Annotated in this window: 105 protein-coding genes, 2 pseudogenes and 1 riboswitch (1 of these 108 only partly in view); of the genes and pseudogenes, 42 read left to right on the forward strand and 65 right to left on the reverse strand. The window is 72.5% G+C overall.

Annotated features, from left to right (window positions below; translation table 11 throughout):
* Positions 1-155: 155 nt before the first annotated feature.
* Positions 156-920 carry a cobalt-precorrin-6A reductase gene (locus AC27IY_RS31615; RefSeq protein WP_487180125.1) on the forward strand — a complete coding sequence of 255 codons (765 nt, stop codon included), beginning with the start codon at positions 156-158 and terminating at the stop codon, positions 918-920.
* On the opposite strand, the gene AC27IY_RS31620 is transcribed toward AC27IY_RS31615, so the two are convergent.
* Genes AC27IY_RS31620 through cobG form a run of 3 tightly spaced genes read right to left on the reverse strand, consistent with a single transcriptional unit; the run spans position 911 to position 4,205 of the window.
* Positions 911-2,386 (reverse strand): precorrin-2 C(20)-methyltransferase, encoded by a 1,476-nt coding sequence (locus AC27IY_RS31620; protein WP_487180778.1) that lies wholly within the window; start codon positions 2,384-2,386, stop codon positions 911-913. The genes AC27IY_RS31615 and AC27IY_RS31620 overlap by 10 nt on opposite strands.
* 5 nt (positions 2,387-2,391) lie before the next feature.
* Positions 2,392-3,012 carry a precorrin-8X methylmutase gene (locus AC27IY_RS31625; RefSeq protein ID WP_364446368.1) on the reverse strand — a complete coding sequence of 207 codons (621 nt, stop codon included), beginning with the start codon at positions 3,010-3,012 and terminating at the stop codon, positions 2,392-2,394.
* Positions 3,009-4,205: a precorrin-3B synthase gene (cobG, locus tag AC27IY_RS31630; protein WP_487180126.1), complete on the reverse strand. Its 1,197-nt coding sequence runs from the start codon at positions 4,203-4,205 to the stop codon at positions 3,009-3,011. Before cobG ends, AC27IY_RS31625 begins: the two co-directional genes overlap by 4 nt.
* A gap of 31 nt (positions 4,206-4,236) precedes the next feature.
* Positions 4,237-4,418, forward strand: a riboswitch (cobalamin riboswitch).
* A gap of 38 nt (positions 4,419-4,456) precedes the next feature.
* Here cobG and cobN point away from each other — a divergent pair.
* Positions 4,457-8,272 (forward strand): cobaltochelatase subunit CobN, encoded by a 3,816-nt coding sequence (gene cobN / locus AC27IY_RS31635; protein WP_487180127.1) that lies wholly within the window; start codon positions 4,457-4,459, stop codon positions 8,270-8,272.
* On the opposite strand, the gene AC27IY_RS31640 is transcribed toward cobN, so the two are convergent.
* The 11 genes from AC27IY_RS31640 to AC27IY_RS31690 form a co-directional block, all read right to left on the reverse strand.
* Positions 8,227-9,564 (reverse strand): cobyrinic acid a,c-diamide synthase CobB, encoded by a 1,338-nt coding sequence (locus AC27IY_RS31640; RefSeq protein ID WP_487180128.1) that lies wholly within the window; start codon positions 9,562-9,564, stop codon positions 8,227-8,229. The genes cobN and AC27IY_RS31640 overlap by 46 nt on opposite strands.
* Positions 9,558-10,160, reverse strand: coding sequence for a cob(I)yrinic acid a,c-diamide adenosyltransferase (gene cobO, locus AC27IY_RS31645; protein ID WP_371247813.1), 603 nt, complete (start codon positions 10,158-10,160; stop codon positions 9,558-9,560). Before cobO ends, AC27IY_RS31640 begins: the two co-directional genes overlap by 7 nt.
* A 2-nt stretch (positions 10,161-10,162) precedes the next feature.
* Entirely contained in the window at positions 10,163-12,334 is a 2,172-nt protein-coding gene (locus tag AC27IY_RS31650) for a VWA domain-containing protein (RefSeq protein WP_487180129.1), read from the reverse strand.
* Positions 12,331-12,885 carry a histidine phosphatase family protein gene (locus AC27IY_RS31655; protein WP_423475913.1) on the reverse strand — a complete coding sequence of 185 codons (555 nt, stop codon included), beginning with the start codon at positions 12,883-12,885 and terminating at the stop codon, positions 12,331-12,333. Before AC27IY_RS31655 ends, AC27IY_RS31650 begins: the two co-directional genes overlap by 4 nt.
* Positions 12,886-12,889: 4 nt before the next feature.
* On the reverse strand, positions 12,890-13,654 hold the full coding sequence (locus AC27IY_RS31660; RefSeq protein WP_487180130.1) for a CbtA family protein: 765 nt from the start codon (positions 13,652-13,654) through the stop codon (positions 12,890-12,892).
* 8 nt (positions 13,655-13,662) lie between these two features.
* Positions 13,663-13,863, reverse strand: a complete 201-nt coding sequence (locus AC27IY_RS31665) for a CbtB domain-containing protein (RefSeq protein ID WP_344207819.1) — start codon at positions 13,861-13,863, stop codon at positions 13,663-13,665.
* Between the two features lie 171 nt (positions 13,864-14,034).
* Positions 14,035-14,919 carry a sterol desaturase family protein gene (locus tag AC27IY_RS31670; protein ID WP_487180131.1) on the reverse strand — a complete coding sequence of 295 codons (885 nt, stop codon included), beginning with the start codon at positions 14,917-14,919 and terminating at the stop codon, positions 14,035-14,037.
* A 55-nt stretch (positions 14,920-14,974) separates the two neighbouring features.
* Positions 14,975-15,709, reverse strand: a complete 735-nt coding sequence (locus AC27IY_RS31675) for a helix-turn-helix transcriptional regulator (protein WP_487180132.1) — start codon at positions 15,707-15,709, stop codon at positions 14,975-14,977.
* Positions 15,710-15,775: 66 nt separating this feature from the next.
* Positions 15,776-17,344 (reverse strand): rhodanese-like domain-containing protein, encoded by a 1,569-nt coding sequence (locus AC27IY_RS31680; RefSeq protein ID WP_487180133.1) that lies wholly within the window; start codon positions 17,342-17,344, stop codon positions 15,776-15,778.
* An 8-nt stretch (positions 17,345-17,352) separates the two neighbouring features.
* Positions 17,353-17,868 (reverse strand): cupin domain-containing protein, encoded by a 516-nt coding sequence (locus AC27IY_RS31685; protein ID WP_487180134.1) that lies wholly within the window; start codon positions 17,866-17,868, stop codon positions 17,353-17,355.
* Positions 17,868-18,782: a LysR family transcriptional regulator gene (locus tag AC27IY_RS31690; protein WP_487180135.1), complete on the reverse strand. Its 915-nt coding sequence runs from the start codon at positions 18,780-18,782 to the stop codon at positions 17,868-17,870. Before AC27IY_RS31690 ends, AC27IY_RS31685 begins: the two co-directional genes overlap by 1 nt.
* Positions 18,783-18,964: 182 nt before the next feature.
* On the opposite strand from AC27IY_RS31690, the gene AC27IY_RS31695 reads away from it, so the two are divergent.
* The 7 genes from AC27IY_RS31695 to AC27IY_RS31725 are packed head-to-tail and all read left to right on the forward strand — an operon-like array spanning position 18,965 to position 25,935.
* Positions 18,965-20,071 (forward strand): LLM class flavin-dependent oxidoreductase, encoded by a 1,107-nt coding sequence (locus AC27IY_RS31695; protein WP_487180136.1) that lies wholly within the window; start codon positions 18,965-18,967, stop codon positions 20,069-20,071.
* On the forward strand, positions 20,068-21,582 hold the full coding sequence (locus AC27IY_RS31700) for an ABC transporter substrate-binding protein (RefSeq protein WP_487180137.1): 1,515 nt from the start codon (positions 20,068-20,070) through the stop codon (positions 21,580-21,582). The genes AC27IY_RS31695 and AC27IY_RS31700 overlap by 4 nt, the downstream gene beginning before the upstream one ends.
* The gene (locus AC27IY_RS31705) at positions 21,579-22,628 is read left to right on the forward strand and encodes an ABC transporter permease (RefSeq protein ID WP_487180138.1); all 1,050 of its coding nucleotides are present in this window, start codon (positions 21,579-21,581) and stop codon (positions 22,626-22,628) included. The genes AC27IY_RS31700 and AC27IY_RS31705 overlap by 4 nt, the downstream gene beginning before the upstream one ends.
* Positions 22,625-23,491: an ABC transporter permease gene (locus AC27IY_RS31710; protein WP_487180139.1), complete on the forward strand. Its 867-nt coding sequence runs from the start codon at positions 22,625-22,627 to the stop codon at positions 23,489-23,491. Before AC27IY_RS31705 ends, AC27IY_RS31710 begins: the two co-directional genes overlap by 4 nt.
* On the forward strand, positions 23,475-24,302 hold the full coding sequence (locus tag AC27IY_RS31715; protein ID WP_487180140.1) for an ABC transporter ATP-binding protein: 828 nt from the start codon (positions 23,475-23,477) through the stop codon (positions 24,300-24,302). The genes AC27IY_RS31710 and AC27IY_RS31715 overlap by 17 nt, the downstream gene beginning before the upstream one ends.
* Positions 24,299-25,165, forward strand: coding sequence for an ABC transporter ATP-binding protein (locus AC27IY_RS31720; RefSeq protein ID WP_487180141.1), 867 nt, complete (start codon positions 24,299-24,301; stop codon positions 25,163-25,165). The genes AC27IY_RS31715 and AC27IY_RS31720 overlap by 4 nt, the downstream gene beginning before the upstream one ends.
* Positions 25,162-25,935, forward strand: a complete 774-nt coding sequence (locus tag AC27IY_RS31725) for a serine aminopeptidase domain-containing protein (protein WP_487180142.1) — start codon at positions 25,162-25,164, stop codon at positions 25,933-25,935. The genes AC27IY_RS31720 and AC27IY_RS31725 overlap by 4 nt, the downstream gene beginning before the upstream one ends.
* 82 nt (positions 25,936-26,017) lie before the next feature.
* On the opposite strand, the gene AC27IY_RS31730 is transcribed toward AC27IY_RS31725, so the two are convergent.
* The 10 genes from AC27IY_RS31730 to AC27IY_RS31775 all read right to left on the reverse strand — a co-directional run bounded on the left by AC27IY_RS31730 (position 26,018) and on the right by AC27IY_RS31775 (position 34,754).
* Positions 26,018-26,395 (reverse strand): hypothetical protein, encoded by a 378-nt coding sequence (locus AC27IY_RS31730; RefSeq protein WP_487180143.1) that lies wholly within the window; start codon positions 26,393-26,395, stop codon positions 26,018-26,020.
* A 174-nt stretch (positions 26,396-26,569) separates the two neighbouring features.
* Positions 26,570-27,451, reverse strand: a complete 882-nt coding sequence (locus tag AC27IY_RS31735) for an ABC transporter substrate-binding protein (RefSeq protein ID WP_487180144.1) — start codon at positions 27,449-27,451, stop codon at positions 26,570-26,572.
* The gene (locus AC27IY_RS31740; RefSeq protein ID WP_487180145.1) at positions 27,448-28,548 is read right to left on the reverse strand and encodes an LLM class flavin-dependent oxidoreductase; all 1,101 of its coding nucleotides are present in this window, start codon (positions 28,546-28,548) and stop codon (positions 27,448-27,450) included. Before AC27IY_RS31740 ends, AC27IY_RS31735 begins: the two co-directional genes overlap by 4 nt.
* On the reverse strand, positions 28,538-29,314 hold the full coding sequence (locus tag AC27IY_RS31745) for an LLM class flavin-dependent oxidoreductase (RefSeq protein ID WP_487180146.1): 777 nt from the start codon (positions 29,312-29,314) through the stop codon (positions 28,538-28,540). The genes AC27IY_RS31740 and AC27IY_RS31745 overlap by 11 nt, the downstream gene beginning before the upstream one ends.
* Positions 29,311-29,808 (reverse strand): NADPH-dependent FMN reductase, encoded by a 498-nt coding sequence (ssuE, locus tag AC27IY_RS31750; RefSeq protein WP_487180147.1) that lies wholly within the window; start codon positions 29,806-29,808, stop codon positions 29,311-29,313. Before ssuE ends, AC27IY_RS31745 begins: the two co-directional genes overlap by 4 nt.
* 1 nt (position 29,809) lies before the next feature.
* Complete coding sequence (locus AC27IY_RS31755) at positions 29,810-31,252, reverse strand: amidohydrolase (protein ID WP_487180148.1); 1,443 nt, start codon at positions 31,250-31,252, stop codon at positions 29,810-29,812.
* Entirely contained in the window at positions 31,249-31,953 is a 705-nt protein-coding gene (locus AC27IY_RS31760) for an ABC transporter ATP-binding protein (RefSeq protein WP_371247795.1), read from the reverse strand. The genes AC27IY_RS31755 and AC27IY_RS31760 overlap by 4 nt, the downstream gene beginning before the upstream one ends.
* A complete protein-coding gene (locus AC27IY_RS31765) occupies positions 31,950-32,792 on the reverse strand; it encodes an ABC transporter permease (protein WP_487180149.1) in 843 nt (280 codons plus the stop codon). The genes AC27IY_RS31760 and AC27IY_RS31765 overlap by 4 nt, the downstream gene beginning before the upstream one ends.
* Positions 32,789-33,787 (reverse strand): ABC transporter substrate-binding protein, encoded by a 999-nt coding sequence (locus tag AC27IY_RS31770; RefSeq protein ID WP_423449996.1) that lies wholly within the window; start codon positions 33,785-33,787, stop codon positions 32,789-32,791. Before AC27IY_RS31770 ends, AC27IY_RS31765 begins: the two co-directional genes overlap by 4 nt.
* Positions 33,780-34,754, reverse strand: coding sequence for an ABC transporter substrate-binding protein (locus AC27IY_RS31775; RefSeq protein WP_423449998.1), 975 nt, complete (start codon positions 34,752-34,754; stop codon positions 33,780-33,782). The genes AC27IY_RS31770 and AC27IY_RS31775 overlap by 8 nt, the downstream gene beginning before the upstream one ends.
* A 126-nt stretch (positions 34,755-34,880) precedes the next feature.
* Between AC27IY_RS31775 and AC27IY_RS31780 the strand changes: the two genes are divergently transcribed.
* Complete coding sequence (locus AC27IY_RS31780; RefSeq protein ID WP_449956761.1) at positions 34,881-35,654, forward strand: IclR family transcriptional regulator; 774 nt, start codon at positions 34,881-34,883, stop codon at positions 35,652-35,654.
* Here AC27IY_RS31780 and AC27IY_RS31785 read toward each other — a convergent pair.
* Entirely contained in the window at positions 35,651-36,721 is a 1,071-nt protein-coding gene (locus tag AC27IY_RS31785; protein WP_487180150.1) for an LLM class flavin-dependent oxidoreductase, read from the reverse strand. The genes AC27IY_RS31780 and AC27IY_RS31785 overlap by 4 nt on opposite strands.
* Before the next feature lie 51 nt (positions 36,722-36,772).
* Complete coding sequence (locus tag AC27IY_RS31790; RefSeq protein ID WP_487180151.1) at positions 36,773-37,594, reverse strand: helix-turn-helix domain-containing protein; 822 nt, start codon at positions 37,592-37,594, stop codon at positions 36,773-36,775.
* 134 nt (positions 37,595-37,728) lie between these two features.
* Here AC27IY_RS31790 and AC27IY_RS31795 point away from each other — a divergent pair, with 134 nt between their 5' ends.
* The 3 genes from AC27IY_RS31795 to AC27IY_RS31805 all read left to right on the forward strand — a co-directional run bounded on the left by AC27IY_RS31795 (position 37,729) and on the right by AC27IY_RS31805 (position 40,355).
* Complete coding sequence (locus tag AC27IY_RS31795) at positions 37,729-38,454, forward strand: alpha/beta fold hydrolase (RefSeq protein ID WP_487180152.1); 726 nt, start codon at positions 37,729-37,731, stop codon at positions 38,452-38,454.
* Positions 38,455-38,698: 244 nt separating this feature from the next.
* Complete coding sequence (locus AC27IY_RS31800) at positions 38,699-39,487, forward strand: class I SAM-dependent methyltransferase (protein ID WP_487180153.1); 789 nt, start codon at positions 38,699-38,701, stop codon at positions 39,485-39,487.
* A 34-nt stretch (positions 39,488-39,521) separates the two neighbouring features.
* Positions 39,522-40,355, forward strand: coding sequence for a hypothetical protein (locus tag AC27IY_RS31805; RefSeq protein WP_487180154.1), 834 nt, complete (start codon positions 39,522-39,524; stop codon positions 40,353-40,355).
* A gap of 43 nt (positions 40,356-40,398) precedes the next feature.
* On the opposite strand, the gene AC27IY_RS31810 is transcribed toward AC27IY_RS31805, so the two are convergent.
* The gene (locus tag AC27IY_RS31810; RefSeq protein ID WP_487180155.1) at positions 40,399-41,451 is read right to left on the reverse strand and encodes a protein kinase family protein; all 1,053 of its coding nucleotides are present in this window, start codon (positions 41,449-41,451) and stop codon (positions 40,399-40,401) included.
* A 336-nt stretch (positions 41,452-41,787) separates the two neighbouring features.
* Between AC27IY_RS31810 and AC27IY_RS31815 the strand changes: the two genes are divergently transcribed.
* Entirely contained in the window at positions 41,788-43,050 is a 1,263-nt protein-coding gene (locus AC27IY_RS31815; protein ID WP_487180156.1) for a hypothetical protein, read from the forward strand.
* A 49-nt stretch (positions 43,051-43,099) separates the two neighbouring features.
* Here AC27IY_RS31815 and AC27IY_RS31820 read toward each other — a convergent pair whose 3' ends face one another.
* On the reverse strand, positions 43,100-43,756 hold the full coding sequence (locus AC27IY_RS31820) for a hypothetical protein (protein WP_487180157.1): 657 nt from the start codon (positions 43,754-43,756) through the stop codon (positions 43,100-43,102).
* Between the two features lie 312 nt (positions 43,757-44,068).
* Between AC27IY_RS31820 and AC27IY_RS31825 the strand changes: the two genes are divergently transcribed.
* Together AC27IY_RS31825 and AC27IY_RS31830 are read left to right on the forward strand one after the other, a co-directional pair.
* The gene (locus AC27IY_RS31825; RefSeq protein WP_487180158.1) at positions 44,069-45,295 is read left to right on the forward strand and encodes a PxKF domain-containing protein; all 1,227 of its coding nucleotides are present in this window, start codon (positions 44,069-44,071) and stop codon (positions 45,293-45,295) included.
* A gap of 329 nt (positions 45,296-45,624) precedes the next feature.
* Entirely contained in the window at positions 45,625-48,306 is a 2,682-nt protein-coding gene (locus AC27IY_RS31830; RefSeq protein WP_487180159.1) for a tetratricopeptide repeat protein, read from the forward strand.
* A gap of 4 nt (positions 48,307-48,310) precedes the next feature.
* On the opposite strand, the gene AC27IY_RS31835 is transcribed toward AC27IY_RS31830, so the two are convergent.
* The 4 genes from AC27IY_RS31835 to AC27IY_RS31850 are packed head-to-tail and all read right to left on the reverse strand — an operon-like array spanning position 48,311 to position 51,844.
* A complete protein-coding gene (locus AC27IY_RS31835; RefSeq protein WP_487180160.1) occupies positions 48,311-49,072 on the reverse strand; it encodes an ABC transporter ATP-binding protein in 762 nt (253 codons plus the stop codon).
* On the reverse strand, positions 49,069-50,079 hold the full coding sequence (locus AC27IY_RS31840; protein ID WP_435408298.1) for a FecCD family ABC transporter permease: 1,011 nt from the start codon (positions 50,077-50,079) through the stop codon (positions 49,069-49,071). The genes AC27IY_RS31835 and AC27IY_RS31840 overlap by 4 nt, the downstream gene beginning before the upstream one ends.
* Positions 50,076-50,837, reverse strand: a complete 762-nt coding sequence (locus AC27IY_RS31845; RefSeq protein WP_487180161.1) for a class I SAM-dependent methyltransferase — start codon at positions 50,835-50,837, stop codon at positions 50,076-50,078. Before AC27IY_RS31845 ends, AC27IY_RS31840 begins: the two co-directional genes overlap by 4 nt.
* Entirely contained in the window at positions 50,837-51,844 is a 1,008-nt protein-coding gene (locus tag AC27IY_RS31850; RefSeq protein WP_487180162.1) for an ABC transporter substrate-binding protein, read from the reverse strand. Before AC27IY_RS31850 ends, AC27IY_RS31845 begins: the two co-directional genes overlap by 1 nt.
* Positions 51,845-51,967: 123 nt before the next feature.
* Here AC27IY_RS31850 and AC27IY_RS31855 point away from each other — a divergent pair, with 123 nt between their 5' ends.
* From AC27IY_RS31855 to AC27IY_RS31875, 5 genes are all read left to right on the forward strand, one after another.
* On the forward strand, positions 51,968-52,453 hold the full coding sequence (locus AC27IY_RS31855) for a GNAT family N-acetyltransferase (RefSeq protein ID WP_487180163.1): 486 nt from the start codon (positions 51,968-51,970) through the stop codon (positions 52,451-52,453).
* A 59-nt stretch (positions 52,454-52,512) separates the two neighbouring features.
* Complete coding sequence (locus AC27IY_RS31860) at positions 52,513-53,352, forward strand: hypothetical protein (protein ID WP_487180164.1); 840 nt, start codon at positions 52,513-52,515, stop codon at positions 53,350-53,352.
* A 101-nt stretch (positions 53,353-53,453) separates the two neighbouring features.
* On the forward strand, positions 53,454-56,231 hold the full coding sequence (locus AC27IY_RS31865) for a TIM barrel protein (RefSeq protein ID WP_487180165.1): 2,778 nt from the start codon (positions 53,454-53,456) through the stop codon (positions 56,229-56,231).
* Positions 56,232-56,300: 69 nt separating this feature from the next.
* Positions 56,301-57,146: a shikimate dehydrogenase gene (locus AC27IY_RS31870; RefSeq protein ID WP_487180166.1), complete on the forward strand. Its 846-nt coding sequence runs from the start codon at positions 56,301-56,303 to the stop codon at positions 57,144-57,146.
* A gap of 27 nt (positions 57,147-57,173) precedes the next feature.
* A complete protein-coding gene (locus AC27IY_RS31875) occupies positions 57,174-57,824 on the forward strand; it encodes a TetR family transcriptional regulator (RefSeq protein WP_344207865.1) in 651 nt (216 codons plus the stop codon).
* 4 nt (positions 57,825-57,828) lie between these two features.
* Here AC27IY_RS31875 and AC27IY_RS31880 read toward each other — a convergent pair whose 3' ends face one another.
* The 7 genes from AC27IY_RS31880 to AC27IY_RS31910 all read right to left on the reverse strand — a co-directional run bounded on the left by AC27IY_RS31880 (position 57,829) and on the right by AC27IY_RS31910 (position 67,732).
* Complete coding sequence (locus AC27IY_RS31880; RefSeq protein WP_487180167.1) at positions 57,829-59,895, reverse strand: outer membrane protein assembly factor BamB family protein; 2,067 nt, start codon at positions 59,893-59,895, stop codon at positions 57,829-57,831.
* 17 nt (positions 59,896-59,912) lie between these two features.
* Positions 59,913-60,626 (reverse strand): ABC transporter ATP-binding protein, encoded by a 714-nt coding sequence (locus tag AC27IY_RS31885; RefSeq protein ID WP_423450031.1) that lies wholly within the window; start codon positions 60,624-60,626, stop codon positions 59,913-59,915.
* On the reverse strand, positions 60,623-62,428 hold the full coding sequence (locus AC27IY_RS31890; RefSeq protein WP_487180168.1) for a branched-chain amino acid ABC transporter ATP-binding protein/permease: 1,806 nt from the start codon (positions 62,426-62,428) through the stop codon (positions 60,623-60,625). The genes AC27IY_RS31885 and AC27IY_RS31890 overlap by 4 nt, the downstream gene beginning before the upstream one ends.
* On the reverse strand, positions 62,425-63,294 hold the full coding sequence (locus tag AC27IY_RS31895) for a branched-chain amino acid ABC transporter permease (protein ID WP_344207870.1): 870 nt from the start codon (positions 63,292-63,294) through the stop codon (positions 62,425-62,427). The genes AC27IY_RS31890 and AC27IY_RS31895 overlap by 4 nt, the downstream gene beginning before the upstream one ends.
* A gap of 1 nt (position 63,295) precedes the next feature.
* A complete protein-coding gene (locus tag AC27IY_RS31900; protein WP_487180169.1) occupies positions 63,296-64,438 on the reverse strand; it encodes an ABC transporter substrate-binding protein in 1,143 nt (380 codons plus the stop codon).
* A 133-nt stretch (positions 64,439-64,571) separates the two neighbouring features.
* Complete coding sequence (locus AC27IY_RS31905) at positions 64,572-66,287, reverse strand: thiamine pyrophosphate-binding protein (protein ID WP_487180170.1); 1,716 nt, start codon at positions 66,285-66,287, stop codon at positions 64,572-64,574.
* Positions 66,284-67,732, reverse strand: a complete 1,449-nt coding sequence (locus tag AC27IY_RS31910; RefSeq protein ID WP_487180171.1) for an aldehyde dehydrogenase family protein — start codon at positions 67,730-67,732, stop codon at positions 66,284-66,286. Before AC27IY_RS31910 ends, AC27IY_RS31905 begins: the two co-directional genes overlap by 4 nt.
* Positions 67,733-67,939: 207 nt before the next feature.
* Between AC27IY_RS31910 and AC27IY_RS31915 the strand changes: the two genes are divergently transcribed.
* The 3 genes from AC27IY_RS31915 to AC27IY_RS31925 are packed head-to-tail and all read left to right on the forward strand — an operon-like array spanning position 67,940 to position 70,645.
* Entirely contained in the window at positions 67,940-68,719 is a 780-nt protein-coding gene (locus AC27IY_RS31915) for an IclR family transcriptional regulator (protein WP_487180172.1), read from the forward strand.
* 16 nt (positions 68,720-68,735) lie between these two features.
* Positions 68,736-69,899: a CaiB/BaiF CoA transferase family protein gene (locus tag AC27IY_RS31920; RefSeq protein ID WP_487180173.1), complete on the forward strand. Its 1,164-nt coding sequence runs from the start codon at positions 68,736-68,738 to the stop codon at positions 69,897-69,899.
* Positions 69,896-70,645 carry a citryl-CoA lyase gene (locus AC27IY_RS31925; protein ID WP_344207876.1) on the forward strand — a complete coding sequence of 250 codons (750 nt, stop codon included), beginning with the start codon at positions 69,896-69,898 and terminating at the stop codon, positions 70,643-70,645. The genes AC27IY_RS31920 and AC27IY_RS31925 overlap by 4 nt, the downstream gene beginning before the upstream one ends.
* A 23-nt stretch (positions 70,646-70,668) precedes the next feature.
* Here AC27IY_RS31925 and AC27IY_RS31930 read toward each other — a convergent pair whose 3' ends face one another.
* Both AC27IY_RS31930 and AC27IY_RS31935 read right to left on the reverse strand, forming a co-directional pair.
* Positions 70,669-71,589 carry an aminoglycoside phosphotransferase/kinase family protein gene (locus AC27IY_RS31930; protein WP_487180174.1) on the reverse strand — a complete coding sequence of 307 codons (921 nt, stop codon included), beginning with the start codon at positions 71,587-71,589 and terminating at the stop codon, positions 70,669-70,671.
* A 35-nt stretch (positions 71,590-71,624) separates the two neighbouring features.
* On the reverse strand, positions 71,625-73,754 hold the full coding sequence (locus tag AC27IY_RS31935; RefSeq protein WP_487180175.1) for an outer membrane protein assembly factor BamB family protein: 2,130 nt from the start codon (positions 73,752-73,754) through the stop codon (positions 71,625-71,627).
* A 174-nt stretch (positions 73,755-73,928) separates the two neighbouring features.
* On the opposite strand from AC27IY_RS31935, the gene AC27IY_RS31940 reads away from it, so the two are divergent.
* The gene (locus tag AC27IY_RS31940; protein WP_487180176.1) at positions 73,929-74,870 is read left to right on the forward strand and encodes a ThuA domain-containing protein; all 942 of its coding nucleotides are present in this window, start codon (positions 73,929-73,931) and stop codon (positions 74,868-74,870) included.
* Between the two features lie 19 nt (positions 74,871-74,889).
* On the opposite strand, the gene AC27IY_RS31945 is transcribed toward AC27IY_RS31940, so the two are convergent.
* The 3 genes from AC27IY_RS31945 to AC27IY_RS31955 all read right to left on the reverse strand — a co-directional run bounded on the left by AC27IY_RS31945 (position 74,890) and on the right by AC27IY_RS31955 (position 78,763).
* On the reverse strand, positions 74,890-76,167 hold the full coding sequence (locus AC27IY_RS31945) for a hemolysin family protein (RefSeq protein ID WP_423450047.1): 1,278 nt from the start codon (positions 76,165-76,167) through the stop codon (positions 74,890-74,892).
* Between the two features lie 236 nt (positions 76,168-76,403).
* The gene (locus AC27IY_RS31950; RefSeq protein WP_487180177.1) at positions 76,404-77,420 is read right to left on the reverse strand and encodes a hemolysin family protein; all 1,017 of its coding nucleotides are present in this window, start codon (positions 77,418-77,420) and stop codon (positions 76,404-76,406) included.
* The gene (locus tag AC27IY_RS31955) at positions 77,417-78,763 is read right to left on the reverse strand and encodes a hemolysin family protein (protein WP_487180178.1); all 1,347 of its coding nucleotides are present in this window, start codon (positions 78,761-78,763) and stop codon (positions 77,417-77,419) included. The genes AC27IY_RS31950 and AC27IY_RS31955 overlap by 4 nt, the downstream gene beginning before the upstream one ends.
* Before the next feature lie 250 nt (positions 78,764-79,013).
* Between AC27IY_RS31955 and AC27IY_RS31960 the strand changes: the two genes are divergently transcribed.
* Together AC27IY_RS31960 and AC27IY_RS31965 are read left to right on the forward strand one after the other, a co-directional pair.
* Positions 79,014-79,802, forward strand: a complete 789-nt coding sequence (locus AC27IY_RS31960; protein WP_344207885.1) for an ion transporter — start codon at positions 79,014-79,016, stop codon at positions 79,800-79,802.
* 10 nt (positions 79,803-79,812) lie between these two features.
* Positions 79,813-81,027: an ROK family transcriptional regulator gene (locus tag AC27IY_RS31965; protein ID WP_487180179.1), complete on the forward strand. Its 1,215-nt coding sequence runs from the start codon at positions 79,813-79,815 to the stop codon at positions 81,025-81,027.
* A 3-nt stretch (positions 81,028-81,030) separates the two neighbouring features.
* Here AC27IY_RS31965 and AC27IY_RS31970 read toward each other — a convergent pair whose 3' ends face one another.
* Positions 81,031-81,876, reverse strand: a complete 846-nt coding sequence (locus tag AC27IY_RS31970) for a helix-turn-helix transcriptional regulator (protein ID WP_487180779.1) — start codon at positions 81,874-81,876, stop codon at positions 81,031-81,033.
* A gap of 150 nt (positions 81,877-82,026) precedes the next feature.
* Here AC27IY_RS31970 and AC27IY_RS31975 point away from each other — a divergent pair, with 150 nt between their 5' ends.
* Positions 82,027-82,968 carry an SDR family oxidoreductase gene (locus AC27IY_RS31975; protein ID WP_487180180.1) on the forward strand — a complete coding sequence of 314 codons (942 nt, stop codon included), beginning with the start codon at positions 82,027-82,029 and terminating at the stop codon, positions 82,966-82,968.
* 10 nt (positions 82,969-82,978) lie between these two features.
* Here AC27IY_RS31975 and AC27IY_RS31980 read toward each other — a convergent pair whose 3' ends face one another.
* A complete protein-coding gene (locus AC27IY_RS31980; protein ID WP_487180181.1) occupies positions 82,979-83,236 on the reverse strand; it encodes a hypothetical protein in 258 nt (85 codons plus the stop codon).
* Positions 83,237-83,245: 9 nt separating this feature from the next.
* On the opposite strand from AC27IY_RS31980, the gene AC27IY_RS31985 reads away from it, so the two are divergent.
* Complete coding sequence (locus AC27IY_RS31985; protein ID WP_487180182.1) at positions 83,246-83,647, forward strand: MarR family winged helix-turn-helix transcriptional regulator; 402 nt, start codon at positions 83,246-83,248, stop codon at positions 83,645-83,647.
* Between the two features lie 42 nt (positions 83,648-83,689).
* Here the strand turns inward: AC27IY_RS31985 and AC27IY_RS31990 are convergent, their stop codons facing one another.
* Entirely contained in the window at positions 83,690-84,100 is a 411-nt protein-coding gene (locus AC27IY_RS31990; RefSeq protein WP_487180183.1) for a RidA family protein, read from the reverse strand.
* Positions 84,101-84,179: 79 nt separating this feature from the next.
* Here AC27IY_RS31990 and AC27IY_RS31995 point away from each other — a divergent pair, with 79 nt between their 5' ends.
* Entirely contained in the window at positions 84,180-84,551 is a 372-nt protein-coding gene (locus AC27IY_RS31995) for a winged helix-turn-helix transcriptional regulator (protein WP_364446581.1), read from the forward strand.
* A gap of 36 nt (positions 84,552-84,587) precedes the next feature.
* On the opposite strand, the gene AC27IY_RS32000 is transcribed toward AC27IY_RS31995, so the two are convergent.
* On the reverse strand, positions 84,588-85,181 hold the full coding sequence (locus tag AC27IY_RS32000; RefSeq protein ID WP_344207892.1) for a CGNR zinc finger domain-containing protein: 594 nt from the start codon (positions 85,179-85,181) through the stop codon (positions 84,588-84,590).
* 85 nt (positions 85,182-85,266) lie between these two features.
* Here AC27IY_RS32000 and AC27IY_RS32005 point away from each other — a divergent pair, with 85 nt between their 5' ends.
* Positions 85,267-85,602 (forward strand): VOC family protein, encoded by a 336-nt coding sequence (locus tag AC27IY_RS32005; protein WP_423450057.1) that lies wholly within the window; start codon positions 85,267-85,269, stop codon positions 85,600-85,602.
* A 193-nt stretch (positions 85,603-85,795) separates the two neighbouring features.
* On the opposite strand, the pseudogene AC27IY_RS32010 reads toward AC27IY_RS32005, so the two are convergent.
* Positions 85,796-86,042 (reverse strand): annotated as a pseudogene (locus tag AC27IY_RS32010) (DNA-binding transcriptional regulator); the annotation flags it as partial.
* A 78-nt stretch (positions 86,043-86,120) separates the two neighbouring features.
* Positions 86,121-86,720 (reverse strand): TetR/AcrR family transcriptional regulator, encoded by a 600-nt coding sequence (locus AC27IY_RS32015; RefSeq protein WP_487180184.1) that lies wholly within the window; start codon positions 86,718-86,720, stop codon positions 86,121-86,123.
* An 84-nt stretch (positions 86,721-86,804) separates the two neighbouring features.
* On the opposite strand from AC27IY_RS32015, the gene AC27IY_RS32020 reads away from it, so the two are divergent.
* The 6 genes from AC27IY_RS32020 (at position 86,805) to AC27IY_RS32045 (ending at position 92,301) form a co-directional block, all read left to right on the forward strand.
* The gene (locus tag AC27IY_RS32020) at positions 86,805-87,743 is read left to right on the forward strand and encodes an aldo/keto reductase (RefSeq protein ID WP_423450061.1); all 939 of its coding nucleotides are present in this window, start codon (positions 86,805-86,807) and stop codon (positions 87,741-87,743) included.
* A 15-nt stretch (positions 87,744-87,758) separates the two neighbouring features.
* Positions 87,759-88,190 (forward strand): MarR family winged helix-turn-helix transcriptional regulator, encoded by a 432-nt coding sequence (locus tag AC27IY_RS32025; RefSeq protein WP_423475854.1) that lies wholly within the window; start codon positions 87,759-87,761, stop codon positions 88,188-88,190.
* The gene (locus AC27IY_RS32030) at positions 88,187-88,549 is read left to right on the forward strand and encodes an ester cyclase (RefSeq protein WP_423475853.1); all 363 of its coding nucleotides are present in this window, start codon (positions 88,187-88,189) and stop codon (positions 88,547-88,549) included. The genes AC27IY_RS32025 and AC27IY_RS32030 overlap by 4 nt, the downstream gene beginning before the upstream one ends.
* Before the next feature lie 103 nt (positions 88,550-88,652).
* The gene (locus tag AC27IY_RS32035) at positions 88,653-89,561 is read left to right on the forward strand and encodes a hypothetical protein (protein WP_487180185.1); all 909 of its coding nucleotides are present in this window, start codon (positions 88,653-88,655) and stop codon (positions 89,559-89,561) included.
* Between the two features lie 174 nt (positions 89,562-89,735).
* Positions 89,736-90,596: a sulfotransferase family protein gene (locus AC27IY_RS32040; protein ID WP_487180186.1), complete on the forward strand. Its 861-nt coding sequence runs from the start codon at positions 89,736-89,738 to the stop codon at positions 90,594-90,596.
* Positions 90,597-90,684: 88 nt separating this feature from the next.
* Positions 90,685-92,301, forward strand: coding sequence for a sulfatase-like hydrolase/transferase (locus tag AC27IY_RS32045; RefSeq protein ID WP_487180187.1), 1,617 nt, complete (start codon positions 90,685-90,687; stop codon positions 92,299-92,301).
* A gap of 40 nt (positions 92,302-92,341) precedes the next feature.
* Here AC27IY_RS32045 and AC27IY_RS32050 read toward each other — a convergent pair.
* The 9 genes and pseudogenes from AC27IY_RS32050 to AC27IY_RS32090 form a co-directional block, all read right to left on the reverse strand.
* Positions 92,342-93,407, reverse strand: a pseudogene (locus tag AC27IY_RS32050) (aldehyde dehydrogenase family protein); the annotation flags it as partial.
* Between the two features lie 135 nt (positions 93,408-93,542).
* Positions 93,543-94,706, reverse strand: a complete 1,164-nt coding sequence (locus AC27IY_RS32055; RefSeq protein WP_487180188.1) for an NAD(P)/FAD-dependent oxidoreductase — start codon at positions 94,704-94,706, stop codon at positions 93,543-93,545.
* Complete coding sequence (locus tag AC27IY_RS32060; protein ID WP_371247739.1) at positions 94,703-95,842, reverse strand: LacI family DNA-binding transcriptional regulator; 1,140 nt, start codon at positions 95,840-95,842, stop codon at positions 94,703-94,705. The genes AC27IY_RS32055 and AC27IY_RS32060 overlap by 4 nt, the downstream gene beginning before the upstream one ends.
* A gap of 90 nt (positions 95,843-95,932) precedes the next feature.
* Complete coding sequence (locus tag AC27IY_RS32065) at positions 95,933-96,898, reverse strand: ornithine cyclodeaminase family protein (protein ID WP_487180189.1); 966 nt, start codon at positions 96,896-96,898, stop codon at positions 95,933-95,935.
* Positions 96,898-97,662: an amino acid ABC transporter ATP-binding protein gene (locus AC27IY_RS32070; protein ID WP_487180190.1), complete on the reverse strand. Its 765-nt coding sequence runs from the start codon at positions 97,660-97,662 to the stop codon at positions 96,898-96,900. Before AC27IY_RS32070 ends, AC27IY_RS32065 begins: the two co-directional genes overlap by 1 nt.
* On the reverse strand, positions 97,662-98,576 hold the full coding sequence (locus tag AC27IY_RS32075) for an amino acid ABC transporter permease (RefSeq protein ID WP_344207913.1): 915 nt from the start codon (positions 98,574-98,576) through the stop codon (positions 97,662-97,664). Before AC27IY_RS32075 ends, AC27IY_RS32070 begins: the two co-directional genes overlap by 1 nt.
* Before the next feature lie 62 nt (positions 98,577-98,638).
* Positions 98,639-99,550 (reverse strand): transporter substrate-binding domain-containing protein, encoded by a 912-nt coding sequence (locus tag AC27IY_RS32080; RefSeq protein ID WP_344207914.1) that lies wholly within the window; start codon positions 99,548-99,550, stop codon positions 98,639-98,641.
* A complete protein-coding gene (locus tag AC27IY_RS32085) occupies positions 99,547-100,392 on the reverse strand; it encodes a PfkB family carbohydrate kinase (protein ID WP_344207915.1) in 846 nt (281 codons plus the stop codon). The genes AC27IY_RS32080 and AC27IY_RS32085 overlap by 4 nt, the downstream gene beginning before the upstream one ends.
* A complete protein-coding gene (locus AC27IY_RS32090) occupies positions 100,392-101,423 on the reverse strand; it encodes an SIS domain-containing protein (protein ID WP_344207916.1) in 1,032 nt (343 codons plus the stop codon). Before AC27IY_RS32090 ends, AC27IY_RS32085 begins: the two co-directional genes overlap by 1 nt.
* A 422-nt stretch (positions 101,424-101,845) precedes the next feature.
* Between AC27IY_RS32090 and kstD the strand changes: the two genes are divergently transcribed.
* Positions 101,846-103,609, forward strand: a complete 1,764-nt coding sequence (gene kstD, locus AC27IY_RS32095) for a 3-oxosteroid 1-dehydrogenase (protein ID WP_487180191.1) — start codon at positions 101,846-101,848, stop codon at positions 103,607-103,609.
* Positions 103,610-103,680: 71 nt separating this feature from the next.
* Here kstD and AC27IY_RS32100 read toward each other — a convergent pair whose 3' ends face one another.
* Positions 103,681-104,211 (reverse strand): hypothetical protein, encoded by a 531-nt coding sequence (locus tag AC27IY_RS32100; protein ID WP_371247729.1) that lies wholly within the window; start codon positions 104,209-104,211, stop codon positions 103,681-103,683.
* Positions 104,212-104,275: 64 nt separating this feature from the next.
* Between AC27IY_RS32100 and AC27IY_RS32105 the strand changes: the two genes are divergently transcribed.
* Positions 104,276-104,716 (forward strand): MarR family winged helix-turn-helix transcriptional regulator, encoded by a 441-nt coding sequence (locus tag AC27IY_RS32105; protein ID WP_487180192.1) that lies wholly within the window; start codon positions 104,276-104,278, stop codon positions 104,714-104,716.
* Between the two features lie 331 nt (positions 104,717-105,047).
* On the opposite strand, the gene AC27IY_RS32110 is transcribed toward AC27IY_RS32105, so the two are convergent.
* Complete coding sequence (locus tag AC27IY_RS32110; protein ID WP_487180193.1) at positions 105,048-105,716, reverse strand: TetR/AcrR family transcriptional regulator; 669 nt, start codon at positions 105,714-105,716, stop codon at positions 105,048-105,050.
* A gap of 144 nt (positions 105,717-105,860) precedes the next feature.
* Here AC27IY_RS32110 and AC27IY_RS32115 point away from each other — a divergent pair, with 144 nt between their 5' ends.
* The gene (locus AC27IY_RS32115) at positions 105,861-106,382 is read left to right on the forward strand and encodes a cupin domain-containing protein (protein ID WP_487180194.1); all 522 of its coding nucleotides are present in this window, start codon (positions 105,861-105,863) and stop codon (positions 106,380-106,382) included.
* A 248-nt stretch (positions 106,383-106,630) separates the two neighbouring features.
* On the forward strand, positions 106,631-107,380 hold the full coding sequence (locus tag AC27IY_RS32120) for a glucose 1-dehydrogenase (RefSeq protein WP_487180195.1): 750 nt from the start codon (positions 106,631-106,633) through the stop codon (positions 107,378-107,380).
* Between the two features lie 131 nt (positions 107,381-107,511).
* On the opposite strand, the gene AC27IY_RS32125 is transcribed toward AC27IY_RS32120, so the two are convergent.
* The 3 genes from AC27IY_RS32125 to AC27IY_RS32135 all read right to left on the reverse strand — a co-directional run bounded on the left by AC27IY_RS32125 (position 107,512) and on the right by AC27IY_RS32135 (position 110,959).
* Positions 107,512-108,471, reverse strand: coding sequence for an alpha/beta hydrolase (locus tag AC27IY_RS32125; RefSeq protein WP_487180196.1), 960 nt, complete (start codon positions 108,469-108,471; stop codon positions 107,512-107,514).
* A 130-nt stretch (positions 108,472-108,601) separates the two neighbouring features.
* Positions 108,602-109,615 carry a TauD/TfdA family dioxygenase gene (locus AC27IY_RS32130; protein WP_487180197.1) on the reverse strand — a complete coding sequence of 338 codons (1,014 nt, stop codon included), beginning with the start codon at positions 109,613-109,615 and terminating at the stop codon, positions 108,602-108,604.
* A 33-nt stretch (positions 109,616-109,648) separates the two neighbouring features.
* Positions 109,649-110,959, reverse strand: coding sequence for a serine hydrolase domain-containing protein (locus tag AC27IY_RS32135; RefSeq protein ID WP_487180198.1), 1,311 nt, complete (start codon positions 110,957-110,959; stop codon positions 109,649-109,651).
* Positions 110,960-111,182: 223 nt separating this feature from the next.
* On the opposite strand from AC27IY_RS32135, the gene AC27IY_RS32140 reads away from it, so the two are divergent.
* Positions 111,183-112,202 carry a DUF4331 family protein gene (locus AC27IY_RS32140; protein WP_487180199.1) on the forward strand — a complete coding sequence of 340 codons (1,020 nt, stop codon included), beginning with the start codon at positions 111,183-111,185 and terminating at the stop codon, positions 112,200-112,202.
* Between the two features lie 105 nt (positions 112,203-112,307).
* On the opposite strand, the gene AC27IY_RS32145 is transcribed toward AC27IY_RS32140, so the two are convergent.
* A protein-coding gene (locus tag AC27IY_RS32145) for a hypothetical protein (RefSeq protein WP_487180200.1) crosses the window boundary here: on the reverse strand, positions 112,308-112,554 show its 3' portion. 242 nt of this gene lie beyond the right edge of the window; 247 of the gene's 489 nt are visible here — the last part of the coding sequence; its start codon lies off the right edge, out of view; it ends in the stop codon at positions 112,308-112,310.

A 112,554-nucleotide genomic window follows, 5' to 3' on the forward strand; every position in this document is an offset into this window, starting at 1 on the left:
GGCGGGGACGGCGGCGCGGCCGGGGACGGCGGCGCGGCCGGGGACGGCGGCGCGGCCGAGGACGGCGGCGCGGGCAGGGATGGCGTGGCCAGGGACGGCGGCGCGGCCGAGGACGGCGGCGTGGGCAGGGACGGCGGCGCGGGCGGGGACCGGGCGTGCGGCGGGTCCTGATTCTGGGCGGCACCGCCGAGGCCCGCGCGCTGGCCGCCGAGCTGGCCGCCGATCCCGCGCTGCACGTCGTGTCGTCGCTGGCCGGGCGGGTCAGCAACCCGCGGCTGCCGGTGGGCGAGGTGCGCGAAGGCGGGTTCGGCGGCGCGGAGGGGCTGGCCGCCTGGCTGACGCGGGAGCGGATCGACGTGCTGGTGGACGCCACGCATCCGTTCGCCGAGCGGATGACGGCCTCGGCGGCGGCCGCCTCGGCGGCGACCGGCGTGCCGCTGCTGGCGCTGCGCCGTCCGGGCTGGCGCGAAGGACCGGGCGACGACTGGCTGCGGGTCGGCTCGTTGCCTGCGGCGGCCGACCTGCTGGTCAGCGGCGACTGGAGGGCCGGTGCCGCCGCGCCGGGCGAGGTGCGGGTCTTCCTCACCACCGGCCGCCGCAGCCTGCCGGTCTTCGCGCCGCTGCCGGGTGTGTGGCTGCTGGCCAGATCGGTGGACCCGCCCGAGCCGCCGGTCCCCGCGAACGCGTACGTCCTGCTCGACCGGGGACCGTACACCGTGGAGGGCGAGCGCGCCCTCATCCGCGAGCACCGCCTGGACGTGCTGGTGACCAAGGACAGCGGCGGCCGGATGACCACGGCCAAGCTCGTCGCGGCCCGCGAGGCCGGACTGCCGGTGATCATGGTGGACCGGCCGCCGCCGCCCCCGGGCGTCCGTACGGTGGACAGCGTGGCGGCGGCGGTGGCCTGGGTTCAGGGGTAGCGGCGCGGGGTGTAGACGACGCCGCCGTTGACGCGGGTCGTGGAGGAGCCGACGATCAGCAGGCAGCGCATGTCCACCTGGCCGGGGTCCAGCTCGCCGAGCGTGGTGACGGTGACGCTCTCCTCCGGGCCGCCGACGTCCCTGCCGATCACCACGGGGGTGTCCGGCGTCCGGTGCTCCAGCAGCAGGCCACGGGCGGCGCCGAGCTGCCACGTACGGCTGCGCGAGGCCGGGTTGTAGATCGCCAGCACCAGGTCGGCCCGCGCGGCGGCGCTCAGCCGGTCAGCCACGACCTCCCACGGCTTGAGCAGGTCGGACAGCGACAGCACGCAGTAGTCGTGGCCGAGCGGCGCGCCCGCCCTGGCGGCCACCGCCTGCGCCGCCGTCAGCCCGGGGACGACCCGCACCGGCACGCCGGGGAAGTCCGCGGCGGCTTCGAGCACGGCGCTGGCCATGGCGAACACGCCCGGGTCGCCGGACGACACGACCGCCACGCGGGCCCCGTCGCGGGCCAGCTCCAGCGCGTGCCTGGCCCGCTCCGCCTCGACCCGGTTGTCCGTGCGATGGCGGCGCTGGCGCGGGTTGGGGGCCACGCGGTCCACGTACGGGCCGTAGCCGACGAGGTCGGTCGCGGCGGCCAGCGCCTCCTGCGCCTCCGGCGTCAGCCACGGCCGCCCGGCCGGGCCCAGCCCTACCACGACCACCTCGCCCCGCCCCTCCGCCGCCGGACGTTCCGAGACGAACGTGCGCTCGGCCGGGCTCGCGAGCAGGGCCAGCGAGAAGTACGGGACGCCGGCCGGGTCCACGTCCTTGAGCGGCGCGACCCGCTCGGCGCCCATGGTGGCGCGCTCGACGTACCAGGCGTCGTCGAGCCGTCCCGCCTCGGCCAGCGCGTCGCGGACCTTGCCGAAGGTACGGCCCAGCTTGAGCACGGCGGCGGAGTCGGTGTCGCGCAGCCGCTCGGCCAGCACGGGGGCGGGCAACGTGCCCGGCAGCACGGTCAGCACCTCGTCCCGCTCCACCAGCGGACGCCCGAGCACGGCGGAGGCGGCGCTGACCGAGGTGACGCCGGGCACCACCTCGGTGGGGTAGCGGTGGGCGAGGCGTTTGTGCAGGTGCATGTAGGAGCCGTAGAACAGCGGGTCGCCCTCGGCCAGCACCACCACCGTCCGGCCCGCGTCCAGGTGCGCGGCCAGCCGCTCGGCGCAGTCGGCGTAGAAGTCGTCGAGCGCGCCCTGGTAGCCGCCCGGGTGGTCGGTGGTCTCCGTGGTCAGCGGGTAGAGCAGCAGCTCCTCGACCTGGCCGTCGCGCATGTACGGCAGCGCGATCGAACGGGCGATGCTGCGGCCGTGCCGGGCGGCGTGGTAGGCGATCACGTCGGCCTCGCCGATCAGCCGGGCCGTCTTGACCGTGACCAGCTCGGGGTCACCGGGACCGAGGCCGACCCCGTACAGGCGTCCTGTCAACGTCGTCACTCCGTCTCGTCAGCGATGGCGTTGACCGCCGCCGCCGTCATGGCACTGCCGCCGCGGCGGCCGTGCACCACCAGGTACTCCAGGTCGCTGCCGGCCAGCGCCTGCTTGGACTCGGCCGCGCCGATGAAGCCGACCGGGATGCCGAGCACGGCCGCCGGGCGTCCCGCGCCCTCGGCGACCAGCTCCAGGAGGCGGAACAGCGCGGTCGGCGCGTTGCCGATCGCCACCACCGCGCCCTCCAGGCGGTCGCGCCACAGCTCAAGGGCGGCGGCGCTGCGGGTGGTGCCGAGCCGTTCGGCCAGCTCGGGCACGCGCGGGTCGCCCAGCGTGCAGAGCACCTCGTTGCCGGCGGGCAGCCTGCGCCTGGTCACGCCCGAGGCGACCATCATGGCGTCGCACAGCACGGGCGCGCCGCCGCGCAGCGCCTCGCGGGCCCGGACGACCGCCCCGGGCGACCAGGCCAGGTCGTTGACGAGGTCGGTCATGCCGCAGGCGTGGATCATGCGCACCGCCACCTGGGCCACCTCGGGCGGCAGGCCCGTGAGGTCGGTCTCGGCGCGGATGGTCGCGAACGAGCGCCGGTAGATCTCGGCGCCGTCGCGGATGTAGTCGCTCAAGGGTGGCGTTCCTCGTATCCGTTCGTGGTCGCGATCAGCTGGACGACCGGGCCGCGCGGCAGGCCGCAGCGGCGCTCGCAGCCCGCCCAGTGGACGGGGGTGGCGGGGGCGCGGTCCAGGCCCTCCACCCAGCGCCGGGCGTCCGCCCGTACGTCGGCGAGGGCCTTGGCGCAGCCGGGACGGCCGGTGCAGGCGGTGACGCCGGCCCAGGGGGAGTCCGGGTCGGTGACGAGCCCCATGGCGTCGAGCGCCTTCCCGGCCCGGTTCGCCTCGGCGGGGGAGAGGTCCGGCAGCACGACGGTCCGCCAGGGCGTCAACCGCACAGCGTGACCGGTGTCCGCGAGCGCCAGGGCCTGGCCGGACGTCAACCGCCCGAGCGGCACGACGGCCTCGACGGCCACCCGCCCGTCCCGCTGCACATTCCGGCCCGCCGCTGGCCTGCCTGCACGGGGCGGCGGGAGGTGAGCCGAGTCCGGGACGGGCTGGTTCGCGCCGCCGCGCAGGCGGGCGGCGATTCGGGCCGGGCCGTCGTCCAGTTCGCGGACGCGCCAGGCGCGGTCATCGCCGGAGGGCAGCTCGTCGAGGAACGCCTCGGCGGCGTCGATCATGAGCGCGATCGCCGCGTCCGGCCCGGCGATCAGTCCGGTGTCAGTTCCGGCGAGGAGCAGTCTCCCGGCCGTCGCGTGCGAGACGTCCGCGCCGAGCCTCGTCGCCGCGTACGTGACGTCGGCGCCGAGCCCGGCGACGTCGCCCGTGCCGTCGTCCAGGGCGAACAGGAAGCGTCCCGGTAAGCCGGCCAGCCGGGGCCGCGCGCACAGGGCCCGGTCGAGAGCATGGGCCATGGCCAGCACGTTCAGCAGCCCGTCCGGGCCGCGTCCGCTCAGCGGGGAGGCCACGATGTTGCGGACCCGCTCGTGGGCGGGCGACGGCAGCAGCCCGGCCGCCGCGATCCGCCGGGCGAAGACGTCCGGCGAGCGCAGGCCCCGCACCTGGACGTTCGCCCGCGACGTGAGCTCGATCACGTCCGCCCCCAGCTCGGCCGCGCAGGCGGCGAGCACGCGGAGCTGCGCGGCCGACACCGCGCCGCCGGGCAGGCGCACGCGGGCGAGCGGGCCGTCGGCGGCCTCGTGCACCTGCAGCGCCCCCGGACAGGCATCGGGACGCGTACGTCCGGGAAATTCACCTACGGGCACGAAGGGATCGTAACGCCACTTCTGGGGCGGGTCGCTCCTGCCGTAAGCTTCGGCGTAGGCGATGGCAAAGGGAGGAAGCCGGTGCGAATCCGGCGCGGTCCCGCCACTGTGACCGGGGAGCGAACCCCACCACAAGGCCACTGTCCGGCGACGGGCGGGAAGGCCGGGGTGAGCGTCGATCCGGGAGCCAGGAGACTCCTGCCGTCGCAACACCCGCGACCGGGGCGAGGACCCCGAGGGAGGAACGCGCCGTGCCTGGCGACAGCCGTACCGTCCTGCTGCTCTCCACCTCCGACACCGACCTGCTGAGCGCCCGCGCCTGCGGCGCGGACTACCGTCTGGGCAATCCAGCCCGGCTGACCGCCGAGGACCTGCCCGGCCTGACGGAGGGGACCGACCTCGTCGTGGTCCGCCTGCTGGGCGGGCGCCGGGCCTGGGAGGAGGGGCTGGACGCGCTGCTGGCCGGGCCGCGCCCGGTGGTGGTGCTGGGCGGCGAGCAGGCGCCCGACGCCGAGCTGATGGAGCTGTCCACGGTCAGCGGCGGGGTGTGCGCCGAGGCGCACGCCTACCTGGCCCACGGCGGGCCGGCCAACCTGGCGCAGCTGCACGCGTTCCTGTCCGACACCGTCCTGCTGACCGGGCACGGGTTCGAGCCGCCCGCCGCCGCGCCCACCTGGGGACGGCTGGAACGCCCTGCCCGCTCCACCAGCGGCCCGGTGGTGGGGGTGCTCTACTACCGGGCGCACCACATGGCGGGCAACACCGCGTTCGTCGAGACACTGTGCGCCGCCGTCGAGGACGCGGGCGGGCAGGCGCTGCCGATCTTCTGCTCGTCCCTGCGCGCGGCCGAGCCGGAGCTGCTCGACACGCTGCGCGCGGCGGACGCGCTGGTCGTCACGGTGCTGGCGGCGGGCGGCTCCCGCCCGGCCACCGCCGGCGCGGGCGGCGACGACGAGGCATGGGACGTCGGCGCGCTGGCCGGGCTCGACGTGCCGATCCTGCAAGGGCTCTGCCTCACCACCACGCGCCAGGCGTGGGAGGAGAACGACGACGGCCTGTCGCCGCTGGACGCCGCCTCCCAGGTGGCGATCCCGGAGTTCGACGGGCGAATCATCACGGTGCCGTTCTCGTTCAAGGAGATCGACCCCGACGGGCTGACCGTCTACGTCGCCGACCCCGAACGGGCCGCCCGGGTGGCGGGCATCGCGGTGCGCCACGGCCTGCTGCGGCACACGCCGCCCGCCGCGCGGCGGCTGGTGGTCATGCTGTCGGCGTACCCGACCAAGCACTCCCGCGTCGGCAACGCCGTCGGGCTGGACACCCCCGCGAGCACCGTACGGCTGCTGGCCCGGCTCGCCGAGGCCGGCTACGACCTGGGCGACGGCTTCCCCGGCGTAGCCGAGCAGGACGGCGACGCGCTCATCCACGCGCTGATCGCCGCCGGCGGCCAGGACCAGGACTGGCTGACCGAGGAGCACCTGGCGGGCAACCCGGTCCGCATCTCCGCCGCCTCCTACGAGCAGTGGTACCGCACCCTGGCCGCGGAGCTGCGGGAGGCGATCGAGCGGCACTGGGGGCCGCCGCCGGGCGAGCTGTTCGTGCACGAGGGCGAGAACGGCACCGACATCGTGCTGGCGGCGCTGCGGGCCGGCAACCTGGTGGTGATGGTGCAGCCGCCGCGTGGCTTCGGCGAGAACCCCATCGCCATCTACCACGATCCCGACCTGCCGCCCAGCCACCACTACCTGGCCGCCTACCGCTGGCTGTCGGCCGAGTTCGGGGCGCACGCCATGGTGCACGTCGGCAAGCACGGCAACCTGGAGTGGCTGCCGGGCAAGTCGGCGGGCCTGTCGGCGGCCTGCGCCACCGACGCCGCCATCGGCGACCTGCCGCTGATCTACCCGTTCCTCGTCAACGACCCGGGGGAGGGCACGCAGGCCAAGCGGCGCGCGCACGCCGTGCTCGTGGACCACCTTGTGCCGCCGATGGCCCGCGCCGACACCTACGGCGACATCGCCCGGCTGGAGCAGCTGCTGGACGAGCACGCCACGATCGCCGCGATGGACCCGGCCAAGCTGCCCGCGATCCGGGCGCAGATCTGGACGCTGATCCAGGCCGCGCGGCTGGACCACGACCTGGGGCTGGCCGACCGGCCGCACGACAGCGAGTTCGACGACCTCATCCTGCATGTGGACGGCTGGCTGTGCGAGGTGAAGGACGTCCAGATCCGTGACGGCCTGCACGTGCTCGGCCAGGCGCCGACCGGGCAGGTACGCGTCGACCTGGTGCTGGCGATGCTGCGCGCCCGCCAGATGTGGGCGGGCCGGGAGACCCTGCCCGGCCTGCGCGAGGCCCTCGGCCTGGCGGAGGACGGCACGGGGGGGCTGGGCGAGGTGGACCGGGCGGAGTCGGTCGCCCGCGCCCTGGTCGAGGCCATGGAGGAACGCGACTGGGCGCCCGAGTCGGCACCCGCCGTCGCCCGCGCGGTGCTGGGCGGCGCGCCGGAGGTGAAGTCCGCGGTCGCTCGCGCGGCGCTGGGCGGCACCCCGGAGGTGAAGTCCGCGGTCGCTCGCGCGGCGCTGGGCGGCACCCCGGAGGTGAAGTCCGCGGTCGCCCGCGCGGCACTGGGCGGCACCCCGGAGGCGGGGTCCGTCGTCGCCCCGGAGGTGGGGTCCACCGTCGCCCGCGCGGCGCTGGGCGGTGTGCCGGCGGAGCGGGTGGAGCTCGTTGCGCGGGTGCTCGCCTTCGCCGCCACCGAGATGGTGCCGCGCCTGGCCCGCACCACCGACGAGCTCGACCACGTCCTGCACGCCCTGGACGGCGGCTACGTGCCCGCAGGGCCCAGCGGCTCGCCGCTGCGCGGCCTGGTCAACGTGCTGCCGACCGGCCGCAACTTCTACTCCGTCGATCCCCGCGCGGTGCCGAGCCGCCTGGCCTGGGAGACCGGCCAGGCCATGGCCGAGTCCCTGCTGGCGCGCTATCGCGCCGACACCGGCGAGTGGCCGCGCTCGGTCGGGCTGTCGGTGTGGGGCACCAGCGCCATGCGCACGGCGGGCGACGACGTCGCCGAGGTCCTGGCCCTGCTCGGCGTCCGTCCCGAATGGGACGACGCCTCGCGCCGCGTCGCCCGGCTGGAGCCGATCCCGCTCGCCGAGCTGGGCCGCCCGCGCATCGACGTGACGGTCCGCATCAGCGGGTTCTTCCGCGACGCGTTCCCGCACGTGGTGAGCATGCTCGACGACGCCGTACGGCTGGCCGCGTCGCTCCCGGAGCCGGCCGAGGACAACTACGTGCGCGCCCACGTGGCCGCGTCCGGCGGCGACGAACGCCTGGCGACGATGCGGATCTTCGGCTCGGCGCCCGGCGCGTACGGGGCGGGTCTGCTGCCGCTCATCGACAGCCGCAACTGGCGCGACGACGCCGACCTCGCCGAGGTGTACGCCGTGTGGGGCGGCTACGCCTACGGCCGCGACCTCGACGGCGTCGCCGCCCGCCCGCAGATGGAAGACGCCTACCGCCGCATCGCGGTCGCCGCCAAGAACGTCGACACCCGCGAGCACGACATCGCCGACTCCGACGACTACTTCCAGTACCACGGCGGCATGATCGCCACCGTACGGGCGCTCACCGGCAAGGCCCCGGCCGCCTACGTCGGCGACAGCACCCGCCCGGACGCCGTACGCACCCGCACCCTGTCGGAGGAGACCTCGCGGATCTTCCGCGCGCGGGTGGTCAACCCGCGCTGGCTGGCCGCCATGCGCCGGCACGGCTACAAGGGCGCGTTCGAGCTGGCCGCCACCGTCGACTACCTGTTCGGCTACGACGCCACGACCGGCGTGGTCGCCGACTGGATGTACGACAAGCTGACCGAGACCTACGTCCTCGACCCCGAGAACCAGGAGTTCATGGCCCGCTCCAACCCGTGGGCGCTGCACGGCATCGCCGAACGCCTCCTGGAGGCCGCCCAGCGCGGCATGTGGGAGCACCCCGACCCGGAGGTCCTGCGCGGCCTGCGCGAGGTCTATCTCAAGACCGAGGGCGACCTGGAGGACGACACCAGCCGCTGAGCCAGGTGCGGCGCGCCCGCCCAGTGCAGGTGCAGGTAGGACGCGGTCACGCCGGGGTCGCCGTACCCGTCGTGGCCGCCGTCCCAGCGGAACAGCGGCTCGCCGGTGTACCGGACGGCGGTGCGGTGGAACTCGTGTCCCCGCAGCCGCTCGCCCGCCCTGGTGAGCGGCGAGCGCCGCAACGCGAGCGCGTCCCGGTAGCCGAGCGTCAGCCGGGACGTCATCCGCGCCCGCCCGGGGACCCGGCCGCACATGCGCCGGCCGTCCAGCTCGTCGCACAGGTACAGCAGTCCCGCGCACTCGGCCGCGATCGGTCCGGGGAAGGCGGCGACCTGCTCGCGCAGCGGCTCGTTGGCGGCCAGTTCGGCGGCGTACATCTCGGGGAAGCCCCCGCCGATCAGGAGCGCGCCGGCGCCGTCCGGCAGCCGTTCGTCGCGCAGCGGATCGAAGACGGCGACCTCGGCCCCGGCCGCCCGCAGCAGCTCGGCGTGCTCGGCGTAGCCGAAGGTGAACGCCGCCCCGCCGGCCATCGCGACCACCGTCCGGCCGCCCGCCGCGCCAGGAGCGCCCGGCGGCGGCTCCCAGGCGGACCCGCCCAGCGGGGGAGCCGAGCGGGCCAGCCGCAGCAGCGCGTCCAGGTCGCACGAGCGGGCCACCAGCGCGGCCAGCCGGTCCACCGCCGCCAGTGCCTCGGCCTTCCGTTCGGCGGCGGGCACCAGCCCCAGATGCCGGGACGGCGTGGCCACGGCGTCGTCGCGGCGGATCGCCCCCAGCACCGGCACCCCGGCGGCGGCCAGCGCGGAGCGGCACAGCTCCTCGTGCCGGTCGGAGCCCACCCGGTTGAGCACCACCCCGCCCACCCGCACCCGCGGATCGAACGTGGCGAACCCGTGCGCCACCGCCGCCACCGACCTGCTCTGCCTGGCCGCGTCGAGCACCAGCACCACGGGCGCGTCCAGCAGCGTCGCGACGTGCGCGGTCGAGGCGAAACCGGTGTCCCCCTTGCCGTCGAACAGGCCCATCACGCCCTCGACCACCGCCACGTCGCACCCGGCCGCGCCGTGCAGGAACAGCGGCGCGACCAGCCGCTCGCCGACGAGCCACGGGTCCAGGTTGCGGCCGGGACGGCCGGTGGCGAGGGCGTGGTAGCCCGGATCGATGTAGTCGGGCCCCACCTTGTGGGGCGACACCCTGAGCCCGCGCGCCCGCAGCGCCGCCATCAGCCCCGTGGCCACCGTCGTCTTGCCGCTGCCCGACGACGGGGCCGCGATGACGAGCCGGGGAACTACCACTCGATGCCTTTCTGCCCCTTCTGCCCCGCGTCCATGGGGTGGCGCACCTTGCCCATCTCCGTCACCAGGTCAGCGGCCTCGACCAGCCGCTCGGGCGCGTCCCGCCCCGTGATCACGACGTGCTGGTTGCCCGGCCGCGCCGTCAGCGCCGCCAGCACGTCGTCCAGGTCCAGCCAGCCCCACTTCAGCGGGTACGTGAACTCGTCCAGCACGTAGAACCGGTACGTCTCGGCCGCCAGGTCGCGCTTGATCTGCTCCCAGCCCTCGCGGGCGTCGGCCGCGTGGTCCTCCTCGGTGCCGGGCCGCTGGATCCACGACCAGCCCTCGCCCATCTTGTGCCAGGTCACCGGCCCGCCCTCGCCGCTCTCGCCGAGCACCTTGAGCGCCCGCTCCTCGCCGATGCGCCACTTGGCCGACTTCACGAACTGGAACACCCCGATCGGCCACCCCTGGTTCCAGGCGCGCAGCGCCATCCCGAACGCGGCCGTGGACTTGCCCTTGCCGGGCCCGGTGTGGACCATCAGCAGCGGCCGGGTCCGCCGCTGGCGCGTGGTGAGGCCGTCGTCGGGCACGACGGCCGGTTTTCCCTGCGGCATGATCAGACCGCCTTCCTGTAGTCACGGACGACCGCCCCGAGGTCGGCCAGGGAGTCGAGGGGCACCAGGCGGGCGCGCAGCCGGGACGCCAGCCGGACGGCCAGGCCGAGCCTGACCGGCCCGCTCTCGCAGTCCACGACCACCGACGCGGTGCCCGCCAGCAGCGCGGCGGCCCGGTCCACGTCGCCGCCCGCCGTGGCCCGGCCGTCGGTCACCAGCACCAGCAGGGGCCGCCTCGCCGGATCGCGCAGCCGCTCCACGCGCAGCACCTCCGCCGCGCGGATCAGCCCCGCCGCCAGGGGCGTGCGCCCGCCGGTGGGCAGGGACCGCAGCCGGGCCGCGCCCGCCTCCACCGACGACGTGGGCGGCAGCGCCACCCGCGCGCCGGTCCCCTGGAAGGTGATCAGGCCGATCTTGTCGCGGCGCTGGTAGGCGTCCAGCAGCAGGCTGAGCACGGCGGTCTTGACGGCGGTCATCCGCTTGCGGGCGGCCATCGAGCCGCTGGCGTCCACGACGAACAGCACGAGATTGCCCTCCCGGCCCTCGCGCACGACCTCACGCAGGTCGTCGCCGCGCAGCACCAGGCCGGTGCCGTGGCGGCCGCGTCCGCGCTGGTGCGGGGCCGCCGCGAGCAGCGTCGCCGGCACGTGCAGGTCGCCTATCGGGCCGTCCGGGCGGCGAGAGCCGGTGCTGCGGCCGCGCCGGGTCCGCGACCGCGACCGCCTGCCCGCCGCGCCCTCGCCGAGCCCCGGCACCTCCAGCAACGGCACCCGGTACGGCGCCGCCACCCCCGCCACCCGGTGCGCGTCGCCGGGCAGCGCGCCGTCCGAGGGCTCCACGGAGTCCGGCGGCCCGGCGTGATCCCGCCCGCCCGATCCTGGTCCCGCGCTCGCCGAAGCCGGAGCCGGCGCCGAAGCCGGGTCCGCGCCCATGCCCGCGCCCATGCCCGCGCCGTCCGGCCCCGCCGCGTCCGCGGGCGGTGGCGACGTTCCCGCCGAACCACGGCCGTCGCCGCCGGGGCCGCGACGGTCGTTGCCAGGACCGCCGTCGCCGCCCGGACCACTGCCGTCATCGCCCGGACCGCCGGCGCCGTTCCCCGGACCGCTGCCGTCGTCGCCCCGGCCGCCGCCGTCATCGTCGCCGGGCCCGGGTTCGTCGTCCCCCGCCGTACGCTCCAGCAGCTCCTCAAGCAGCCGCTCGTCCAGCCCCGGCGCGTCGAACGGGTCGCGCCGCCTGCGATGCGGCAGCGACAGCCGGGCCGCCGCCCGCACGTCCTCGGTGGTCACGGCGTCGCGCCCCTGCCAGGCGGCGTGCGCGATCGCCGCGTTCGCCGTCACCAGGTCCGCGCGCAGGCCGTCCACCTCGAACGCCGCGCACACCGTCGCGATCTGCCGCAGCCGCGCGTCCGGCAGCCGCACGCCGGGCACGCGGGCGCGGGCGGCGGCGATCCTGGCCGCCAGCGCCGACTCCTCCGCCGCCCAGCGGGCCGCGAACGCCGCCGCGTCCGCCTCGAAGGCCAGCCGCCGCCGCACCACCTCGGCCCGCTCCTCCGGGTCCCGTGACGCCCGGACCTCGACCGTCAGGCCGAACCGGTCCAGGAGCTGCGGGCGCAGCTCGCCCTCCTCCGGGTTCATGGTCCCCACCAGCAGGAAGCGGGCGGCGTGGCGTACCGACACCGACTCGCGCTCGACGTAGCACGTCCCCAGGGCGGCGGCGTCGAGCAGCAGGTCCACGAGGTGGTCGTGCAGCAGGTTCACCTCGTCCACGTACAGCACGCCGCGATGAGCGGCGGCCAGCAGGCCGGGCTCGAACGCCTTCACGCCCTCCGTCAGCGCCCGCTCCACGTCGAGCGAGCCGGCCAGCCGGTCCTCCGACGCGCCCACGGGCAGCTCCACCAGGGCCGCCGGACGTTCCACGCCCTCGGCCCCCGGCTCGTGCGGCCCGTCCGGGCAGCCGGGGTCGGGCGCGGCCGGATCGCAGGCGAACCGGCACCCCGGCACCACGGCCACCGAGGGGAGCTGGGCGGCCAGCGCCCGCACGATCGTGGACTTCGCCGTTCCCTTCTCCCCGCGTACGAGCACCCCGCCCACCCGGGGCGAGACCGCGTTCAGCACCAGCGCCAGCTTCAGGTCGTCGAGGCCGACGACGGCGCTGAACGGATAGGTGACGATCAAGACTTCCAGACCTTCCGGTTGACATGGGCCACCCGCCAGCCGTCGCGCGTGACGACCAGCTCGGTGGTGGACAGGGGCGCCACATCGAAACGTGCGGTGGCCTGCGGGCCCAGCCCGAGGGCGTGGCCGAGCGCCGCCCGGATGGCGCCGGCGTCGCAGACGGCGACCGCCTCGGGCTCGTCCCGTGCCGCTTCGAGCCAGCCGGCGACCCGGACGGCGAGCGCGGCCAGGGACTCGCCGCCGTGCGGGGCGGCGTCCGGGTCGGTCAGCCAGCTCGCCAGCGCCTCCGGCTCCTCCCGCGCGACCCGCTCGTACGGCAGGCCGCGCCACCGCCCGCAGTCCGCCTCCCGCAGGGCCGGAGCCTCACGTGGCTCCAGCCCCAGAGCGGCGGCGGTCCGCCGGGCGGCCCTGGCCGGGGCCACCCACGCGGGGAGCGCGGCGAACCCCAGCGCGGCGGCCCTGGCCAAGCTCGCCTCGTCGGCGTCGTCCTCCTCGCGGGGGAAGCACGCGGCCCGCATGCCCGGCGTCGTGGCGTGCCGGACGAACAGCACCCGCTCAGCCCGGCACGGCGAGGGGCGCAGGAGCCGCCGCGCGCCGCGCCACCCGGTCGCTCGCCCAGCCGAACAGCACGCCGAACGCCGTCCAGAAGACGAGCTGGGTGCCGAGCGAGGCGAGCCTGAACTGCCACAGCAGCGTCGCGGGGAAGCCGTCAGGCACCTCGTCGACCGCCGGCAGCAGCCACCACGCGGCGGCCACGGGCACGAGGAAGGCGGCCACCGCCGCCACCCACCGTGCCCAGTGGTCTCCGGTCGTGACCCGGCGGGCCGTGGCCACCGCGATCGCCGTCGCGGCCAGCCCCACGAGAATCATCACCACGTAGAGCAGGGTGCGGCTGTCGATGGTCTCGGGGTCGCCCACCGCCGGCGGGTTGGCCGGATATTTCACGAAGGGAACCAGGATGACCGCGCCGAACGCCGTCCCGGCGGCGGCCAGCGCCAGCCGCCCGTCCGAACGCGGCCCGACCCGCCCGCGCAGGCCCGCGAACACCAGGGCGAACACGCCGCCGACGGCCAGCCCGTAGAGGCCGGTGGCGAGGAAGAGCGCCGCCTTCTGCGCCGGCCTGCTGACCGCGGCCCCTTCGCCGTGGTCATGCGCCGCCTCCTCGGCGGCGTGGTCGTGCGCGGCCGTCCCGGCGGCCGCCTCCTCCAGGGCGATCGCGTCATCCACGCGAGGCTCGCCGAAGACGAAGGCGAAGCCGCCCGCGACGAGTCCGGCCAGCAGCCCCATGAGCAGGCCCCTGACCAGGAGAGTGCGTACCACCCCGCCCCCTAGTGGCAGGGCACGCCGAGCAGATGCCGCCCGTCGTGCATGAGTTCGTGCAGGAATGCTCCCGTCTGGGAGATGGCGCCGTTGTCCATCAGGACGAGGTACGCCACGAGCAACAGCACGGGCACGGCCAGCAGCCAGGGCCGCAGGCGCGGGAAGGGAATGGACGACGGAACGGACGACGGGCTGGACAACCCGCTCATGTGAGCCTCCTCAGGGTGACGCGTCCCATGTTGCGAGGTCACGGTCGCCAAGCGACCTGGCTCCCGGGATCAACGTCCCGGATACAGTGGCGCGTCCGCACCGGCATCTCACCGGATTTCCCTTGGACAACCGTGAAATCTCCCGGAACGTATCCTTTTCTCCCGTTCGCGTCAATGCGTCCCCGAGGCGGGCAGGTCGGCGTGGCAGGCGCCGGAGGCACGGAAGGGCTCGGCGAGCTGGGCGAGATAGGCGGTGGGGTAGTCGGGTTTGGCCGCCATGCCGAGCTGGTCGGAGGTGAAGCGGCGGGCGGGGTCGTAGGAGAAGGTGCCGAGCAGGTGATCCCAAGTCAGAGTGAACAGGCCGAAGTTGACGTCGCCGATCCCGGCCCACTTGAGGTGGTGGAAGCGGTGGCCTTCGTTGAGCGCGAGCACGTACGTGAGCGGGCCGACGCGGTAGTCGGCGTTGGAGTGCTGGAGCAGCAGTTGCACGGCGACGGCGACGGCCAGGGCGGAGGCGACGTCGACCGGCAGGCCGACGAGGATGAGCGGGGCGACGCCGGCGCTCATCTCCACGGTCTGGTGCAGGGGGTGCTTCATCAGCCCGTTGAAGCCGTAGAAGCGCTTGATGGAGTGGTGGACGGCGTGGAAGCGCCACAACACGCCGATCTTGTGGCTGGCGTAGTGCGTCAGGGTGATGCCGAGGTCGGCGATCAGGACGGCGGCCAGCACCTGCAGCGCGAAGGGCCATGAACGCGGCCACAGGTCGGCGACCGTGACGGTGGCCGCCAGCAGCGGGATGACGCCGACGCTGACGAGCAGCAGCAGCTCGTTGACCGCGGCGTGGGCGACGTCGCGGGCGCCGTCCCCGGCCGGGCTGTTCCATTCGGCTTCGTACGGCAGGGCGCGTTCGGCCGCGAAGGAGCAGCCGATCGCGGCCAGCAGCAGGCCGACCAGCCAGAGCTTGGAGGCGCCGGAGGCGGCCAGCGCGATGGCGGCGCCGTTGACGCCGAGCAGCATGAACGGGACATATCCATAACGGATGACTGTGCGGTGCATGCCGATCAGCCTCGCGGCGGCCGGCCGTCCGGGGCTTGGACGGATCCGCTGTCCTTCACGCCCGCACGAGGTGGATGAGCTGGGAGGGGGCCAGGCCGAACATCTCGTGGCAGACCCGGGTCAGGTGGGAGCCGTCGGCGAAGCCCGCGCCGTGCGCGGCCTCGGTGAGCGTGGCGCTGTCCCGGGCCAGCTCGATGGCGCGGCGCAGGCGGGCCCAGCGCACGTAGACCGGGTAGGGCAGGGCGAGCTCGGCGGTGAACAGGTGGCCGAGGCGGCTGGCCGACAGGTGGACGGCGCCGGCCAGGTCGGTGAGCCGGACGGGGCCGGCCAGCAGCTCCGGCAGCAGCTCCAGCGCTCTCCGCAGCGCCGGGTGGCGCGGGCCAGGGACCGGGGCCGTCCAGGCGCGTACGAGCGCGGCCGGATCGCGGGACTCGTCGCCGGCCGGCACCAGGGCGTGCGCCGCGTCCACCCAGTCGCCGACCCGGTCACGGCCCGGCCAGGCCGCAGCGGTGAGCAGGTGGCGGCCCGCCCCGCCGGCCGGATCGAGATAGAGCATGGCGGCGCGGGCCCCGGGGCCGCCGCGCACGGCGTGCCTGGCGCGGGGCGGGATGATCGCCGCCCGCACCCGGCGGCGGGCGTGGTGGGCGTCCGCCAGCTCCACCGTCCCGGCGGTCACGATGAGGACCTGGAGGGCGGCGTGCGCGTGCGGCTCGGTGGCGCCTACCTCGCCGGTGAAGGCGAGCCAGCCCGGCTGCAGCATGGTCGTCCCCTGCCACCCGGCCGTGGTCATGGCTGTCGTCCTCCACGATCTGGCCGCGGCGATCGGCGCGGCGGGGGATCCGCGTCCAGTGTGCCATCAGACCACCCGGAAGTGGTGGGTGCCGTCCCGCTCAAGCTGCTCCACCAGGCCGTACTCCCACGTCAGGTACGCCTCCATCGCCGTCCGCGCGTTGTCGGTCCCCTCGTACGGCCGCCGGTACCGATCGGCCGGCTCGACCGCGTAGCGCCCCGGATCCGACTCGACCGGTTCGCGCCAGGCGGCCGTGCCGCCGTCCAGGCTGAACACCGGCGCAGGGGTGAGCCGGCGCAGGTCCGCCGCGGCGAAACGCGCCAGCACGCCGTCCGGGCAGGTGACGACGAACCGGTCCGCCGGGCCGGTCGCGGCGAGCGCGGCGGCCAGCCGTGACCGGATGGCGTACCAGGCGCCGGGGATGTGCCCGGCGGCGTAGTCCCGGCTGGGCGCGACGTCGATGACGACGGTGGAGGCCCCGTCGGCGGCCAGCCAGGCGCGCAGGGTCGCCGCGCCGACGGTGGTGCCCCGCGGCGGCTCCGGGAGGGGATCGAGGTCGCCCCGCCGGGTCAGGTCCCCGGGGGCGGCGGGGCTGATCGCCCAGGTCTCCCAGCCCATCTGGGCGAGCCACGACCCGGTCATCGCGGCCCGGACCCCGTCGTCGTCCACGACGACGACGCGGGCGCCGCGCACCGGCGCGTAGTGGTCGGTCTCCTGCACGAGCTGCCCGCCGGGCGCGTGCCGGGAGCCGTCGAGGTGCCCGGCCGCGAACTCGGCCGCCGAGCGGACGTCGAAGACGTAGGTCGTGCGGCCGGGGCTGAGCAGGCCGGGCAGGTCGGCGGCGCCGATGAACCGCACGCCGGCGCGCCGGGCGACGGCCCGGGCCCCGGCCACGGCGAGGGCGTGGTGCGACTCCGTCACGGCGCGCGGCGCCGCCCTGGTCGCCGCATGGTCGAGCCGCTGACCGGCGAGGGTCCAGCCGATGGTGCCGTTGCGCAGCGCCGCCACCGGGTTGGGCAGGCCGGCGTTGATCAGGGACTGGGCCCCGATGATGCCGCGGGTGCGCCCGGCGCAGTTCACGACGACGGGGGTGGCGGGGTCGGGGGCGAGCTCGCGGACGCGCAGCACCAGCTCCGCGCCCGGCACGCTGGTCGCGGTGGGGATGCTCATGGTCCGGAACTCCTCGAAGCGGCGCGCGTCCACGATGACGGGCGGCGTGCCGGCGTCGATGAGCGCCTGGACGTGCTCCGCGGTGAGCGACGGCGTGCCGCGGACCGACTCGACCAGCTCGCCGAACGCCTTGCTGGGCACGTTCACGTCCTGGAAGAGCTCGCCGCCGGCGGCGGTCCAGCCGTCGAGCCCGCCTTCCAGCGCGTCCACGCGGGAGTAGCCGAGGCGGCGCAGGACGTCGATCGCCCGGTGCGCGGGCGCGTCCGCGTCGCCGTAGACGACGATGGGGGTGTCGCGGCGGGGGATGCGCCGCCAGGCGTCCAGCTCCAGCCGGGAGAGGGGGAAGCTGGCGGCCCACAGCGGGTGTCCCCGCGCGTGGTCGGCCTCCTCGCGTACGTCGGCGATGACGATCTCGGCGCGGCGCAGCAGCAGCGCGCGGACCTGCGCGGCCGAACGGGCGGACATCGGCGGGCTCAGCGGATCTCGACTTCGGACCAGTCGAGCCCGTCGAGGTTGACGACGATCGCCTCCTGGGTGGTGCGGGCGATGACGACGACGGCCTCGGCGTCGGGGTCGGGGTTCTCCTCGCGGTGCGGGACGAACGGCGGCACGAAGATGTAGTCGCCGGGACCGGTGCTGATGCGGTGTTCGACGGGCTCGTCGCCCTCCACGTCCAGGAACACGAAGACCGGGTGCCCGGACACGACGTAGATCGCGGTCTCGGACGCCCCGTGGTGGTGGTTGCCCGACGCGGTCGCCGCGGCGACGTGGGTCTGTCCCATCCAGAGGCTCTCGGCGCGGACCGTCTTGCCGCTGACGGCCTCCAGCCGCGTCATCCCCGAGGTCTGCGAGGTCCGGCCGATGAGGCCGGCGGGGGCGACGTGGTGCAGGGTGCGGTGGAACGGGTCGATGCCGGCGGGCACGAGGACGCCGCTGGGCGTACGGACGAGGTCACGGCCTGTCGGGCGGGACGGCTGGCGGTCGGGCATCAGGCTCCTTTGGCGAGGACGAGGTCGTGCGGTGGCACCTTGGTCAGGACCGGGGTCGTCAGGAGGCGGCGCAGTGTGTCCGTCACGCGCTCGGCGACCGCCGGCGCGACGCCCTGGCAGGTCCACAGCGCCAGCGGCAGGGGCTTCGGTCTCGGCAGGTCGTCGCGGGGCACGAGCCCTTCCGGGGTCTGGCCGAGGGTCGCCAGCAGTGCCACGCCCGCGCCGGCGCTGACGGCGGCCTGCACGCCGGCCAGCTGGTTGGCCTCGGCGGCGATGGCGACGGGGATCGCGTGGTGCGACAGGGTCACCAGGGCGCGGTCGCGGAGGGCGCAGGGGTGGTCGAAGGCGACGAGGGGGAGCGGCCGGCCCTGTCTCGGCGGCGTCCAGCCGGGGGCGGCGTACCAGGTGAGCGCGAGGTCGCCGACCGGGGTGGCGCGCGGGTCGTCGGCGGGGCCGATGAGCAGGGCCAGGTCGATGCGTCCGGTCGCGAAGCTCTCGCGGAGCCTCGCGCCGCGGTCGATCCTGAACCTGACGCCGTAACGGGGCCCGGTCCCGTCGAGTGCGGCCCCGTCGAGCGCGGTCGCCAGATGCGGCAGCAGCTGCGCCGCCGCGTGCTCGGTCGAGCCGATGACGATCGTGCCGCGCGCCTCGTCGTCGAAGCTGCGCAGCCCTTCGTCGTGCAGCGCCAGGATGCCGCGCGCCAGGCCCAGCAGTTTCTCGCCGTCGGCGGTGAACCGGGAGCCGCGGCCGCTGCGCTCCACGAGCGGGCGGCCGATCGCGGACTCCAGCCGGCGGACGTGCTGGCTCACCGCTCCCTGGCTGAGGTGCAGGGCGTCGGCGGCGCGCTGGAAGCCGCCGGCGTCGGCGACAGCGACGAAGCTGCGCAACGGTGCGATGTCCAGCGTACGGTTCATACCCGGAATTATACCTATTATTCCTACCTGATGTAAGGGTATTTATCACATGACGTGATGGCCCGCGATCACGAAGCGTCGTTGGACACCCCGGCAGGCGACCCCGCAGGCTGACAGGTGTGCACCAGCCGGCGGTGCTCCCCATCTCTGCAGCAGTCCACCCGTCTGAAAGGCTCGCTACTTTGTCGATCCAGATCCTGGGGATGGTCTCGACCGCCTACGGCTCGGAAAGCGCCGGCTGGCAAGGACCGGTCGTCGATCCCGGCTACCTCGCCGACTTCGCCCGTGCCCACGAGGAGGCCGGTTTCGACCGCGCGCTCGTCGCGCACAGCGCCACCTCCCCCGAGGGCTTCGCCGCCGCCGCGCACGTGCTCTACAACACCGAACGCCTGGGCGTCCTCATCGCCCAGCGGCCCGGGTTCATCCAGCCCACCCTGACCGCGCGGAAGCTCGCGACGCTGGACAACCTCACCGGCGCCGGCCGCGTCGCGATCCACCACATCACCGGCGGCAGCGACACCGACCAGCGGCGCGACGGCGACTTCGCGGACAAGCAGGCCCGCTACCGGCGCACCGCCGAGTTCATCGAGGTGCTGAGGCGCACCCTCACCTCCGACGAGCCCTTCGACCACGCGGGCGAGTTCTACCGCTTCGAGGGCGCGTTCAGCTCGGTCAAGCCCCACGGCCCGGTGCCGATCTTCTTCGGCGGGCAGTCCGACGACGCGATCAGGGTGGGCGGGCGCTGGGCCGACGTCTACGCCCTGTGGGGAGAGCCCCTGGCCCAGACGCGCGAACGCATCGACCTGATCCGCGCCGAGACCGCGCGGCACGGCCGCGAGATCGGCTTCTCCCTGTCCGTACGCCCGATCGTCGCCGAGACCGAGGACGCGGCCTGGGAGCGGGCCGACGGCATCCGCCGCGCCTTCGAGGACAACCTCGCGCGCAGCGGCGGCGGACCGTGGCGGATCGGCCGCGGCGACAACACCGCGGTCGGCGCCAAGCGGCTCAAGGACGAGGCGGACGAGAAGCTCGTGCACGACGAACGCCTCTGGTTCGGCGTCACCCAGCTCACCGACGGCGGCGGCAACTCCACCGCCCTGGTCGGCACGCCCCAGCAGGTCGCCGACGCCCTGCTGAAGTACTACGACCTCGGCGTCCGCACCTTCCTCATCCGCGGCTTCGACCCGGTGCGGGACGTACGCGACTGGGGCCGGGAGCTGGTCCCGCTGCTGCGCGCCGGCGCGGCCGCCCGCGAGGAAGCCCTCGTCACCACGGGGCCGGGCCGATGAGGACGAGATGGGCCGCCGGCCTCGTGGCGCTCCTGCTCACCGGCTGCGCCTCCCCGGCACCCGTCGGCGAGGCCGCCGCCGGATCGGCCGCCGGCGGGCGCGGCGACACCCTGACGTGGGGCTGGTCGCTGCCCTCGACCTGGGACCCGGTGACCTCGGCGGTCGGCAACGACGTCCACGCGCTGACCCTCGTCTACGAGGGGATCACCGAGGTGGACGAGAAGGGCGAGGCCCAGCCCGGCCTCGCGCGGTCGTGGACGTACGCCAAGGACGGCCGCTCCGTCACCTTCCACCTGCGGCCGGGCCTGACCTTCTCCGACGGCACCAAGCTCGACGCGGCCGCCGTCAAGGCGAGCCTGGAACGCGGCAAGACCGCCAAGGACTCGACGATCGCGCCGCAGCTGGTCACCGTCGAGCGGATCACCGCCGACAGCGCCACGGACGTGACCCTGCACCTCACCCAGGTGGACTACCAGATCCCGCTGCTGCTGTCGGGCAAGACCGGGCAGATCGTCAGCCCGACGGCGGCCAAGGACCCGGCGAAGCTGGCCACCCAGCCGGTCGGCGCCGGGCCCTTCATCCTGAAGAGCTACGTGCCCGGGTCGCAGGCGACGCTGGTGAAGAACCCAGCGTTCTGGAACGCGGGCGAGATCCTCGTTACGAACTTCGTGCTCAAGCCGACGCCCGACCCGTCCGTGGCGGTCGCGGGCCTGCGCTCCGGCCAGTACGACCTCGCCGACCTCACCGCCTCACAGGTCGGCGGGGTCGAGGCCGCCGGGTTCCCGGTCGTGAAGACCGACGTGCTGCCGGTCCGCGTCCTCGACGTGAACAACACCGTCAAGCCGTTCGACAACCCCAAGGTCGTCCAGGCGATCAGCACCGCGATCGACCGGCAGGCGCTGGTCGACACGGCCAACTTCGGGTACGGCCGGCCGGTCTGGCAGCCGTTCCCCCAGGGCTACGTCGCCCACGACCCCGGGCTCGACAACCTCTACCCGCACGACGTGGCCAAGGCCAGGCAGTTGCTGGCCGAGGCGGGATACCCGGACGGCGTCGACGTCCAGCTCGCGCTCGGCAGGGCCGACGACCCCGTCGGCGAGCTGATCCAGCAACAGCTCAACGCGGCCGGCATCCGCACGACGCTCACCGTTCTGACGCCCGGCGTCAACAACTACATCACCCGCAAGTACCCGTTCGTGCTCGACCAGTTCAACGCCCGCCAGTCGCCGGTGCAGGCGCTGCAGGTGCTGTTCGGCGCGCAGGGCCTGATGAACCTCGGCAAGACCACCCCCGCCGAGCTGCCCGCCGCGGTGGCCAAGGCGAGCGGGCACGCGCTGACCGATCCCGCCTACCCGGCGGCGATCCAGGCCGCCACCAGGATCGCGGTGACGAACATGCCGAACGTGTTCCTGTACTCGGTGACGCGCTTCGCCGCGCACACCCCGAAGGTGCACGGCCTGCGCAACTGGGTGGACATCCAGCGCTTCGAAGGCGTCTGGGTGGACAAGTGACCACGCTGAACGTACGCGACACGACCGGCCGGACGGGACCCGCCGCCACCCCGGCGGGCACCGCCCGGCCAGGACTCGGGGGGCGGGCCGTCGCGCGGACCGCCGCCGCGCTCGGCCGGGCCCTGCTGATCGCGGTCCCCGTGCTGCTCGTGTCCACCTTCATCACCTTCATGCTCGGCGGGCTGACGGACCAGGACCCCGCCTCGGTCGTGCTCGGCGACTCCGCCACCCCCGCCGACGTGGCGCGGATGCGCGAGGTGTTCGGGCTCGACCGGCCGCTGCCGGAGCGCTACGCGCTGTGGCTGTGGGACGCCCTGCACGGCGACCTCGGCTCCTCCTGGTTCACCAAGATCCCCGTGGCGCAGAGCATCGCCGAGCGGCTGCCGGTGAGCCTGTCCGTGGCCGCCGGGGCGCTGCTCATCGCCGTCGTGCTCGGCGGCGTCTTCGGCGTCCTCGCCGCCGTACGGCAGGGCGGCCGGCTGGACCGCGCCGTCACGGTCGTCACCTCCGTGCTGGCGACCGTGCCCGGGTTCGTCGCCGCGATCGCTCTCATCACGGTGTTCTCGCTGCTCGTGCCGGTGCTGCCATCGGGCGGCTGGGCGTCTCCGTCCGACGGGCTGCTGACCTGGGCGAGCTTCCTCGTGCTGCCCAGCGTGTCGCTGAGCCTGGACGCCGCGGCGGACGTCGCCCGCCAGCTGCGGACCGGGATGGCCGACACCCTGCACGAGAACTACGTCGTGGGCGCGCAGGTGCGCGGCCTGCCGGCGTGGCGCATCGTCCTCGTCCACGCCCTGCGCAACGGCGCGGGACCCGCGGTCGCCGTGCTCGGCATGCACGTGCCCCGGCTGATCGGCGGTGCCGTCATCGTCGAGACCGTGTTCGCGCTGCCGGGCATCGGCGAGCTCACCAAGACGGCGGCGCTCGGCGGCGACGTGCCCGTCGTGCAGGGGGCCCTGCTCGTCACGATCGGCGTCGTGCTGATCTCCTCCGCGCTCGTCAACGTCCTGCTGGTCAAGCTGCGCCCCGCCGCCAGGAGGGAAGTATGAGGACCGTCACGGGCGTCCTGCGCACCCGCGCCGGCGTCGTCGCCGCGGCCGTGCTGGCGGCGGTGCTCCTCCTCGCGGTGCTCGGGCCTCTCCTCGCGCCGTACGACCCGCTGAAGAACAGCGCCGAGATCCTCCGGCCGCCGAGCGCGGCGCACTGGTTCGGCACCGACTACCTCGGCCGCGACGTGCTGAGCCGGGTCCTGGCCGGCGCGCCCCGGTCGGTGTTCACCGCCTTCGAGGCCGTCGGCATCGGTCTCGTGATCGGCGTCGTGCCCGGCATCACCTCCGTCCACCTCGGGCGCGGCTACGAGTGGATCACCCTGCGGGTCATGGACGGGCTGATCGCGCTGCCGTTCCTGATCTTCGCCATCGCGGTGGCCGCGCTGCTCGGCAACGCCGTCCACCAGGCGATGATCGCCGTCGGAATCCTGCTCGCGCCGTCGTTCTACCGCATCACCCGCGCCGCCGCCCTCAGCCACGCGAACGCGCAGTACGTCACCGCCGCGCAGCTGTTCGGAGCCTCGGCGTGGCGGGTGCTGCGCACCCACGTGTGGTCGAAGATCCTGCCGACGCTCGTCGTCGCCACCGCCAACGCCACCGCCGGCGGTCTCCTGATCGTCTCGTCGCTGACCTTCCTCGGCATCGGCGTCGTGCCGCCCGAGCCCACCTGGGGCGGCATCGTCGCCAGCGACCTCGGCTACCTGGCGCAGAGGCCGTACGGGCCGGTGTTCCCGTCCCTGTTCATCATGGCGGCCGTCGGCGCGCTCAACCTGCTCGCCGACGCGATCAGGGACACCGGCGGCGACCACGGACGGGCACGCGCCCTGACGAGCAGAGGAGCACGCCGTGCCCGCCTCACCTGACCCGGCGCTGCTGTCCGTACGCGGGCTGCGCGTGAGCGTCGCCGACGGCACCGAGGTCGTCCGCGGGGTGGATCTCGACGTCCCCCGCGGCTCGGCCGCCGGGCTGGTCGGCGAGTCCGGCAGCGGCAAGACCCTGACCTGCCGCGCCGTCCTGGGGCTGCTGCCCGCCGGCGTCGCGGTCACCGGGGGCGGGATCAGCCTGAGGGACGTCGAGCTGACGGCGCTGCCGGCCGCCGAGCGGGCGCGGCTGCGCGGCACCGGGCTCGCGGCCGTGTTCCAGGATCCCGCCTCGTACCTGAACCCGTCGATCACCGTCGGCGCGCAGCTCGCCGAGGTGCTGCGGGTCAAGGCCGGGCTGGCCCGCCGGGCGGCGCGGGAGCGGGCCGTCGAGCTGTTGCACGCCATGGGGCTGCGCCGCCCCGAGCACGTCTACACGCAGTACCCCTTCGAGCTGTCGGGCGGGATGCTGCAGCGCGTGCTGATCGCGATGTCGATCACCGCCGACCCGGACCTGCTGATCGCCGACGAGGCGACCACGGCCCTTGACGTGACCGTGCAGGCCGAGGTGCTGGAGCTGCTGTCCGACCTGCGCCGCGACCGGGGACTCACCCTTCTCGTCGTCTCCCACGACCTGGCCGTGATCGCGCAGGTGTGCGACACCGTCCACGTGTTCCGTGACGGCATCGTCGTCGAGGCGGGGCCCACCCGGCAGGTCCTGCGCGCGCCGCGTCATCCGTACACGCGCGAGCTGATCGCCAACCACGAGCGCTTCGGCATCGACCGGGTGCGCGAGCAGAGGAGCCGGCGATGACCGAGCTGCTGAACGTCTCCGGCCTGCACGTCGCGCTCGGCCGCGGCCGCAGGCGCACCGAGATCCTGCACGGCGTCGATCTCACGGTCGCGCCCGGCGAGATCGTCGGGCTGATCGGCGAGACCGGCTCGGGCAAGACCACCCTCGCCCGCGCCGTGCTCGGCCTGGCACAGGCCAGGAGCGGCACGGTCACGATCGGCGGGCACGAAATCGGCGGGCTGCGCGGCCGCGCCCTGCGCGCCTTCCGGCGCGGCGGCGCCGTGCAGTACGTCTTCCAGGACCCGCTGCGCAGCCTCGACCCCGACCGCACCGTCTTCGACACCCTGGTCGAAGGGCTCGTCGTGCGCGGCGGGCACAGCCGCGCCGAGCTGCGCGACGCCGCACGGGAGGTCGCCCGGCTCGTCTCCCTGCCGCTCGACCTGCTGCCCAGGCACCCCGGCGAGCTCTCCGGCGGCCAGCGGCAGCGCGTCGCGATCGCGCGCGCGATCGCGGTCGGCCCGCGGCTGCTCATCTGCGACGAGCCGGTCAGCGCCCTCGACGCCTCGACCCGCATCACGATCCTCGAACTCCTGCTGCGCCTGCGCGAGAGCCACGGCATCGGCGTCCTGCTGATCACGCACGACCTCGGCTCGCTCGGCGGCGTGGCGGACCGCGTCGTCGTGCTCTACCAGGGTCAGGTGGTGGAGACGGGCACCACCCAGGAGATCCTGCTGGCCCCGCGGCACCCCTACACCCGCCTGCTCGTCACGTCCGTGCCGTCGATCAGGGACGAGGAGCCGCCGGACCCCGAGCTGCGGCGGGCCCTGCGCGACGAAGTGCACGCCCTAGCCACCCACCCTTCCGCCCGCTGGAGCCTGACATGACGTACAGCACCGACCACCACGCCCCCGAAGGGCTGCGGACCAGGGGCACGGTCATCGTCGTGCCGGGCCGCGGCGAGACCCGCGCGAGCTACGCGCGCTTCGGCTCCCGGCTCGCCCACGACGCCTACCGGGTGCGGGTCGTGGACCCGCCGGCCGCCGACCCGGCCGACGTGGCGCCCTTCCTGGACGCCCTCGCCCGGCGGCTGTCGGAGGCCGTCGAAGGCATCGCGGCCGAGACGCCCGACGGGCTGCCGCGCCCGCTGGTGCTGGTTGGCTCCGACCTGGGCGCCGCCGGGCTCGCCGCCCTGCTCGCCTCGGAAGCCTCGGAGGCGGTGTGGTGGCCGCAGGCGGCCGTGCTCGCCGGCCTGCCCGGCGACGGCGCGCAGGCCGGTGGCCGGTGGGAGGACGAGCTCGACGTCCGGACCCACTGTCCCACGCACCGCGGCGTCCTGACCGGCGACGCGGCCGTGCGGCGCGGCGCCCTGGCCGGCGCCGTGCCCCGGGAGCTGCTGGACGCCGCCTACGCGAGCCGTGCGGAAATCCCGCACCTGCTGCTGGTCGGGGACGCCGATCCGCTGGCGGACCGGGCGGCGATCGCGCGGGCGGCCAGGACGCTGCCGAAGGCGCGGCTCACCGTCGTGCGCGGCGCCCACCACGACGTGCTCAACGACGTGCAGCACCGCTCGGTCGCCGCCGAGATCGTCACGTTCCTGGAGGCGCTGCGGGAGGAGCTGATCCCGGCCGTCACCGTGGAGACCAGCGCCTGGTGACCCCCGCTGGGGGGTTTACGGCGAATTGCGGGAATGCCGACCCTTTGCCAGGTCATCGATTGCGGCAGATGGTCCACATCTGTCACATGGGTATCTGCTGTATGCCGAAATCGCGGCATTCACAGAAAAGAAAGCGCACGATGATCTCACCAAAGCACATATTCGCCTGGGCCACCGCGGCGATCACCGGGGCCCTCATGGCCGCCTCGTTCCAGACGCCGGCGATGGCCGGCGAGGGCCCGGAGCGCGCCGACGACAGCTTCAGGTACGACGCGCCGATCACCCGGCCGATCGCCGCGCCCGTCGCCGGGTACCAAGCCGCCGAAGAGGACCTTGTCACTCTGCCGAACAACTCAAACGCTACGAGCATCGCGACATGCAATGACGGCAGGAGGGTTCTCGGCGGCGGCTGGACCTCGACAAACGCGGACGACCTCGTGGTGCTGTCCAACAGTGCCACGGGGAATGGTGCCAGCTGGCGGGTCGATTTCCGTAACCCCCCAGGCGGCAACTCGCCTGTGACCGCCACCGCCACCGCCCAGTGCGCCTTCGTGCGGCCGACTGCCACTGCCCGGACTGAAACACCCTGAGGCCGTCCCGGTCGATGACACGGGACGGCCTCAGCCGTTCCGCATCACCGGGTGCGCGCTACCAGCTCCCCGATCTCGGGAAGCACCGCGTCCGCGACCGTGATCTTCCGCTCGATGAGTCCGTTGGCGTGGAAGAGGTCGGCGGCGTGCTGCTGTTCGGCGACGAACTCCTCGCTGACCGGGTGCAGGCCCCAGGGGCGGGTGCGCAGCGCGTGCTCCCAGGCGTCGAGGTCGCCGTCGAACAGGGCGGCGGCCTCGCGTGGGTGCTCCTCCGTCCAGCGGTCGGCCCGCTGCAGGGCGGTGACGATCGCGGCCAGTTCCTCGGGCCGCTCCCGCGCGAAGTCGCGGCGGGTGAACCAGAGCGAGCGGTGGCTGAACAGGCCGCCGGTCTCCACGAGCGTACGGGTGCGCGACTCGACCGGCGTCAGGTACGGGTAGGAGCCCACCCAGGCGTCCACGTCGCCGTTCACCAGCAGCTCGGCGGCGTTGCCGTAGGCGTCCACGGGGACGATGTCGCCCCAGCCGAGCCCTTCGCGCTCCAGCGCCAGCAGCAGCAGCGTGGTCTGCCATGAGCCGTGCCCGAGCGCCACCCGCCTGCCCTTCAGCTCCGCCACGGACCCGATCGGCGAGTCGTCCCGCACCACCAGGCGGCCGTTCTCGACGCGCGGCTCCGAGATCGCCACGTACACGATGTCGTGGCCCTTGGCCTGCGCGGTCACCGGGGGAGTGGAGCCGGTGCCGATGAAGTCGTAGCCGCCGTCGAACAGGTGGTCGCCGTGCGCGGAGGGCAGGGCGCGCGTGGGATCGACGCGCTCGCCCCGGCCGAGGACGTTCAGGTCCACCCACTCGACGCCGGGCAGCAGGTCGCGGTGGCGGGCCACCCAGAGCGTGTTGTTCTGCGGGAAGAAGCCGACCCTGGTGGTCATGACGTACGTCCTTTCAGTAGCGGGAGAACATGGCGGCCCACGCGGCGGGCCTCTTCGAGATGGGGGATCCCGGCCAGGATGAACGCGTCCACGCCGAGGTCCAGGAGCTGGTCGAGGCGTTCGGCGACCTGGTGGTAGTCGCCGACCAGGCCGAAGGCCGGCCCGTCGCGCAACTGGCTGAACCCGCCCCACACGTTGGGCGCGACCTCCAGCGCGCGGTGGTCGTCACCGGCGTCGGCGAGGAAGGCGCGGCTGCGCCGCACGCCGACGGAGTCGCCCTCGGCGCCGCCGCTCTCGCGCGGCCTGGCCCGCCAGCCCTCCTCGATCTCGGCCCACGCCTCCTGCTCGCTCTCGCGGGCGAGCAGGTCCACCCGGACGGCGAAACGGGGCGGGGTCCGGCTGTGCGCGCGTACGGCGTCGAACTTCTCCGCCAGTGCCTCGAACGGCTCCAGCCACGACAGGTAGTAGTCGGCGTGCCGGCCGGCCGCGTCGATGGCGGCCGGCGAGGAGCCGGAGAAGAAGATCTCCGGGAACGGCTGCCCGCGCAGCTCCTCCGGCAGCCCGGCGTCCTCGACCTGGTAGAACCGGCCGTGGTGGGTGTGCCCGCCCTGCCAGACGCCCTTGAGCACGTCCAGGAACTCCGAGGTCCGCGCGTAGCGGTCGTCGTGGTCGACCTTGTCGCCCCACCACAGCTGCGCGGGGCCGCCGCCGCCGGAGATGACGTTGTAGACGATCCGCCCGTCGGTCGCGCGTTGCAGGGTGGCCGTCATCCGCGCGGCCTGGACGGGGTGCAGGAAGCCGGGCTGGAAGGCCACCATGAAGCGGTACGACGTGGTCTCGCGGGCCAGCGTCGCGGCGGCGGCCCACGGGTCGTCGGTGTGCGGGAAGTTCGGCAGCAGCCCGCCGACGAAGCCGCTGTCCTCGGCGGCCCTCGCGACCTCGGCCATGTAGTCGGCGTGGCTGTAGCCGTCGTCCCGGCCGTCCCTGGTGCCCGGGGCGGTGCCGCCGGGGGCGAAACCGCCGCGGCTGCGGACCCGGCGGCGCAGCGAGGACTGGTCGCCCTCCATGTGGATGCGCCAGTAGATGTCAACGGTCAAGAGCCCGCTCCTTCACGTGCTCGCCGAGGCGGTAGACGTCCTCGGTCTGGAGGAAGAACTCGGTGACCCCGAGGGCGGCGTACTCCTCGGCGGCGTCGAGCGAGGGCAGGTGCACGCCGTAGCGCAGGCCGGGCAGTTCGGGGACGAGGGCCGCCAGGTCGTCGCCGGCCGCGAAGACGTGCACGTCGGCGTGGCGGCGCGACAGCTCCAGCGCCTCGGGCGAGGTGCCCGACAGGTGCACCTCGGGGAAGGGCGACGACGACAGCGGCGGGGCGAACCCGCCCTTGACCACCTCGTAGAAGTCGCCGCCGAAGTCGAACGGGCCGCCTCGCCAGACGCCCTTGGCCACGGTCAGGAACTCGTCGGCGCGCCTCACCCAGGCGGCGCCGGTCAGGAAGTCGCCCTGCGCCCTGGCCACGGCCGGGTCCACGTCCACGGCGAGCCGCCAGCCGAGCCGTCCGGCGGAGAACCGCTGCAGGGACGCCGACAGCTTGGCCGCGTAGACCGGGGTGGCCACGGCCGGGTGGAACTCGGCGACGACCCGCAGGTGGCGGGTGCGGCGCAGGGCGCCGGCGGCGACGGTGAGCGACTCCTGCCCGCCGGGGTCGAAGGGCACGAGCGCGCCCGCCCACCCGGACAGGTCCGCGGCCACGGCGGCCCGCCCTGCGGGGTCGGCGAGCGCCGGCCGTACGTCGGTGACGAAGGCGGGCAGCTCGGCGGCGGCGGGGCTCCTGGTGGGCAGGACCACGTGGAAGCGCGCGCTCATGCCGCCGCCCCCAGCGGAACCTCTCCCAGCAGGGCGTCGATCCGGGGCAGCAGCTCCTGCGCCAGCGGTTGGATCTGGGTGTCGAGCACGAACAGGCCGCGCGTGACGTGCCGCGCGCCGAGCACGCTCAGCACCGGCCGCAGGGCGTAGTCCACGGCCAGCAGGTGGGCGGCGGTGCCGCCGGTGGCGACCGGCACCACCGTCTTGCCGGCGAACGCGCCCTGCGGCAGCACGTCCAGGAACGCCTTCAGCAGCCCGGTGTAGGACGCCTTGTAGATCGGGGTGGCGACGACGATCGTGCCGGCCGCGGCCACCTGCCCGATCGCGCGGGCCAGGTCGGGATGGGCGGTGTCGCCGCGCAGCAGGGCCTCGGCGGGCAGGTCGCGCAGGCGCAGGACCGTGGCGGGCCGGTCCAGCCGATCGGCGAGGTGGTCGAGCAGACGTACGGTGCGGGAGGCGGCCGATGGGCTGCCGGAGATGAGCAGGACGGACATGTCAGATCTTTCCTAGGGGTTCGGCGGAGACGGGCGGCGTCCGGGAGGGCCGCGGCGACTGGCCCGTCGCGTCGAGGAACTCGGGTGGCGGCAGGTGGTACGGCGGCTCGGCGTCGGCCGGCAGCGGCGCGGGCGGCCGTTCGGCGGCCTCGAACTCCTCCCGGACGGCCGCCAGCGTCCCGGGCTGCTCGACCAGCGTGACGGCCGCCGAGGCCAGGTAGCGGGCGGCGGCCAGCAGCCCGGCGTGCGCGATCGAGGTGCCCGTCGCGGCCGTGGCCGCCCACGAGTGCAGCGGCACACCGAGCGGCACCACGGCCGCGACCAGGCTGAGGTGCGGCGCCGCCCAGCTCACCTCGGAGGTGTCGCTGGACGGCCCGCCGAGGTCCGGCTCGGCGGGCGGGCGCAGCGGCAGCACCTCGGTCGCCAGGCCGGCGGCGGGCCGGCCGATCGCGGTCTGCAGCCGCTGCGCGAACGCGTGGTCGGCGTCGGTGAACGCGGGCGGGCCCAGCTCGCGCATCGTGTGGTGCAGCAGCCGCGCGCCGGCCTGATTGCCGAGCCCCTGCCTGATGGCGGTGACCAGGCGGTGCTCCAGCCGGGTGCCGCTCGCGGCGGCGGCGGCGTGGGCGCACGTCACGACCTTGTCGTAGAGCGTCGCGGCGGCGGCGTGCGAGGACTCGCGGACGTACACCCACACGGTCCGCAGGTCGGGGGTGACGTTGGGGGCGCCGCCGCCGCTGATCGTGTAGCTGACGCGGCCGGACGGGGCGACGTTGCCGGCGCGCAGGCGCTCGATCATGTCGGCCAGCAGCAGCGCGCCGTCGAGGCCGCTGCGGGTGCCGAGCGGGTTCGAGCCGTGGCCGGGGGAGCCGAGGAAGGAGAACGTGGCCGAGTACAGGGCGCTGGTGCCGCCCCAGCCGGTGCCGGTGACGGGGGAGGGATGCCAGTCGAGGAAGGCGTCCAGCCCGTCGTAGGCGCCGTCGCGCACCGCGTACGCCTTCCCGACCAGCTGTTCCTCGCCGGTGGACGCGAACACCTTGATCGTGGCCCGGTTCCCGAGCGTCCTGGCGGCGGCGATGGCCGCGCCCGCCGACGCCGCCGCCAGGGCGTTGTGGCCGCAGCCGTGGCCGGGGCCGTAGGCGGGGGCGTACGCGTCGCCCTCGTACGCGACCGGCTCGTGCCGGGGCACCCCGGCCCGCTGGGACAGGCCGGGCAGGGCGTCGTACTCGACGTTGAAGCCCAGCACGGGCCCGCGGTCGCCGTGCGTGGCGACGAACGCGGCGGGCAGGCCGGCCGTGCCCCACGCGATCGTGAAGCCGTGCGCGCGCAGGAGCTCGGCGGTGGCCGCCGCGGAGCGCCACTCGCGCAGCGACGGCTCCGCCCAGGCCCAGATGCGGTCGGCGAGCCCGGTCAGCGCGGCGGCGTTCGCGCCGATCCAATCCGTCATGACCGCACTCCGGCGTCCACGCCCAGGTCGGCGAGGAGCCGGCGGCGCAGGTCGACGAAGCCGGGGTCGGTGCGGTCGCGCGGCCGGTCGAGCCCGACCCGCACGTCCGTGACGAACGCGCCCTCGCGCAGCACCGCGATCCGGTCGGCGAGCAGGATCGCCTCCTCCACGTCGTGCGTGACGAGCACCACGGCCGGGCGGTGCCGGGCGCACAGCTCGGCGATCAGGTCCTGCATCTGCAGCCGGGTCAGGGCGTCCAGCGCGGCGAACGGCTCGTCGAGCAGCAGCAGCTCGGGCTCGCGTACCAGCGCCCTGGCCAGCGCGACCCGCTGGGCCTCGCCGCCGGAGAGCGTGGCGGGCCAGGCGCCGGCGTGGCTGCTCAGCCCCACCTCGGCCAGGGCGGCCAGGCCCTTGGCGCGGGCGGCGCGGCCCTGCCCGATGATCACGTTGGCGAGGGCGCGCTTGGACGGGACGAGCCGCGGCTCCTGGAAGACGACCGTACGCACCGGCGGCACCAGCACGCTGCCGCCGCTCGCCGCGTCCAGCCCGGCGAGGATGCGCAGGAGCGTGGTCTTGCCGGTGCCGCTCGCGCCGAGCAACGCCAGGAACTCCCCGCGCCGCACGTCCAGGTCGACCCCGTCGAGCACGGCCCGCTCGCCGAAGACCTTGCGCAGCCCGCGCGTCCGTACGGCGAGGCTCATCGGATGCTCACCGCCCTGCGCCAGGGCATCGTGACCCGCTCGGCCAGCCGCAGGGTCAGGTCGGCGGCCAGCCCGATCACCGCGTACAGCAGCACGCACAGGGCGAGGATGTCGGTACGCAGGTAGTCGGTGGCCCGCGCCATGAGGTAGCCGAGCCCGGCGGTCACGTTGATCTCCTCGGCGGCGATGAGCGCGATCACGCTGAGCGTGGTGGACAGCCGCAGCCCGGCGAAGATGGAGGGCAGCGCGCCCGGCAGCACGACCTCGCGGGCGACGGCCAGGCGGCCGAGGCCGAACGAGCGGGCGGCCTCGACGACCTTGCGGTCCACGTTGCGCACCCCGCTGGCGACGTTGATGTACATGGGGAAGGTGCAGGCGACGCCGATCAGCAGGATCTTGGACGCCTCCTCGATCCCGAACCACACGATGAACAGCGAGGTCAGCGCCAGGAACGGGATGGCGCGCAGTGCCTGCATCGAGGAGTCCACGAGCTCCTCGCCGAGCCGGGTGAAGCCGGAGACGACGCCGAGCAGCAGCCCCGTGGAGGCGCCGAGCACCAGGCCGAGGCCGGCCCGGGTGATCGACACGCGCAGCGCCTCGGGGAGCTGGCCGTCGGCCCACAGCTCGGCGAAGGTCCTGACGACGTCCTGCGGGCCGGCGAGCACGTCCTCGGTGAGGACGCCGGAGGCGGTGGCGGCGTACCAGGTGGTGAGCAGCAGGACGGGGCCGATGGCGCGCAGCGCGAACGTGACGGCCGGGTGGCGGCCGGCCGTGCGCGGCGGCTCGGGCGCGACGAGCCCTTCGACGCCGGCCTCCGTGCGGGTGGTGGCCACGCTCATGACGCCGCGTTCCCGAGCGTGGTCACGTCCACGACGTGCTGCGAGACGTCCAGCGGCGCGGTGAGCACCTTCTGGTCGAGGAAGAACTGCGCCACGTCCTGATATTTCGCGATCTCGGCGGCGGTGACCGCCTGGGCGGGCTTGCCCTTCCGCTGGATGTCCACCACCAGGTCCTTCTGCTTGCCCTGCACGGCCTGCGGGCCCGTCTGGGTGAAGACGTTCAGGTACGCCGCCGGATCGGCGATCTCCTTGGCGCTGCCCTCCTTGATGAACTCGAACAGGGCCTTGACCACCTCGGGATGCTCCCGCAGCAGCTTGGTGGCGGCCACGTAGATCACGTAGTTGTCGGACTTGATCGCCTCGCCGTCGGCCAGGATCCGGGCGTCCAGCTGGGTGACGGCGGGGATGAGGAAGGTGGAGAACGTGGACCAGGCGTCCACCTCGCCCGAGCCGAAGACCGGCGCGGTCTGCGGCGGCAGCAGATAGACCCGCTTGACCTTCTCCACCGGCACGTCGAACGTCTGCAACGCCTTGAGCAGCAGGTATTCACTGGTGCCGCCGTGCCCGACGGCCACGCTGCGCCCGGCGAGGTCGGCGACGGACTTGATCGGCGAGCCGTTCTTCACCACGATGCCCTCTCCCGCCAGGTCGGGCGGCACGGTGGCGAAGATCTTGAAGCTGGGCTTGACGGCCAGCGCGGTGACGCCGGAGGTGATCGAGCCGGTGGCGATGTCGAGCGAGCCCGCGTTGATGGCCTGCGCGGCCGGGGCGAACACGGAGAAGTCGCCGGCCCACTTGACCTTGGCGTTGACCTTGGCGAGGGCGGCGTCCAGGCTGCCGTCCTTCTTGGCGACGGCCAGGAAGCCGCTGTTGCCGGGGTCGGAGATGCGCACGACGACCGGCTCCCGGCCGGCGGCGGCGGTGGTGCCGCCGTCGGTGCCGCCGCAGGCCGCGGCCAGGAGAGCGAGGGGGAGGGCGAGCAGCAGTTTACGCATGGGTGACTCCTTGGAGCGGGGTGTGGTCGGCCCAGGCCGTGACGTCCACGGGCGATGCGAGGAAGCCGTGGGCGCGCAGGAAGCGCTCCTGCTCGGCCAGCAGGTCGAGGCGTTCCGCGGACAGGTCGAGATGGAGGGAGGCGCCGGGGACGTAGGCGGCGGCCACGCCGGCCGCGCCCGCGCCGGTCTCGGCTCCCAGGATCCTGGCCACCTCGGCGGGGTGCGCGGCGGCCCAGTCGGCGGCGCGCAGCAGGACGGCCAGGAAGCGGGTCACCACTTCCGGGTGCTCGTCCAGCAGGCGCTGGTGCACGGTGATGGGACGGGGGGTGCCGTTGTTGACGCGGGCGCGCCGGTCCGGCACGGCGTCCAGGTCGATGCCCACCTCCGCGCCGTGGCGCAGGGCGGCCTCGACGGCGAGCGCGCCCTTGACGTAGACCGCGTCCACCCGGCCGGCGGCGAGCGCGGCCAGCTCCGCCTCCCACTGGCCGCCGCCGGGCTCGGCCTCGATGTCCACCAGCTCGGCGTCGCCGAGCCCGAGCCCGGCGAGGGACAGCGCGCCGTGGAAGCCGCGCAGGGCCATGGCCCGCCAGAAGTCGATGGCGATGCGGTGCCGGGGCGCCGCCAGCCGCAGGCCCTTGAGCTGCCCGGGGTGCTCCAGGACGGTGCCGCCACGGACCAGCACGGCCTGCCGCTCCTCGATCCAGGTGAGCCCGACGAGCCTCGTCGCCTCGCCGCGTGAGCGGGCCCACAGCGCCGGCACGTTGCCGCCCTCGCGGAACAGGCCGGTCAGGGCGTGGGTGTAGTGGGTCTCGCGGGGCACGCCGGGGTCGTCGTCCTGCAGCGAGCGGACCTCGATCCCGTCGGCGGCGAACTCCTCGGCCAGCCAGCCCTGGTCGGCCGCGATGCCCGTCGCGGTGGGCACGGGACAGCGGGTGAACCAGATGGCGTCGAGTGCGGCTGTGGTCATGGAGGAGAGTTTGCTAGTAAATTGGTAGGAAATGCAAAGAATGTCCCGCGATGCGGGAAGCGTTCCCGGCCGGACCGGCTCCCACCTGGTCCCGGCTCTCCCTACTCGGAAAACGGAGTTTCCCGCATGGCAGCAGACGGCGGCGTCCAGTCCGTACGCAGGGCGATCGGCCTGCTCGGCTGCTTCGGCGGCGGCGACGCCTCGCTCAGCCTGTCCGACCTGTCGCGCCGGATGGACCTGTCCACCTCGACCACGCACCGCCTGGCCAGAACGCTGACCGCCGCCGGCTTCCTGGAGCAGGAGGACCGCACCGGCCGCTACCGGCTCGGGCCGTCGATCACCGAGCTGGGACAGCTCTCCTTCCACCGGCGCGGCCTGCACCGCATCGCCCCCGAGCTGGCCGAGCTGGCCCGGATCACCTCCGCGACCGTGGACCTGGCCGTACGCAACGACCGGCACGCGGTCATCCTGAGCGGCGGCTCGCTCAACCCCGACAGCGGCGTCGGCCTGCGCCGCCCCCTGCACTCCACGGCGCTGGGCAAGGTGCTGCTGGCCTGGGACCCGGAGGGCAGCGCCGACCTGGAGGCGCTCGGCCCGCTGCGGGCGCTGACCGGCCGCACCATCGTGGACCACGCCGAGCTGCGCGCCGAGCTGGACCGCGTGCGCGAGGCCGGGTACGCGCTCAACGACGGGGAGTCCGGCGACGGCATCCGCACCGTCGCGGTGCCGGTGCTCGACCGGCGCAACCACGCCCGCTACGCGCTGGCCGTACGCTCCACGCCGCTGGTCATCAGCGACGCGCGGATCGGCTGGTTCGCCGCGCACGCGCGGACCTGCGCCCGCGCGCTGGAGGTGCTGCTGATCCCGCCGGCCGAACGCCGGCTGCGTCCCTCCTCCTAGGTCACGCCGTTGTGCCGCAGCAGCGGCAGGAGCCGGTCGCCCTGGCGTACGAGCTCCGGCAGGTAAGGGGTGTCGGACAGGATGAAATGGGTGATGCCGAGGGCCTGGTAGTCGCGCAGGGACGCGGCCACGTCCGTCGCGGAGCCGACCAGCCAGGTGGTGGCCGCGCCGGCGCCGCCGTACCGGCCGGGGGCGGTGTAGAGGTTGCGGTCGAGCACCTCGCCGCGTTCGGCCAGGCCCAGCAGGCGTCGCTGGCCGGCGGCGGCGCTCCAGTTCACGTCGCGGGCGATGCGGCCCCGCGCCATCGCGGCGACCCTGTCCTCGGCGTCCGCCCACGCCTCGCCGGCCGTGTCGCGGACGACGGTGGTGACGCGCAGGCCGAACTCCAGCGGCGCGAGCTCGCGGCCGAGCCGGTCGGCGAGCCGCTTGAGGCGGTCGATGCGCTCGGCGACGTCGGCGAGCGGCTCGCCCCAGAAGAGCTGTACGTCGGCCTCCGTGGCGGCGACCCGCTCGGCGGCGGGCGAGGCACCGCCGAAGTAGAGCGGCGGATGCCGGCGCGTCCCCCGGACGGCCGGCCGCGGCTGCACGGTGGAGCCGGTGACGCGGAAGTGCTCGCCGTGGTGGGTGACGTCCTCCTCGGTCCACAGCCGGCGCACGATCCGCATGAACTCCCGGGTACGGGCGTAGCGGGCGTCCCGGTCGGCCGCGTCGTCGCCGTAGGCCGCCGGGTGGTCCTCGCCGGAGACCACGTTGACCAGGACCCGGCCGCCGGTGAGGTGGTCCAGGGTGGCGGCGGCGGAGGCGAAGTGGGCCGGACGCCAGTAGCCGGGCCGGACCGCGACCAGCGGCCGGAACGTCGTCGTCCGCGCCGCCAGGGCGGCCGCCACGGTGAAGGTGTCGGGCCGGCCCCAGCCGGTGCCGAGGAGCGCGCCGTCCCAGCCGTGCTCCTCCAGGGCCGTGGCCTGGGCGGCGAGCGTGTCGAGGCTGTTGTGGCCGGCGACGACGTCGTCGCCCCGGTGGCCGGGCCGGGCCTGGTTGGGGATGTACCAGAGCAGTCGGGGGCTCATCCGCCGTCCCTCCTCCAAATAACCCTCATTCCAGGGTTATTTTAGGGGGAACTAGGCGGCCGTGACGGAGGCGAGGAGCGCCAGCTTCTCGGCGCTGCCGGTGCCGGGGTCCGGATGCAGGACGACGAGCGTCTGACCCGCCGCGCCGCTGACGCCCAGCCGCTCCCGGTTCAGCCACAGCTCGCCGACCTGGGGATGGTGGAGGCGCTTGGGCGTGCCTTCGCAGGTGTTCACGTCGTGGCGGGCCCAGAGCCTGCTGAACAGCGGGCTGGCCAGGGAGAGCTCGCCCACGAGCTCGACGAACCGGGGATCGTCGATGTCGGTGCCGACGGACTTGCGGAAGCCGGCGACCATGCCCTGCGCGGCGTCCTCCCAGTCCGGGTAGAGAGCCTGCTCGCCGGGGTCCAGGAACACGTCACGCAGGCGGTTGCGCCCCGCCACGAGACGCGGCGACAGCGCGGTCGCCTGCGCGTTGGCGGCGAGGACGTCGAAGGCGCGGCCCTCCACGTACGCGGGCAGCGCGAGCGCGGCCACGAGCTTGGCGACGCCCGCGGGGACGCTCTCCTTGCGGGGCCGCCGCCGTCGCCGCCGGGGAGTCCCCGCCCCGAGGCGCAGCAGGTAGGCCGTCGCGTCGTCGTCGAGCCGCAGCACGCGGGCGAGGGACTCCAGCACCTGCGCGGATGGGTTGCGGTCGCGGCCCTGCTCCAGGCGCAGGTAGTAGTCGGCGCTGATGCCGGCGAGCATCGCGACCTCCTCCCTGCGCAGGCCCGGCACCCGCCGTACGCCGACGGAGGGGATGCCGGCCTGCTCGGGGGTGACGAGCTCCCGGCGGGCGCGCACGTAATCGCCCAGAAGGTTGGATTCGCCGCTCATGCGCCCCACGTTAATGGCGCACCTTCGTGCGTGCCTGGCCCCCTCACCCCCAGGATCGCGAGGGCTCTGGCTGCGCCGGCGGACGCGCGGAAACCTCACTCGGGACCGAACATCGGCGGTAAAGGAGCCACACCATGTCGACATATGTCCTGGTACACGGGGCCTGGCACAACGGACGATGCTGGGAACGGGTGGTCCCGCTCCTGACCTCGGCCGGACACCAGGTGGCCGCGCCGTCACTGACCGGCTACGGCGACAAGGCCCACCTGCTCGGCCCCGAGGTGGGACTGGACACCCACGCCGACGACATCGTCGAGCTGATCACCGAGAACGACCTCACCGACGTGATCCTGGTCGGCCACAGCTACGCCGGCCTGGTCATCTCCTCCGCCGCCAACCGCATCCCGGAACGCATCGCCCACCTGGTCTACCTCGACGCGATGGTCCCGGAGGACGGCGAGAGCGCGGTGGACGTGCAGCCCATGACCCAGGCCCTGATCGACCGCGCCGCGCAGTCCGGAACCGCCTGGCGCATCCCGCCGATGCCCGAGCTGCCGCCGCCCCTGGGCCTGTTCGGGGTCACCGACCCGGCGGACGCGGCCTGGCTGCGGGCGATGCTGTCCGACCAGCCGGTGCTCTGCCTCCAGCAGCCGGTCCGGCTGGACAACCCCGCCACGCGTACGATCCCGCGCACGCACATCCACTGCATCGCCGGCGTACCGGAGGGCATCACGCGGCGACCCGTTCCGGCGACCCAGCCCAACGGCAGCCCGGCCCAGGTGTGGGAGCTGCCGACGGGCCACGACTGCATGATCACCATGCCGTCCGAGCTCACCGAACTGCTGCTCAAACTCGGCTGACCGGGGCGTCCGGCTGGGCGCCCTTCTCCGGCTTCTTCCACACCCACCCGCCGCCCGCCCGCGCCACGGCCTGGCAGGCCAGCCGCCCCTCGCGCCCATGACGGCGGTGACGACGGACATCGATGCCGTCGAAGCGGCGGCGTTCGCGGCCAGGACGTTGGCCGTCGCGACGTGAACCGACGGCGCCCGACCGCCTAACTCGTTTGCCGACGACGCGAGCCGGAAGTCATGATCAGGTATGCCGGTGACGCCAGAACTCCTCGCCTACTACGACCAGGACAGGGAAGACGGCCGACTGCGCGAAGGGCGTGGCCGGCTGGAGTTCTGGCGCACGCAGGATGTGCTGCGCAGGACGCTGCCGCCGGCGCCGGCCCGGGTGCTGGACGTGGGCGGCGGCACCGGCGTGCACGCCGAGTGGCTGAGCGCCGACGGCTACGAGGTCGAACTGCTGGACCCCGTTCCCCGCCACGTCGAACGTGCCGCACGACTGACCGGGGTGACCGCGCGGCTCGGCGACGCACGCCGGCTGCCCGTCGCGGACGCGAGCCAGGACGCGGTCCTCCTCCTGGGCCCCCTCTACCACCTGCCGGACCGAGCCGATCGCGTGCGGGCCCTGACGGAGGCCCGCCGCGCCCTGAGGCCCGGCGGCGTGGTCGCGGCTGCGACGATCAACCGTCACGCGGCCGTCCACGACACCATCTGCACGGGGCACTACCTCCAGGAACGGGAACGGCAGGCCGCGCACGCGGCGGCGACGGACGGGATCATGATCTCTCCCGGGCGGGGATTCCCGGCCTACTTCCACGACCCCGACGAAGTGCCGGGAGAATTCGCCGACGCGGGCTTTCCCGCTGTCGAACGGTACGGCTTGGAGGGCGCCTTCTGGCTGTACGGCGACGTCGGCGACTGGCTGGACGACCCGGAGCGCCGAGTCCTCCTGCTCGACGCGCAGCGCTCGATGGAAAAGGTGCCGTCGCTGCTCGGGGTCAGCGGCCACCCGCTCAGCACCGCGCGAACGGTGATCCACAACTAGCATCTTGCGTAGGCCCCCTCGACGATGAAAGACGGTGAGCATGCGGCTCAGCCTCCCCCGTAACGGTCTGCCGGCAGTGGCGGCCCTGGACCTGCTCGTCGCCTTGTTGATCGTCACAGGAGGACTGACGCCCACGCCGGCGGGGCTCGTAGCGGCGGCGGTGGTCGCGCCGCTGTCCGCCCTGGGATACGTGCACGTGTACCAGTTGTTCAGGGCCGCTCGCGAAGCCGGCGCCTCGCCGCGGGACGCGCTGAGAACGGTCGCCGACGCCCTGGTGCCGTTGCCGGCACGCATGCTCATGAGAGCCGAGCGCCGGAACCTCGCCAGCTTCGCGCTGTGGGTCAGGCGACGTCAGGACGGGGTGCCGCCGGATGGCGTCGCCCTGGCCTACGCGAAGAACCAGCGGCCACTGCTGCTGATGCTGCTGTTCGCCGTGGCCGTACAGGCCGTCGCCCTGGAGTGGATGCTGGCGGCCTCGGACGCCTCGGCCGACCTGCGCGCCATCGTCATGGTGGCCGACGTCTACCAGCTCCTGTTCGTCCTGGCCCTCGGAGCGGCGTCAGCCACCCGGCCGCATGTCGTGACGGCGGAGGAGCTGCGCATCCGCTATGGCGCGTACTTCGACGTACGCGTCCCGCGCGAGCTCATCGCCTCGGTGAAGATCAGCCGCAACTACAACGCGCGCGGCGTGATCGCCGTCGCGGACGGCCACCTCACGGTGGGAGTGGACGCGCAGACCAACCTGATCGTCAACCTGACCGCGCCGCTCACCGTCACCAGGCCCTTCGGCCGTCGCGAACACGTCACCACGATCCGCTTCTACGCCGACGACCCCGGCGCTGCTCTGAGAAGCCTGACCGGGCGTTGACGAGGGTCAGCTGTCGACGCCGGCGGGCACCTCATGAACTCACCTACTCGAGCGGCAGGGAGTGCCGTCCCGCAACCCGGCGGATCTCCTCCAGCGGGTACGGCGTCTTCCTGCTCTCACTCTGCAGCTCGTGGTAGAAGCCGTTCAGCACGGTGGCCAGGGGGCTGTGCCGCGACAACAGGGCCGCGACCCCGCCGGGCACACCGGCCGGCCGCTCCCCTGAAGCCCATTTCCGTACGAGTTCGCGCCGCCCCGCCCAGTCGGCGCCGTGGAAGGCACCGGCCAGCCAGTTCACCAGATATGTCAACGTGTAGGTGCGGTCGTAGGTGAGGTGCCGGCGACAGAAGCCCTGTTCCTCCTCCGACAGGTCGAACCGGGTCGACACGGCGCACCCGAAGTCGGTCAGGTAGAAGCGGCGCCCGTCGGTGAGGACGTTCTCGAAATGCGCGTCGAAGTGCAGCAGACCGCCCGCGTTCATGAAGGAAACGGCCTCACGCAGCCCTTGGTCCACCAGGGCGCACGCGCGGTCGGCGTCGCCCGCCCGCACCTGCTCGTCCAGCCACTGGTGCAGGTTGTCGGGAAAGTGCTCCAGGAAGAGCGTCAGGCTCGCCGGCGCCCCCGCCAGCGCTTCGAGACGGCGGCGCACGCCGGGCGCGCCCTCCCAGTAGGTAACCGTCCGTTCGATGTCGGCGAGCTCTTCGTACAGCGGGGCGGGCTCGGCGCTGGGCAGCACCCGCCAGTGGTAGAGCAGCGGGAAGGCGGGGGAGCGGCCGGTCAGCACCCACTCGGTGGTCATCGTGTGCGCCGCCAGCTCGCGCCAGGCGCCGAAGCCGGGCGAGCCGATGCCGTACTGACAGAAGGGCGGCAGCCCGAACAGGTTGGCCGTCGAGTGCGGGTGACGCAGTTCGAGCTCGGTGAGGGGCACCCGTTTGACGAAGACCGGGGTGCCGCCGACGTCGAGCCGCGCCGACGCCCCGCCGATCCCGGTGCCGAGGGGAACGCCCTCGCGCTCCAGCAACTCGGCCAGCTGCCGGTCGTCGTAGCGGCCCAGGGCCGTGGAAACGTCACGATGGGCGGTCGACCGCGTGTCCGTCATCGTGATCACTTTACTGGTCTCGCTGGGCACAGCGACGGCGCGGTGCAGGCCGCAAGATCAGTAACATGACTGGCCACGCCGTCATCACCTCAGGAGCCCGCACCTGATGTACTTCATCCATCGCAACTGGGAAGCCGGGCCGCTGTGCAAGAGCGTCCGGCACGTGCCCGGCCGCACCGTCCTGGAATGGTTTCGCGGCCTGTGGGAGCCGGGCGGCCTCGGCCGGGCGCACTCCGACCTGAACGGCGCACCCTACGTGCTGGAATGGCTGAGAGAATACGGCGACACCCCTCCCGAGGACATGGTCGAATTACGCCGCCGGATCCGGATGCAGCTGTGGGCCGCAATGAGCTGCACATCGATGACGGCAGCATCCGCGTCAGCAGCATGGGCGCACATCTGGAAGAGGCGTTCTACTTCGTCGACGACGCCCGCGCCGCCGAGCAGCCGGACCGCCGGACCTATCCCCTCCACCCCTCGTGGCCACTGCCCGACGCCGCCGCTCCCGGCCCGACGCCGTTCGTCGCACCCTTCCCTTGCGCGGAACTCGCCCCCTCGACCACTCACGACGTCGGCGCCACCTACGTGCTGCTCACCACATTGAACGCCAGGCACGACACCCTCGGCTGGGATCGGACGTACGTTCTTCCCGGAGTGCGACTGCCTCAATTAGCCGCCGCACTCCGCCGACCCATCCAGAATCGCGACAACTGGCCCGGCCCTCTCCTCGACCTTCGAGCATTGGTCGCCCCGGACGAAGACGGCATCGCACCTGCCCTCGAACGTCTCAGCCGTTTCGCGGGCGGTGCGGGCGAGCTCCCCGAGCCGCATGACCAGGCGCACCGGGCGGCGCTGGAACACCTGCGCACCGTCACTCCCGACGACGGCCGCCTGCCCGAGCAGACCCTCATCCACGTCGGCGAGCACCTGGCGCAGATGGCCCTGCACGCGGACTCCATCGGCCACCGCCCTTGGTACGTTTTCGACGACATCTGGGCCAGCGCCCACCCCGACCTGGCCGCCTCCCTCATGCACTACGCCTACCACTGGGACCCCGACTGCACCCGTAGGCACGGGTTCATGATGCCCTGCGGTCACGAGGAGTACCTGGACCTCCGCCTGGGCTACGCGGACCGCGTCCGCGACTACGAGCCCTACGACGAACCGCTGGTGACCGAGCTCACCGGCGTGCGCAGCGTCGCTGAACTGCGCCGGCAGATCTTCCAGGACGCCGGCACCGGTAAGCAGCGCCTCCTGCTGGTCCTCGACCAGGACCATCGAAGCGAACTGTTCGGCGTCGTCGGCGCCGTTCTCGGGCATCCGACCCCCGACGCCTGCGAACTCCGCTACTTCCACCTGGGCAAACCCCCCCGCTACCGTCCGGAGCAGCCCGCTCGACTGATCAAGGCGCTCTGCTTCGAGCTGCGGAAAGAGGGCTACACCAACCTCGTCCTGACCGAACCCCCGGACGAGCGATGCCAGAAGCGACTGAATCCGGTCACCTTGCGCGGCACATCACCCACCGGTCAAGTGATCTCCTTGGCCGACTTCTACCCGCCCGAGCTCTACGCTTTGCGGGCGAACCCGTTCCTCCTCTGACCGAGGCAGCGGCCGACCCGCCGCGGATCAGTGAGGAGTACGCCACAAGTCAGGCCGGACGGCGTCTGCTTCCTTCCGGTGTGAAGGTGAAGGTGTCCTCGAACGCTCCCCTTCCATAACGGACGGCCAAAAGGACGGGTTCGTCATAGATGGGGCGCCCCGTTGTTTCGGGCTCGTCGGAGCATCCATTCCAGAAATGAAAGAAGATGATCGGTTCCGTCGCCTGTTCGGTCAGGTAGGCGAAGGTCTTACCGTAGAAGGGGTTGGCGCCGCCGAGAAGAACGGAAGGCGGGCCGAACTCCTCTCGCACTTCGCTGAGGGTGCGGTCGTGAGCGGCCCAAGCGGCGGCTCTTCGGCGCAGGGACGCGTGATCTTCGGTCGTCAGGGTTCTGTCGGCCTGTAGCCACCCGCGATCATGGGCGGGCTCGGCGTAGATCGAGGCGACGCCGTGGTCGCAGCGATCGGGCAGGACGGTGGCGAGCGCGCCCGTCACGCCGAGGGAGTTGAAGGCGCCCCGCCTTTCCAGGGACTGCATTGCCTGCGCCCACTCCGTCTCCTGGTGTTCGGCGTAGGCCAGGTGATCGAACAGGAGGCGCAGGGACGTCTCACCGCCGAACATGCCGAGCCGGCGAAGCGCTTGGTTGAGCTGACCTTTGAGGTAGGTACGGATCTCGGTCGACGAGCGTGGCCCAGGGGAGGTCGTCATGGTGCTCCCTCCATGTCGCGCGCGGGGCGCCGTAGCACTTCAGGCAGCGGATGATCACTTTACTGTCCGGTCGGGGCGGTGCGGGCGGCGCGCGCGCGTTCCGCTCCTCCGCAACCCCTGGACCATGACCCTCCCGTGGGGGAACATGCGTCGGAGGCGTCACGCACGGCTTCTGCCGATGCGCGAGCGCGGCGGCCACCGGGGGATGCGCAGGCTGCCGTCGCCGGTCGATCGAGCTCCGAGTCCGGCATGTCTCACCTGCCCGCCGCACCACGTCACCGGAGGCCGGCCCTCCGGGAAAGGGGTTCTGTCTTGTCCGTACGAGCATCAGCGAGCTCTCACCGGCCCTGGGCCCGATTAGGCGCGATCATCACCTGCCTGGTCCTGGCCCTGAGCGGCGGCGTGACGGCCGCCGCACTGAACGCGACTCCCGCGTACGCCGCCTACCCCGGCGTCAACGGCACGATCTACTACCTCGCGGGCGAGAACATCTACGGCGGCAACCCCGACGGCACGGTGAGCGCCCCTCTCATTCAGGGCCCCGAGTCCGAGTGCGCGGTGGAGGCATTCCCCGACGGCCAGAAGATCGTCTTCGCCCGTTGCAACGCCCCTGCCGAGCTGTACACGGCGAACGCCGACGGCACCGGGATCACCCAGCTCACCACCGGCTCCGGCTTCATCCGCCGGGGACTCGCCGTGTCCCCCGACGGCAGCAAGATCGCCTACGCCTCCGCCGACGGCCTCAAGGTGGTCAATGCCGACGGCACCGACCCCGTCACCCTGATCGAGGGAGACGCCTCACAGCCGGCCTGGTCTCCTGACGGCACCAAGATCGCGTACGTGTCCAAGGCGGACGTCTACACCCGCAACGCCGACGGCACCAATCCCCAGAAACTGACCACCCAGTTCGTCACCGGTGCCTCCACCCACCCGGACTGGTCGCCTGACGGTACGAAGATCCTCTACATCCAGTCGCAGATGGGCCCGCCCCCGGTCGTCTGGGTGATGAACGCCGACGGCAGCAACAAGACGATGCTGATCGCCATCGCCACCTCGGCGGTGTGGTCCCCGGACGGCACCAAGATCCTCTTCAACAGCGGCGGCTACCTCCTCACCATCAACCCCGACGGCTCCAACCGGGTCACCCTGCCCCTCATCGCCAACTCCATCGGCGACTGGGCGTCCTCCCGCTACCGTTTCGGCGGCTTCCACCCGCCCCTGGCCGCCCCGCCCGCCGTCACCCACCGCAAGGCGGGCGCCGCCGTACCCGTGACCTTCAGCGTCGGCGGCTACCAGGGCCTCGGCATTCTCGCTCCCGGCTCCCCGTCCAGCCAGCCGTACGACACCGGGACCGGCGAACCGACCGGCCCTCCCGAGCCCGCCCAGGCCGCCGGCCAGTCCGGCCTGCACTACGACCCGGACGCCGGCACCTACACGTACGTGTGGAAGACCGACAAGGGGTGGAAGGACACCGCGAGGAGACTGATCCTCACCTTCGAGGACGGCACCCGCCACACCGCCGACATCCTGTTCCGCTGACCCCGATCCGGTCACCAGCCCAGACTCAGGCCGAGGGCGGCGATCAGGCCCGTCGTCCCGGTGGCGCTGGCCAGCGTGCGCAGGTCCACCGAACGCATGCTGCTTCCAGCATTCCCAACTGGATCGCGACCCCCTCTCAGGTCGTCGTGCGGATGCGGCTGAACTGCGCGAGCGTGGCGAAGACATGGAAGATGAGCCGGCCGCCGGGGGTGGTGTCGAGGTTCTCGTGCAGGGAGGTGAACGACCGACGGCAACGAGGCGTTGTGATCGCCTATAACACGTTCGTCACGTTGAGCTCGCGAGTCCGGGTTCGGCAGCACTCTGGAGGCATGTCGACAGCGGACGACACCTCCTCCTACGGCGAGGAAGCACGGCGTGCCCAGCTGCGGGCACAAGCTTCCGGCCAGGGCCGGATATATCAGTCCGCCAGGGATCAGACCATCCACCACCACTATCCGTCCACGCCGGACCCCGGCCAGATCGTCGAGGGCGACATCCCGCAACGCCCGCCCGGTTTCGAGCCGCGGGAGTCGCTGCTGCGGCAGCTCGCCGAACTGCTCGGCGACCCGACCCCGGATCAGGCCGTACAGGATGCGGGTGGCGGCGGGGCGGCGGTGATCTGCGCGGTGGCCGGTACGCCCGGAGTGGGCAAGACGATGCTGGCCGCCTCCTACGCCTGGGCCTGCCAGAACGCGCGCTGGCCGGTGGTGGCCTGGATCGCCGCCGAGACCCCCGACCAGATCCTGACCGGCCTGGCCGCCCTGGCCGAGCGGCTGGGCGAACGCCGCCCCGACGAGGACGCCGCCGCGGCCGCCCGCCGTGCCAAGGCCTGGCTGGCCGCCACCACCCGCCCGGCGCTGCTGGTCTTCGACAACGCCACCGACGTGAACGCCCTGCGCGCCTGGTGCCCGGCCACCGGCGCCACCCGTGTGGTCATCACCACCCGCAACCGCGCCTTCGCCCGCGCGTACGCGCCGCTCGAGGTGGAGGTGTTCACCTCCGAGCAAGCCGGGGCCTTCCTGCGGCGGCGTACCCGCCTGGAAGACCCCGACGGCGCCGCCGCGCTCGCCCACGAGCTGGGACATCTGCCGCTGGCGCTGGCGCAGGCCGCCACGGTGATCGTCCGGCTGCGCCTGGACCATGCCGGCTACCTGGAGCTGCTGCGCGGCTTCCCCGTCGGCGACTATCTGACCGTCCAGGACGGCGACGCCTACCCGGCCGGCGCCGCCGAGGCCATTCTGCTGTCGGTCACCCAGGCGGAGTCCGCTCTGCCCTTCGCCCATGAGGTGCTGTCGATTCTCGCGGTGCTGTCGCCCTCCGGCGTCCCGCCGGCGGTGCTGTCCGCCCTGAGCGATGCGGGCTCCGAGGCCGGGAGCGCGCCGGTACGCCTGCGGGAAATGCTCGCCGACCTGGCCGACACCTCGCTGATCACTTTCAGCGAGGACGGGACCACGGTCTTGATGCACCGCCTCATCCAGCGCGTACTGTGCGATCGCGCCGCCCACCACGGCGACCTCGGCGCCGTACTGAACCAGGCCATCGCGCTGCTCCAGGACTACGCCGACGCGCTGCCTCACGGCGCCGAGACCTGGGCGGCCCGGGCCGCGGTCGAGATGGTCATCGACCAGAGCGACGCCCTCTACCGGCGAGCCCCCGCCGACGAGCTTCCCAAGGAGCTCCTGGAACTCCGGATCTGGTGCGGCAAATCTCTGCAGGACCTCGCCGAACCTGCCCGCGCCGTACAGCTGCTCGAGGCCACTCTCGCCGACTGTGAGCGGGTGCTCGGCCCCGACCACCCCCATATCCTGGTCTGCCGTACCAACCTCGCGCACGCCTACTATGCGGTGCAGGACTTGGGCCTGGCCATTCCTCTGTACGAGGCGACGACGGCCGACTGTGAACGCGTGCTGGGCGCCGACCACCACCACACCCTGATCAGTCGTAGCAACCTGTCCGGCGCCTACCATGCGGCAGGGGAGTGGCGGCGGGCCATCGCGCAGCTCGAGGCCACCCTCCCCGACCTGGAGCGGGTGCTCGGCCGGAACCATCCCGACACTCTGTCCGCCCGCCACAACCTCGCCCTCGGCCACCAGGAGGCGGGGGACCTGAGCCAGGCCATCCGACTGTTCGAGGCCGCCCTCGCCGGGCGCGACCACGAACTCGGTCCTGATCACCCCGCGACCCTGGCCACCCGCACCAGCCTGGCCGGCGCCTATCAGGCATCGGGGGACCTGAAGCGGGCCACCCAACTGTTCGAGGCCACGGCCGCCGACTACGAGCGGGTGCTCGGCCCCGACCACCCCGACACCCTCCACTGCAGCACCTACCTGGCCAACGCCTACCAGGAGGCGGGGGAGCTGGACCAAGCCGTCGCGCTGTTCGAGCAGACGCTGGCCGAACGGGAGCGCGTGCTCGGTCCTGATCACCCCGCGACCCTGTCCTCCCGCGTCTACCTCGCCGGCGCCTACCGTACGGCGGGGAACCCGGATGGGGCCATTCACCTGCTTGAGGCCACTGTCAGCGACTGTGAGCGGGTGCTCGGCCCCGACCATCCCGACACCCTGACCTGCCGCAGCACCTTCGCCATCGCCCTCCAGGCAGCGGGTGAACTGAAGCGGGCCATCCAGTTGCTCAAGGTGAGCGTCAGCGACGATGAGCGGGTGCTGGGCCCCGACCACCCCTCCACCCTCACCTCCCGCGGCTACCTGGCCGACGCCTACCAGGCGGCGGGGAATCTGGGCCGGGCCATCCCGCTGCACGAGGCCACCCTCAACGACCGCGAACGCGTCCTCGGTCCCGACCACCCCTCCACCCTGTCCTCCCGCATCTACCTCGTCAGCGCCTACCAGGCGGCAGGGAATCTGGGCCGGGCCGTCGCGCTGTGCACGACCACCCTCAGCGACTGTGAGCGAGTGCTGGGGAATGATCACCCCACTACCCGTGTCGTCAGGGCGAATCTGGACGTTCTCGCCTCCGAGGCCGCTCGTCGAAGGGCTCGTTGGCGGAGTTAGCCCGTCACCTCAGGAACCGCAGGCTCGGACGGCCGGCGGCGGAGTGGGTGATCTCCGTTCGTACGCGGTAGACGTGCTCCACCGTCTCCTCCGTGAGGACCTCCGCCGGAGGGCCGGCGGCGACGAGCCGGCCCTCGTGCAGCAGCAGGAGCTGATCGCAGTACTGGGCGGCGAGGTTGAGGTCGTGCAGGGCGGTGACGACGGTGACCGGGGTCGCGGCGAGCAGGTCCAGCAGGGCGAGCTGGTGGGCGATGTCGAGGTGGTTGGTGGGTTCGTCCAGCAGCAGCTCCGTGGGTTCCTGGGCGAGGGCGCGGGCGATGTTCACCCGCTGGCGTTCGCCGCCGGAGAGCGTGGACCAGCGGCGGTGCTCCAGGTCCGCCACGCCGCACCGGCGCAGGGCGCGGCGGGCGTGTACGAGATCGTCCTCGCCGGTCGAGGCCGCCAGACGGCGGCGGTGGGGGATGCGTCCGAGCAGCGCCACGTCCAGGACGGTCAGCTCCGCGTCGGTGCTGACCTCCTGGGCGACCACGGCCAGGCGGCGGGCGACGTCGCGCCGGGGGAGGCGGTCCAGGTCGTGGCCGTCGAGCAGGACCGTGCCGCCGTGCGGCCGGAGCAGCCCGGCGAGCAGCCGCAGGAAGGTGGACTTGCCGGAGCCGTTCGGGCCGAGCAGCCCGGTCAGGCCGCCCGGGGTGAACGCGACGGTGATCCCGTCGACGATCGGCCGGCCCTGGGCCGTCCACCTGACGTCGTGGGTGCGCAGGCTCACGCCGGTGTCTCCTTTCTCCGCCGCATGACGAGCGCGAAGGCGGGCACGCCGATCAGCGCCGTCAGCACGCCGACGGGGATCTCACGGGGGGCGAAGGCGGTGCGGGCGACGGTGTCGGCGGCCAGCAGGAACACGCCGCCGTACAGGGCGCAGGCGGGAAGCAGCGCGCGGTGCCGGCCCCCGGTCAGGGCGCGTACGGCGTGCGGGACGATCAGGCCGACGAAGCCGATCGCGCCGCTCGCCGCGACCAGCACCGCCGTGGTGAGCGCGGTGACCGTGAACAGGATCAGCTCCGTCCTGGCCGGCGCGATGCCCAGCGACGCGGCGGCCTCGCGGCCGAAGGCGAACGCGTCCAGCGCCGACGAGGCCGCCCAGCAGGCCGTCATGCCCGCCGCCGCGACCACGGCGCACAGGGCCACGCTCGCCCAGCTCGCCGAGGCAAGCGAGCCCAGCAGCCAGAAGGTGACCCCGCGGGTGCTCTGCGCGTCCGCCGCCCAGATCACGGTCAGGCTGGTCAGGGCGCTGAACAGCTGGGAGACCACGACCCCGGCCAGCACGACGCGGACCGTGCTGCCGAACCGCCGGCCGATCATGGCCAGCACGCAGCAGAAGGCGAGCGCGCTGCCGCCGAAGGCGCCCGCCGACAGCGCCGCGGCGCCGGTGCCCAGCCCCAGGACCAGTACGGCCACCGCCCCGGTGGAGGCGCCGGAGGAGATGCCCAGCAGGTACGGGTCCGCCAGCGGATTGCGGGTCAGCGCCTGCAGCACGGCCCCGCACACCGACAGGCCGGCCCCGACCAGCGCCGCCAGCAGGACCCGCGGCAGGCGCAGCTCCCAGATGATGCCGTCGTCCAGCGGCGCGAGCGGCCGTACCGGCAGGCCGGCATGGGCCGCGACCGTCCGCAGGACGTCGGCGGGGGACAGCCCGGCCGCCCCCACCACGGAGGCGGCCGCGATGGACAGCAGCAGGAGCAGCAGGCCGGCGCTGATCGCGGATGCCGTCCTCATCGCCTGGCGAAGACGACGTAGTCGTCGAGGTACTGCCAGACGGTGCCCACCTCGGTGAAGCCGGCCGTGCGCAGGGCGGCGAGGTGGAAGGGCAGCGGGGCGAGCGGCTGGGGCGGGCGATCGGCGAAGCGCCGCTCGCGCTCGGGGACCCGCTCGGCGAGGTCGGGCAGCTGCCCGGCCAGGGTCCACCAGGCGTCCCAGGTGGGGGTTCCGGCGGTGAAGGCGGCCTGCTGCACCTGCTCGTCGTGGCGGGCCGAGAGCTCGGCGAGGGTGGGGTGCCCGGGGCCGAAGCGCAGGTGGTCGGCGTTGAGCAGGACCGCGCCGGGCGGCAGGATCGCGGCCAGTTCGGTGTAGACGCCGAGCAGCTGGGACGGGGACAGCCAGTGCAGCGCGGTCGAGGTCAGGACGGCGTCGAAGCGCCGGTCGGCGAAGCGCCGGCTCCAGCCGGGCTCCGCCAGGTCGGCGTCGACGACGGTGGCGCGGTCGCCGTACTCGCTGAGCACGGTCTCGGCGAGCCGGGCCAGCACGGGATCGTGGTCGGCGGCGACGACGCGGGAGCCGGGCACGCGGGCCAGCACCCGGTCAGCGATCGAGCCAGGCCCGCAGGCCAGGTCCAGCACGGTCGGCTCGGCGGGGCAGTGCAGGCGCAGGACGTCCAGCATGACCTCGAAGCGGTTCTCGCGGTGGGCGACGTACGCGCTCTGCTGCTCCTCCCAGCGGGCCAGCAGGTCGCGCGGGGTCAGGACGGGGGCGGTCATCAGTTCTCCTTGCTGGGTGCGTACAGGCTGGTCAGTCCGCGGCCGACCTGCTCGACGGCGGTGACGGCGCGGATGGACGGGTCCACGGAGGAGCCCGGGACGACGATGAAGCGGTCGTTCCTGACCGCGGTGAGCCTGGAGGCGACGGGGTCCTCGCGGAGGAAGCGCTTCTTGGCCTCGGCGCTGTCGCCGTCGCCGCCGCGGGTCAGGTCGGCCAGCACGATGACGTCGGGGTCGCGGGCGGCGATCTCCTCCCAGCTGCCCTCCGGCCACTGCTGCCGGACGTCGGCGAACGCGTTGCGCGCCCCCAGCAGCCGGGTGATCGTGCCGGGCAGGCCGGTGTCACCGGCGATGGCGGGGGTCTTGGTGCCGGAGTAGTACCACATGAGGTCGGCGTCGAGGTTCGCCGGCGCCGCGCGCTCGGCCGCCTCCAGCCGCCGGCGCAGGTCGGCGACCACGGATCGGCCCCGCTCCTGCACGCCGAAGACGGTGGCGATGTCGTCGATCTCCTTGAAGATCGCCTCGAACTCGGCGGTGGCGGGGATGAGCGCCCGGTCCTCGCAGTCGTTGGACGACAGGTACGCGGGGACGCCCAGCCTGGCGAGGTCCTGGCGCGACCCGGCGGCCTCGGGGGCGAAGGCCGAGGCGCGCATGGAGTAGACGAAGTCGGGCTTGCCGGCCAGCAGCGCCTCGCGGCCCGGGTACTGCTCGGCCAGCACGGGCACCTTCGCGTAGGACTGCGCCAGTTCGGGGAGCACCGGGTCGGTCTGGTACGCCGTGCCGGTCATGCGGCCGGCCAGCCCCAGGGTCAGCATGATCTCTGCCGCGTTCTGTTCCATGGCCACCGCCCGCCGCGGCGGGGCCTGGATCGTCAGGGGGAGTCCGCAACTCGTCACCCGGGTCGCCGGGGAAGCGGTGGTCGCCGCCGTACCGCTGCCGCTGCCGCAGGCGGTGGCCAGGGTCAGCACAGCGGCCGCCACACCCCAACGAATGGGAATGGTTTTCATGTTCGCTGACCTTAGCATTAACGGGAAGCACCACCTCATCGGAGCCGGCCGATCTCCGGGATAATCTGCCGGTGGCAGGTGGAGCCAGGCGCCGCCGCCGCGGAGTCGTGAAGGAGTCGGAGCGTGCAGCTGCGTCCCGCGAGGCATGAAGACGCGCAGGAGATCGCCAGGATCTGGCACGAGGGCTGGGGCGACGGGCACCGGGGCAACGTCCCCGACGCGCTCGCGGCGGTCAGGACCCCGGAATCGTTCGGCGAACGCGCGGAGCAGCGGATCGCGGACACGGTCGTCGCGATCGTCGGGGGCGCCGTGGCCGGCTTCGTGATGGTGGCCGAGGACGAGGTGGAGCAGGTCTACGTGGCCAGGGAGCACCGCGGCGGCGAGGTGGCGACCGCGCTGCTCGCCGAGGCCGAACGCCTCGTCGCGGCCAACGGTCACGGGCGGGCGTGGCTGGCGGTCGTCGCGGGCAACACCCGCGCCCGCCGGTTCTACGAGCGGAACGGCTGGGTCGACGAAGGACCGTTCGACCACCTCGCGCCGAGCGAGACCGGACCCATTGTCGTCCCGGCCCACCGCTACGTGAAGCTCCAGCAGGGCTCATCGGCTTGACAGTTGATCTTGTATGCACAAGATTGTTGCGTCCCTCCGACCGATCCCAGGGGAACGTGATGAAGCGAACCGTCGTGGGCGTCATCCTGATCGCGGGTCTGGCGCAGCTCCTCGCCGCCCCTGCGCAGGCAGCGCCCGGGACCGACCCGGTGACGGCGCTCCGGGCGGCTCTGATCCGCGGCAAGGGCGTGGACATCGCGTACACCGCGAAGGTGGATCACGGTCACGGCGTGTACTACACCTTGAAGCTGGACGGCATGGTGGGGTTCGGGCCGCAGGGCGAGATCGCCTCTGATACGTCCCAGCGCGCGCGGTACAGCAAGGTGATGAGGAGCGGTCTGAAGGAACTCGGCTTGGCGGAGTACGCCGCCGTGGAAGAGACGCCCCTGAGGGTGATCTCGTCGGGCCACGACGACTACGTCTCGGGCCCCCGCTTCGCCGACGTACTGCCACAGGGCACGAACTGGGTCCGCTACCCGCACACCGATCTGCCCGCCAGCAATCCGTTGCTGGAGGTACTGGAGCCCGCCACGCTCAAGGCTGCGCTGGCGCGCCGCACGTCCTGGCGGGGCGGGGTGGTGAAGGGCACGATCAAGGCCGACGAGCTGGTCGAGGTGTCTGATTCCTTCGCCTCGCGCTTCCGCGGCTCTTCCCGGAGCAAGCCCGTCAGCACCATCTCCTACACCCTCCGTCTGAGCCCGGCCGGACTGGTGGAGCGGGTCACGGCCAAGGGAGTCCTGCACCACTGGAAGGGGTCCGTGCTCCGCGTCGAGGCCGACACCCGCTACTCCACCTGGGGACGGCCGGTCACCGTCGCGCTGCCGCTGAAGGGCGAGGTGCTCGACCAGGAGCAGCTCGAAGGCAAGGTGCCCTACCAGGTGCCCGGCGCCTGGAACTAGCCGGTACCGGCGTCCGGCCCGTATCGGCCCTTCCGCCGGCGGCGGTCTCGGCATATAAGTAAGTATCTAGTTCGTTAATCGATCCAGAAAGGTGAGACCTCATGCTCACCGCTGATCGTGGCAAGGCCCCTGCCGCCGGCCGCCGCCCCGCGAACCCCTCGCCGGCGCTCGCGACCGCCTGTCTCTCCGGCACGCTCGAGGACAAGCTCGCGGCCGCCGCCGCCGCGGGCTTCGGCGGGATCGAGATCTACGAGGACGACCTCATCGTGTCGAGCTGGTCGCCGGGCCGGATCCGGCAGGAGTGCGACCACCTGGGCCTGGCGATACACCTGTATCAGCCGTTCCATGACTTCGAGGCGGTGCCGCGCGAGGCGTTCGAGGCCAATCTTCGCCGGGCGGAGCGCAAGTTCGACGTGCTGGAGCAGCTCGGCGCGACCACGATGGCGGTCTGCTCGACGACCGCCGCGCACGCCGTGGACGACGACGACCTCGCCGCGGAGCAGCTGCGCACGCTGGCCGAGCGGGCCGCCCGGCGTGGCCTGCGCATCGCCTACGAAGCTCTGGCCTGGGGCCGGTACGTGAACACCGTCGAGCACGCCTGGCGGATCGTCCGGCGCGCCGACCATCCCGCGCTCGGTTTATGCCTCGACAGCTTCCACGTGTTCGCCCGCGGCGACGACCCCGCCGCGATCCGGGCCGTTCCCGGAGCGAAGGTGTTCCACCTGCAGCTCGCCGACGCGCCACGGCTGAACATGGACGCGTGGGAGTGGAGCGAGCACCACCGGCTGTTCCCCGGGCAGGGCGATTTCGACGTGGCCGGGCTCCTCGGGCACGTGCTCGCCACGGGGTACGACGGCCCGCTCTCGGTCGAGGTGTTCAACGACGTCTGCCGGCAGGCCGATCCCCGGCACGTCGCCGTGGACGCGATGCGGTCGCTGCTGTCCCTGGAGGAGACGGTCGGCGCGGCCGGCCCGGCGACGGTGCGTGAGCGCGTCCGGCCGGCCGATCTGCCCCCGGCTCCGCGGCTGGGCGGTCACGTGTTCACCGAGCTGGCCGTGGACGAGATCTCCGGCCCGGTCGTGGCGCGGGTGCTCACCGCGCTCGGGTTCACCCATGCCGGTCGGCATCGTTCCAAGCCGGTGCAGCTGTGGTCGCAGGGCGCGGCCCGGCTGCTGCTGAACTTCGCGCCGCAACGGAAAGTGGCCGCGGGCACCGCCGCCGTCTGCGCGCTGGCCGTGGAGAGCGCCGACCCGGCCGGGTCGGCGCGGCGCGCCGAGCGGCTGCTGGCGCCCGTGCTCCCCCGGGTCCGCCGGGAAGGGGAGGCGCAGCTCAACTCCGTGGCGGCCCCGGACGGAACGGCCGTCTTCTTCTGCCGTACGGGCGGGGATGACAACTGGCTCGACGATTTCGCCCCCACCGGGCGCGAGGCCAGCCCCGACGGCCTGCTGACCGGGACGGACCACGTCTCGCTCACCGAATCGGTCGACGACTTCGACCAGGCCGCGCTCTTCTACCACGCCGTGCTCGGCCTGCGGGCGACGCGGACCACCACGCTGCCCGCGCCGTTCGGGCTGATGCACAGCCGGGCCGCGGCGGACCCGCAGCACCACGTACGGATCAACCTCAACACCGCGCCGCTCCGGCGGGGCGACTGGTCGCCGGCGGTGCCGAGCCCGCAGCACATCGCGTTCACCACCGACGACGCGATCGCCGCGGCGCGGGCGATGCGGGCGCTCGGCGCGCCGCTGCTGACGATCCCCGACAACTACTACGACGACCTCGACGCCCGCCTGGCGTTGCCACAGGAGCTGCTCGCGGCGATGAGACGGCACTCCATCCTCTACGACCGGGATCAGCACGGCGAGTACCTGCACTTCTGCACCGAGATGATCGGCGCGCGGATCTTCTTCGAGGTGGTCCAGCGGGTCGGCGGCTACTCCGGCTACGGCGCCCCGAACAGCGCGGCGGTGCGCATGGCCGCGCACCGCAGGCGACGGCTGACCACGTTGAAACGGCCGCCCGCCCTCGCCGGCGGCGACCACGCGCACGACTACTCCCTGGCGCATCTGACCGCGTTGAGCCTGTCTCCCCCCGAGCTGGTGAGCGCCGCCGCCGACGCCGGCTACCGGTACGTGGGCCTGCGCATGACCAAGGTCACCCCGCACGAGCCGCACCACCCCCTCGCCACCGACCCCGCGCTGATGCGGGCGACCAAGGTCCGGCTCGCGGCCACCGGAATCCAGGTGCTCGACATCGAGCTCGCCCGGATCCCGCCCGAGGCCGATCCCGCGGAGTTCGTGCGCTTCCTGGAGGCGGGAGCCGAGCTCGGCGCCCGCCACGTGATCACGCAGCTTCCCGACCCGGACTTCGCCCGCAAGGCCGACCGGTACGCCCGGCTGTGCGAGCTGGCCAGGCCGCTCGGCCTCACCGTCGATCTGGAATTCCCGTCGTGGACCCAGACCGGCGACCTCGCCGAGGCCGTCCGCGTCCTGCGTGCCGCCCGCCAGCCCAATGCGGGCATCCTCGTCGACCTGATCCACTTCGCCCGCTCCGGCTCCAGCCTGGCCGAGCTGCGTGACCTGCCGCCGGAGTGGTTCCACTTCGCCCACGTCTGCGATGCGCCGGCCGAGGCGCCGCCCACGCAGGAGGAGATCGTCCACGCCGCTCGCTTCGAGCGCCTGTTCCCCGGCGAGGGCGGCCTCGACGTGCACGGGATCCTCGGCGCCCTGCCGCCGGGAATCCCGTACGCCCTGGAGATCCCCCGGGCCACCCTCGTGGCCCAGGTGGGCGCGAAGGAGCACGCCCGCCTCGCGATCACCGCGGCGCGCCGCCATCTCGACGCGGCCGTCCGGCGTACCGGCCCCACCGAGGCGGCATAGACCGCTGGTCAGGTAACTCACTAGTACGTACATTAGGAGGGTCTGTCAACGGGCCTCAAGGGAGACGTGATGGAGTCATACCTGGTCGGACTGATCGGCTCGGGCATCGGTCCCTCGTTGAGCCCGCAACTGCACGAGCAGGAGGCCGCGCACCACGGGCTGCACTACGTCTACCGGCTGCTCGACATCGACCGCGTGGGCGCCCACCTGGGGGAGCTGGTCCGCACGGCACACAGGTTCGGCTACGACGGGCTCAACGTCACGCACCCCTGCAAGCAGGACATCATCCCGTTCCTGGACGAGCTGTCGCCGGACGCCCGCATGCTCGGCGCGGTGAACACCGTGGTGTTCGACGGCGATCGGGCCATCGGCCACAACACGGACTGGACGGGCTTCGCCGAGTCCTTCGCCCGCGGCCTGCCCGACGCGCCCGCCCACCACGTCGTCCAGCTCGGCGCGGGAGGAGCGGGGGCCGCGGTCGCGCACGCGCTGCTCACCCTGGGCGCCGATCGCATCACCCTGGTCGACGCCGACCCGGCGCGGGCCACCGCGCTCGCCGGCGAGCTGGCCGCCCGCTTCGGCGCGGGACGGGCCCGCCCCGCGGACGCCGTCCAGCTACCGGAGCTACTGGCGGAGGCAGATGGCCTGGTGCACGCCACCCCCACCGGCATGGCCCACCATCCCGGGATGCCGTTGCCCGCCGAGCTGCTGCGTCCCGCGTTGTGGGTGGCCGACATCGTGTACCGGCCGCTGAAGACGGAGCTGCTCGAACAGGCGCGGGCGCTCGGCTGCCGGACGCTGGACGGCGGCGGCATGGTCGTCTTCCAGGCCGTGCACGCGTTCCGGCTGTTCACCGGCCGGGAACCGGACACCGAGCGGATGCTCGCCCACCTGACCGATCTCGTCTCCGTCTGAGGCGGAAGATGTGCCTAGGATGAGCCGGTGACCAGTCAACCCGCAGCCCCTGAACGCCAGCGGGATCCCGACCGCACCAAGTCGGAGATCCTGGAGGTCGCTCAGCAGGAGTTCGCCCGCCACGGTTACGCGGGAGCGCGGGTGGACGAGATCGCGGCCCGCATGCGCACGACCAAGCGCATGATCTACTACTACTTCGGCAGCAAGGAACGCCTCTTCATCGCGGTGCTGGAGAAGGCCTACGCCGAGGTGCGCAAGGTGGAGCAGGCGATCGAGGTCGGGCACCTGGCGCCGGTGGAGGCCATCCGCACCCTGGCCGAGCTGACCTTCGACCACCACGACGCGCACCGCGACTTCATCAAGCTGGTCACGATCGAGAACATCCACCAGGCCGAGCACATCCGCAAGTCGCAGGCGCTGGCCAACCTGGGCACGCCCGTGCTCGATCTCATCGAGGCGATCCTCGACGCGGGCACGGCGAGCGGCGACTTCGTCACCGAGGCCGACGCCATCGACGTGCACATGCTGATCAGCTCGTACTGCTTCTTCCGGGTGGCCAACCAGCACACCTTCGGGGCGCTGTTCGGGCGGGACATGACCGCCCCGGCGCACCGCGAACGGCTGCGCCGGATGGTGGGGGACGCGGTCGTGGCCTATCTGCGGGGCGCGGGCGCCTGATCGATCAGGGCGTGACCTCGATCTTGCCGGTGGGCCTCGGGCTGTGGGAGTCGTTGAAGAAATACTCGCCGGGCTTGGTGAAGGTGTACTGGAAGGACTCGCCCGGCTTGAGCCTGACGTCGAACAGCCCCTCGAAGAACTGCGTGGCCCCGTGGACGTGCACGTTGTCGGCGGGGTTGACGAAGGTGACCGTCGTCCCGGCCGGCACCCGCAGATGGGTGGGGGCCATGGCGTTGACGGCCGTGGACTCGACGGCGCCCACCTGGCCGCCCGCGTACACGCGGGCCAGGACCACGGTGTTGTTCACGACGCCGCCGTCCACCGGGCCGCCGGAGACCGGCCGCCGCACCACGGGAGGCGGCGGGGTGGGCGCGGGGGGCGCGCCCCCGCCCAGCTTGAAGGCCCACAGGTGGTCGCCGCGCGGCGCGGAGTTCCCGTACGGGATGCTCGTGCCGCCGGCGTAGACGGCGACGTACTGCTCGCCGTCGATCTCGTAGGCGATGGGGGCGCTGCTGACCCCGGCCCCGGTCTGCCAGCGCCACAGCTCGCGGCCGTCGCGGGCGTCCAGGCAGAGCAGGTTGCCGTCGGGCTGGCCGATGAACAGCAGGTCGGAGGCCGTGGTGAGGACGCCGTTGCCGTGCGCCATCGAGTACGGCAGGTTCTTCCTCCAGCGCACCCGGTTCGTCGAGGGGTCCACGGCCACGACGCCGCCCGTCATGTACTCGCCCGGCGGGCGCAGCCCGTTGGACGCCTCGGTCAGCGAGTGGGCGGCCGCCACGTAGCCGAAGCCCGTGTAGACCAGGCGGGTGCTCGCGCTGTAGGAATGGGCGCTCCAGTCGGCCCCGCCGCCGTGGCCGGGGATCGTCAGGATCGGCTCGTCCCAGTGCGGCGTGTAGAGCGGCCCGATCCGGTAGTTCGGCACGGCGCGGTGCGGCAGGCCGGGCACCTCGGTGCCGAGCGGCTGCCGCACCGGCGTCAGCTCGGTCCAGCCGCCCTGGCGCGGGAAGGGCTGCGTCGGCCAGGTCTTCTGCCGGGGCTCCTGCGGCACCGGCACCTCGTCGATGCCGAGCGGCGCGGAGCCGTCGGCGCGGTCGAGGATGTAGTACATGCCGGTCTTGCTGCCGTACACGACCAGCTTGCGGAGGCGGCCGTGGACGCGGGCGTCCACCAGGACCGGCGCCATCACGTTGTCCATGTCCCAGATGTCGTGGTGGACCGACTGGAAGTGCCAGCGGTAGGCGCCGGTCCTCAGGTCCAGGGCCACGATCGAGTTGGCGAACAGGTTCTGGCCGCCGCGCTCGGAGCCGTCCTGCGAGGACCTGCCGCCTCTGGCGTTGCCGAACGTCCAGTAGACCAGGCGCAGGTCGGGGTCGATGGCGCAGTGCATCCACGGCGTCGCGCCGCCCTCCCGCCACGACTCGCCCTCCCAGGTGCCGCCGCCGACGGTGCCGGGCTCGGCCGTGCCCCAGAAGTGCCACACCAGGTCGCCGGTGGCGGCGTCGAAGGCGAGGGCGGCGCCCCTCGGGCCGTCGTTGGTGCCGCAGTGGAGCAGGCCGTCGTGGTAGGTGACCGCGACCTTCTCCAGGTTGCCGTACCCGTGGTGCTGCCGCTCCCACACCACCTGGCCGGTGCGCTGGTCGAGGGCGATCAGCCAGTTGTCGTTGGCGCAGGTGAAGACCTTGCCCGCGCCGACCGCCACCCCGCGCCGGGTGACCGCGCCGCGCGTCTGCTCGTACTTCCAGATCGTGGCGCCGGTACGGCCGTCCACGGCGACCACGTTGCCCAGCGCCGACTCGACGAACAGCACGCCGTCCACCGCCACGGCCGTGCTCTGGCTGTTGCCCGCCATGAGACCGCCCTCGATGTTGTTCACCCAAGCCCCGCGCAGCCGCCTGACGTTGCCCGGGTGCAGCCGGCGCAGGGCGCTGTGGTTGTGGTTGGCCAGGTTGCCGCCGACCTTGGGGAAATCGCGGTCGGAGCGCCGGACGGCCGCGGCGGCGGGCGGCTGCCCCGCTCCCGCGAGTGCGGCCGCGGCTACGGCGCCCGCGAGCAACTCTCTGCGACGGACCATGACCCTCTCCTCACGTTCTACAGACCGAGATAGATGCGCCGGACCCGGGGGTCGTCGCTCAGCTCCGCCGAGGCGCCGCTGGCGGCGATCTCGCCGTTCTCCATGACCAGGCAGGTGGTGGTGACGTCGAAGGTGAGCTTGGCGTTCTGCTCCACGAGCAGGATGGCCAGGCCGTCGGCGTTGAGCTTCTTCAGCGCGGCGGCGATGTCGCCGACGAGCTTGGGCGACAGGCCCATCGAGGGCTCGTCCAGCAGCATCACCTTGGGCCGGCACATCATGGCCCGGCCCACCGCGAGCATCTGCTGCTGGCCGCCGGACAGCGCGCCGGCCAGCCGGCCGCGCATCTCGGCGAGGACCGGGAAGAGCTCGTACACCTCATCGATCGGGGTGTGCTTCCAGCTGCTCGTGTACGCGCCGAGCAGCAGGTTCTTCTCCACCGTGAGCCCGGGGAAGACGTGCCTGCCCTCGGGGACGTAACCGATGCCGTGCCTGACCAGCGTGTGCGCGGGCGCCCGCAGCAGGTCGTGCGCGCCGAACCGGATGGCCTCGGCCTGCCGGGGCGCCAGCCCCATGATCGCTTTCAGGGTGGAGGACTTGCCGGCGCCGTTCGCGCCGATGATGCCGAGCGACTGGCCGGGCTCGACGGTGAAGGAGACGTCGTGGGCGGCGCGCACGCCGCCGTAGTGCACGGACAGCCCCTCGACGGTGAGCGTGCTCCCAGCGGATGTCATCGGGTCGCCTCCTCGACGGCGGCTTCTGCGGTCTCCTCGGTCGGCGCGGCCATCGAGTCGCCGAGGTAGGCGGCGACGACGTCCGGGTGCACGGCGACCTCGGCCGGCGGGCCGTCGGCGATCACCCTGCCGCTGGACAGCACGGTGACCTGGTCGCACAGCGACATGACGAGGCCCATGTTGTGCTCGATGATGATCACGGTGACGCCGGAGTCCCTGATGGAGCGGACGATGTCGGCGAGCTGGCGCACCTCCTCGCCGTTGAGCCCGGCGGCGGGCTCGTCGAGCAGCAGCAGGCTGGGGGACATGGCCATGGCCCTGGCCAGCTCGATGCGGCGCTGGATGCCGTAGGGCAGCGAGCGCGGCTCGGCGTCGGCGACCTCGGCGAGCCCGAAGCGGTCGACCAGCTCCGCGGTCCGCCGGTGCAGCGTGCGCTCGTAGCCCAGCACCTGCCAGGGCAGGACCGCGTAGCGCCAGATCCAGCTCGTACGGGTGCGGTCCAGCGCCAGCAGCAGGTTCTCGCGCACGCTGAGGTCCTCGAACAGGCGCAGGTTCTGGAACGTGCGGGCCACGCCGCGCAGCGACAGCCGGTACGGCGCCAGCCCGGTCGCCGCTCGCCCGCCGAGCTCCACCGACCCTTCCGTGGCGTCGTAGAAGCCGCTGATCACGTTGAACAACGTCGTCTTGCCGGAGCCGTTCGGCCCGACGATGCCGCGGATCTGCCCCGTGGGGACGCTGAGCGACACCTTGTCGAGCGCCACCAGGCCCTTGAACCGCTTGGTCACCTCCCGGACCTCAAGAGCGCTCTCCCCGGAGGGGGCGGGCGCGGGGTCGTACGGCCGGAACGCGCCGAGCTGGGCCCGCGAGCCGCCGGTCCGCCGGCGCAGCAGGGACCGGAGCTGCCCCGGCAGCCCGGCCAGCCCCTTGGGCGCGAACACCACCACCAGCACGACCACCAGGCCGTAGCCGAGCTGCGCGTAGCCGGACGCGTCCAGCAGCGCCTCCCTGACCAGCGACAGCGCGACCGCGCCGACGACGCAGCCGAGGATGCTGCTCCGCCCGCCGATGATCACCATGGCCAGCAGCAGGAACATGTTGGCGATGTTGAACGACTCGGGCGCGACGAACCGGATCAGCCCGGCGTACAGGACGCCGGCCAGGCCGCCGTACAGGCCGGACAGCACGAACGCCGTCATGCGCAGCAGCGGGATCTCCGCCCCGAGCGCGCCCGCCGCGAGGTCGTCGTCGCGCATGGCGCGCAGGCGGCGGCCGAGCGGGGAGTGCGTGACGAACAGCGCGAAGGCCAGCGCGACCGCGAAGACGACCAGCTCGACGTAGTAGAACAGGTAGCCGCTGGACAGGTCGATGCCGAACATCGGCGGCACCGGGATGTCGCTGATGCCCTCGGCGCGCCCCGCAATCGTGGAGTTGGTGACCCAGTTGGTGAACGCCAGCGCCAGCCCGAGCGTGACGATGCCGAGGTAGTGCGACTGCATGCGCAGCGCCGGGATGCCGGTCAGCACGCCGAACACCACGGCGATGAGGACGGCCAGCACGGCGGCGGTCCAGAAGCCGAGGCCGGCCTCGGTGGTGAGGATCGCCACCGCGTACGCGCCCACCCCGAAGAACGCGACCTGGGCCAGGTTGATCTGCCCGGCCACGCCCATGGTCAGCCCGAGCCCGACGGCCAGGACGGCGAAGATGATCGCGACGTCGGCGACGTGGATGGCGTAACCGCCCAGGGTGTACGGCAGCAACCAGGCCGCCGCGATCAGCGGGACGAGCCCTAGCCAGCGCTTCATGCCCGGTTCACCGTTGCCTCCCCGAAGATGCCGGTCGGGCGGATCATGACCACCACGGCGAACACCAGGAACGTGACCAGCTCGCTGTACTCCTGGAAGTTGCCGGCGGCGAAGGAGTCGAGCAGGCCGAAGGCGAGGCCGCCGACGATCGCGCCGGGCATGCTGCCGAAGCCGCCGAGCATGGCGGCGGCGAAGCCCTTGATGCCGAGGGTGCCGCCCATGGTCGGGTTGACGTACAGCATGGGCCCGATCAGGCTGCCGGCCAGCGCGGCGAGGCCCGCGCCGATGGCGAAGGCCATGGCGTTGCTGCGGCCCACGTGGATGCCGACCGCGGTCGCGGCCTGGTGGTCCATGGCGACCGCCTGCATGGCCGCGCCCCGCTTGGTGCGCTGCAGGAACAGCGCCAGCAGGCCGGTCGCGGCCGCGGCGACCGCGATCACCAGCAGGCTGTAGGTGGGGATGCGGATGCCGGCCACGTCGATCGGCCCCGTCGCGACCGGGGACGGCACCGCGTGCCCGGTGGCACCCCAGATCAGCACCGCGCCCGCCTCCAGGACGGCGCCGAAGCCGATCGTGCCGATCAGCATCAGCGTGAAGTCCTTGTTCTCCAGCGGGCGCAGGAACCGCTCGATGACCAGGCCGATCAGCGCCGTCACCGCGATGGCGACCACGATCGCGACGGCGAAGGGGAGCCGCGTGGCCAGGTAGAAGGTGGAGGCGGCGTAGGCGCCGATCATGACGACGCTGCCGTGGGCGAAGTTGACCAGCCCCATCGTCCGGTAGACGATCGAGAAGCCCATCGCCACCAGCGCGTACACCGCTCCGAACGTGACCCCGCCGATCAGGGTCTGAAGGAAGACCTGCACGTCAGCTCGCGGCCTCGGGCACGACCTTGCCGTCCTTGACCAGGCCGATCTTGGTGGCGTGGATGCCGACGCCGTTGGCGTCGTAGGTGTAGTCACCGAGCAGCCCGGCGCGCTTGACGCCGCGGATGGCGTCGGCGAGCTTCTGGCCGCCCTCGCCGTTCGTCTGCTTGAGCGCCTCGACGAGGATGGACGCGCCGTCGTAGGCCTTGGCGACGTGCATGCGGGCGTCCTCGTTGTAGGCGGCCTTGTACTTGGCGGCGAACTCCTTGATCTCCGGGGTGGCCTCGTTGCTCAGGTAGGGGGAGCTGACGATGGTGCCCTCGGCGTTGCCGAGGCCGGCGGTGGTGGCGTACACGTCGGTGCCCACGGGGGCGCCGCCGGCGAAGACGGCCTTGATGCCGAGCTCGCGGGCCTGCTTGGCGATCAGCCCCGACTGGACCTCTTCGGCGCCGATGAACAGCACGTCGGGGCTCTGCTCGCGGATCTTGGCCAGGTTGGCGTTGAAGTCCTTCTGGTCGGGGGTGACCACCTCGTCGGCGACGGGGGTGACGTTCCTGGTCTTGAGCGAGCTCAGGAAGGCGTCGTGCTCGCCCGCCCCGTACGCGCCGTTGTTGCTGATCAGCGCGATCTTCTTGTGGCCCTTCTCGTCCACCAGGTACTTGGCGAGCGTCTCGTCGAAGGTGACGCTGGTGGGAGCGTTGAGGAAGAGGAAGGGGCTCTTCAGCTCGGCCAGCTTGGGCGACTGGCCCGAGGTGATGTTGGGGATCTTGGCGTCCTTGAGTATCGGCGCCATGGCGAGGGTGACCGCGCTCTCGGCGGTGCCGAGCATGGCGATGTAGCCCTCGGCGGCGATCTTCCTGGCCACGTTGGTGCCGACGGTGGGGTCGCCCTGGCTGTCGAACAGGTCGAGCTGGATCTGCCGGCCGTTCACGCCGCCGGCCTTGTTGGCCTCGTCGACGGCGAGCTTGACGCCCTTGTGCTCCCACTGGCCGAGCGAGCTGAGCTGGCCGCTCTGGGCGTTGACGTTGGCGATCTTGATGGGGCCGGTGGCGGTGGCTCCCGAGTCGGTGGACTGGCCGGGCGGGGCGCACGCGGCGAGGGCTATCAGTGCCGCGGCTGCGATGGGGAATCTCGTGAAACGCACGGTTCACCTCTAGGGGGGTGGGTGAGGACTAATTCACGGACTAGTACGTTCGTTATAGGCGACGGGAAACGCTGAGGGAATCTCGAAAGCGCAACGGTTCCGGCCCGGAGGGCGGGCAGCCTGGTCAGGCCGCTCAGTCGGCGAAGTGGCCCTGATAGATGTCCTTGATGTTCCAGTGCCCCGGCGTGGGCACCGGCTCGTTGACCATCGGCACGTCGATGACGGCGGGCCGCCGGTTCGCGACGGCCTCGCGCAGCGCCCGGCCGAGGTCGGAAGGGGCGGCGACGGTGTGGCCGTCGGCGCCGCACGCCCGCGCGAGCGCGGCGAAGTCGGGGCTGTAGGACCGCCCGGCGGGGTCGGTGAAGTCGCAGCCGTGGCTGCGGCCGAAGTGCGCCGACTGCAGGTCCGAGATCGTGCCGTGCGAGCGGTTGTTCATCACCACGAACACGACCGGGGCGCCCTGCTCGACCGCCAGCGGCACGGCGGGAAGCTGCGCGCTCATGCCGCCGTCGCCGATCAGCGCGATCACGGTCCTGCCCGGCTCGGCGAGCTGCACGCCGACCGCGGCGGCCGGGCCGAAGCCCATCGTGGAGGCGCCTCCGGGCGTGATGAAGCGGCCCTCGGCGGGCAGCTCGTAGCACTGGGCGACGCCGTTCTTGTTCCAGCCCACGTCGGTGACCAGGACCGCGTCCGGCGGCAGCGTGTCCCGCAGGTCCTTCAGGATGCGCTCGGGGCGCAGGGGGAAGTCGTCGCTCAGGCCGCGCTCCCGGCTGGCCGCGTACAGCTCCGAGCGCGCGCCGGCGATCTGCTTGCGCACCTCGTCCCGGGAGCGGGCGGGGTGGGCCGCGACGGCGTCCGCGATCGCGGTGACCGCGAGCCGCACGTCGGCGACGGCGCCGATCTCCGCCGGGTAGTTGCGGCCGATCTCGGCCGGGTCGATGTCGATCTGGATCAGCGTGCTGTGCGAGAAGTCCCAGGTGAAGCGGGGGTCCCAGGAGCTGGCGTCGGTCTCGGCGAAGCGGGTGGCGAGGGCCAGCACCACGTCCGCCTCGCGGGCGCAGGCGTTGGTGAGCTCAAGCCCCCAGAAGCCCGGCATCCCGAGGACCAGCGGATGCGCGTCGGGAACGGTGCCCTTGGCCATGAGCGAGTGCACGATCGGGATGTCGAGGTGCTCGGCCAGCCGGATCAGGGGCTCGGGGTCCTCGCGCAGGCCGCCGCCCACGTAGATCAGCGGGCGCTCGGCGCCGGCGAGGCGGGAGGCGATCAGCCGCGCGGTCTCCTCCGGCAGCCCGGGCGGGGCCGTCCTGCTGATCGGCGGGTGCGGCGCGGCGGGCCGGGAGAAGACGTCCATCGGCACGTTGACCAGCACCGCCCCCGGCCGGCCCGTGGTGGCGGTCCAGAACGCGCGCTCGACGAAGCGGCCGAGATCCTGGGCCCGGTGCACGTTCCAGGCCCGCTTGACGAACGGCCGGAACACGCTCGCCTGATCGGCGTCGGCGTGCAGGTTGATCTCCTGGTGCGGGTGCCGGCCGTGGTAGTAGGACGGGATGTCGCCGGAGATCACCACCAGCGGCACGGAGTCCAGCGCGGCCGTCATGACGCCGGTCGCCGCGTTGGTCAGCCCGGGGCCCACGTGCACCAGCAGCACACCCGGCCTGCCGGAGGCGCGGGCGTAGCCGTCGGCGGCGTGCGCCGCCGCCTGCTCGTGGCGGGCGATGACGAAGCGGATCGGGCTGTCGGCCAGCGCGTCCAGGACGGCGATGTTGGTGTGCCCGCAGGTGCCGAAGACGTACTCGACGCCGAGCTCTTCGAGCTGGGCGACGAGGGCGCGGGCGGCCGTGGTGGTCACTGGTCTCCCCAAATTGTCAGGCCCTTGAGCAGGAGGGTCTTGGTCACGGTGAAGTCCTCGATCATCCAGCGCGGCGACTCGCGGCCGATGCCGGAGTCCTTCACGCCGCCGAACGGGACGTGGTCGAGGCGGAAGTTGGACGAGCCGTTGACGACCAGGCCGCCGACCTCCAGCTCGCGCCAGGCGGTGACGATGCGGCGCACGTCGTGGGTGAACAGCCCGGCCTGCAGCCCGTACGGACTGCGGTTGCACTCCTCGACGACCTCCTCGAAGCCGTCGTAGGGGAGCACGGCCACCAGCGCGCCGAACACCTCCTCCCGCACCACCCTGGCCTCGGCGGGCGGGCCGACGACGACGGTCGGCGCCATCACCGCGCCCTCGCGCGTGCCGCCGGCCGTCACCCGGGCGCCCTGGCCGGCGGCCTCGGCGGTCCAGCGGACCACCCGCTCGGCCGCGTCGTCGTCCACCATGGAGCCCACGTCGGTGGCCGGGTCCAGGGGGTCGCCCACGGCCAGGCCCTTGACCTCGGCCGTCAGCGCCTCGGCGAACTCCTCGAACCGGCTGCGGTGCACGTAGACGCGTTGCACGGAGATGCAGCTCTGGCCCGAGTTGCTGTAGCCGGTGCGCGCGCACACCCGCGCAGCCTCCGCGATGTCGGCGTCCTCGCAGACGATGGTGGCGGCGTTGCCGCCGAGTTCGAGCATGACCCGCTTCGGGCCGGCGGCGTGGGCGACGGCGTGCCCGGCCGTGACGCCGCCGGTGAAGCTGACGACGGCGATCTCCGGGGCGGCGCACAGCCGCGCGCCCACGTCACCGCCGCCGTGCAGGATCTGCACCGCCTCCACCGGCATCCCCGCCTCCAGGAGGATCTCCACCAGGGCGGTCGAGACCGCGGGAGCCTGCGGCGGCGGCTTGGCGATCGTGGTGTTCCCGGCCGCGAAGGACGCGGCGAGCTTGTGGGCCAGCAGGTTGGCCGGGGCGTTGAAGGGGGTGATCGCCAGCACCGGGCCGGCCGGGGCGCGCTGCGTGATCGCGGTGTTCCCCACCCCGCGGCCCCAGCCCGCCACCGGCAGCACCTCGCCGCCGATCATCCGCGCCTCGGCCGCGGCGACGGACAGGGTGTCGGCGACACGTAAGATCTCGCCGCGCCCGTCCTTGAGCGGTTTGCCCAGCTCCACGGCCAGCAGGCCGGCCAGTCGCTCGCCCTGCGCGGTGACGGACGCGGCGGCACGTTCCAAGATGTCGGCCCGCGTGGCGGGCGCCAACCGCGCGACCTGTCTCGCCGCCTGCCGGGCGTAGGCCAGGGCCGCGGTGAGGTCGCCGGCCTGGGCGGTCCGGGCCCGGCTGACGACCTGCCGTGAATAGGGGCCGACGCGTTCGGCGTGTTCGCCGCCGGTCAACCACTCCCCGGCGACAAAGCACCCGGCTTCGTTGATGGTGTTCATGGCTGAGGACTCCCATTGATCCGCGCAGTGGTTCTTTAACTCCGCACTGTGGATTGCCTCACGGTAAGAGCACGGCGAAGGTTCTGGCAAGAGGGTCACGTGAACCGCTGGATGGAGCTTCTGGACCGCCAAGCGGACTGGGTGTTAGCGTACGGACCACGTGAGAGGGTGAGCGCAGATTCACCTTCAACCCACTAGTGAGGATCCGTGCCTTCGAACATTTCTGCGGGGTCGGGGCCGGGGGAGAGCGGGGGCGTACGCAGCGTTCAGCGCGCGTTCGACATCCTCTCGCTGCTCACCGAGAACCGGCGGACGCTGACCATCCGCGAAGTCGTCGACGAGACAGGGCTGGCCAAGACCACGGCCCTGCGCCTGCTGCAGACCCTGGAACACATGGGGCTGCTGTGGGCCACGCCGAAGGGCTACGCGGCGGGGCCCGCGCTGTGGCGCTGGGCGCACCTGGCCCGCTCGGCGTGGGAGCTGCCGCCGGAGACCGTGCAGCTCATGCGCGAGCTGAGCGCCCGGCACCGCGAGACCGTCAACCTCTACGTGCTGCGCGACACCCACCGCATCTGCATCGCCCAGCAGGAGAGCCCGCAGCCGCTGCGCCACGTGGTGCGGGTCGGCGACGAGCTGCCCCTGTGGGCCGGCGCCTCGTCCAAGATCCTGCTCAGGGACGCGCCGGAGCGGCTGCTCGCCAGGGTGGCCCGCTCCTCCCCGTACGGGGAGGCCCATCTGACGACCCTGCGGGAGTGGATCGACCAGGCCGCCCGCGACGGCTTCACGGTCAGCCACGGCGAACGGGAGCCCGGCCTGTCGGCGGTCGCCGTCCCGGTCGTGGGGGGCTCGGGGGCGATCGTGGCGGCGCTGACGCTGAGCGGGCCGACGGTCCGCTTCACCGAGGACCGGGTCGAGGAGTTCACCGCTGATCTGCGCGAGGCGGCCAAGCGAATGTCGGAGCGCGGGTTCGACCACCCTCTGACCTGACTTCTATGGAGCGTGAATGCATCGTCAGCAGTTGCCACTGGACGGCGTCAAGGTCGTGGACCTGACCAACGTTCTGGCGGGCCCGTACTGCAGCTATCAACTGATGCTGTTCGGCGCCGAGGTGGTCAAGGTCGAGTTGCCCGGCGCCGGGGACCTCGCCCGGCGGCTGGGGCCGGACCCCGAGCTCAACCGCGAGCGGATGGGCGCCTCCTTCCTGGCCCAGAACGCGGGCAAGAAGTCGGTCGAGCTCGACCTGAAGAGCCCGGCGGGGCGGGCCGCCTTCGAGACGATGCTCGCCGAGGCCGACGTCCTGCTGGAGAACTTCCGGGCCGGGGTGATGGCCAGGCTCGGCTACGGCTGGGAGCGCCTGCGCGAGCTCAACCCCGGCCTGGTCTACTGCGCGATCACCGGCTTCGGGCAGAGCGGCCCGATGAGCGGCGCCCCCGCCTACGACCAGATCATCCAGGGGCTGTCCGGCATGATGAGCGTCACCGGCACACCCGACACGGCTCCGCTGCGCGTCGGCTTCCCCATCTGTGACACCCTCGGCGGGCTGATGGCGGGCCTGGCGATCTGCGCGGCGCTGGCCGGGCGGCAGCGCAGCGGGCGCGGCTGCTTCCTGGACCTGTCGATGCTGGAGGCGTCGATCTCCGCGATGGGCTGGACCGTCTCCAACTACCTGGTCAGCGGGGTCGAGCCGGAGCCGATGGGCGACCAGAACGCCACCGCCGCGCCGTCCGGCACGTTCGAGACCGCCGACGGGCCGCTCAACATCGCCGCCAACCAGCAGGCCCAGTTCGAGACGCTGTGCCGGCTCGTCGGCCGGCCCGACCTGGCCGCCGACCCCCGCTTCGCCGAGCGGGAGGCGCGCAAGAACCACCGGCAGGCACTCAACCAGGAGCTCAACAAGGCGCTCCGCGCCAGGACCGCGCTGGAGTGGGAGGAACTGCTCTCCCGAGCGGGCGTGCCCGCCGCGCGCATCCTCACCGTCCCCCAGGCGCTCGCCCTCGACCAGGTACGCCACCGCGGCTTCCTGACCGAGGTGCCGCTGCCCGGATCCGGCGAGCGGCCGGTCACCGTCACCGGCAACGGAGTGGTCATGGACGGCGTCGCCCTGCGCCCACGCGGGCCCGCCCCGCTGCTCGGGCAGCACAACGCCGAGTTCGAGGCCGTACGGTGAACGGGCCGACGTCCGCGGCGGCCGACTGGTGGGCCACCGCCGTGTCGCGGGTCGAGCCCGACCTCATCGAGTTGCGCGGAGAGCCGGTACAGGACCTCATCGGGCGGATCGGCTTCGCCGAGCTGATCTGGCTCATGCTGCGCGGCGAACGGCCCGACCCGCGCCGGGCGGCGCTGCTGGAGGCGGCGCTCGTCTCGTCGGTCGACCACGGGCCGCACGCGCCGTCCATCGCCGTCGCCCGGATGGCCGCCACCTGCGGCGTGGGGCTCAACAACGCCGTCGCCACCGGCGTCAACCTGCTCGGCGACGTGCACGGGGGCGCGGGTGAGCAGTGCGTCGGGCTGCTGGAGGAGGTGGTGGCGGACGGGGATCCGGCCGCCGTGGTCGCCCGGTGGCGCGCCACCGACAAGTACCTGCCCGGTTTCGGTCACCGCTTCCACCGGCGCGACCCGCGCCGCGATCCGCTGCTCGGCCTGGTGTCGGAGGCGGTCGCGGCCGGGGTGGTGACCGGCGCGTATCTGCGGGCCGCGCTGGAGGTGGAGCGGCTGATCGCGCCGGTGCCGATGAACATCGACGGCGCGACCGCCGTGGTCTACGCCGAGCTGGGCTTTCCCGCCCCGCTGGCGCGCGGGCTGTTCGTGCTCAGCAGGTCCGTGGGGATCCTGGCGCACGCCTGGGAGGAGACCGGTCAGGGCCGGCGCAACAAGGGGCCGATCCCGCCGTCCGTCCTGCCGACCTGGCTCTGAACGCGGCGGCGAGCCCTGCCGGGTCAGGCGTTCGCTCGGCGGAGGCGTTCGGTCGCCTGTGCCCTGAGCGCGTCGCCGGACACCGGGGCGTCGCCGTGGAGCGCTTCCCATCGGGCGTTGTGGGCGGCCGGCCACAAGCCGGCCGCCCACGCGACCTCCTGCTCCTCGGCCGTGAACGCGCGCCCCCGAGCGTCCTGATAGGCCGTCAGGAACGCCTCGGAGCTCTCGATCGGCGCCAGCGTGGGCGGCCCGGCGCTGGCGAACGCGCCACTCGCCGCGCCTGCCAGCGCCGCCTCCGGTTGCCAGGCCAGGCTGTCCCAGTCGTGCACCGCCCATATCTCCCGGCCGTGCCATCGGAGGTTCTGCGCCTCGAAGTCGGCGTGGCCCAGCACGCACGGCAGGCCGGCGGCCAGCATCCGCCTGCGTGCCCGGTCGGCCGTGTCGACGACGTACGCGGGCACCGCGCTCTGATCCCGCTCATCGAGGAACGCGATGGCCGGCCACACCCCGCCATCCGCGTGGTCCCAGCGCACCCAGCGCGGGTTCGGCAGCGGCGGCGCGACGGTCACGCCGGTCAGCTCGGCCATCAGCCGGGCGAACACCTCCGCGTAACGCACGGCCACGTCCGGCGAGTCCCCGTGCAGCACCTCCCCGCCGGGGCGGAACTCCTCGGCGTGCACGGCCAGCGCGCCGACGCCGACCGCCGGCGTGAGCGGCCGGGCACAGGGAAACCCGCGCTCGACCAGCCGAGCCTGCGCCGCGACACACGACGCGGCCCGGCCGTCATCGGCGCGGGTCTTGACCGCGACGTCCCTGCCGTCGGCCAGCCGGAGACCGAACACCGCCGACGTCTGCCGCAGCTGGAACAGCACGTCGGCGGGTTCGGAGCCCAGCTGGTCCAGACACCAGCCCGGCAACCAGTCCGGCAGATCATCCAACGCCATACCGAGGACTGTGCCACGGCTCCGGAGCCGGCCGCTCAGTAAACGACGATCTTGCCGGTGTTCTGCGGGAAGATCGCGTCGTTGTAGAAGTACTCGCCCGGGGTGTCGAAGGTGTGGGTGAAGGACTGGCCGGGCATCAGGACGCCGGTGTCGAACTCGTACTCGAAGAACGAGACGGCGGCGTGGGCGAAGGCGTTGCCGGCGGGGTTGACGAAGGTCACGGTCGTGCCCTTGGGGACCCGCAGGTGCTGGGGTGACATGGCGTTCTGGGCCACGGTGTTCTCGGTCGCGCCGGGCCGCTGGTTCGCGGCGTCCCATACCCGGCCGAGCGTGACCGTGGTGCCGGTGACGGCGGCCGTGCGGATGTCGTTGCGCTTCTTCGGCGGCGTCGGCGTGGCGGCCGGCGGGACCTTGCCGCCGAGCTTGAACGCCCACAGGTGGTCGCCCCTCGGGATGTCGGGGTAGGGCAGGCCGTTGCCGCCCGCCAGCACCGCGATGTACTGCTCGCCGTCGATCTCGTAGCTGATCGGGCTGGTGTGCACCCCGGCGCCGCACTGGAAGCTCCACAGGACGCTGCCGTCGGTGTCGTCCATGGCGTGCAGCACCCCGTCGGGCCCGCCCTGGAACATCACCCGCCCCGCCGTGGTCAGGATGCCGTTGCCGTGGGCGAGCGACCACTCCCGGTCCAGCGTCCACACCGGGGTGTTGGTCCGCGGATCGACCGCCGCGATGCCGCCCGCGAAGTGCTCGCCGAGAGGGCGGGAGGTGTTGACCCGCCCGTCGCGGCTGTTGGAGAAGCCCGAGTTGATCAGCCCGTAGCCGACGTAGATCCAGCCCGTGTGCGGGTTGTACGACAGGTGCGCCCAGTCGGCGCCGCCGCCCGCCCCCGGGAAGATGATCGTCGCCCGGTCCCAGTGCGGCGTGTACAGCCCGCCCCAGGCGTAGAACGGCACCGGCCGGGTGGCCTTGCCGAACTCGGGAGCCTGCGTGATGAACGGCTCGCCGCCCGGGAACGGCTGCGTGGCCGCCGTCTTCTGCCGCGGGTCCTGGGGGACCGGGCGCTCCTCCATGCCGTGCAGCGGCTCGCCGCTGGCCCGGTCGAGGATGTAGAACATGCCGACCTTGCTGCCGTACACCACGGCCTTGCGCATGCGGCCCTTGACCTTGATGTCGATCAGCACCGGCGCCATGACGTTGTCGAGGTCCCAGATGTCGTGGTGCACCGACTGGAAATGCCACTTGCGTCGGCCGGTCTTGGCGTCGATGGCCACGATCGAGTTGGCGAACAGGTTGTCGCCGCCCCGGCCGGAGCCGTCCAGGCGCGGGTAGGAGCCGCCGAACGTCCAGTAGACCAGCCCGAGGTCCGGATCGACGGCCGGGTGGATCCACGGGACGGCCCCGCCGGTCTTCCAGGACTCGCCCTCCCAGGTGTCGTTGCCGAACTGGCCCTCGCCGGGGCACGACCAGAACGTCCAGGCGACCTCGCCGGTGGCGGCCTTCAGCGCGTACGCCCGGCCGCGCGCGCCGCCGGTGCTGCCCTGCATGCCGACGTAGATCAGCCCGTCCCAGTAGACGACCGCGCCGGCCAGGGTGCCGGTCAGGCCGCCGCACTGGCCGTTCTGCGGGTCGCAGCCGCCGGTGTCGCCGCCGCCCTCGCCGTCGGTGATGAGCTGCCGCTGCCAGGCGATCTCGCCGGTGTCCTGCTTCAGCGCGTACACGATGTTGGCGCCGGAGGTGGAGAAGACCAGGCCCTCGCCCAGGGCGACGCCGCGCATGTTCGTCTGCCTGGTGCCGAGGTTGGTCTTCCACCTGACGGCGCCGGTCCTGCCGTCCACGGCGAAGACGTTCTGCTGGGTGGTCTGGACGTACAGGACGCCGTTCTGCACGACGCAGGTGCTCTGCTGGGCGGCCGACGTGCTGCCGCCCTCCAGGTTGACGTGCCAGGCGCCGCCGAGCCGCTGCACCGTGCGGGGCGTGATCTGCCTCAGCGGCGAGTAGTTGTGATTGCCCAGGTTGCCGCAGACCTTGGGGAAGTCCTTGCCCGTCACGCCCAGCGACGCGGGCTGCCGCTCCAGCGGCGGGGCGGCGGCCTCGGCGGGGTCGGCGAGGGCGGCGGAGGCGGTCAGCGTGGCTGCCGCGCCGAGGAGGAAGTGACGTCGTTCCACGGGCACCCAATCTTCGGTGGTCCATTAAGCGGACCGGTAGAACCGTAAGACGGACGCACCTTAAGCTCGGGCCGCCGGTGAATTCAAGAGCTTGTCGTGGTGAGGATCTGTAGTTACGCTCAAGCCCCCGAGTGGACCAACTGTTCCACCTAGCGGTCTCCATGCGAGGTGCCCATGCGTAGCAAACTCTCCGTCGCCGCGGCCACCGGAGCAGCGTTACTCCTGCTCACCGCCACCGCCCCGAGCTCCGCCGCCTCCCCGGAGCCCGCCGGGAACCTCGGCGATCCCGACTACGGCGTCTGCCGGGGCACCGACCCGCGCTGCTACCACGACTGGGGCAACTTCGACCCGGCCAAGGGCTACAAGCTGCTCGTCTACAGCCGTACCGCCGGCCCGCGGCACGCCCACCTCGGCACCCCGCTCGGCCCCGGGCTCAACCCGCCGCTCAACGACGACAACGTCGCCGTCAGGGCCGTGGTGAAGCTGGGCCAGGAGAACGGCTTCGCCGTCGACTACACCGAGGACGTCACGCAGCTGTCCTCGGCGGGACGCCTGCTGGGCTACAACGCGGTGATGTTCCTGAGCACCACCCGCGACGCCCTCGACGACGCCGCGCAGACGGCGCTGCGCCAGTACGTCAGGGCCGGCGGCGGCTTCATCGGCGTGCACAACGCCTTCGGCACCGAATACAACTGGCCCTGGTACGAAGGACTGCTCGGCAACGCCAACTTCTACGACCACAGCGCCAACCAGCCCGGCACCGTCGAGACCGTCGACCGGCGCGACGCCTCCACCCAGGGCCTGCCCAGGACCTGGGCCTTCTCCGACGAGTGGTACAACCTCGTCCCCGCCCCCACCCGCGTCCGCGTCCTGGCCGAGGTGGACGAGCGCAGCCTGGCCCGAGGCGTACGCGGCAACCTCGGCCACCCCGGGCACGGCGAGCACCATCCGGTGAGCTGGTGCCAGTACTACGACGGCGGCAAGGCCTGGCTGACCACCCTCGGCCACGACGTCAGGGCCTGGACCGACGAGCCCGTGGAAGGCGACCAGTACTTCGTCCAGCACCTGCTCGGCGGGGTCAGGTCCGTGCTCGGCATGTCGGCCTTCTGCCGGTGACCGGCGGGCGGAGCCGCGATCACTCCCCGCCCTGCGCGGCGAGGCGCACCTGGGTGATGGCGTGGCGCTCGACGGCCACCACCTGGAAGCGCCAGCCGCCGATCTCCACGCTCTCCCCGGGGGCGGTGGGCACGTGCCCGAGCAGGGTCAGGACGAGCCCCGCGACCGTGGTGTAGTCGCCGTCGGGCCGCTCCTCCAGGTGCACGTCCAGGTCGGGCAGGTCGTGGACGGGGAACGTGCCGGTCAGCAGCAGCCCGCCGTCGGCCTCGCGGACGGCCGCCAGCACGTCGCGGTCGGTCTCGTCGTAGATCTCGCCGACCACCTCCTCCAGGAGGTCTTCGAGGGTGACGATGCCGTTGACGGAGCCGCGTTCGTCGATGACGAGGGCGAACTGCTGGCGTTCGGCCTTGAAGCGCCGCAGCGCGTCGGAGACGGGCAGGCTGTCGGGCAGCAGGAGCGGCGGGCGGGCCACGTCGGCGACGGTCGTGGCGTGCTCGTCGGTGAGCAGGTCGCGCAGGTTGACGACGCCGGTCACCTCGTCCAGGCCGCGTCCGCCGACGACCGGGGCGCGGGAGTGGCCGGAGGCGGCCAGCAGGCGGCGGGCCGGCTCGACGGGGGTGGCGGCGTCGAGGGTGAAGACCTCGCGGCGGGAGACCAGCACCTCGCGCAGGACCCGGTCGCTGATCTCGACCGCGCCGGAGATGATGAGCCGCTGCTCGGGGGTGAAGCCGCGGTGGGTGGCGACCAGGTCGCGGATCTCCTCGGGGCTGATCTCCTCGCGGTGCCGGTCCGGGTCGCCGCCCATGAGGCGTACGGCGAGGTCGGTGGACTTGGCGAGGGCCCAGACGATCGGCCGGGACAGGGTGGCGATGAGGCTGAGCGGGCGGGCCACCAGCAGGGCCCAGCTCTCGGCGCGCTGCATGGCGACCCGCTTGGGCGCGAGCTCGCCGAACACCAGCGTGAAGAACGTCAGCACGATCGTCACCAGCACGATGGCGATCGGGTTCGCGGCGTCGCCGAGGAAGCCGAGCAGCGGCACCAGCGGCTCGGCCAGGGTGACCGCCGCGGTGGCGGAGGCGAGGAAGCCGGACAGGGTGATGACGAGCTGGATGGTGGCGAGGAACTGGTTGGGGTCACGGGCCAGGCGGACGAGGACCTTGCCGCCCGGTCCGCGCTGTTCCAGCCGGCGGAGCTGGCCCTCACGCAGGGAGATCAGCGCCAGCTCGGAGCCGGCGAAGACGGCGTTGAGAATGACCAGGACCACGACGAGGGCGAGCTGAAACCAGTAGCCGTCCAAGGCAGAGGGGCTCCTTGAGAGAACGGTGACGCGGCGCGAAGCCGGCGGGGGGAACGCCGAGCGGCGGCTCGGGCGAGAGAAGACCGTGCGCGCGAACGAAGAGGCACCGGGCCACTGCCCGGTCGGGTATCGCACTCTTCCACGGAAGAGCCGTCACTCCACTCGTTCGTCGCGATCAGCACAGGTCACAGGGCAGAACGGATGAGAACGGGGCGAAGTTCCCATCGGTGCGGGGCTCACGCGGGGACGAGCAGCGTGGTCAGCAGGTCGTCCAGGCTGACGATCCCCGACACGTGGCCCGTCGCCGTGCGCACCAGCGCGACCTGCCCGTGGGCGCTCCGCAGCCGGCTCACCGCCTCGGCGATCGAGGCGTCCTCGGCCAGGTCCGGCAGCGGGTGGGCGAGCTGGGCGGCCGTCGTCCGGGTGTCGCCGCGGCGGCGCGCCAGGTAGGCGTCGCGGACGTGCACCACCCCGGACGGGGCGGTGAGCGGCCCGGCGATGAGGCGGGAGCGCCCGGCACGCAGGCAGGCGTCGATGATCTGCTGCGCGGTGGCGTCGGCGGGCACCGTGACCACCTGGCCGGCCGGGGTGACCAGGGTGGCGATGGGCGCGTCGGGGGCGCGCAGGGCCTGGGTGAGGACGGCGTGGTCGTCGGCCTCGATGAGGCCGAGCCGGCGCGACTCCTCCACCAGGTGCCGGAGCTGCGCGGGGGTCCGCGGCGCCTCCCCCTCTCCGCGCGGGTGGACCTTGAACAGCCGCAGCAGGCCGTTGGTGATGCCGTTGAGCGCGCTGATGAGCGGCCGCACCAGCAGGGTGAAGCCGCGGAACGGCAGCGCCAGGAGAGTGGCCGACCGCTCGGGGTGCGCGATCGCCCATGACTTGGGCGCCATCTCGCCGAGCACCATGTGCAGGAACGTCACCAGCGCCAGCGCGATCACGAACGCCACCGAGTGCGCGGCCGCGTCCGGCAGCCCCACGGCGTGGAAGAGCGGGGCGAGGGTGCCCGCGATCAGCGGCTCGGACACCACGCCGAGGCCGAGCGAGCACAGCGTGATGCCGAGCTGCGCCCCGGCCAGCATGAGCGACAGCTCCTTGATGCCCGCCAGGGCGGCCGAGGCGGCGCGGCTGCCCGAGGCGGCGGCCTTCTCCAGGCGGTGGCGTTTGGCGGCGACCAGCGCGAACTCGGCGGCGACGAAGAAGCCGTTGCCGACCAGCAGGAGCAGGGTCAGGACGAGACCGGTGATCACACTCACTGCTGCTCCTCGCTCTCGTCCCGGTAAGGGGTCAGGCGGACGCGTTCGGGGACGTGCCTGCGCAGGGTCAGGACCTCGACGCGGGCGTGCGTCGGGGCCTGCTCGTCCAGGGTGGCGGGCAGGCTGACGGTGATCGTCTCGCCGGGGGCGGCGAAACGGCCGAGCCGGTGCAGGACGAGCCCGGCGAGGGTGTCGTACTCGTCCTCGTCGGGCAGGGCCAGGTCGGTGGCCAGGGCGATCTCGTCGATGCGCAGACCGGCGTCCACCTCCCACGCCTCGCCCTGCCGCACGACGGCCGGGGCCTCCACGTCGTTCTCGTCGGCGATCTCGCCGACCAGCTCCTCGGCGACGTCCTCCCAGGTGAGCAGCCCGGCCAGGCCGCCGTGCTCGTTCACCACGCAGGCCACCTCCTCGCCGCGTTCGTGCATCTGCCGGGCCAGGTCCGGCAGCGCGAGGGAGAACGGGACGACGAGCACGTCCCGGCAGATGCTGCCGATCCGGACGCGGCCGGCGTCCTCGGGCGCGACGGCGGCGGCGTCGCGCAGGCTGACCACGCCGACCACGAGGTCGAAGGTGGCGCCCAGCACCGGGTAGTGGGTGTGGCCGTGCGCGGCGATCAGCTCGTCCAGATCCGCGACGGTGGCGATCGCGGGGACGGCGACGACGTCCACGCGCGGCACCATGACCTCCTCGGCGGTGTGCTCGGAGAAGGCCAGGGCCCGCTCCAGCACGTCGGCCTGGCTGCCGGGCAGGTGACCGTGGGCCTCGGACTCGCCGATGATGTGGCCGAGCTCTTCGAGGGTGGCGCCGTGGTGCAGCTCCTCGACCGGTTCGATGCCCACGGCGCGCAGCAGCCGGTTGGCCGCGGTGTCGAACAGCCTGACCACCGGGCCGGCGATCTTCAGGTAGACCAGGGTGGACCCGGCCAGCGCGCGGGCCAGCGGCTCCGGCCTGGCCAGGGCGAGGTTCTTGGGGGCCAGCTCGCCCAGCACCATCTGGATGACCGTGGCCAGCGCGAACCCGATCGCCAGGGCGACGGCGTCCACCAGGCCGGCGGACAGGCCCAGCGCGGTCAGGGCGGGGGCGATGAGCTCGGCCAGCGCGGGGCGGGCGATGAACCCGACGACCAGGGCGGTGACGGTGATGCCGAGCTGGGCGCCGGACAGCATGAACGACAACCGCTCCATCACCTGGACCGCCTTGGCGGCCTTCCTGTCGCCCGCCTCGGCCTGGGTGACCAGGGTGAGCCGGTCGGCGCTGACGTAGGCGAACTCCTGGGCGACGAAGTAGCCGGTGGCGGCGGTGAGGAGGAAGACGGCCAGCAGGCCGAGGGCCACGCTCACCTGGCACGCCCTGGTCCGAATCGCGGGCGGGTCAGGTTCGCCGACACGTACGCTCCCTTCTGTCTCACCGGACGGACCGGTGTGGAGAGCGCATGCGGGCAGGCCCGCCCGCATGCGCTGTCATTCGACGCTAGCGGATTCGTGCACTCAGCCGCTAACCGGGGCGTATTGCCTGGCATCGGGCTCCAGCCTCCGACCGTTCCCCCTACGATGATCGACGATCATGATCCTCTTCCAAGGACGGCCGGAAGTGTCCAGGCAAGAACGCGTTCGAAGGTTCCTGGAGAACCGGCTCGTGCAGCGAGCCGTCATCGTCGTGATCGTCGTCAACGCGATCACCATCGGCATGGAGACGAGCTCCCGCCTCATGGACGAGATCGGCGGCCTGCTGCACGCCGTCGACCGGATCGCGCTCGTCGTCTTCACCACCGAGATCGCCGCCCGCCTGTACGCCTACCGCAGGTCGTTCTTCAAGGACCCCTGGAACTGGTTCGACACCGTCATCGTCGCCGTCGCCCTCATCCCGGCCTCCGGACCCACGTCGGTGCTGCGGGCGTTGCGCATCCTGCGGGCGCTGCGGCTGGTCTCGGCGGTGCCCAGCATGCGCCGCGTGGTCGGCGCCCTGCTGACCGCGATGCCGGGCATGGCCTCCATCATCGGGCTGCTGGTCCTGCTGATCTACATCGCGGCGGTCATCGCCACGAAGCTGTTCGGCGACATCGTGCCCGAACGCTTCGACGAGCTGCCGCGCTCGCTGTTCACCCTGTTCCAGATCATGACCGGCGACGACTGGGGCAACGTCGCCCAGGACGTCATGGAGCACAAGCCGTGGGCGTGGCTGTTCTTCATCGCGTACATCCTCATGTCCACCTTCGTCGCGCTGAACCTGTTCATCGCGGTCGTGGTCAACGCCATGCACGAGAACGAGCCCTCGCCGGCCGAGCTGCAGACCCGGGCGGAGCTGAACGCCGTCCGGCAGGAGCTGGCCGCGCTGAACGCCAAACTGGATCAGCTGCTGCTGCGGGACGAACCGTCCTAGGCTGGTGGCGATGACGGGATCGGCGGCGGGCGCGCGGACGCAGGAGCAGATGCGGCAGCGGAACCTCAGCGAGGTGCTGCGCCGCGTCCACCAGGACGGAGCCGTGTCACGGGCCGCGCTCAGCCGCCGGATGGGCCTCAACCGCAGCACCATCATGGACCTGACCGCGGAGCTCGCCGCGGCCGGGCTCGTCCGCGAGGGCGTCCCCACCGGGCAGGGCCGCGCCGGGCGGCCGTCCATCGTCGTCATGCCCGAGCAGGGGACGGTGTACGGGCTCGCGTTCGACGTGGCCGTGGACCGGCTGCTCGCGGCACGGGTCGGGCTCGGCGGCCGGATCCTCGACCGCCGCGAGGCCGTCCGCGCCCGTGCGGGCGTCGACCTGGAGGACGTCGTCGGCGTCCTCGCCGCCTTCGGCCGCGAGCTGGTCGCCGGAGCCCCTCCGGACGCGGTGTGCGTGGGCGTCGGCGCGTCCTACTGCGGGCTGATCAGGCGCGCCGACGGCACCGTCCGCTACGGCCCGCACCTCGGCTGGGTGGACCAGGCGTTCGGCCCGGAGCTCGCCGCCGGGCTCGGCCTCGGGCTTCCCGTCGAGGTGGGCAACGAGGCGCACCTGGGCGCGGTCGCCGAGCACGTACGCGGCGCGGGACGCGACGTGGACAACCTCATCTACCTGCACGGGGACGTCGGCGTCGGCGGCGGGATCATCGTCGGGGGCGACCTCCTGGACGGCGACGCGGGCTACGGCTGCGAACTCGGGCACATGCTGATCAACCCGTTCGACGGGCGGCCCTGCCTGTGCGGGTCGCGCGGCTGCCTGGAGGCCGAGGTGGGGGAGGAGGCGCTGCTCGACTACGCGGGACGCTCCGGCGACCTCATCGGACGCCCCGGCATCCGGGCGGTCGTCGCCCTCGCCGGGGCCGGTGACGCCCGGGCACGGGACGCCGTCGACCGCGTCGGCGACTGGCTCGGCGTCGGCGTCGTCAACCTCATCAACCTGTTCAACCCGGCGCTCGTGGTCTTCGGCGGGATGCTCCGCGACATCTACCCGGCCGCCGCGCCGCGCGTCCGCGCCCGGATCGACGCGCATGTCCTGCCGGTGTCGCGCGAACGGGTCCGCCTGGCCGTGACGGCCCTGGGCGACGACACCACGCTCGCCGGGGCCGCCGAGCTCGCCTTCGCCGACCTGCTGGACAACCCGCTGAACGTCTTGGCCACCAGGCCCTGACGCTCACGTCATATGGAGGGTCTGGGTGCCGATGACGGACAGCACCTGCAGCTTCTCGTGGCTCTCGCTGCCGGGGACGGCGGTGTAGACGAGCAGCCAGTGCGCCTGATCCGGGTCGATCAGCCGCTGGCAGGTGAGCTCCAGCGCGCCGACCTCGGGGTGGACGAAGTGCTTGACGTCCTTCGGGCGGATCCCGATCTCGTGGTCCTGCCACACCCGCCGGAACTCCTCGCTGCCGGCCAGCAGCAGGTCCGCGAGGTGCGCGGCCCGTGATCCGGGCCCGCGCAGGGTGACGATCTCGCGCAGCCCCGAGGCGTACATCCTGGTCAGGAACGCGTGCTCGCCCGGCGCGTAGAGCCGCCGCGCGGCGGGGTCGGTGAACCACCGGTAGCCGATGCTGCGGGCCGGCCCGGTGTAGCGGGTCGTGTCGCCGGTGAGCGCGACCCCCATCGGGGTCTGACGCAGGGTCTCGCCCAGCTCGGTGACGATCTCCGCGGGCGTGTCGGTCAGCCGGTCGAGGATGCGCAGCAGGCCGGGGCTGATGTGGTCGCCGGACGTGCCCCGCGCCGGCGGATTGTGCCCGGCGAGGCGGAACAGGTGGTCCCGCTCGTCGAGCGACAGGTGCAGCCCCTGCGCGATCGAGGCGAGCATCTGGTGCGACGGCTGCGGACCGCGCTCCCGCTCCAGCCGGGCGTAGTAGTCGGCCGACATGTTGCACAGGGACGCGACCTCCTCGCGCCGCAGGCCGCTGGTCCTGCGGCGCGGCCCGCGCGGCAGGCCCACGTCCTCGGGTTGCAGAGCCTCCCGGCGGTTGCGGAGGAACTCCGCCAGCCCGGCCCGATCGATCACCACATGTCCTCTTCCTCTGGGGTACGGCCTTTCTAACAGGTGCGCGCCGCGGCAGCCACGGACCGGTGAGCCGGGGATGGGCGGGTCCTGGATCCGCCCGTGCCGTCCGCCGAGGATCGAGGGCACGCCCACCCGAAGGAACAGGACCTCATGTCACGTACCCGAACCGACCTCACCGTGCCCGATCTGTCCGGCAAGCGCGCCGTCGTCACCGGGGCGAGCGACGGGATGGGCCTCGCCATGGCCACCCGCCTGGCCGCGGCCGGCGCGGAGGTCGTCATGCCCGTCCGCAACCCGCGCAAGGGGGAGAGCACGCTCGCCGCGATCAGGCGGGCCGTCCCCGGCGCGGACGTCTCGCTGCGCGCCCTCGACCTGTCCTCGCTCGACTCCGTCGCGGCCCTCGGCGCGGACCTGTGCGGCGAGGGCCGCCCGATCCACCTGTTCATCGGCAACGCCGGCGTCATGACGCCGCCCGACCGGCAGACCACCGCTGACGGGTTCGAGCTGCAGTTCGGCACCAACCACCTGGGCCACTTCGCCCTTGTCGGGCACCTGCTGCCGCTGCTGCGCGCGGGGCGGGCCCGCGTCACCTCGCAGATCAGCATCGCCGCCCGCCGCGGCGCCATCAACTGGGACGACCTGAGCTGGGAACGCGGCTACCACGGGCAGCGCGCGTACAGCCAGTCGAAGATCGCGTTCGGGCTGTTCGGCCTCGAACTGGACCGGCGCAGCAGGGCTCACGGCTGGGGCGTCACCAGCAACCTCGCCCACCCCGGCGTGGCGCCCACCAGCCTGCTGGCCGCCCGCCCCGAGCTGGGCCGCAGCCGCGACACCCCGCAGGTCCGCCTGATCCGGGCGCTCTCGGCCCGCGGCATCCTGCTCGGGACGGTCGAGACGGCGCAACTGCCCGCCCTCATGGCCGCCACCGGCCCCGACGCCAGGCCGGGAGCCCTGTACGGGCCCAGCGGCCCCGGCCACCTCGGCGGCCCGCCCGCCGAGCAGCCGCTCTACCCGCCGCTGCGCAGCACCGCCGACGCGGCCCGGATCTGGGCGGTCTCGGAGGAGCTGACGAAGGTCTCCTACCCGGCCTGACCCGCCCCGCTCAGCCGGCCTGGCGGTCGACGATCACGCCGCCGATCCCCGTACGGCCGGCCGGGGTGGCGACCAGCTCGACGGCGATGCTGTCGCGCAGATGCGCCCCGAGGACGCCGGCGACGGCGTCGGTGACGGTCCGCACGAGCCGGTCGGCGATCTCGTCGCTGTCGGGACGGGTGAACGCCGCCTCCCTGACGCCGAACGTGATCGCGGGCGCGGCCTCGTCGGCCGGCTTCCCCCGCAGGCCCCACCTCCCAGGGGGCACGCCGTCGAGGTGGATGACCGCGATGTCGCGCGGCTGCCCGTCCCCGAGGTGCTGCGGACGCTCGACCTCGCGCCCCGCCACCTGTCGCTGCTGGCCTACCTGCAGTACGACGGCTCTCTCACGGTGAGTCAGCTCGCCGAGCGCCTGGAGATCGCGCCGACGACCGTCAGCCTCATGGTGGGCGACCTGTCCCGCCGCGGCGTCCTGACCCGCGAGGAGGACGACGCCGACCGGCGGCGGCGGGTCGTCGCGATCGCCCCCCAGTACGTCGAGCCGATCCGCGAGTGGCTGTCGGGCAGCGCGCTGGCCTGGGCCGAGGTCCTGGCCGGCCTCACGCCCGCCGAGCGCGCCACGATCGTGCGCACGATGCGGGCTTACGAGACCGCCCTGGGCAGGCGCACGCACGGCTGAGCCCCCTTGCCCCGGGCGTGCTCCCGCGGCGAGCGACCGGGCTCAGTCGAGCAACGCGGTCGCCTCGACCTCCACGAGCACATCCGGCTCGAAGAGGTGGTCGACGCCGATGAGGGAGGCCGGCGGCATGGGGAGCCGGAGACCGATCTCCTCGGCGACGGCCTCGACCCCGGCCATGAAGTCGCCGATCTTCTCCGGGCTCCACCGGGTCACGTAAAACGTCAGGCGCACCACGTCCGCGAACGAGGCTCCCGCGCCCGCCAGGCCGAGGGCGGTGTTGCGCAGGGCCTGCGCGACCTGTCCGGCCAGATCGCCGGGGGCCACCGGGGCTCCGTCGGCCTTTCGTGCGATCTGCCCGCTGACATGGACATGAGTCGTGCCCGTGCCGACGGCGACGTGGTGGTAGGGGGTGGGCTGCAGCATGCCTTCAGGGGTGAAGTGCTTGACGGTCATGGCTGTTTCTCCTTGTCCCAGTAGGTATCTGTAAGCTACTTAGTAGGAGAAGGACACTTCAACGAGACCAGGTTTCGCCATGGATACCGACAGCGAGCTCCGCATCGACGCCCCGCACCGCGAACTCCTCGACCAGGTGCTCGACAAGTGGTCCCTCGGGGTGCTCAACGAGCTCTGCGAACGCCCCTGCCGCTTCAACGAGCTACGCCGGGCCATCCCCGCGGTCACGCAGAAGTCGCTGACCGCGACTCTTCGCCGTCTTGAGCGCAACGGGGTGATCGAACGCGAGGTCGTCTCCACGCGGCCGGTGGCGATCGTGTACCGGATCACCCCGCTCGGCAAGACCTTGCGGCAGCCCATCGACGTCCTGCTGGCCTGGGCCGGCGAGCACATGCCCGCCATCGAACGCGCCCGCGACGCGTTCGACCTGCGCGAAGACACAGGTCTCTGAGAGATCGCACCGGGAGCCGGGTGGCCGGTGGGCCGGTCAACGGCCTCCGGATCTGCGGTGGTGGGAGGCGCGGGCTTTGGCGCGGTTGCCGCAGAGCTCCATGGAGCACCAGGTCCGGCGCCGGTTGCGGGAGTGGTCGTAGTAGGCCCATCGGCAGCTCGGCTCCCGGCAGGCCTTCAGCCGCGTCCACGTACCGTCCGCCACGGCCTCGGCCACGACGGCGAGCAGCCCGGCCAGCGCCGCCTCCACCGGCCCCGGGTCGCGGGCGACCAGCCGGGGCGGGGAGACGGTCACGTCGAGCATCAGCGGGAGGTCGCGGGTGAGCTCGGCGAGCTCGGCGCGGGCGGCGGGGTCGAGGCCGTCCGGGCGCGGGCTGGAGACGGGCTCCTCGTTGTTCGCGGCGATCAACGCGCGCAGTCCCTCGCGGACCCGTCCGGCGCGGTCGCGCTGCTCGGCGGTCACCTCCGTGCCGGCGGGCACGAGGCCGCGGGCGTGCAGCCATGTCGCCAGTTGATCCGGCGTCGCGAGCTCGTCGCCGTCCTGGTGCCGGGTGTTGATGAACTCCTCGATCACGCGCAGCGGCTTCGGCGCCATCCCTGCCTCGGGCTCGGTTGCGCGCTCATTCTCCACGCCTCGCAGCCTATCCGGCTACAGACGATGGTAGGTTACCTAACCGACGTAAGCCTTACGACAGTTAGATGAGAAGGGATCGCTGATGAGCATCAGCATCGGCAACATCGGCATCGACACGAACGACCTGGCCGGCAGCACCGCCTTCTGGCAGGCGGTCACCGGCTATCAGGTCGCCTCCTCGGACGAGGGCGCCGCCTACCTGGAGGACGCGAACAAGAGCGGCGTCGGCCTGTCCCTGCAGGCCGTCCCCGAAGGACGGGAGGGCAAGAACCGGCTGCACCTGGACCTGTTCACCGACGACCTGGCGGGCGAGGTCGACCGGATCCAGGCCCTCGGCGCGAGCGAGGTGCGGCGCTTCGACAGCTGGGTCGTGCTGGCCGACCCCGAGGGCAACCAGTTCTGCGTCGTCGCCGCATAGCCGCACGCGCCGACGCGTCACCGCCGGTCGCGGTCCTCCCCCCGAGGACCGCGACCGGCTGCGGGTGCGGTACCGGCCGCCGGGCCGACGCGGTCGGCGACGACCTCGGCCGGCGCGTGCATGGTGACCTGCGCCCGGGAACGCCAGGCGGCGCCGGACACCCGGCGGGAGACGTACGCGGCGACGTCGTCGGACGCCGCAACCGCGACGGCAGCACCCGCTCCGGCTTCGCCGGCGCCCGCAGCGACGCCTCCTCGTCCCGCGACGGCGCTCCCGGTCGCGGTCCGCAGGCCGACGGTGATCGTCTCCTCGTCGTCGAGCAGCAACGGCGGCAGCATGGCACCGGCGCCGAGCCGGTAACCACACGGCACCGGGTCGCCGAGACTGCGCAGACGCTCCACGTCGGCCCGTACGGTCCGCCCGTTCACCGCGAGGCGTTGACCGTCGAGGGCGGCGGCCTGCTGGACCCCCTCGCCGCCGGAGCGGCGCACCGCTTCACCCGGACGGCGACGTTCCCGTCAGCCGGTAGCCGGTCGTGGGCGGAGCGCGTCGGTGAGGAGGTCGAGCAGGCGGTCGGTCTGCTCCTGAGGGGCGCCGGCGGTGATGGCGAGGAACACGCCGATGAGCAGGGCGGTGACGTCCTCGGCGGCGACGTCGGCGCGGAGGGTGCCCTGCGCCGCGCCCTCGCGGAGGATCGTGGCGATCGTGGTGGTGACGCGCTCGCGGGAGGGGGGCGCGATGCGTCCGGAGGCGTACCCGGCGCGCAGCGTGTCCATCATGCCGCGCTTGGTGGTGACGAAGGCGGCGTAGCGGCCCAGCCAGGTCCGCAGCGCCACGTCGGCGGGGTGCCGGCCGAGGAGGGCGGAGACGCTCGTGGTGACGGCTTCGAGCTCGGCCGCGTAGACGGCGTCGACCAGGTCCTCGCGGGTGGGGAAGTGGCGGTAGAGGGTGCCGATGCCGACCCCGGCCTGCCGGGCGATGGCCTCCAGCGCGACAGGGCCCTCGGCCGCGGCGAAGGCGGCCTGGGCGGTGGCGATGAGCTTGTCGCGGTTGCGGCGCGCGTCACGGCGCCCCGGCTGCTGAGCGGGCTGGGGCGGAGTGGTCTCGGGCGAGCTCAAAACGGAGGCACCTCCGGTAGTGCTACAGTGGAAGTAACGGAGGCACCTCCGTTTCCTCCATTCTCTCATGAGGGCAGGTCACCCATGACGTCCCCGTCCTTCCCCGCCACTCCTGCTCCGCGCCCCGGAGGCGCCGGCGAACTGGCCGGCCGTACGGTCTCCCGCGTGGGGTACGGCGCGATGCAGCTGGAGCGCCTGCACGGCGACCGCCGCGCCGCCGTCGCCCTGCTGCGCCACGCCGTCGAGCTCGGCGTCGACCACGTCGACACCGCCCAGTTCTACGGCGACGGCTTCGTCAACGAGGTCATCCGCGAGGCGCTCACGCCCGAGGACGACGTCCTGGTCGTCAGCAAGGTCGGCGCCGTCTCCGACCCCGGCGGCCCGTTCCCGCTGCGGCTGGCGCAGCGGCCCGAGGATCTGCGGACGAGCGTCGAGGACAACCTCGCCACGCTCGGGCTGGAGCAGATCCCGGTGGTCAACCTGCGCCGTACGGACTCCGGGATCAGCGTCCCCGTCCCCGACGACCAGATCGTCGGCCTCGACGACCAGCTCGCCGAAATGATCGCGCTGCGCGACGAAGGCAAGATCGGCGCGATCGGGCTGAGCAGCGTGACCGCGGACATCCTGCGCCGCGCGCTGCCGGCGGGCATCGTGTGCGTGCAGAACGCCTACAGCCTCGTGGCCCGTGACGACGAGGACGCGCTCCGGCTGTGCGAGGCCGAGCAGATCGCCTGGGTCCCCTACTTCCCGCTGGGCGGCGCGCTCCCGGGGCTGGCGAAGGTGGCCGACGAGCCCGCCGTGCTCGCCGCCGCCGAGCGCCTCGGCTGCACCCCCGCCCAGGTCGGCCTGGCCTGGCTGCTGCACCACTCACCCCGCACGCTGCTCATCCCGGGCACCGCCGACACCGGCCACCTCGAGGCGAACCTGGCCGTGGGCGCGATCACCCTCGACGACCAGACCCTCGCCGCCCTCGACGCCGTCCCCACCCGCCCGTTCCAGACTCTTGATGGTCTCAAGAGTTGACGCTATAAAGGGTCAGTGAGCGAGACGCCAGAGGACCTCTTCTTCCGTGAACTCGGCGGCGCCTGGGCCGAGCTGCGACAGGCGTTCCCCCGGCACATCGGCATGAGCCCCCAGCGCGTCCAGTTGCTCATCCGGCTGTGGCGCGACGGCGAGACCAGCCACAGCGACCTCCGCCACACGCTGGGCATCGACGGGGCGAGCGTCACGCGCCTGGTCAAGGAGTTCGAGGCCGACGGGCTGATCGGCCGCCGTCTCGACCCGGCCGACAACCGCTACACGCTGGCCGCGCTGACCCCGGCCGGCGAGCGGGCGGCGGCGGAGCTGGAGCGGGCGCACCAGTCCTACCAGGAGCGGCTCCTCGACGGCATCACCGCACAACAGCAGGAGATCGTGCTGGACGTGCTGCGCCGCGTCCGCGCGAACATGACCGAGCAGGAGAGCCCATGACCGACGACGACGTACGGGCCGCCGCCGAGCGCATGTACGCGGCGTTCAACGCCCAGGACTACGCCGCCACGACGGAGGTTTTCACCGCCGACTTCTACAGCCATCCCCTGGACGCGACGGGTCCCGACAGCGTCGCGCAAGCCTGGCGACGGCTCCACGAGTCCTTCCCCGACGTCCACGTCATGGTCGAGGACATGGTCGTGGAAGGGGACACGGCCGCGGTCCGTACGAGCATGCGCGGCATTCCAGGCCAGGGGTCGCCGACGATGCTGGAGATGTTCCGCGTGCGTGACGGACGCATCGCCGAGTTGTGGGGCCTGTCCTCACTGCAGCGCACAACTCCCTCGTTCAGCCGGTAGGTTCTGACGGGGCCGCCGAGCCGCGCCTGGTGCTCACCACGGTGCTAGGCGAGCTCATCCCCTACGACGCAACTTTTCCCGTGCCGACGGCATCCGACAAACCATGGGAATTCATACGTCACTGGCGGCACTCACCCTCGCCGGCTTAACAGCGGCCACCCAGCCTGCGGCCGCTGAGGCGCCCGCCACGATCGCCTACGCGCAGCGGACGCAGACGTGGGAAGTGGTGCTGACCAGCGGGCAGGTGGTGGAGGTCCCGGAGGCGCTGACCGTGGCGCCCAAGGACGCGGTCAACGAGGGGACGATCGCGCCGTTCCTGATCAGCGGGGACGGGCGGCACCTCTTCTACTACCGGAAGAAGGACGGCCTGTTCGTGGAGCGGACCGTGCACGGCAAGGAGCGGGTGGTCGCCAAGCGCATCACGGCGTACGCCATCGGCGAGGAGTGGCCGTTCGTGTCCTATGACGGCAGCTACGTGATCACGGGGACCTCGGGACCGGGCTTGGACGTGTTCGCGGACCTGCGGAAGCGCAAGGCGATGGGGCCGCCGGAGAGGACGGACGCGTGGGGCCTGTCCGGGTTCAGCCCTGACAGCAAGCGAGTGCTGCTGGGCGGGGAGCAGATGGTCGTGTTCGACCGGGCGCTGCGGCCCCGGCTGCGGCTGAAGACGCGGCTGGACCCGAGCGCGCTCGCGGGGGACTACACCACCTCGGCCGTGCTGGTCGGCAAGGGGAGCAAGTACCGCAAGGTGCGCCTGCTGAACCTGCGTACCGGTCGCGCGGGCGCCGTGGTGAAGGTGAAGCTTCCGCGCGGGCAGTACATCGACGACATCGACTTCGACCGGTCCGACCGGCTGATCGTGCGATCGAAGAGCGCGAAGGGAGTGGCGGTCTACCAGGTCTCGCGGAAGACGGGCGCGGTGAAGCTGCTGAAGGAGATCGAGCGGCCCGACGTGGCGGGATGGGTGCTCCCGGGCGACGACTGCTACGAGCCCTGGGCCGACAGGAAGTGAGCGGCCCGCTTGCGAATCTACATTGTAAAGGCGTTCGGCTGCTTTTCGGGCGTCGCCAGCGGTGACCGAAAAGCAGCCGAACCTCACAGGGCGGGTTAACCAGGGGTTCACCGGTCACCCGTACCTTGACGGGCCATGAGCTGGAAGTACAGGGCCAACGCGACACTCGAGGGATTGACCGGTTACACACTCACCCGCGCGGGGAGGCAGCGGGCGGCCGGGCCGCCGAAACCGCCGCCGCCGCCCAGGCCCGCCCCCGAGACGCAGCGGCTGCCCGGCGACGCGGTGCGCGGGCCGGTGGACCCGGCGCACGACCGGCTGCTGCGTGAGCCCGTCTTCCTGCTGTCGTCGGTGCGGTCCGGCTCGACCCTGCTGCGGGTGATCCTCAACTCGCACAGCCAGGTCCACTCGCCCATCGAGACCCATTTCCGCCGCATGACGGTGGGGTTCACCACCGAGCCCGTACGGCAGGCGATGCAGCTCCTCGGTCACACCCACAGCGACGTCGAGCACCTCGTCTGGGACCGGCTGCTGCACCGGGAGCTCCGGCGCAGCGGCAAGCCGATCCTGGTCGAGAAGACGCCGAGCAACGTGTTCGTGTGGCAGCGGCTCAGGACGTGCTGGCCGGACGCCAGGTTCGTGTTCCTGCTGCGGCACCCGATGTCGATCGTGCAGTCGTGGCACGAGGCCGACCCCGCCAAGCGGCCCATGACCGAGGCGGTGCCGCGGACGCTGGCGTACATGACCTATCTGCAGGAGGCCCGTACGCACCTGGAGGGTCACACGCTGCGTTACGAGGAGCTGGTCGCGGACCCGGAGGGGACGCTGAGGCCGCTCTGCGCGTTCCTGGGCGTGGAGTGGGAGCCGGGGATGCTCCAGTACGGCGACAAGGACCACGGAGCCTTCGAGAAAGGGGTGGGCGACTGGCGGGACAAGATCAAGAGCGGCACGGTCGTCGCCGGCCGCCCGCTGCCCCCGGCCGACGAGCTGCCTGCCGAGCTCAGGGAGATCGCCGGGCTCTGGGGCTACTGCTGACGGACGCGGGCTTCCGTTCCGGCAGAGTCCGCCTGCCGTTCGTCCGCGCTTCGCATGTCGATCACGCACGGCGTCGAAGGTGTCAGGAATGATCACCGCTCCCTCGCGCCGGACCCTCCTGGCCGGCGCGCTCGCCGGCCTGTCCGTCCGCGCCGCCGCGTCACCGGCGCGGGCGGCGGTCGCGCCCCGGCCCAACTTCCTCATCATCCTCGCCGATGATCTGGGCTGGGGCGAGATCGGCGTCCAGGGGCAGAAGAAGATCGCCACGCCGGCCATCGACCGGCTGGCCGCCGAAGGGGTGCGGTTCGAGACCGCCTACTCGGGGGCGCCGCTGTGCGCGCCGTCGCGCTGCTCCCTGCTCACCGGCCTGCACGCCGGGCACTCCACCGTGCGCGAGAACCCGGAGGGCGGCCCGCAGCGCGCGCTGGTGGAGGACGACCTGACCTTCGCCGAGCTGCTCCAGCTGTCCGGTTACCGCACCGCGTGCATCGGCAAGTGGGGTTTCGGGCCCGAGCGGCCCGGTCAGCCGTCCCACCCGAACGAGCGCGGCTTCGGCGAGTTCTTCGGCTACATCACCCACCGCCACGCCCACCAGTACTACCCGCGCTACCTGTGGCACAACGCCGGCAAGGTGGCGCTGGGCGGCAGGGCCTACGCGCCCGGCCTGTTCCTGCGGCGGGCCGTCGACTTCATCAGGGAGCCGTCCGAGCGGCCGTTCCTGCTCTACTTCCCGACCATCCTGCCGCACTCGCCGAGCGTGGTGCCGGGCGACGCCGGCCCGTACGAGAACCAGCCGTGGACCCGGCCCAACCGGCGTCACGCCGCCCAGGTCACCCTGCTGGACTCGCACGTGGAACGGCTCGTGGCCACGCTGCGCGAGACCGGCAAGGCCGCGAACACGATCGTGCTGTTCATGAGCGACAACGGTCCGCACCGCGAGAAGGGCGTGACCCCCGGCCTGTTCGACTCCAACGGCCCGCTCCGCGCCGACAAGCGCGACCTGTACGAGGGCGGCATCCGGGTGCCGCTGATCGCCTGGTCGCCGAGGCTGCGCCCCCGGGTCGAGACGCGGCCGGTGGCCTACTGGGACGTGCTGCCGACGCTGGCCGACCTGGCCGGGGTGCCGGCGCCCGACGGGATCGACGGCCGCTCGTTCCGCGGCATGTTCGACGGCGGCGACGGGCCCGGCCACCACCATCTGGTGTGGAACCGGCCGCGCAAGGCGCAGGCGATCCGCCGCGGCCGCTGGAAGGCGATCAGGTTCGCGCCCGGCATCGCGGGCGCCGGCCCCGGAGGCCGGATCGAGCTGTACGACCTCGACACCGACCTCGGCGAGCGCGAGGACCTGGCCTCCGAACGGCTGGAGCTGGTCGGCGAGCTGATGGAGCTGCTCGACCGGTCGATCGGCCCCGATCCCCGCCGCCCGTACGGGTTGAGGATGACCGTCTCGGGCGACCGGGTCACCGTGACGCTCGTCAACGGCTCGGCCGTCACGTGGCGGAGGGTGCGGCTCGCGCTGGACCTGCCGGGCGGGCGCAAGGTGACCGCCCGCCAGGAGGCGGCCGAGCTGGCGCCGGGCGAGAAGATCAGCGCGACCTTCCGCGTCCCCGGGCACGGAGTGGTCACCGGGTCGGCGTCCTTCCGCACGGGCAGCAGGCGGCACACGTTCCGCCGTGCCTACGACCACCAGCGCGGTCTCGTGTGAGCGGGCGAGCGCTGCCGAGGCCGGGACCGGCGCGTCGGATGTCGAACTCGACCCCCTGCGCGAGCGGCAGCTCGCCCGAGTAGTTGATCGTGTTCGTGGCCCGCGGCATGTAGCCGCGCCAGGCGTCGGAACCCGACTCGCGCCCGCCGCCGATCTCGGCTCCGGACGTGCCGATGTTGACGTTGACGATCCCGCAGTCCGAGCCCGCCGGCGACATGAACAGCTCGGCCTCGGCCTGGTCGCGGGTGAAGATGCTGGACGACAGGCCCTGCGGCACCGCGTTGTTGAGCGTGATCGCCTCGTCGAGGTCGTTGTAGGTCAGGACGTACAGGATCGGTGCGAACGTCTCCTCGCGCACGACCGTGCTCTGCTCCGGCATGCGCACCAGCGCGGGCTCGGCGTAGTACGCGGCGGGCGCCTGCTCCGCCAGCCTGCGCCCGCCGCCCGCCAGCAGGGTGCCGTTCTGGTCGGAGGCGGCCCGCAGGGCCTGCTGCATGGCGTCGGGGGCGCGGCCGCTGATCAGCGGCCCGACCAGGGTGCCGGCCGCCATGGGGTCACCGATCGGCAGCCGGGAGTAGGCGTGGCGCGCCCTGCTCGGCCGCGGCCCGCTCCAGCAGGGCGGCGCAGGCCAGCGCGGTGAGCGGCGTCAGCTCCGACGGCTTCCACACCACCGGGTCGCCGCAGACCAGCGCGATGGCGGTGTTCCAGGCCCACACGGCGGCGGGGAAGTTGAACGCGCTGATCACCCCGACGACGCCGAGCGGGTGCCAGGTCTCCATCAGCCGGTGCCCCGGCCTTTCGGAGCTGATCGTGCGCCCGTGCAGCCGGCGCGACAGGCCGAGCGCGTAGTCGCAGATGTCGATCCTTTCCTGCACCTCGCCGAGCGCCTCCGAGGTGATCTTGCCGACCTCCAGGCTGACCAGTGTGGCCAGGTACGGCTTGTGCCCGGTGAGCAGCTCGCCGAACCGCTTGACCAGCGCGCCCCGGACCGGAGCGGGCACCGTGCGCCAGGCCAGGAAAGCCTGCCCGGCGCGCGTCACGGCCGAGTCCACCTCGGCGGCCCCGGCCCGGTCCACGTCGGCCAGCCGGCCGCCGTTGATCGGCGACACGGTCGTGAGCGCCGCCGGTGCCGCCGGTGAGCTCGACGCCGCAGCGCTTGGCGGTCTCCAGGGCGAGCGCGGACAACTCGGCCGGCGAGGGGAGCGTCGTGTGCATGGATAAGGCTTCTTGGGAGAACAAGTTCAGACGATGTTGAGCTCGGGACGGGACCCGGCGTGCGCGAAGCGGCCGGCGTCGAAGCCGCTGACGTCGGTGAACGGCGTCCGGTCGAGGTAGAGGTCGCGGACAACCTCGCCGACGGCCGGGCTCATCAGGAAGCCGTGCCCGGAGAAGCCGGTGGCGTAGAGGAAGCGGTCGACGTTCCTGGCGACGCCGATGAGGGCGTTGTGGTCGGGGGTCACCTCGTACAGGCCGGCCCAGCCGGTGGCGATGCCGGTCTCCATCAGGGCGGGCGCGCGGCGCGCCATCGCCTCGCCCAGCCTGGGCAGCCAGGCGTCGGAGCGGTCGAGCTTGAAGCCGGGCGTCTCCTCCGGATCGGACATGCCGAGCAGCAGTCCCTGGCCCTCCCGGTGGAAGTAGAACGTGGTGCCGAAGTCGATCGTGAACGTGGTCGGCGGCAGCCCGGGGATGGGCTCGGTGAGCAGCACCTGGCGGCGCAGCGGCTCGACCGGCAGGTCCACGCCGGCCCACGCGCCGACCGTGCGGGACCAGGCGCCCGCGGCGCAGACGACGGTGCCGGTCTCGATGCGCCCGCCCTCGGTGTGCACCGCGACGATGCGGTCGCCGTCCAGCTCGATGCCGGTCGCGGCGCAGTTGGGCAGCAGCCGGGCGCCGTGCCGGCGGGCGGCGCCCGCGTACCCGAGGACGACGGACTCGGGCGTGCAGTGACCGTCGGCGGGGGAGTAGGCGCCGGCGAGCAGGCCGTCGGCGTCGATCAGCGGCGACAGCCGGGCCGCCTCGCGCACGGAGACCATCCGGCTGGGCACGCCGAGGTCGTTCTGCACGGCGACGTTCTTCTCGAACTCGGCGACGGCCTCCGGCGAGTCGAGCAGGAACAGGTATCCGGCCTTGTGCAGGTCGATCTCCTGCCCGAAGCGCCTGGTGAACGTCTCGAACGTCTCCAGGCTGCGCGCGCCCAGCTCGATGTTGACCCGGTCGGAGAACTGCGCGCGCACCCCGCCGGCGGCCTTCGACGTCGAGCCCGACCCGAGCGGGCCCTTGTCGACGAGCACCACGTCCTGGGTTCCGGCCGCGGCGAGGGAGTGGGCGATGGAGACGCCCATGCAGCCGCCGCCGATGATCACCACTGACGCGTGGCGGGGCAGTTCGCGCCCGGTTTCGTTCATGGACCCGTTCCTTTGTCGATTGCAGAACCGCCCACGCTGTCGCGATCGAGGAACCGCGTGGGGACGACCGTGCGCCGGCCGCGTCCGCCGCCGGCCGGCGCGGGGTGGGCGATCTTGGTGAAGAGCTGCTCGGCCGCGGTGCGTCCCATGTCGTAGGTGGGCTGCACGACGACGGAGATGCGCGGTCGGACCAGCGTGGTCCACTCCAGGTCGTCGAACCCGAGCAGCGACATCTCCTCCGGGACCCGCACCCCCAGCTCCGACAGCAGCGAGAACGCGCTCTTGGTCATGTAGCTGTCGGCGGTGAACAGGGCGGTCGGCGGATCGTCGAGCGCGAGCACGGCCGCCACCGCCTCCAGCCGGCGTTCCGGCGCGCTGCCCTGCGGCACGAGGGCGATGAGGTCACGGTCGGCGGGCAGCCCGGCCCCGGCCAGCGTCCGCAGGTAGCCGCGGATGCGGTCGAGCGACGGACGCGACGGCCCGGCGACGCTGGCGCGGATCTTGCCGATGCGCAGCGAAGGCGGCTCCTCCGGCTGTACGGACCCCAGGAAGGCGATACGGCGGTGCCCGCGAGCGATGAGATGGCCGATGGCATGGGCGGTGCCGTCCTCGTTGTCGGCGACGACGCTGTCGATGCCGGCGTCGCTGAGCTGGCGGTCGAGCGAGACGACCGGGACCCCGGCATCGGTGACGGCGTCGATGTGGGCGTGCTCGCGCACGGAGACGGGGGTGATGACGATGCCGTCCACCTCGTGCGAGAGCAGCACGCGGGTGGCCTCCTGCTCCTGGGCGAGCTGGTCGTCGGTGTTCATGACGATGACCTTGGAGCCCTGTCTCCGCGCCACGTCACAGATGCCGCGCATGGCGCTGGAGAAGAAGGCGTCGGAGATGTCCGCGCAGACGAAGCCGATGATGTCGGACTTGCCGCTGCGCATGGTGCGGGCGATGCGATTGACCTCGTAGCCGAGCTCCCTGGCCGCCTCGCTCACCCGTTCCATGACCTCTCGGCTGCTGTAGCCGTATCCGCCGAGGGCGCGGGCGGCGGTGGCTCTGGAGACGCCCGCGCGGGCCGCGACGTCCTTGAGGTTGGGCCGCGCGCCCTTGGCCGGTCTCGGCGGTCCGGGTTCAGTCGCCACGTTCACTTCCTTGTCGAGGGGATGCCGTGTGATCGACGGCCGGGGCGGTGGCAGCGTAACTCACGGGCGGGACGTCCGCAGGGCGGCAGTTCACAGCGCGACTTCGACGCCCGTGCCCGACCGGCGAGCCCGTTCGTAGGCGCGCCAGGCGAGCACCGCGTCCTGGACGCCGAGGCCGTTGCCGTGGAAGAGGACGACCTGGTCGCCGCGGGTGCGTCCCGGATCGGCCCCGCTCAGGACGTCCGCGAGAGGACGGACGGCCTCCGGTGCGAGCACGCCGGACGCGACGGCCTCCATGATCGGGCCGTTGCCGCGCAGCGCCTGCTCGGGCAGGTCGGCGTAGGTCAGGTCGGCGCGCTCGGCGCAGGCGAGGTCCAGCTCGCGGCGGTCGGGCGCGTACGAACCCAGGGTGAGCACGGTCGTGCCGGGGCGCAGCCAGGCGCCCTCGACGACGGGGACGCGGCTGAGCGTGCAGGTGGCGATCACGGTGCTGCGCTCGCACAGTTCGCGAGGCGAGGCGGCCACCTCGGCGCCGCCGGACGGTCGGCGGGCGCCGGCGGCGAGCCGCGGGCTCCACATCAGCACCCGTCCGACCGGCAGGAGCGCGCGCATCAGGCGGACGACCTCCGCGGCCTGCACTCCCGCGCCGAGCACGCCCAGCGTGTGCGGTCCGGCGGCGGGCGCGAGGGCGCGGGCGGCCGAGACGAGGCCACCGGCCGTGCGCAACGCGGTGATGGTGGCGCCGTTGAGCAACGCGACCGGCTCTCCGGTGCCGGGGTCGTGCAGGGTGACCGTGGCGTGGACCGCGGGCAGGCCGAGCTCGGCGTTGCCGGGCTGCTGCGTGCCGGACTTGACCGCCACGCCCGTCTCGCCGCCGACGACGGCGCTGTGCACGAACGCCATCCCGTCCGGCGCGTACGTCGCGTGGTGGGTGTGCGCCGACCGCACCCTGTCCTGGCCGGCGGCCAGCAGGAAGGCGTGGTCCTGGGCGGCCACGACGTCGGCGGCGGTGAGCACCGCCCTGATCTGGGCGTCCGACAGCACCAGGACGCTCATCACAGCACCCTGGCAAGGAACGAGCGGGTGCGTTCGTGCTCGGGGGCGCCGAAGATCTGCTCGGGCGGGCCCGACTCGACGACGACCCCGCCGTCCATGAACACCACGTGGTCGGCGACGTCGCGGGCGAAGCCCATCTCATGGGTGACCACGACCATGGTCATACCCTCGCCGGCGAGGTCGCGCATCACGTCGAGCACGTCGCCCACCAGTTCGGGGTCGAGCGCGGAGGTCGGCTCGTCGAACAGCATGAGCTTGGGCCGCATGGCCAGCGAGCGTGCGATGGCCACCCGCTGCTGCTGACCGCCCGACAACGACTCCGGGTACGCCTCGGCCTTCTCGGCCAGCCCCACCTTGGACAGCAGCTCCATGGCCTGCCGTCGGGCGGTGGCGCGGTCGACTTTGTTGACCACCATGGGGCCCTCGGTGACGTTCTCGATCACGCGGCGGTGCGGGAAGAGGTGGAAGCCCTGGAAGACCATGCCCATCTGACGGCGCTGCACCGCGAGCCGGCCGGCGGACATCTGGTGCAGCACGCCGTTCTTCCAGTGGTGCCCCATGGGCTCGCCGTCGAGGTAGACGTGGCCGCTGTCGGGCGTCTCCAGCAGGTTGACGCAACGCAGCAGCGTGCTCTTGCCCGAGCCGGAGGGGCCGATGACGCACTGCACCTGGCCGGCGTGCACGTCCAGGGACACGTCGCACAGCACGCGGTGGCCGCCGAAGCTCTTGCTGACCTGCTCGATGCGCAGGAGGGGAACGTCCATTACGCCTTTCCGATCGACGGGAGGAAGCGCAGCTGCCTGGTGGTCCGCACAGGGGTGGCGCGCGTCAGCTTGAGCCGCTTCTCGATCTGCTGCTGAGCCACGGTGAGCAGTGTCGTCAGCACCAGGTACCAGATGGTCGCCACGAGCAGCAGCGGGATCGTCTTGTAGTTGCGCGAGTAGATCATCTGCGCGCTGTAGAGCAGGTCGGGCGTGGCCAGCACGCTCACCAGAGAGGTGAACTTCAGCATCGAGATGAGGTCGTTGCCGATCGGCGGGATGACGATGCGCAGCGCCTGCGGCAGCACGATCCGCCGCATCACCTGGTAGCGGGACATCCCGATGGCCAGCGCCGCCTCGGTCTGGCCCTTGGAGACCGCCTGGATGCCGGCCCGGATCATCTCCGCCGCGTATGCGCTCTCGGTCAGGGCCAGCCCCAGGATCGCCGCCGAGAACGACGAGATCAGCGTGTTGGTGTCCCATTCTCCCACCGTCGGCCCGAACGGGATCCCGAGCGAGATCGTCGGGACGAGCGTGGCCAGGTTGAACCAGAACACCATCTGCACCAGCGGCGGCACGCCCCGGAAGAACCACAGCCAGAGCCAGCTCACCGACCGGAACAGCGGGTTGGCCGACAGCCGCATGATCGCCAGCAGGATGCCGATGGCCAGCCCGATCACCATGGCCAGCACGGTCAGCTCCAGCGTCGTCAGCAGGCCGCGCATGATCTCGGCGTCGAAGAGGTACTGCAGGACGACCGACCAGCGCAGGTTCTCGTTCGTCACCAGCAGGTGCACGAACGCCACGATCAGCAGGACGAGCACCGCACCGCCGACCCACCACCAGGGATGCCGCAGCGGCACCCGCCGGACGCCTTCGGCGCTGCGGAACTCCCTCGTCTGCTCTGCCATCGTCATCGTCGGGCTCCTTGGTCAGTGGGGTCGGGGGCGTGCGGGGCGGGCTTCTCGTGCGTACGGGGTCAGCCTTCGGGGTTGGCCTGGGTGATGAGGACGGCCTGCTTGAGGTCGCCCTGACTGGTCACGCCCCACTGCGAGCGGATCTTCGTGTAGGTGCCGTCGTCGATGACGGCCTGCAGCGCCGCCTTGAGCGCCGGCCCGAGCGGGCTGTCCTTCTTCACGCCCAGCCCGTTGTAGACGGCGTTGACCAGCAGGTCGGAGACGTCCATGGCGCCGCTCTGCTTGGCGCTGTACTTGAGCTTGCCGGAGCCGGCGGCGACGAGCTGCACCCGGCCGGAGGTGACGGCCAGCTCGGCGGACGGCTGGTCCTTGAACTGCTCGATCTTCATCGGGGTCGAGCCGCAGAGCTTGGCGTTGTTGTCGGTGAGGTACTTGTACTCCCACGCGCCGGTGAGCACCGCGACGGTCTTGCCGCAGGTGTCCTCGACCTTCTGGATGTTCAGCCCGGCGCCCTTCTTCCAGCCGAAGGCCGTGCCCTCCTTCTGCAGGGGCACGAAGTCGAGGCTCTCCAGCCGGTCCGGCGTGACGCCGAGCGAGGCGACGGCGAGATCGTAGCGGCCGTTGTCCAGGCCGGGGATGATCATGTCGAAGCCGGTGGCGGTGTAGGCGAAGTTCACGCCCATCCTGGCCGCCATGGCCTTGGCGACGTCCACGCTCCAGCCCTTGATCTCACCGTTCTCGGCGTACTCCTCGGGCGCCCAGTCACTGAAGACGGCGACCTTGATGTCCTTCACGCCTTGCGGGACGAGCTTGGCGACGGCGGGGTCGGCGGCCTGGGCCGCTGCCGTGGCGGCCGCGGGCGAGGCCGAGGTCCCGCTCTGCGAGCCGCCGCCGCAGGCGGTCAGGACGAGGACCGCGCACGCCGACAGCGCGGCGAGCGTGGCGCCGTTGCGGCGGCCGCTGGTTCGGATCATGTGGTTTCCTCCGCTGATAGGGGGGTTACGGGGGCCAGATCGGGAGTGAGAGGTGAGGGGTGCCCGAAGGCGCCGAGCGAGGTGCACACCTCGGCGGCGCGGGTGACGGCGCGGCGCAGGATCTCCCGCCCGCCGAGCCCGGCCGACAGCCCGGCCAGGGCGTGCGCGATGAAGGTGTCCCCGGCGCCCAGCGTGTCCACGACGTCCACCGGCACGGCCGGCTCGACGAGCAGCTCATGCCCGTCGAACAGCCGCGCGCCGCCTGCTCCGCGCGTGGCCAGCGCCGCCCGGGCGCCCTTCGCGCAGGCCCAGCGCAACAGGTCTGCCGTCTGCGCCTCGCTCAGGTGGGAGGCGGAGAAAAAGGCGTAGGTGACGTACGGGATCAGCGCGGCGGCGTAGTCGTCGCCGGTGTGGGCGTCGAAGTCGAACGACAGCGGCACCCGCTCCGCGACGGCCGGCAACTGCTCTTCCAGGGCGGCCGAGTAGCTGGAGTGCGCCAGCTCGTGCCCGGCGATGAACTCGAGGTCCCGCTCGTCGAGCCGGAAGGGGGCCACGCCGCGGTCGAAGGGGCCGAAGGTGCGCTCCCCGGCGACGTTGACGACGGTGGCGTAACCCGTCGGCCCGGCCAGCCTGCGCAGCCGGGAGATGTCCACGCCTTCGGCCAGCAGCGCCGCCGCCAGCCGCTCGCCGCGCTCGTCGCGCCCGGCCGCGCCCACGTAGGAGGAGCGGGCGCCGGCGCGGGCCGCGTGGACGGCCACGTTGACGCAGTTCCCGCCCGGGAACATGCGATCGGCCTCCACGTAGCAGTCCATGATGTTGTCGCCGACGGCGGCCAGTCGCATCAGTACTCGACCCGCCACATGTAGCGGCGTTCGGTCAGCGGCCGGCCGGAGTAGGACTCGAAGTGCTGGGCCAGCCGGGCGGTGACAGCGCTGGCCATGACGAACGCGCCGACCGTGGCCCGCAGCTCCTTCGGCACGCCCGGCAGCGACAGGGTGGCGCCGTCGATGATGTGGTTGCGTTCGTTGTAACGCTCCAGGAAGCGGATGGCGCGCTCGCCCATGGGCCGGGTGGCGTCCTCGCCCAGCAGCACGATCACCGGCACGCCGCCGTCGATCACCTCGAACGCGCCGTGCAGGAACTCGCCCGAGCCGGTGGCCACGGCGTGCTTGAGCTGCATCTCCTGCAGGTAGCACGCGGCGAAGGTCTGGGCGGCGCCCTCCAGCGGGCCGGAGCCGAGGACGTACACGCACGGCTCGTCCACGCACGCCTCCGCGATGGCCCGCAGCCGGTCGTCCAGTTCGTGCACCGCGCTCTCGAACGCGGCTCCGCAGTCGCGGAACACGGCGACCGCGGCGTCAAAGTCGCTGTCCACGCCCTGGGCCTTGAGCAGGGCGTAGGCGATGTAGCCCTGCAACACCTGCTTGGCCTCCACGCTGCGGTGGAGCACGATGTCCGCCGCCTCCTTCGCCACCAGGCTCTCGGGGTCCTTGGTGACCAGCAGCACGGGGGCGCCCGCCGCACGGGCGAAACGCACGGCCCGCGCCGTCTCGGGCGTGCCGCCGTTGGTGCTGGCGGCGATCACGACCGAGTCGGGGCCGAGAGCGGCGGGGCCGCGCAGCATGAACTCGTCGGCGTTCATCGCGACCACCGGGATGGGGGAACGTTCCAGCACGAATCGCATGGCGCCGAACATGAACAACGATCCGCCGCAGCCGACCAGGTAGATGGCCCTGGTGGTCGGCTTGAGCGCCTTGTTCACGAAAGCGGTCACCTGGGCTTCGATCTCCGGGGTCACCGCCTGGTCCAGGTCGGCGCGGAAAGTCTCGGGAATGTCGCCGAGGGGACGGAGAAGCTGGCGTACCTGCGACATCAGGATGCTCCAATGTGAGATCGATCTCAGATGCGGTAGATGATGCCCCTCCCGGTGGCCCACCGTCAAGAGGTCGCCGGACGGCGGCGAGAGCTCTGGCACTGCTCGCGAACCGCGGCGGGCGGGAAGGGGGAACCCGGCCGGGAACAGCGGTGCCAGGGTGGCGCGGACGGCGTTCGCCTGGAGAACGGGATCCCTCGAAGGGGGCGGTCAAGCCGGAGCCGGGCGGCTGCGCGGGCCCGCCATCGGCGGGGAGGTCCTCCTTGACCTGCGAGAGCACGCGTTCGACGCCCTCATCCAGGCCACGCGAGTGATGGCCGGTGCGTCGGCGTCCCAGGGACGTTGACAGAGTAACCAACCAAGCGCATGCTCGCTTTCGGCGGGTGGGCCGACCGGCTCGCCCCTGTCCGAAGGGATCACCGATGCGATCTGCCTCACCGGCCTCGGACGACCTCACCCCCCGTGGGCGCAGCCGCCGTTCCCTGCTCATCGCGGGCGGGATCATGGTCACCGGCGCGGCCCTCGGCCAGGACCCGGCCTACGCCGACGCCGACTACGACGTGGTGGTGGTCGGCTCGGGAGCCGCCGGCATGACCGCGGCCCTCACCGCCGCCAAGCGCGGGCTGAGCACCGTCGTGCTGGAGAAGGCGCCGACGTTCGGCGGGTCGGCGGCCCGGTCGGGGGCGGGCATCTGGATCCCGTGCAACGAGGTGATCCTCGCCGCCGGCGTGCCGGACACGCCCGCCAAGGCCGCCGCCTACCTCGCCCGCGTGGTGGGCGACACCGTCCCGGCCGCGCGGCAGCAGGCGTTCCTCGCCGCGGGACCGGAGATGATCTCGTTCGTGATGCGCAACAGCCCGCTGCGCTTCCGGTTCATGGACGGCTACTCCGACTACTATCCGGAGTTCCCCGGCGGCATGCCGGGCGGGCGTTCCATCGAGCCCGACCAGTTCGACGGCAACCTCCTCGGGCCGGAGCTGGCCCGGCTCAACGCGCCGTACATCCCGACCCCGGCGGGCATGGTCGTCTTCAGCGCCGACTACAAGTGGCTGAACCTCGCCCTGGTCAACCCGCAAGGGGCGGCGGTGTCGGCGGCGTGCCTGCTGCGCGGCACGCAGGCCGCGCTGCGCGGCGAGAAGCCGCTCACCATGGGCCAGGCGCTGGCCGGGGGACTGCGGGCCGGGCTGCTGGCGGCCGGGGTCCCCGTGTGGCTGAACACCCCGCTGCTCGACCTGCACGTCGAGAACGGCCGCGTCGCGGGCGTGGTCACCTCGGCCGGGCTGGTCAGGGCCAGGCGCGGGGTGATCGTCGGGTCGGGCGGGTTCGAGCACAGCGCCGCCATGCGCGCGGAGTTCCAGCGCCAGCCCATCGGGACGAGCTGGACCGTCGGCGCCAAGGAGAACACCGGCGACGGCATCGAGGCCGGCGAGCGGGCCGGGGCGGCCCTGGACCTGATGGACGACGCCTGGTGGGGGCCGGTGATCCCGCTGCCCGACGAGCCGTACTTCTGCCTGGCCGAGCGTACGCTGCCGGGCTGCGTCATCGTCAACGGCAGCGGCCGCCGCTTCGTCAACGAGGCCGCCCCCTACAGCGACGTCGTGCACGTGATGTACGACCGCAACAGCCCGTCCGACCCGCACATCCCCGCCTGGCTGATCGTCGACCAGCAGTACCGCAACAAGTACCTGTTCAAGGACCTCGCCCCGCTGCTGCCCTTCCCCGACTCCTGGTACGACAGCGGCGCCCTGTTCAGGGCCCCGACCATCGAGCAGCTCGCCCGGAAGATCGGCGTGCCCGAGGCGGCCCTGCGCGCCACGGTCACCCGCTTCAACGGGTTCGCCCTGACCGGGCGGGACCCCGACTTCCACCGCGGCGACAGCGCCTACGACCACTACTACGCCGACCCGTACGTGCGGCCCAACCCGTGCCTGGCGCCGCTCTGGCTGCCGCCCTTCTACGCCTTCAAGATCGTCCCCGGTGATCTGGGCACGAAGGGCGGCCTGCGCACCGACGCCCGCGCCCGCGTCCTGCGGGCGGACGGCTCGGTGATCCCCGGCCTGTACGCGGCCGGCAACGCCAGCGGCGCGGTCATGGGCCACAGCTACGCCGGCTCCGGCTCGACGATCGGCCCGGCCATGACGTTCGGCTACATCGCCGCCAACGACCTCGCGGGGACGCGGCCCTGAGCTTCCCGCTGTGACGGTTCGTCGCCTGCCCGCGGCCGCGCCGCCCACGCTCGCGCATCTCGGTCCTCGTGTCAGGCAGGCGCCGGGCTGGTCGTCGTCGCCGAGTGCATGGGATCGTCACGGTGGAAGATCGCCAGGAGGGCGAACCAGACCAGGATCATGATCCCGGCCGGGCGGAGGAACTCCTCGGCGAGAACGGCGCCGACGAAGGAGTAGCCGGCGAGCCAGACGCCGGTGACGACGCCGACCACGCGGACCGGCCAGGAACGGCTGACCAGGGAACTCGCCACGATCCAGACGCCGGCGAGGACGTGGCCGCCGAGCCGGACCGCCCAGGCCGTGTCGTACTCGACCCCGTTGATCATCAGAATGCCGGCGAGCACGTCGAGCGTCACCCAGCCGTACCCTGCGGCCTTGGCCCAGGACGCCGCGTCCAGCCGCGATACCAGGAAGAGGATCGAGAGGTGGAAGAAGACGCCCAGGTATTCTCCCCATGCCACGTCCGGGTCCACGAAGAAGGCGATCACGGCAGGAAGGAACAGGAGCAGGGGCAGGAGCGCCACCAGGCGCAGGCCGGCGTAGTGCCGTCCGGGATCGAGCATGGGAGTGGTCCTCTGTACGTCGAGTTGTCCGGTCGGGTCGAACACTAGAAAGAGAAGCGTTGATATGTCAACAGTTGGGCCGGGCGAAGGGACTGAACTGTGGCTGCGCTGGAAACGCGCCCACGAGACGATCCGCGCCGCTGTCGTCGCCGAGACCACCGCGGCCTCCGGCGTGTCCGAGCCGGAACTGAGCGTCCTCGTCTGCCTGCACGAGTCCGGCGGTAGCCTCCGGCAGAACGCCCTCGCCGCCGCCCTCGGCTGGGACCGGACCCGGCTGTCGCACCTGCTCACCCGGATGACCGACCGCGGCTACGTGGCCCGCGACAAGGTCCCGAACGGGATGGAGGTCGCGCTGTGCCCGCAGGGCAGGCAGGTGCTTGACGCGACGTTGCCGACACTGGAGACAGCCACCCGCCGTCACCTGCTGGACCGGCTCGGCCCGGACGACGCCAAAACCCTCAAGGCCCTCGTCGATCGCCTCCTGTCCGGCGAAGGGGCCGGCTGACGCCCGGGCTCGGCGGCTAGCTAGTCCGGATCTGGCCGGCTCGGACGGCCTGGGAGATCGTGCCCTCAACCCCGGCGTGAATGTCGTAGCGGCCGAAGAAAGTGTCCGCGACGGCGAACAGGCATGGGTGCGACCAGCGGGTGATCTGATGATGCAGTGCGTCGATCGCGGCCTGCAGGGCGTCGGTGGCTGGGCTGCGGCGGAGTCATCTACGAATACTCACATGCTGCCTGAACTGCGTGGATGGAATTTTCGGCAGGCACAAGGTCACCCCCGGAAGCGGCGTGGTCGAGTCTGGGGAGCGCGGGGTCAGCCGCGCCCGAATCGCGCCTCAGCTGCGGGAGCGTCCGGCCTGGAGCACCTCCAACGCCTCGTTCAGGGCAGGGGTCGGCGCGAGATCGCAGGCAGCTCGGATCGCGCCCGACAGAAAGGTGATCCACATGTCGACCAGCGCCGCGACCTCGTGTGGGCGGCCGCTTCTGAGCCAGTGGCGGGCGGTTTCGTCGCAGGCGGCGGAGTAGCCGCGCATGGGCAACTCGAGCGCCGGGTCGTCCGCGTCGAGGCCGAGTAGCCGGCAGATCGCGTGGATCCCCTCCCGGCGGGTCGCCTCGAAGGCCTCCCCTGCCGCGTCGGTGCCCTCCGCGCGGCGCAGGATCAGGTTGAGGGCGGCGTCCTCGTGCTCCGCCAGGAATCCCAGGTGGGCGGTGAGATGGCGGCGGAGACGTTCGAGGACGGGCCCGTCGGTGGTGAGCTTCGCGGCGGCGCGGAGCTGCCGGTCGATCTCGCGTACGGCCTCCGCGTAGAGGCTCTCCTTGCCGTTGAAGTGGTGGGACAGAAGTCCGTGGGCGACTCCGGCCGAGCGGGCGATGTCCCCGACGGTGACATCCGCGTAGGGGCGCTGCGAGAAGCACTCCAGCGCGGCGTGCAGCAGCTTCTGGCGCGTCTCCTGGGCGGCCAGCTGCCGCCGCGTCGGCGGCTTGCCCGTGACGGACTGGGTCACGCCTGATCCTCCCCGACGGTGTCTGCTTGCCCTGTCATCAGCGTATCGGGCCATGTCGCGCGCGGTCTCCATGCTCCAACTTGATTGACTGTCATTCAATGACTTATATTCAACAAACGGCGCACCGCGAGGAAGGATCGCAGCATGTCTCTCAACCTGCCGCTCCCGGACAAGGACGACCCTGTGTGGACGGCCGCCAACGGCTTCGTCGTCCGAAAGGACGGAGGTGTCATCCGGCTCACCGGGCATGAGACGTTCGCGGTGAAGGTCACAGGAGAACAGACCGACGGGGCACTCGCCTTCATGGACGGTCTCATCGAGCCGGACCATGGCAACCAGCCGCACATCCACACCAAGGAGGACGAAGCGTTCTACGTCGTCTCCGGGGCATTCGCGTTCATCAACGGGAACGAGAAGATCACGGCCGGTGCCGGCGATTTCGTGTACATCCCCAAGGGCACGCGGCACGGCTTCAAGAACATCGGCACGGAGCCGGCCAGGCTCCTCGTCTTCTACACGCCCGCCGGACCGGAGTCCTTCTTCCTGGCGTACGGCGAGACGGACCGAGCCCCGGAGCCCTGGCCGGATGAGAAGTTCAACGAGATGGTGGACATCCTGGGCGCCCACAACATGGTGCTACTTCCGGGAGACCACGACTGGGACTGAGCCGTGCTCGCCATGTACAACAGCATCCATCACTACCGGTTCCGGCCTCGACCGGGAGATCTCCTGAGCGGCACTCGCCGCAGAGGACACAGTCGTGCTGACCGTTCGCCGTACCGCGGCAGTGAGATCAACGCCGCCGGCAGCCGGACGCAGGACGAGGGCCGCCTGTGAGCACGTCATCCGGGCACCGAATTCGACGAATGACAGCCTTCGCACCGGGTCGGTGCAAGGCGGGAAAGGAGCTCGCCATGGGGCGAGTAACGGGTAAGACAGCGCTGGTCACCGGCGGCGCAATGGGGATGGGCGGCGCCACCGTCCGGCGGCTCGTCGCCGAGGGCGCGAACGTGGTCATCGCTGACGTGAACGTCACCGCGGCGCAGGACCTCGCCGACGAACTCGGACCCAATACCATCATGGAGAAGCTCGATGTCCGGTCTCCGGAGGAGTGGGCCCGGGTCGTCGACCGGACCGAGAAGCGGTTCGGCTCCGTCGACATCCTGGTCAACAACGCGGGCATCGCGGACCCGGCTCCCCTGGAGCAGTGGGACATCGCGCGGCTGCAACGCACGTTGGACGTGAACCTGATCGGTGTCTTCAACGGTATCCAGGCCGTGGTCCCGGCGATGAAACGGGCAGGCGGTGGATCGATCGTCAACATCGGTTCCGTCGGAGCGTTGCAGGGGGTGCCGAGGATGTCCGGCTACGTCGTCTCCAAGTGGGCGGTCCGTGGCCTGACCAAGACCGCCGCGCTGGAGCTGGGCGCGTATGGGATCCGAGTGAATGCCGTCCATCCCGGGCAGATCAAGACCCCGATGACCGCCGGCGTCACTTTCGACACCAGCAACGTCGCGCTGGGCCGGGTCGGCGAGCCGGATGACATTGCCGGGATCGTGCTCTTCTTCGCCGGCGACGACTCCCGGTTCGTCACCGGCAGCGAGGTGGCCGGCGACGGCGGACAGATCGCCGGACAGGCCGACTACCAGGGCCTGCCCCAGTAACAGCATGGTGGTGCTGGACCTCGGACGGGCACCGCACGATCGTCAGTTTGTCGCTCATGTCATCCGAGGCTCTTGTGGTGACGACGCCACCGCCGCCCGCCTGCAGTCGGGCGCAGCCCGTGGCGGTGCGGTCAGAGGTTGTCGAGGAACTCCAGGAGGAGGCGGTTGACGTCGTCGGGGCGTTCCTGCTGAATCCAATGGCCGCAGTCCAGGAGATGGCTGCCGGTCAGCTGCGGAAGGGTACGGGGGTAGGCGTCGATCGCGTCGGACAGCCACATGGTGGAGGCGTCCCGCTTGCCGCCGACGAACAGGGACGGCTGCTTGATCGGTGCCCCGGCGTGGGGAGCCAGGTCCTCCCAGTCACGGTCCATGTTGCGGTAGCGGTTGAGCGCTCCGGTGAGACCGGTCCGCTCGAACTCCGCGGCGTAGAAATCGAGATCCTCCTCCGTCAACCAGGACGGCAGGGCCCCGGTGGGGAACCGCTCGCGCAGGATGCCGTTTTCGCGGGTGACGAAATGCGGGTCGGGAGCGCCGGGTCCGGCCATGGTGTCACCGGACAGGGCGCGGTAGAACCCGGCGAGCCAGCCCCTCACGTCGGGCTCGATCTCGGACTCGGCCCGGCCGGGCTCCTGGAAGTACGAGACGTAGAACTCCTCGTCCCCGCCCATCTGAGCGAACGCCTCGCTCGGCCGGGGACCGCCCGGCGGCGCGTAGGGCACGCTCAAGATGCCGACCGCGCGGAAAACCTCCGGTGCGAGCAGCGCGGAGTGCGCGGCGATCGTCGCCCCCCAGTCGTGGCCGATGATCACCGCCGAGGACCCGCCGAGCGCCCGCACGACCGCGACGTTGTCGGCGACCAGGTCGAGCATCCGGTAGGCGGCGGGGTCCTGCGGCTTGGACGAGCGCCCGTATCCCCGTACGTCGAGAGCGACAGCCCGGTAGCCCGCCCGCGCCAGCGCGGGCAGCTGCCGCCGCCAGGAGTACCACGACTCGGGAAACCCGTGCACCAGCAGCACCAGCGGCCCGCTGCCCTGCTCCACCAGGTGACTGCGCCCCGCGCCCGCTTCCAAGATCCGATGCTCGACCCTCATCGTGCCCCCTCTTCGACCTGCGCTTCCTTGATCACGCCGACCCTAGGCGCGCGGCTTCCCAGGGGCCAAAATCCGTTGCCATCTCGGCAAACGCGCGTTGTGCCTGATCTCCTGGAACGACCTTCCGCCCCTACGTCGTCAGCCAGAGGCGCAGCAGATGACGGCGGCGCTCCGGCTCCGGGTGATCCGTGTACTCGGTACGGCTGTGCAGGACGATGTGATTGTTGAGCAGCTGCAGGTCGCCCGCCCGCAGGTCCATGGTCAAGGCGAAACGGGGATCGCCGGTCAACCGGTCGAGCAGATCCATCACCTGCACCTGCGCCGGCGTGAACGGCGGCACGCAGGCGCCGCGCAGCGCCGAACGCAGGTAGTCCGGCCCGTAGGCGATGGACACTCCGCCGCCGGGGCGCGGCGTGCACAGCGGTTTGAGGTAGAAACTGTCGGGGCCGTCTCCGGTGCGGCGGTCGTGCCACCACGGCTGGTAGAGCACCTCCGCCAGGTCGGGACGGGTGCGCACGATCTCGTTGTGCACCGCCACGGAGCTGACGATGGAGCTGAGTCCGCCGGCTTTGGCCGGGCGCACGCACAGCAGGGCGACTGCGTCGCTAGGGTCGCTGTGGTAGCCGAGCCGTCCGCTGTGCTGGTAGCTGCGGGTGGTGGCGCGGGCCGGGTCGGCGCCGACGTCGCGTACGTGCATCAGCGGCGCCCCGTCCGGACCTTGCGGCACGATCCGCCCGACATGACCGGCGAGACCGAGCGCGGCGGCCTCGCACTGCCGCTCGCTCATCTCATCCACCGGCACCCCGCGAAGCAGAACGAACCCGCGGCCGTTCACGAGCTGCTCACGTACGTCCCGCACGACGGGTCCGAGCGTCGGCAGCGGGAATCCCGCGATGCCCTGCTCAACCCGTACGGCGTCAAGAATCTCCCGTCGTTGCCGCTCGTCGAGAGAGACCCGCCAGTCACCGCTGTCTCCAAGCTCAGCGCCCAGCCATCCGGCCGGCCCCAGCACCTCCGCCACCATGCCTGCCCCCTTCAATTCCACCATCACGTTCAGGTCGGCGCGCGGCATCCCTTCATCGCCCTCAGCGGAATGGCTTCGCCTACAGCGCAGGCTCTGGGCAAAGGAGCAGGTGCCGATCACGTTGATGAACGTGCTGTGCGTCGGCGGTGACCATCAACCGATCCGATAGGCGGCAGCGCCGTTGTGCAGGAAACGGGCGCGGCCGTGGCCGTCGGAACCGACCAGGGACAGGACCTGGTGGCCGGAGGACTTCGGCTCGGTGGTGATGACCGAGCTGTCGTTGAGTCGGACGACCTCGACGCGGCTCTCGGACGCCCCGAGGAAGGACTCGGCGAGTTCATTGCGCGGGCGGTAGATGAGGAACGCGCGGTCGTGCTCGCTGGTGAGGGTGATGTCGTACAGGGTGGAGCGGTAGGTGCCGCACATGCGGTCCGCGTCGATCCCGGCCGGGTTCAGGGGAGGCACGGGTCGCGGTGCGGTCTCGACGCCGGCGAGGTCCCTGAGCGCCGCATCGAAGATCTCGTAGGCCAGGGGCTCGCCGCCCGTGCTGTTGGTAAGGACGGCCACCGCCACCCCCGCCGATGGTACGACGCGAAGCCAGGCCTTCTGCCCCTTGGCGACGCCGGTGTGGCCGATGACGCCGTCCTGGTAGAGCATCCAGCCAAGTCCCCAGCCGATGACGCCGCCGCCGAAGTCCGGGACGGTTTCCACCTGAGGTTCGCGCAGTGCCGCCAGCGCGGGGTCGGCCAGATGCAGGCGTACGAACTCCAGCGGTTCGCGCGCGCTGATCGCGAAGTGCGAGCCGCTGGGCGCGGAGTAGTAGGAAACCGCCCATTCCTTGGCCGGAACGACCTTTCCGCCGGTCTGGACGTGGCCGACCGCGGCGCGGTGCAGGATCGCCTCGTAGGGGTCGGTGGCGGCGGTACGCAGGCCCAGCGGTGTCACCAGGCGTTCACGGAGCACGTCGTGGAAGGGCTTGCCGCGCAACACCTCCACCAGCCGGCCGAGCACCACGTATCCACTGTTGGAGTAGGAGAAGACGGTGCCGGGCGGGAGGAGGTGGTCCGCCTCGGCGAGGGTGGCGACGAACTTCTCGATCGCGTCGTCGTTGCGACCGGTGTCGGTGAAGTGGTTGCCGTCGATGCCGCCGGTGTGGGTGAGCAGGTGGCGGGCGGTCAGGGACGCGGTGGCGGCCGGGTCGCTCAGCCGGAAGCCGGGCAGGTGGTCGCGCACGGGACGGTCGAGATCCAGCACACCGTCGTCGGCCAGTTGCTGGATCAGCGTGGCCGTCCAGATCTTGGTGATCGAGCCGATCTTGAACACCGAGTCGGTCGTGGCCTCGACCTGGGTACGCAGACTCAGCACGCCCGCGGCCTCGTCCTGGATCTCCCCGTCGGCCAGCACGGCGACCTGCGCGCCCAGTACGTCGTGTTTCGCGACAAGCTCCCCCAGATCCCATTCCATCCCGCCAGGCTAGCTCCATGATCGAAAGCTACGGGCCCAGCCTGTGCGGCTGTTCGGGCTGAGAGGGCATGGCCAGGCGATGAAGCACGACCGAACGAGCGACTCGCCGCCCGTCAACACCTCTCCTGTATCGCGGCCGAAGGGGCTTAACCTGCAGAAACAGGATTAGGCGTAGATCAATGCGCGTCCGCTGCCTGGTGAGCGAGCAAGGAAAGGGCCCGACATGTCCAACCACTTCACCGGCCTCAGCCTCGGGCCGCCACTCGGGGACCAGCGCCTCGATCTCTGCGACCTGTACGCCTTCACCGCACCCGAGGATCCGAGCAGGACCGTCCTCATCCTCAACGCCAATCCCAACGCCGATGCGCTGCACCCCGACGCCGTCTACCGGCTGAACATCGACAGCGACGGCGACTACCTGACCGACGTTGCCTTCAGCTGGGTCTTCAGCCCTCCGGCGGCCGACGGCTCCCAGACCTACAGCGTGTTCATGGCGACCGGCGCGGAGGCCCGCAGACCGGAGGCGGCCGGCACCGAAATCGTGTCGGACGCCGCCGTCTCCTTCGGCCCTCAGGCCAACGTGGTCAGCAGCGGCGACTACAAGGTGGCCGCCGGCAGCCGCAGTGACGCCTTCTTCTTCGACTTCGACGGCATCAAGAGCTTGTTCGACACCAGCGGCAAGCGGAACTTCACCGCGCCGCACCTGGGCGGGGAGTCCCCCTGGACCGGCGTCGACTCCAACCTCACGGCCAACGTCTTCTCCATGGCCATCGAACTGCCGACCGCAGACCTGGCGCCCAAGTCCGCGCTGCACATCTGGGGCCGGTGCAGCGTCCGGCGCGACGGCGAACTCGTCCACGCCGACCGGGCCGGACACCCGTCCATGAGCAGCTTCTTCAACACCGACGACACCAAGGAGGACTACAACGCCGGCGAGCCGGTCGACGACCGCGACAAGTGGACGGATCAGTTCGTTCACCTGCTGGGCCACACCGGTGGCTACTCGCGTGAGGAGGCCATCGCCGCGATCGACGAGCACGGCCTCCTGCCGGACGTGCTGCGCTTCGACCCGTCCGAACCGGCCGCTTACCCCAATGGCCGGACCTTCACCGAAGACGTCATCGACATCCGCGTCGCGTTCCTGACCAAGAACGAGGCCCCGCCCACCGGCCTGCAGCCGCACACCGACACCCTGGACCGATTCCCGTACCTGGGCGACCCGCACCCGGCAGCCGCCTCCTGACGGATCCCAGAGGAAGACCGCCGCAGGCTCTGGCGGCCGAGCCCGACTCAGCATCGTCTTCCAGCGCGCCGAGACGTGGGAAGGGCCTCGGACCTCGGCTTCGGCTCAGAAGCGTGTGATCTTCGGCACGGACTGAGCGATGAGGTTGACGTGGTCGAAGAAGACGGCCGGCCCTTGAACCAGGTTCTGGTAGCACCGGAGATTGACCGGGCCGGGCACGGTGGTCGTCACGGCCGTCTGGAACGACAGGCTGCCCGTCTGCTCCGGGCCCACGATCGCCGTCTGCATGCCGAACCAGACGCGGGGCTCATTCGGCAGCTGGAAGTCACAGCGGACGCCGTACTTCTGTGGG

The sequence above is a fragment of the Nonomuraea sp. B208 genome, assembly GCF_057536035.1.

What these genes read in the sequence shown, in the direction of transcription:
- cobO (WP_371247813.1), bottom strand. Translation starts at nt 10,160, where the DNA reads ATGCCGCAGGGAAAACCGGCCGTCGTGCCCGACGACGGCCTCACCACG.
- AC27IY_RS31665 (WP_344207819.1), bottom strand. Translation starts at nt 13,863, where the DNA reads ATGAGCGGGTTGTCCAGCCCGTCGTCCGTTCCGTCGTCCATTCCCTTC.
- AC27IY_RS31670 (WP_487180131.1), bottom strand. Translation starts at nt 14,919, where the DNA reads ATGCACCGCACAGTCATCCGTTATGGATATGTCCCGTTCATGCTGCTC.
- AC27IY_RS31675 (WP_487180132.1), bottom strand. Translation starts at nt 15,709, where the DNA reads ATGACCACGGCCGGGTGGCAGGGGACGACCATGCTGCAGCCGGGCTGG.
- AC27IY_RS31680 (WP_487180133.1), bottom strand. Translation starts at nt 17,344, where the DNA reads ATGTCCGCCCGTTCGGCCGCGCAGGTCCGCGCGCTGCTGCTGCGCCGC.
- AC27IY_RS31685 (WP_487180134.1), bottom strand. Translation starts at nt 17,868, where the DNA reads ATGCCCGACCGCCAGCCGTCCCGCCCGACAGGCCGTGACCTCGTCCGT.
- AC27IY_RS31690 (WP_487180135.1), bottom strand. Translation starts at nt 18,782, where the DNA reads ATGAACCGTACGCTGGACATCGCACCGTTGCGCAGCTTCGTCGCTGTC.
- AC27IY_RS31700 (WP_487180137.1), top strand. Translation starts at nt 20,068, where the DNA reads ATGAGGACGAGATGGGCCGCCGGCCTCGTGGCGCTCCTGCTCACCGGC.
- AC27IY_RS31710 (WP_487180139.1), top strand. Translation starts at nt 22,625, where the DNA reads ATGAGGACCGTCACGGGCGTCCTGCGCACCCGCGCCGGCGTCGTCGCC.
- AC27IY_RS31720 (WP_487180141.1), top strand. Translation starts at nt 24,299, where the DNA reads ATGACCGAGCTGCTGAACGTCTCCGGCCTGCACGTCGCGCTCGGCCGC.
- AC27IY_RS31725 (WP_487180142.1), top strand. Translation starts at nt 25,162, where the DNA reads ATGACGTACAGCACCGACCACCACGCCCCCGAAGGGCTGCGGACCAGG.
- AC27IY_RS31735 (WP_487180144.1), bottom strand. Translation starts at nt 27,451, where the DNA reads ATGACCACCAGGGTCGGCTTCTTCCCGCAGAACAACACGCTCTGGGTG.
- AC27IY_RS31745 (WP_487180146.1), bottom strand. Translation starts at nt 29,314, where the DNA reads ATGAGCGCGCGCTTCCACGTGGTCCTGCCCACCAGGAGCCCCGCCGCC.
- ssuE (WP_487180147.1), bottom strand. Translation starts at nt 29,808, where the DNA reads ATGTCCGTCCTGCTCATCTCCGGCAGCCCATCGGCCGCCTCCCGCACC.
- AC27IY_RS31755 (WP_487180148.1), bottom strand. Translation starts at nt 31,252, where the DNA reads ATGACGGATTGGATCGGCGCGAACGCCGCCGCGCTGACCGGGCTCGCC.
- AC27IY_RS31760 (WP_371247795.1), bottom strand. Translation starts at nt 31,953, where the DNA reads ATGAGCCTCGCCGTACGGACGCGCGGGCTGCGCAAGGTCTTCGGCGAG.
- AC27IY_RS31765 (WP_487180149.1), bottom strand. Translation starts at nt 32,792, where the DNA reads ATGAGCGTGGCCACCACCCGCACGGAGGCCGGCGTCGAAGGGCTCGTC.
- AC27IY_RS31770 (WP_423449996.1), bottom strand. Translation starts at nt 33,787, where the DNA reads ATGCGTAAACTGCTGCTCGCCCTCCCCCTCGCTCTCCTGGCCGCGGCC.
- AC27IY_RS31775 (WP_423449998.1), bottom strand. Translation starts at nt 34,754, where the DNA reads ATGACCACAGCCGCACTCGACGCCATCTGGTTCACCCGCTGTCCCGTG.
- AC27IY_RS31780 (WP_449956761.1), top strand. Translation starts at nt 34,881, where the DNA reads ATGGCAGCAGACGGCGGCGTCCAGTCCGTACGCAGGGCGATCGGCCTG.
- AC27IY_RS31785 (WP_487180150.1), bottom strand. Translation starts at nt 36,721, where the DNA reads ATGAGCCCCCGACTGCTCTGGTACATCCCCAACCAGGCCCGGCCCGGC.
- AC27IY_RS31790 (WP_487180151.1), bottom strand. Translation starts at nt 37,594, where the DNA reads ATGAGCGGCGAATCCAACCTTCTGGGCGATTACGTGCGCGCCCGCCGG.
- AC27IY_RS31795 (WP_487180152.1), top strand. Translation starts at nt 37,729, where the DNA reads ATGTCGACATATGTCCTGGTACACGGGGCCTGGCACAACGGACGATGC.
- AC27IY_RS31810 (WP_487180155.1), bottom strand. Translation starts at nt 41,451, where the DNA reads ATGACGGACACGCGGTCGACCGCCCATCGTGACGTTTCCACGGCCCTG.
- AC27IY_RS31820 (WP_487180157.1), bottom strand. Translation starts at nt 43,756, where the DNA reads ATGACGACCTCCCCTGGGCCACGCTCGTCGACCGAGATCCGTACCTAC.
- AC27IY_RS31830 (WP_487180159.1), top strand. Translation starts at nt 45,625, where the DNA reads ATGTCGACAGCGGACGACACCTCCTCCTACGGCGAGGAAGCACGGCGT.
- AC27IY_RS31840 (WP_435408298.1), bottom strand. Translation starts at nt 50,079, where the DNA reads ATGAGGACGGCATCCGCGATCAGCGCCGGCCTGCTGCTCCTGCTGCTG.
- AC27IY_RS31845 (WP_487180161.1), bottom strand. Translation starts at nt 50,837, where the DNA reads ATGACCGCCCCCGTCCTGACCCCGCGCGACCTGCTGGCCCGCTGGGAG.
- AC27IY_RS31850 (WP_487180162.1), bottom strand. Translation starts at nt 51,844, where the DNA reads ATGAAAACCATTCCCATTCGTTGGGGTGTGGCGGCCGCTGTGCTGACC.
- AC27IY_RS31860 (WP_487180164.1), top strand. Translation starts at nt 52,513, where the DNA reads ATGAAGCGAACCGTCGTGGGCGTCATCCTGATCGCGGGTCTGGCGCAG.
- AC27IY_RS31865 (WP_487180165.1), top strand. Translation starts at nt 53,454, where the DNA reads ATGCTCACCGCTGATCGTGGCAAGGCCCCTGCCGCCGGCCGCCGCCCC.
- AC27IY_RS31870 (WP_487180166.1), top strand. Translation starts at nt 56,301, where the DNA reads ATGGAGTCATACCTGGTCGGACTGATCGGCTCGGGCATCGGTCCCTCG.
- AC27IY_RS31880 (WP_487180167.1), bottom strand. Translation starts at nt 59,895, where the DNA reads ATGGTCCGTCGCAGAGAGTTGCTCGCGGGCGCCGTAGCCGCGGCCGCA.
- AC27IY_RS31885 (WP_423450031.1), bottom strand. Translation starts at nt 60,626, where the DNA reads ATGACATCCGCTGGGAGCACGCTCACCGTCGAGGGGCTGTCCGTGCAC.
- AC27IY_RS31890 (WP_487180168.1), bottom strand. Translation starts at nt 62,428, where the DNA reads ATGAAGCGCTGGCTAGGGCTCGTCCCGCTGATCGCGGCGGCCTGGTTG.
- AC27IY_RS31910 (WP_487180171.1), bottom strand. Translation starts at nt 67,732, where the DNA reads ATGAACACCATCAACGAAGCCGGGTGCTTTGTCGCCGGGGAGTGGTTG.
- AC27IY_RS31920 (WP_487180173.1), top strand. Translation starts at nt 68,736, where the DNA reads ATGCATCGTCAGCAGTTGCCACTGGACGGCGTCAAGGTCGTGGACCTG.
- AC27IY_RS31930 (WP_487180174.1), bottom strand. Translation starts at nt 71,589, where the DNA reads ATGGCGTTGGATGATCTGCCGGACTGGTTGCCGGGCTGGTGTCTGGAC.
- AC27IY_RS31940 (WP_487180176.1), top strand. Translation starts at nt 73,929, where the DNA reads ATGCGTAGCAAACTCTCCGTCGCCGCGGCCACCGGAGCAGCGTTACTC.
- AC27IY_RS31965 (WP_487180179.1), top strand. Translation starts at nt 79,813, where the DNA reads ATGACGGGATCGGCGGCGGGCGCGCGGACGCAGGAGCAGATGCGGCAG.
- AC27IY_RS31975 (WP_487180180.1), top strand. Translation starts at nt 82,027, where the DNA reads ATGTCACGTACCCGAACCGACCTCACCGTGCCCGATCTGTCCGGCAAG.
- AC27IY_RS31990 (WP_487180183.1), bottom strand. Translation starts at nt 84,100, where the DNA reads ATGACCGTCAAGCACTTCACCCCTGAAGGCATGCTGCAGCCCACCCCC.
- AC27IY_RS31995 (WP_364446581.1), top strand. Translation starts at nt 84,180, where the DNA reads ATGGATACCGACAGCGAGCTCCGCATCGACGCCCCGCACCGCGAACTC.
- AC27IY_RS32005 (WP_423450057.1), top strand. Translation starts at nt 85,267, where the DNA reads ATGAGCATCAGCATCGGCAACATCGGCATCGACACGAACGACCTGGCC.
- AC27IY_RS32020 (WP_423450061.1), top strand. Translation starts at nt 86,805, where the DNA reads ATGACGTCCCCGTCCTTCCCCGCCACTCCTGCTCCGCGCCCCGGAGGC.
- AC27IY_RS32030 (WP_423475853.1), top strand. Translation starts at nt 88,187, where the DNA reads ATGACCGACGACGACGTACGGGCCGCCGCCGAGCGCATGTACGCGGCG.
- AC27IY_RS32035 (WP_487180185.1), top strand. Translation starts at nt 88,653, where the DNA reads ATGGGAATTCATACGTCACTGGCGGCACTCACCCTCGCCGGCTTAACA.
- AC27IY_RS32045 (WP_487180187.1), top strand. Translation starts at nt 90,685, where the DNA reads ATGATCACCGCTCCCTCGCGCCGGACCCTCCTGGCCGGCGCGCTCGCC.
- AC27IY_RS32055 (WP_487180188.1), bottom strand. Translation starts at nt 94,706, where the DNA reads ATGAACGAAACCGGGCGCGAACTGCCCCGCCACGCGTCAGTGGTGATC.
- AC27IY_RS32065 (WP_487180189.1), bottom strand. Translation starts at nt 96,898, where the DNA reads ATGAGCGTCCTGGTGCTGTCGGACGCCCAGATCAGGGCGGTGCTCACC.
- AC27IY_RS32070 (WP_487180190.1), bottom strand. Translation starts at nt 97,662, where the DNA reads ATGGACGTTCCCCTCCTGCGCATCGAGCAGGTCAGCAAGAGCTTCGGC.
- AC27IY_RS32075 (WP_344207913.1), bottom strand. Translation starts at nt 98,576, where the DNA reads ATGACGATGGCAGAGCAGACGAGGGAGTTCCGCAGCGCCGAAGGCGTC.
- AC27IY_RS32080 (WP_344207914.1), bottom strand. Translation starts at nt 99,550, where the DNA reads ATGATCCGAACCAGCGGCCGCCGCAACGGCGCCACGCTCGCCGCGCTG.
- AC27IY_RS32085 (WP_344207915.1), bottom strand. Translation starts at nt 100,392, where the DNA reads ATGCGACTGGCCGCCGTCGGCGACAACATCATGGACTGCTACGTGGAG.
- AC27IY_RS32090 (WP_344207916.1), bottom strand. Translation starts at nt 101,423, where the DNA reads ATGTCGCAGGTACGCCAGCTTCTCCGTCCCCTCGGCGACATTCCCGAG.
- kstD (WP_487180191.1), top strand. Translation starts at nt 101,846, where the DNA reads ATGCGATCTGCCTCACCGGCCTCGGACGACCTCACCCCCCGTGGGCGC.
- AC27IY_RS32100 (WP_371247729.1), bottom strand. Translation starts at nt 104,211, where the DNA reads ATGCTCGATCCCGGACGGCACTACGCCGGCCTGCGCCTGGTGGCGCTC.
- AC27IY_RS32105 (WP_487180192.1), top strand. Translation starts at nt 104,276, where the DNA reads ATGTCAACAGTTGGGCCGGGCGAAGGGACTGAACTGTGGCTGCGCTGG.
- AC27IY_RS32115 (WP_487180194.1), top strand. Translation starts at nt 105,861, where the DNA reads ATGTCTCTCAACCTGCCGCTCCCGGACAAGGACGACCCTGTGTGGACG.
- AC27IY_RS32120 (WP_487180195.1), top strand. Translation starts at nt 106,631, where the DNA reads ATGGGGCGAGTAACGGGTAAGACAGCGCTGGTCACCGGCGGCGCAATG.
- AC27IY_RS32125 (WP_487180196.1), bottom strand. Translation starts at nt 108,471, where the DNA reads ATGAGGGTCGAGCATCGGATCTTGGAAGCGGGCGCGGGGCGCAGTCAC.
- AC27IY_RS32135 (WP_487180198.1), bottom strand. Translation starts at nt 110,959, where the DNA reads ATGGAATGGGATCTGGGGGAGCTTGTCGCGAAACACGACGTACTGGGC.
- AC27IY_RS32140 (WP_487180199.1), top strand. Translation starts at nt 111,183, where the DNA reads ATGTCCAACCACTTCACCGGCCTCAGCCTCGGGCCGCCACTCGGGGAC.